Source organism: Massilia sp. Root418 (genome assembly GCF_001425265.1).
Lineage (GTDB): Bacteria > Pseudomonadota > Gammaproteobacteria > Burkholderiales > Burkholderiaceae_D > Rugamonas.
The window spans coordinates 977,457-1,088,163 of record NZ_LMEC01000020.1 but is presented as its reverse complement, the minus strand read 5'-3'; the positions used below and the strand labels follow the sequence as shown (position 1 = coordinate 1,088,163).

104 protein-coding genes, 2 pseudogenes and 2 riboswitches (2 of these 108 only partly in view) are annotated in these 110,707 nt (G+C 67.3%); of the genes and pseudogenes, 58 read left to right on the top strand and 48 right to left on the bottom strand.

What is annotated here, in order from left to right; translation table 11 throughout:
- The 8 genes in view from nuoL to ispF are tightly spaced (at most 37 nt apart) and all read left to right on the top strand, a layout consistent with a single transcriptional unit that may run on beyond the window.
- Positions 1 to 1,383, top strand: the 3' portion of a protein-coding gene (gene nuoL / locus ASC94_RS17140) for an NADH-quinone oxidoreductase subunit L (RefSeq protein WP_056397256.1). 723 nt of this gene lie to the left of the window's left edge; 1,383 of the gene's 2,106 nt are visible here — the last part of the coding sequence; the start codon falls outside the window, past its left edge; the stop codon is at positions 1,381 to 1,383.
- A 37-nt stretch (positions 1,384 to 1,420) separates the two neighbouring features.
- Positions 1,421 to 2,905: an NADH-quinone oxidoreductase subunit M gene (locus ASC94_RS17135; RefSeq protein WP_229417305.1), complete on the top strand. Its 1,485-nt coding sequence runs from the start codon at positions 1,421 to 1,423 to the stop codon at positions 2,903 to 2,905.
- Positions 2,906 to 2,926: 21 nt separating this feature from the next.
- Positions 2,927 to 4,444 carry an NADH-quinone oxidoreductase subunit NuoN gene (nuoN, locus tag ASC94_RS17130; RefSeq protein ID WP_229417304.1) on the top strand — a complete coding sequence of 506 codons (1,518 nt, stop codon included), beginning with the start codon at positions 2,927 to 2,929 and terminating at the stop codon, positions 4,442 to 4,444.
- Positions 4,444 to 4,797: a DUF2818 family protein gene (locus ASC94_RS17125; protein WP_056397251.1), complete on the top strand. Its 354-nt coding sequence runs from the start codon at positions 4,444 to 4,446 to the stop codon at positions 4,795 to 4,797. The genes nuoN and ASC94_RS17125 overlap by 1 nt, the downstream gene beginning before the upstream one ends.
- 36 nt (positions 4,798 to 4,833) lie before the next feature.
- Positions 4,834 to 5,391, top strand: coding sequence for an NUDIX domain-containing protein (locus ASC94_RS17120; protein ID WP_056397248.1), 558 nt, complete (start codon positions 4,834 to 4,836; stop codon positions 5,389 to 5,391).
- 26 nt (positions 5,392 to 5,417) lie between these two features.
- Positions 5,418 to 6,104, top strand: a complete 687-nt coding sequence (locus ASC94_RS17115; RefSeq protein ID WP_157201480.1) for a hypothetical protein — start codon at positions 5,418 to 5,420, stop codon at positions 6,102 to 6,104.
- 10 nt (positions 6,105 to 6,114) lie between these two features.
- Positions 6,115 to 6,843: a 2-C-methyl-D-erythritol 4-phosphate cytidylyltransferase gene (ispD, locus tag ASC94_RS17110; protein ID WP_056397246.1), complete on the top strand. Its 729-nt coding sequence runs from the start codon at positions 6,115 to 6,117 to the stop codon at positions 6,841 to 6,843.
- Positions 6,840 to 7,331: a 2-C-methyl-D-erythritol 2,4-cyclodiphosphate synthase gene (gene ispF, locus ASC94_RS17105; RefSeq protein ID WP_056397245.1), complete on the top strand. Its 492-nt coding sequence runs from the start codon at positions 6,840 to 6,842 to the stop codon at positions 7,329 to 7,331. The genes ispD and ispF overlap by 4 nt, the downstream gene beginning before the upstream one ends.
- Positions 7,332 to 7,646: 315 nt before the next feature.
- Here ispF and ASC94_RS17100 read toward each other — a convergent pair whose 3' ends face one another.
- Positions 7,647 to 8,165: a PaaI family thioesterase gene (locus ASC94_RS17100; protein ID WP_056397244.1), complete on the bottom strand. Its 519-nt coding sequence runs from the start codon at positions 8,163 to 8,165 to the stop codon at positions 7,647 to 7,649.
- Positions 8,166 to 8,204: 39 nt separating this feature from the next.
- Here ASC94_RS17100 and ASC94_RS17095 point away from each other — a divergent pair, with 39 nt between their 5' ends.
- Together ASC94_RS17095 and ASC94_RS17090 are read left to right on the top strand one after the other, a co-directional pair.
- Positions 8,205 to 8,537 carry a hypothetical protein gene (locus tag ASC94_RS17095; RefSeq protein WP_157201479.1) on the top strand — a complete coding sequence of 111 codons (333 nt, stop codon included), beginning with the start codon at positions 8,205 to 8,207 and terminating at the stop codon, positions 8,535 to 8,537.
- Between the two features lie 26 nt (positions 8,538 to 8,563).
- Positions 8,564 to 8,971, top strand: a complete 408-nt coding sequence (locus ASC94_RS17090; RefSeq protein WP_056397229.1) for a VOC family protein — start codon at positions 8,564 to 8,566, stop codon at positions 8,969 to 8,971.
- Between the two features lie 12 nt (positions 8,972 to 8,983).
- Here ASC94_RS17090 and ASC94_RS17085 read toward each other — a convergent pair whose 3' ends face one another.
- The 4 genes from ASC94_RS17085 to ASC94_RS17070 all read right to left on the bottom strand — a co-directional run bounded on the left by ASC94_RS17085 (position 8,984) and on the right by ASC94_RS17070 (position 12,954).
- Complete coding sequence (locus ASC94_RS17085; protein WP_056397227.1) at positions 8,984 to 9,967, bottom strand: FHA domain-containing protein; 984 nt, start codon at positions 9,965 to 9,967, stop codon at positions 8,984 to 8,986.
- Positions 9,964 to 11,430 carry a serine protease gene (locus ASC94_RS17080; RefSeq protein WP_082616598.1) on the bottom strand — a complete coding sequence of 489 codons (1,467 nt, stop codon included), beginning with the start codon at positions 11,428 to 11,430 and terminating at the stop codon, positions 9,964 to 9,966. The genes ASC94_RS17085 and ASC94_RS17080 overlap by 4 nt, the downstream gene beginning before the upstream one ends.
- Before the next feature lie 35 nt (positions 11,431 to 11,465).
- Complete coding sequence (ribA, locus tag ASC94_RS17075) at positions 11,466 to 12,116, bottom strand: GTP cyclohydrolase II (RefSeq protein WP_056397224.1); 651 nt, start codon at positions 12,114 to 12,116, stop codon at positions 11,466 to 11,468.
- 136 nt (positions 12,117 to 12,252) lie between these two features.
- On the bottom strand, positions 12,253 to 12,954 hold the full coding sequence (locus ASC94_RS17070; RefSeq protein ID WP_056397222.1) for a pirin family protein: 702 nt from the start codon (positions 12,952 to 12,954) through the stop codon (positions 12,253 to 12,255).
- A gap of 154 nt (positions 12,955 to 13,108) precedes the next feature.
- Here ASC94_RS17070 and ASC94_RS17065 point away from each other — a divergent pair, with 154 nt between their 5' ends.
- The 4 genes from ASC94_RS17065 (at position 13,109) to ASC94_RS17050 (ending at position 18,203) form a co-directional block, all read left to right on the top strand.
- Positions 13,109 to 14,026: a LysR substrate-binding domain-containing protein gene (locus ASC94_RS17065; RefSeq protein WP_056397220.1), complete on the top strand. Its 918-nt coding sequence runs from the start codon at positions 13,109 to 13,111 to the stop codon at positions 14,024 to 14,026.
- A gap of 130 nt (positions 14,027 to 14,156) precedes the next feature.
- Positions 14,157 to 15,116 (top strand): EAL and HDOD domain-containing protein, encoded by a 960-nt coding sequence (locus ASC94_RS17060; protein WP_056397218.1) that lies wholly within the window; start codon positions 14,157 to 14,159, stop codon positions 15,114 to 15,116.
- Positions 15,109 to 17,298: a bifunctional diguanylate cyclase/phosphodiesterase gene (locus tag ASC94_RS17055; RefSeq protein ID WP_056397215.1), complete on the top strand. Its 2,190-nt coding sequence runs from the start codon at positions 15,109 to 15,111 to the stop codon at positions 17,296 to 17,298. Before ASC94_RS17060 ends, ASC94_RS17055 begins: the two co-directional genes overlap by 8 nt.
- Positions 17,299 to 17,519: 221 nt before the next feature.
- Positions 17,520 to 18,203, top strand: a complete 684-nt coding sequence (locus ASC94_RS17050; RefSeq protein ID WP_162251434.1) for a PEP-CTERM sorting domain-containing protein — start codon at positions 17,520 to 17,522, stop codon at positions 18,201 to 18,203.
- Between the two features lie 27 nt (positions 18,204 to 18,230).
- Here the strand turns inward: ASC94_RS17050 and ASC94_RS17045 are convergent, their stop codons facing one another.
- The gene (locus tag ASC94_RS17045) at positions 18,231 to 19,139 is read right to left on the bottom strand and encodes a LysR family transcriptional regulator (RefSeq protein ID WP_056397211.1); all 909 of its coding nucleotides are present in this window, start codon (positions 19,137 to 19,139) and stop codon (positions 18,231 to 18,233) included.
- Between the two features lie 100 nt (positions 19,140 to 19,239).
- On the opposite strand from ASC94_RS17045, the gene ASC94_RS17040 reads away from it, so the two are divergent.
- The 4 genes from ASC94_RS17040 to ASC94_RS17025 are packed head-to-tail and all read left to right on the top strand — an operon-like array spanning position 19,240 to position 21,755.
- Positions 19,240 to 20,451 (top strand): MFS transporter, encoded by a 1,212-nt coding sequence (locus ASC94_RS17040; protein ID WP_056397208.1) that lies wholly within the window; start codon positions 19,240 to 19,242, stop codon positions 20,449 to 20,451.
- Between the two features lie 45 nt (positions 20,452 to 20,496).
- Positions 20,497 to 20,910, top strand: coding sequence for a DUF1810 domain-containing protein (locus tag ASC94_RS17035; protein WP_056397205.1), 414 nt, complete (start codon positions 20,497 to 20,499; stop codon positions 20,908 to 20,910).
- Positions 20,911 to 20,943: 33 nt separating this feature from the next.
- Complete coding sequence (locus ASC94_RS17030) at positions 20,944 to 21,324, top strand: glutaredoxin (RefSeq protein ID WP_056397202.1); 381 nt, start codon at positions 20,944 to 20,946, stop codon at positions 21,322 to 21,324.
- A gap of 2 nt (positions 21,325 to 21,326) precedes the next feature.
- Complete coding sequence (locus ASC94_RS17025) at positions 21,327 to 21,755, top strand: PPC domain-containing DNA-binding protein (protein ID WP_056398094.1); 429 nt, start codon at positions 21,327 to 21,329, stop codon at positions 21,753 to 21,755.
- Positions 21,756 to 21,800: 45 nt separating this feature from the next.
- Here ASC94_RS17025 and blaOXA (ASC94_RS34345) read toward each other — a convergent pair whose 3' ends face one another.
- From blaOXA (ASC94_RS34345) to ASC94_RS17015, 3 genes and pseudogenes are all read right to left on the bottom strand, one after another.
- Positions 21,801 to 22,607, bottom strand: a complete 807-nt coding sequence (gene blaOXA, locus ASC94_RS34345; RefSeq protein WP_373888121.1) for a class D beta-lactamase — start codon at positions 22,605 to 22,607, stop codon at positions 21,801 to 21,803.
- An 87-nt stretch (positions 22,608 to 22,694) separates the two neighbouring features.
- Positions 22,695 to 23,630: pseudogene (locus ASC94_RS34340) on the bottom strand (M56 family metallopeptidase); the annotation flags it as partial.
- Positions 23,627 to 24,070, bottom strand: a complete 444-nt coding sequence (locus tag ASC94_RS17015; RefSeq protein ID WP_082616596.1) for a BlaI/MecI/CopY family transcriptional regulator — start codon at positions 24,068 to 24,070, stop codon at positions 23,627 to 23,629. The gene ASC94_RS17015 and the pseudogene ASC94_RS34340, both read right to left, overlap by 4 nt.
- A 120-nt stretch (positions 24,071 to 24,190) precedes the next feature.
- On the opposite strand from ASC94_RS17015, the pseudogene blaOXA (ASC94_RS34335) reads away from it, so the two are divergent.
- Together blaOXA (ASC94_RS34335) and ampC are read left to right on the top strand one after the other, a co-directional pair.
- Positions 24,191 to 24,961 (top strand): annotated as a pseudogene (gene blaOXA / locus ASC94_RS34335) (class D beta-lactamase); the annotation flags it as partial.
- 6 nt (positions 24,962 to 24,967) lie between these two features.
- Complete coding sequence (gene ampC, locus ASC94_RS34330) at positions 24,968 to 26,068, top strand: class C beta-lactamase (RefSeq protein ID WP_373888120.1); 1,101 nt, start codon at positions 24,968 to 24,970, stop codon at positions 26,066 to 26,068.
- Here the strand turns inward: ampC and ASC94_RS17005 are convergent.
- A complete protein-coding gene (locus tag ASC94_RS17005) occupies positions 26,065 to 26,631 on the bottom strand; it encodes a DinB family protein (protein ID WP_056397194.1) in 567 nt (188 codons plus the stop codon). The genes ampC and ASC94_RS17005 overlap by 4 nt on opposite strands.
- Positions 26,628 to 26,876, bottom strand: coding sequence for a DUF3820 family protein (locus ASC94_RS17000; RefSeq protein WP_056397191.1), 249 nt, complete (start codon positions 26,874 to 26,876; stop codon positions 26,628 to 26,630). The genes ASC94_RS17005 and ASC94_RS17000 overlap by 4 nt, the downstream gene beginning before the upstream one ends.
- Positions 26,877 to 26,974: 98 nt before the next feature.
- Between ASC94_RS17000 and ASC94_RS16995 the strand changes: the two genes are divergently transcribed.
- A complete protein-coding gene (locus tag ASC94_RS16995) occupies positions 26,975 to 28,204 on the top strand; it encodes an MFS transporter (protein WP_056397187.1) in 1,230 nt (409 codons plus the stop codon).
- A 59-nt stretch (positions 28,205 to 28,263) separates the two neighbouring features.
- Here ASC94_RS16995 and dgt read toward each other — a convergent pair whose 3' ends face one another.
- Positions 28,264 to 29,475 (bottom strand): dGTP triphosphohydrolase, encoded by a 1,212-nt coding sequence (gene dgt / locus ASC94_RS16990; RefSeq protein ID WP_056397184.1) that lies wholly within the window; start codon positions 29,473 to 29,475, stop codon positions 28,264 to 28,266.
- Between the two features lie 100 nt (positions 29,476 to 29,575).
- Between dgt and ASC94_RS16985 the strand changes: the two genes are divergently transcribed.
- The 4 genes from ASC94_RS16985 (at position 29,576) to ASC94_RS16970 (ending at position 34,290) form a co-directional block, all read left to right on the top strand.
- Positions 29,576 to 31,045, top strand: a complete 1,470-nt coding sequence (locus ASC94_RS16985) for a sodium:solute symporter (RefSeq protein ID WP_056397181.1) — start codon at positions 29,576 to 29,578, stop codon at positions 31,043 to 31,045.
- Positions 31,046 to 31,137: 92 nt separating this feature from the next.
- Positions 31,138 to 33,009, top strand: a complete 1,872-nt coding sequence (sppA, locus tag ASC94_RS16980; protein ID WP_056397178.1) for a signal peptide peptidase SppA — start codon at positions 31,138 to 31,140, stop codon at positions 33,007 to 33,009.
- Positions 33,006 to 33,515, top strand: a complete 510-nt coding sequence (locus ASC94_RS16975) for a GNAT family N-acetyltransferase (protein ID WP_056397176.1) — start codon at positions 33,006 to 33,008, stop codon at positions 33,513 to 33,515. The genes sppA and ASC94_RS16975 overlap by 4 nt, the downstream gene beginning before the upstream one ends.
- Positions 33,516 to 33,693: 178 nt before the next feature.
- Entirely contained in the window at positions 33,694 to 34,290 is a 597-nt protein-coding gene (locus ASC94_RS16970) for a hypothetical protein (protein ID WP_056397173.1), read from the top strand.
- A 7-nt stretch (positions 34,291 to 34,297) separates the two neighbouring features.
- Here the strand turns inward: ASC94_RS16970 and ASC94_RS32695 are convergent, their stop codons facing one another.
- Positions 34,298 to 35,539: a hypothetical protein gene (locus ASC94_RS32695; RefSeq protein WP_056397169.1), complete on the bottom strand. Its 1,242-nt coding sequence runs from the start codon at positions 35,537 to 35,539 to the stop codon at positions 34,298 to 34,300.
- A 101-nt stretch (positions 35,540 to 35,640) separates the two neighbouring features.
- Complete coding sequence (locus tag ASC94_RS16960) at positions 35,641 to 36,999, bottom strand: S8 family serine peptidase (protein ID WP_157201478.1); 1,359 nt, start codon at positions 36,997 to 36,999, stop codon at positions 35,641 to 35,643.
- A 107-nt stretch (positions 37,000 to 37,106) separates the two neighbouring features.
- Between ASC94_RS16960 and ASC94_RS16955 the strand changes: the two genes are divergently transcribed.
- Both ASC94_RS16955 and ASC94_RS16950 read left to right on the top strand, forming a co-directional pair.
- Positions 37,107 to 37,601, top strand: a complete 495-nt coding sequence (locus ASC94_RS16955) for an RNA polymerase sigma factor (RefSeq protein WP_056397166.1) — start codon at positions 37,107 to 37,109, stop codon at positions 37,599 to 37,601.
- A complete protein-coding gene (locus ASC94_RS16950) occupies positions 37,598 to 38,410 on the top strand; it encodes an anti-sigma factor (RefSeq protein WP_056397164.1) in 813 nt (270 codons plus the stop codon). Before ASC94_RS16955 ends, ASC94_RS16950 begins: the two co-directional genes overlap by 4 nt.
- A 106-nt stretch (positions 38,411 to 38,516) precedes the next feature.
- On the opposite strand, the gene ASC94_RS16945 is transcribed toward ASC94_RS16950, so the two are convergent.
- Both ASC94_RS16945 and ASC94_RS16940 read right to left on the bottom strand, forming a co-directional pair.
- Positions 38,517 to 40,061, bottom strand: a complete 1,545-nt coding sequence (locus ASC94_RS16945) for a HAMP domain-containing sensor histidine kinase (protein WP_056397161.1) — start codon at positions 40,059 to 40,061, stop codon at positions 38,517 to 38,519.
- A complete protein-coding gene (locus ASC94_RS16940; protein WP_056397158.1) occupies positions 40,061 to 40,753 on the bottom strand; it encodes a response regulator transcription factor in 693 nt (230 codons plus the stop codon). The genes ASC94_RS16945 and ASC94_RS16940 overlap by 1 nt, the downstream gene beginning before the upstream one ends.
- Before the next feature lie 249 nt (positions 40,754 to 41,002).
- Between ASC94_RS16940 and ASC94_RS16935 the strand changes: the two genes are divergently transcribed.
- The 10 genes from ASC94_RS16935 to ASC94_RS16890 all read left to right on the top strand — a co-directional run bounded on the left by ASC94_RS16935 (position 41,003) and on the right by ASC94_RS16890 (position 58,942).
- Positions 41,003 to 42,649: an efflux RND transporter periplasmic adaptor subunit gene (locus tag ASC94_RS16935; RefSeq protein ID WP_082616594.1), complete on the top strand. Its 1,647-nt coding sequence runs from the start codon at positions 41,003 to 41,005 to the stop codon at positions 42,647 to 42,649.
- Between the two features lie 34 nt (positions 42,650 to 42,683).
- Positions 42,684 to 45,860, top strand: a complete 3,177-nt coding sequence (locus ASC94_RS16930; protein ID WP_082616593.1) for an efflux RND transporter permease subunit — start codon at positions 42,684 to 42,686, stop codon at positions 45,858 to 45,860.
- The gene (locus tag ASC94_RS16925; protein WP_056397155.1) at positions 45,857 to 49,093 is read left to right on the top strand and encodes an efflux RND transporter permease subunit; all 3,237 of its coding nucleotides are present in this window, start codon (positions 45,857 to 45,859) and stop codon (positions 49,091 to 49,093) included. The genes ASC94_RS16930 and ASC94_RS16925 overlap by 4 nt, the downstream gene beginning before the upstream one ends.
- The gene (locus ASC94_RS16920) at positions 49,090 to 50,721 is read left to right on the top strand and encodes a TolC family protein (RefSeq protein ID WP_056397153.1); all 1,632 of its coding nucleotides are present in this window, start codon (positions 49,090 to 49,092) and stop codon (positions 50,719 to 50,721) included. The genes ASC94_RS16925 and ASC94_RS16920 overlap by 4 nt, the downstream gene beginning before the upstream one ends.
- A 112-nt stretch (positions 50,722 to 50,833) precedes the next feature.
- The gene (locus tag ASC94_RS16915) at positions 50,834 to 53,398 is read left to right on the top strand and encodes a chemotaxis protein CheB (RefSeq protein ID WP_056397151.1); all 2,565 of its coding nucleotides are present in this window, start codon (positions 50,834 to 50,836) and stop codon (positions 53,396 to 53,398) included.
- On the top strand, positions 53,395 to 54,642 hold the full coding sequence (locus tag ASC94_RS16910; protein WP_056397148.1) for a sensor histidine kinase: 1,248 nt from the start codon (positions 53,395 to 53,397) through the stop codon (positions 54,640 to 54,642). Before ASC94_RS16915 ends, ASC94_RS16910 begins: the two co-directional genes overlap by 4 nt.
- A gap of 64 nt (positions 54,643 to 54,706) precedes the next feature.
- Complete coding sequence (locus tag ASC94_RS16905; RefSeq protein ID WP_056397145.1) at positions 54,707 to 56,851, top strand: S46 family peptidase; 2,145 nt, start codon at positions 54,707 to 54,709, stop codon at positions 56,849 to 56,851.
- Positions 56,852 to 57,031: 180 nt separating this feature from the next.
- Entirely contained in the window at positions 57,032 to 57,655 is a 624-nt protein-coding gene (pnuC, locus tag ASC94_RS16900) for a nicotinamide riboside transporter PnuC (protein ID WP_056397138.1), read from the top strand.
- Positions 57,656 to 57,665: 10 nt separating this feature from the next.
- The gene (locus ASC94_RS16895; RefSeq protein WP_229417302.1) at positions 57,666 to 58,199 is read left to right on the top strand and encodes an AAA family ATPase; all 534 of its coding nucleotides are present in this window, start codon (positions 57,666 to 57,668) and stop codon (positions 58,197 to 58,199) included.
- Entirely contained in the window at positions 58,196 to 58,942 is a 747-nt protein-coding gene (locus ASC94_RS16890; protein WP_056397132.1) for a hypothetical protein, read from the top strand. The genes ASC94_RS16895 and ASC94_RS16890 overlap by 4 nt, the downstream gene beginning before the upstream one ends.
- Here the strand turns inward: ASC94_RS16890 and ASC94_RS16885 are convergent.
- Together ASC94_RS16885 and ASC94_RS16880 are read right to left on the bottom strand one after the other, a co-directional pair.
- The gene (locus ASC94_RS16885) at positions 58,939 to 61,059 is read right to left on the bottom strand and encodes a TonB-dependent siderophore receptor (RefSeq protein ID WP_056397129.1); all 2,121 of its coding nucleotides are present in this window, start codon (positions 61,057 to 61,059) and stop codon (positions 58,939 to 58,941) included. The genes ASC94_RS16890 and ASC94_RS16885 overlap by 4 nt on opposite strands.
- Positions 61,060 to 61,108: 49 nt before the next feature.
- Positions 61,109 to 61,208: riboswitch (TPP riboswitch) on the bottom strand.
- Between the two features lie 14 nt (positions 61,209 to 61,222).
- A complete protein-coding gene (locus ASC94_RS16880) occupies positions 61,223 to 62,383 on the bottom strand; it encodes an iron-containing alcohol dehydrogenase (protein ID WP_056397126.1) in 1,161 nt (386 codons plus the stop codon).
- A 130-nt stretch (positions 62,384 to 62,513) separates the two neighbouring features.
- Here ASC94_RS16880 and ASC94_RS16875 point away from each other — a divergent pair, with 130 nt between their 5' ends.
- Positions 62,514 to 62,924 (top strand): GFA family protein, encoded by a 411-nt coding sequence (locus ASC94_RS16875; protein ID WP_056397122.1) that lies wholly within the window; start codon positions 62,514 to 62,516, stop codon positions 62,922 to 62,924.
- 78 nt (positions 62,925 to 63,002) lie between these two features.
- Positions 63,003 to 63,662, top strand: a complete 660-nt coding sequence (locus ASC94_RS16870) for a hypothetical protein (protein ID WP_056397119.1) — start codon at positions 63,003 to 63,005, stop codon at positions 63,660 to 63,662.
- A 45-nt stretch (positions 63,663 to 63,707) separates the two neighbouring features.
- On the opposite strand, the gene ASC94_RS16865 is transcribed toward ASC94_RS16870, so the two are convergent.
- Positions 63,708 to 64,655 carry a diacylglycerol kinase family protein gene (locus ASC94_RS16865; RefSeq protein ID WP_056397116.1) on the bottom strand — a complete coding sequence of 316 codons (948 nt, stop codon included), beginning with the start codon at positions 64,653 to 64,655 and terminating at the stop codon, positions 63,708 to 63,710.
- Positions 64,656 to 64,826: 171 nt separating this feature from the next.
- On the opposite strand from ASC94_RS16865, the gene ASC94_RS16860 reads away from it, so the two are divergent.
- A complete protein-coding gene (locus tag ASC94_RS16860) occupies positions 64,827 to 65,402 on the top strand; it encodes a DUF488 family protein (RefSeq protein WP_056398089.1) in 576 nt (191 codons plus the stop codon).
- Here ASC94_RS16860 and ASC94_RS16855 read toward each other — a convergent pair.
- From ASC94_RS16855 to ASC94_RS16840, 4 genes are read right to left on the bottom strand one after another with little or no spacing between them, the layout of a single operon-like run.
- Positions 65,396 to 66,682, bottom strand: coding sequence for an RNA polymerase sigma factor (locus ASC94_RS16855; protein ID WP_056397113.1), 1,287 nt, complete (start codon positions 66,680 to 66,682; stop codon positions 65,396 to 65,398). The genes ASC94_RS16860 and ASC94_RS16855 overlap by 7 nt on opposite strands.
- A 4-nt stretch (positions 66,683 to 66,686) precedes the next feature.
- On the bottom strand, positions 66,687 to 67,421 hold the full coding sequence (locus ASC94_RS16850) for a YciI family protein (protein ID WP_162251433.1): 735 nt from the start codon (positions 67,419 to 67,421) through the stop codon (positions 66,687 to 66,689).
- Between the two features lie 28 nt (positions 67,422 to 67,449).
- Positions 67,450 to 67,884, bottom strand: coding sequence for a YciI family protein (locus ASC94_RS16845; protein ID WP_056397107.1), 435 nt, complete (start codon positions 67,882 to 67,884; stop codon positions 67,450 to 67,452).
- Between the two features lie 11 nt (positions 67,885 to 67,895).
- Positions 67,896 to 68,381 carry a VOC family protein gene (locus ASC94_RS16840; RefSeq protein WP_056397105.1) on the bottom strand — a complete coding sequence of 162 codons (486 nt, stop codon included), beginning with the start codon at positions 68,379 to 68,381 and terminating at the stop codon, positions 67,896 to 67,898.
- A 226-nt stretch (positions 68,382 to 68,607) separates the two neighbouring features.
- Here ASC94_RS16840 and ASC94_RS16835 point away from each other — a divergent pair, with 226 nt between their 5' ends.
- Complete coding sequence (locus tag ASC94_RS16835; protein WP_056397102.1) at positions 68,608 to 69,987, top strand: MFS transporter; 1,380 nt, start codon at positions 68,608 to 68,610, stop codon at positions 69,985 to 69,987.
- Positions 69,988 to 70,066: 79 nt separating this feature from the next.
- Here ASC94_RS16835 and ASC94_RS16830 read toward each other — a convergent pair whose 3' ends face one another.
- Complete coding sequence (locus ASC94_RS16830; protein WP_056397099.1) at positions 70,067 to 70,936, bottom strand: hypothetical protein; 870 nt, start codon at positions 70,934 to 70,936, stop codon at positions 70,067 to 70,069.
- An 81-nt stretch (positions 70,937 to 71,017) separates the two neighbouring features.
- Here ASC94_RS16830 and ASC94_RS16825 point away from each other — a divergent pair, with 81 nt between their 5' ends.
- Genes ASC94_RS16825 through ASC94_RS32690 form a run of 5 tightly spaced genes read left to right on the top strand, consistent with a single transcriptional unit; the run spans position 71,018 to position 73,744 of the window.
- Positions 71,018 to 72,010, top strand: a complete 993-nt coding sequence (locus tag ASC94_RS16825; RefSeq protein ID WP_056397095.1) for a LacI family DNA-binding transcriptional regulator — start codon at positions 71,018 to 71,020, stop codon at positions 72,008 to 72,010.
- A gap of 7 nt (positions 72,011 to 72,017) precedes the next feature.
- The gene (locus ASC94_RS16820; protein ID WP_056397092.1) at positions 72,018 to 72,401 is read left to right on the top strand and encodes a 5-carboxymethyl-2-hydroxymuconate Delta-isomerase; all 384 of its coding nucleotides are present in this window, start codon (positions 72,018 to 72,020) and stop codon (positions 72,399 to 72,401) included.
- The gene (locus tag ASC94_RS16815) at positions 72,401 to 72,904 is read left to right on the top strand and encodes a nuclear transport factor 2 family protein (protein ID WP_056397089.1); all 504 of its coding nucleotides are present in this window, start codon (positions 72,401 to 72,403) and stop codon (positions 72,902 to 72,904) included. The genes ASC94_RS16820 and ASC94_RS16815 overlap by 1 nt, the downstream gene beginning before the upstream one ends.
- Before the next feature lie 15 nt (positions 72,905 to 72,919).
- Complete coding sequence (locus tag ASC94_RS16810; RefSeq protein ID WP_056397086.1) at positions 72,920 to 73,495, top strand: flavin reductase family protein; 576 nt, start codon at positions 72,920 to 72,922, stop codon at positions 73,493 to 73,495.
- A 45-nt stretch (positions 73,496 to 73,540) separates the two neighbouring features.
- The gene (locus tag ASC94_RS32690) at positions 73,541 to 73,744 is read left to right on the top strand and encodes a hypothetical protein (RefSeq protein ID WP_157201477.1); all 204 of its coding nucleotides are present in this window, start codon (positions 73,541 to 73,543) and stop codon (positions 73,742 to 73,744) included.
- A 3-nt stretch (positions 73,745 to 73,747) separates the two neighbouring features.
- On the opposite strand, the gene ASC94_RS16805 is transcribed toward ASC94_RS32690, so the two are convergent.
- The 4 genes from ASC94_RS16805 to ompR all read right to left on the bottom strand — a co-directional run bounded on the left by ASC94_RS16805 (position 73,748) and on the right by ompR (position 77,524).
- Entirely contained in the window at positions 73,748 to 74,260 is a 513-nt protein-coding gene (locus ASC94_RS16805; RefSeq protein ID WP_157201476.1) for an energy transducer TonB, read from the bottom strand.
- A gap of 84 nt (positions 74,261 to 74,344) precedes the next feature.
- Entirely contained in the window at positions 74,345 to 75,334 is a 990-nt protein-coding gene (locus ASC94_RS16800; RefSeq protein ID WP_056397080.1) for a sensor domain-containing diguanylate cyclase, read from the bottom strand.
- A 37-nt stretch (positions 75,335 to 75,371) separates the two neighbouring features.
- Positions 75,372 to 76,739, bottom strand: coding sequence for an ATP-binding protein (locus ASC94_RS16795; RefSeq protein WP_056397075.1), 1,368 nt, complete (start codon positions 76,737 to 76,739; stop codon positions 75,372 to 75,374).
- Between the two features lie 17 nt (positions 76,740 to 76,756).
- Positions 76,757 to 77,524, bottom strand: a complete 768-nt coding sequence (ompR, locus tag ASC94_RS16790) for a two-component system response regulator OmpR (protein ID WP_056397073.1) — start codon at positions 77,522 to 77,524, stop codon at positions 76,757 to 76,759.
- A 178-nt stretch (positions 77,525 to 77,702) separates the two neighbouring features.
- Here ompR and ASC94_RS16785 point away from each other — a divergent pair, with 178 nt between their 5' ends.
- The 3 genes from ASC94_RS16785 to ASC94_RS16775 all read left to right on the top strand — a co-directional run bounded on the left by ASC94_RS16785 (position 77,703) and on the right by ASC94_RS16775 (position 82,034).
- Positions 77,703 to 78,065 (top strand): hypothetical protein, encoded by a 363-nt coding sequence (locus ASC94_RS16785; RefSeq protein WP_056397069.1) that lies wholly within the window; start codon positions 77,703 to 77,705, stop codon positions 78,063 to 78,065.
- Between the two features lie 189 nt (positions 78,066 to 78,254).
- Positions 78,255 to 80,135 carry a flagellar assembly protein A gene (locus ASC94_RS16780; RefSeq protein WP_229417301.1) on the top strand — a complete coding sequence of 627 codons (1,881 nt, stop codon included), beginning with the start codon at positions 78,255 to 78,257 and terminating at the stop codon, positions 80,133 to 80,135.
- A 9-nt stretch (positions 80,136 to 80,144) separates the two neighbouring features.
- Positions 80,145 to 82,034: a flagellar assembly protein A gene (locus ASC94_RS16775; protein WP_056398083.1), complete on the top strand. Its 1,890-nt coding sequence runs from the start codon at positions 80,145 to 80,147 to the stop codon at positions 82,032 to 82,034.
- Positions 82,035 to 82,121: 87 nt separating this feature from the next.
- Here the strand turns inward: ASC94_RS16775 and arfB are convergent, their stop codons facing one another.
- From arfB to ASC94_RS16760, 3 genes are read right to left on the bottom strand one after another with little or no spacing between them, the layout of a single operon-like run.
- The gene (arfB, locus tag ASC94_RS16770) at positions 82,122 to 82,511 is read right to left on the bottom strand and encodes an alternative ribosome rescue aminoacyl-tRNA hydrolase ArfB (RefSeq protein ID WP_056397066.1); all 390 of its coding nucleotides are present in this window, start codon (positions 82,509 to 82,511) and stop codon (positions 82,122 to 82,124) included.
- The gene (locus ASC94_RS16765) at positions 82,511 to 83,599 is read right to left on the bottom strand and encodes a CaiB/BaiF CoA-transferase family protein (protein WP_056397062.1); all 1,089 of its coding nucleotides are present in this window, start codon (positions 83,597 to 83,599) and stop codon (positions 82,511 to 82,513) included. The genes arfB and ASC94_RS16765 overlap by 1 nt, the downstream gene beginning before the upstream one ends.
- Positions 83,596 to 84,627: an HDOD domain-containing protein gene (locus ASC94_RS16760; protein ID WP_056397057.1), complete on the bottom strand. Its 1,032-nt coding sequence runs from the start codon at positions 84,625 to 84,627 to the stop codon at positions 83,596 to 83,598. Before ASC94_RS16760 ends, ASC94_RS16765 begins: the two co-directional genes overlap by 4 nt.
- A 154-nt stretch (positions 84,628 to 84,781) precedes the next feature.
- Here ASC94_RS16760 and ASC94_RS16755 point away from each other — a divergent pair, with 154 nt between their 5' ends.
- A complete protein-coding gene (locus ASC94_RS16755) occupies positions 84,782 to 85,270 on the top strand; it encodes a chemotaxis protein CheW (protein WP_056398080.1) in 489 nt (162 codons plus the stop codon).
- 73 nt (positions 85,271 to 85,343) lie between these two features.
- Here ASC94_RS16755 and ASC94_RS16750 read toward each other — a convergent pair whose 3' ends face one another.
- The 8 genes from ASC94_RS16750 to dapC form a co-directional block, all read right to left on the bottom strand.
- Positions 85,344 to 87,338 (bottom strand): ATP-binding cassette domain-containing protein, encoded by a 1,995-nt coding sequence (locus ASC94_RS16750; protein WP_056397054.1) that lies wholly within the window; start codon positions 87,336 to 87,338, stop codon positions 85,344 to 85,346.
- 10 nt (positions 87,339 to 87,348) lie between these two features.
- The gene (gene prmB / locus ASC94_RS16745) at positions 87,349 to 88,236 is read right to left on the bottom strand and encodes a 50S ribosomal protein L3 N(5)-glutamine methyltransferase (protein WP_056397051.1); all 888 of its coding nucleotides are present in this window, start codon (positions 88,234 to 88,236) and stop codon (positions 87,349 to 87,351) included.
- Positions 88,237 to 88,265: 29 nt separating this feature from the next.
- A complete protein-coding gene (dapE, locus tag ASC94_RS16740) occupies positions 88,266 to 89,411 on the bottom strand; it encodes a succinyl-diaminopimelate desuccinylase (protein WP_056397048.1) in 1,146 nt (381 codons plus the stop codon).
- Entirely contained in the window at positions 89,408 to 89,761 is a 354-nt protein-coding gene (locus tag ASC94_RS16735) for an ArsC family reductase (RefSeq protein WP_056397045.1), read from the bottom strand. Before ASC94_RS16735 ends, dapE begins: the two co-directional genes overlap by 4 nt.
- A gap of 92 nt (positions 89,762 to 89,853) precedes the next feature.
- Positions 89,854 to 90,996 carry an MFS transporter gene (locus ASC94_RS16730; protein ID WP_056397042.1) on the bottom strand — a complete coding sequence of 381 codons (1,143 nt, stop codon included), beginning with the start codon at positions 90,994 to 90,996 and terminating at the stop codon, positions 89,854 to 89,856.
- A gap of 261 nt (positions 90,997 to 91,257) precedes the next feature.
- A complete protein-coding gene (locus ASC94_RS16725; RefSeq protein WP_056397039.1) occupies positions 91,258 to 92,394 on the bottom strand; it encodes a PilT/PilU family type 4a pilus ATPase in 1,137 nt (378 codons plus the stop codon).
- Positions 92,395 to 92,483: 89 nt separating this feature from the next.
- A complete protein-coding gene (dapD, locus tag ASC94_RS16720) occupies positions 92,484 to 93,311 on the bottom strand; it encodes a 2,3,4,5-tetrahydropyridine-2,6-dicarboxylate N-succinyltransferase (protein WP_056397036.1) in 828 nt (275 codons plus the stop codon).
- Between the two features lie 12 nt (positions 93,312 to 93,323).
- Positions 93,324 to 94,538 (bottom strand): succinyldiaminopimelate transaminase, encoded by a 1,215-nt coding sequence (gene dapC / locus ASC94_RS16715; RefSeq protein WP_056397033.1) that lies wholly within the window; start codon positions 94,536 to 94,538, stop codon positions 93,324 to 93,326.
- A 140-nt stretch (positions 94,539 to 94,678) separates the two neighbouring features.
- Between dapC and ASC94_RS16710 the strand changes: the two genes are divergently transcribed.
- Positions 94,679 to 96,496 (top strand): DUF4153 domain-containing protein, encoded by a 1,818-nt coding sequence (locus tag ASC94_RS16710; RefSeq protein ID WP_056397029.1) that lies wholly within the window; start codon positions 94,679 to 94,681, stop codon positions 96,494 to 96,496.
- 40 nt (positions 96,497 to 96,536) lie between these two features.
- Here the strand turns inward: ASC94_RS16710 and ASC94_RS16705 are convergent, their stop codons facing one another.
- Positions 96,537 to 96,893, bottom strand: a complete 357-nt coding sequence (locus tag ASC94_RS16705; RefSeq protein ID WP_056397026.1) for a MerR family transcriptional regulator — start codon at positions 96,891 to 96,893, stop codon at positions 96,537 to 96,539.
- A 67-nt stretch (positions 96,894 to 96,960) separates the two neighbouring features.
- Here ASC94_RS16705 and ASC94_RS16700 point away from each other — a divergent pair, with 67 nt between their 5' ends.
- Together ASC94_RS16700 and ASC94_RS16695 are read left to right on the top strand one after the other, a co-directional pair.
- On the top strand, positions 96,961 to 97,374 hold the full coding sequence (locus tag ASC94_RS16700; protein ID WP_056397023.1) for a hypothetical protein: 414 nt from the start codon (positions 96,961 to 96,963) through the stop codon (positions 97,372 to 97,374).
- Positions 97,375 to 97,402: 28 nt separating this feature from the next.
- Positions 97,403 to 97,900: a VOC family protein gene (locus ASC94_RS16695; RefSeq protein WP_056397020.1), complete on the top strand. Its 498-nt coding sequence runs from the start codon at positions 97,403 to 97,405 to the stop codon at positions 97,898 to 97,900.
- Here the strand turns inward: ASC94_RS16695 and ASC94_RS16690 are convergent.
- Positions 97,877 to 98,629: a Mut7-C RNAse domain-containing protein gene (locus ASC94_RS16690; protein ID WP_056397017.1), complete on the bottom strand. Its 753-nt coding sequence runs from the start codon at positions 98,627 to 98,629 to the stop codon at positions 97,877 to 97,879. The genes ASC94_RS16695 and ASC94_RS16690 overlap by 24 nt on opposite strands.
- 40 nt (positions 98,630 to 98,669) lie before the next feature.
- Between ASC94_RS16690 and ASC94_RS16685 the strand changes: the two genes are divergently transcribed.
- Positions 98,670 to 99,059 (top strand): VOC family protein, encoded by a 390-nt coding sequence (locus ASC94_RS16685; protein WP_056397015.1) that lies wholly within the window; start codon positions 98,670 to 98,672, stop codon positions 99,057 to 99,059.
- A 13-nt stretch (positions 99,060 to 99,072) separates the two neighbouring features.
- Here the strand turns inward: ASC94_RS16685 and ASC94_RS16680 are convergent, their stop codons facing one another.
- A complete protein-coding gene (locus ASC94_RS16680; protein ID WP_056397013.1) occupies positions 99,073 to 99,963 on the bottom strand; it encodes a LysR family transcriptional regulator in 891 nt (296 codons plus the stop codon).
- Between the two features lie 87 nt (positions 99,964 to 100,050).
- Here ASC94_RS16680 and ASC94_RS16675 point away from each other — a divergent pair, with 87 nt between their 5' ends.
- The gene (locus ASC94_RS16675; RefSeq protein ID WP_056397011.1) at positions 100,051 to 101,220 is read left to right on the top strand and encodes a mandelate racemase/muconate lactonizing enzyme family protein; all 1,170 of its coding nucleotides are present in this window, start codon (positions 100,051 to 100,053) and stop codon (positions 101,218 to 101,220) included.
- A 62-nt stretch (positions 101,221 to 101,282) separates the two neighbouring features.
- On the opposite strand, the gene ASC94_RS16670 is transcribed toward ASC94_RS16675, so the two are convergent.
- Positions 101,283 to 102,269: a dipeptidase gene (locus ASC94_RS16670; protein ID WP_056397008.1), complete on the bottom strand. Its 987-nt coding sequence runs from the start codon at positions 102,267 to 102,269 to the stop codon at positions 101,283 to 101,285.
- Between the two features lie 133 nt (positions 102,270 to 102,402).
- Between ASC94_RS16670 and ASC94_RS16665 the strand changes: the two genes are divergently transcribed.
- Positions 102,403 to 103,671, top strand: a complete 1,269-nt coding sequence (locus ASC94_RS16665) for a DEAD/DEAH box helicase (RefSeq protein WP_056397006.1) — start codon at positions 102,403 to 102,405, stop codon at positions 103,669 to 103,671.
- Between the two features lie 127 nt (positions 103,672 to 103,798).
- Here ASC94_RS16665 and ASC94_RS16660 read toward each other — a convergent pair whose 3' ends face one another.
- From ASC94_RS16660 to ASC94_RS16645, 4 genes are read right to left on the bottom strand one after another with little or no spacing between them, the layout of a single operon-like run.
- Positions 103,799 to 104,482 (bottom strand): hypothetical protein, encoded by a 684-nt coding sequence (locus tag ASC94_RS16660; RefSeq protein WP_229417300.1) that lies wholly within the window; start codon positions 104,480 to 104,482, stop codon positions 103,799 to 103,801.
- Positions 104,479 to 105,432 carry an MlaD family protein gene (locus ASC94_RS16655; protein ID WP_056397001.1) on the bottom strand — a complete coding sequence of 318 codons (954 nt, stop codon included), beginning with the start codon at positions 105,430 to 105,432 and terminating at the stop codon, positions 104,479 to 104,481. The genes ASC94_RS16660 and ASC94_RS16655 overlap by 4 nt, the downstream gene beginning before the upstream one ends.
- Before the next feature lie 13 nt (positions 105,433 to 105,445).
- Positions 105,446 to 106,243: an ABC transporter permease gene (locus ASC94_RS16650; RefSeq protein ID WP_056396997.1), complete on the bottom strand. Its 798-nt coding sequence runs from the start codon at positions 106,241 to 106,243 to the stop codon at positions 105,446 to 105,448.
- A gap of 23 nt (positions 106,244 to 106,266) precedes the next feature.
- A complete protein-coding gene (locus ASC94_RS16645; protein ID WP_056396995.1) occupies positions 106,267 to 107,148 on the bottom strand; it encodes a LysR family transcriptional regulator in 882 nt (293 codons plus the stop codon).
- A 104-nt stretch (positions 107,149 to 107,252) separates the two neighbouring features.
- Between ASC94_RS16645 and ASC94_RS16640 the strand changes: the two genes are divergently transcribed.
- Positions 107,253 to 108,677, top strand: coding sequence for an MFS transporter (locus ASC94_RS16640; RefSeq protein ID WP_082616646.1), 1,425 nt, complete (start codon positions 107,253 to 107,255; stop codon positions 108,675 to 108,677).
- Here ASC94_RS16640 and ribB read toward each other — a convergent pair.
- Complete coding sequence (gene ribB / locus ASC94_RS16635; protein WP_056396989.1) at positions 108,674 to 109,336, bottom strand: 3,4-dihydroxy-2-butanone-4-phosphate synthase; 663 nt, start codon at positions 109,334 to 109,336, stop codon at positions 108,674 to 108,676. The genes ASC94_RS16640 and ribB overlap by 4 nt on opposite strands.
- A 101-nt stretch (positions 109,337 to 109,437) precedes the next feature.
- A riboswitch (FMN riboswitch) is annotated at positions 109,438 to 109,580 on the bottom strand.
- 98 nt (positions 109,581 to 109,678) lie between these two features.
- Between ribB and ASC94_RS16630 the strand changes: the two genes are divergently transcribed.
- On the top strand, positions 109,679 to 110,707 hold the start of the coding sequence (locus ASC94_RS16630; protein WP_229417299.1) for a pitrilysin family protein. Its footprint extends 1,800 nt past the window's final position; only the first 1,029 of its 2,829 coding nucleotides appear in the window; its start codon is at positions 109,679 to 109,681; its stop codon lies off the right edge, out of view.

Here is a 110,707-nt window from a genome sequence, read left to right as displayed (position 1 = left end):
AAATCGGCCCAGTTCCCGCTGCACGTGTGGCTGCCGGACTCGATGGAAGGTCCAACCCCGATCTCCGCGCTGATCCACGCCGCCACCATGGTGACCGCCGGTATCTTCATGGTGACCCGCATGTCGCCGCTGTTCGAGCTGTCGGACACCGCGCTGTCCTTCGTGCTGGTGATCGGTTCGATTACCGCGCTGTTCATGGGCTTCCTGGGCATCATCCAGAACGACATCAAGCGCGTGGTGGCGTACTCCACGCTGTCGCAGCTGGGCTACATGACCGTGGCGCTGGGCGCTTCGGCCTACTCGGTGGCCGTGTTCCACCTGATGACGCACGCGTTCTTCAAGGCACTGCTGTTCCTGGGCGCCGGTTCGGTCATCATCGGCATGCACCACGACCAGGACATCCGCAACATGGGCGGCCTGCGCAAGTACATGCCGATCACCTGGATCACTTCGCTGCTGGGTTCCCTGGCGCTGATCGGCACGCCGCTGTTCTCGGGCTTCTACTCGAAGGATTCGATCATCGAAGCCGTGCACGAGACCCATATCTGGGGTGCCGGCTTCGCGAACTTCGCGGTGCTGGCGGGCGTGTTCGTGACCGCGTTCTACTCCTTCCGCATGTACTTCCTGGTATTCCACGGCGAAGAGCGCTTCGGCAAGGCCCACGCGCACGACCATGGCCACGACGCGCATCATGACAAGCAGCACGACGCCCACGCCGCCGCGCACGGCGCGCACGACTCCGACGCGCACCATGAAGAGGAAGAGGACGATCACGGCCACCACGGCCTGGCCCCGGGCGAGAAACCGCACGAGTCGCCGTTCGTGGTCTGGTTCCCGCTGGTGATGCTGGCCATCCCGTCGGTGCTGATCGGCTACTTCACCATCGCGCCCATGCTGCACGGCGACTTCTTCAAGGGTGTGATCACCATTGCGGAACACCACGAAGCGATGAAGATCCTGGGCGAAGAGTTCCACGGCCCGATGGCCATGGCGCTGCACTCGCTGACCTCGCTGCCGCTGTGGCTGGCGATTGCCGGTGTCGCAACCTCGTACTACTGCTACATGATCAATCCGCGCGTACCGGCATGGTTCTTCGCCAAGTTCAAGGCGATCCACACCCTGCTGGACAACAAGTACTACATGGACAAGTTCAACCAGGCAGTGTTCGCCGGCGGCGCGCGCGTGCTGGGCAACGGCTTGTGGCAAGTGGGCGACCGTACCCTGATCGACGGCCTGGTAGTCAACGGCAGTGCCAAAGTGGTGGCGTGGTTCTCCTCGCTGACCCGTTTGGCGCAGACCGGTTACATCTACCACTACGCGTTCGTGATGATCCTGGGCATTGTCGGTTTCCTGGTCTACTTCCTGCCGTTTTGGCACGCTTAACAGCTGACACGCAAAGAGAAAAAAGATGCAGTCAACAATGAATAATCTTACTCCCTACCTGAGCCTCTCGATCTGGCTGCCGATACTGGCAGGCCTGATCGTGCTGGCCATCGGCCGCGACTCGCGCGCCGGCCTGGTGCGCGTGCTGGCCCTGATCGGTTCCATCGTCTCGCTGCTGCCGACGCTGCCGCTGATCTCGAGATTCGACAACCTCGCGCACGGCATGCAGTTCGTCGAGAAATCGCCGTGGATCGAACGCTTCAACATCTTCTACGCCCTGGGCGTGGACGGCCTGTCGCTGTGGTTCGTGCCGCTGACCGCCTTCATCACCATCATCGTGGTGATCTCGGCCTGGGAAGTGATCCAGGAACGCGTGGCCCAGTACATGGGCGCCTTCCTGATCCTGTCCGGCCTGATGATCGGCGTGTTCACCGCCACCGACGGCCTGCTGTTCTACTTCTTCTTCGAAGCCACGCTGATCCCGATGTACATCATCATCGGCGTGTGGGGCGGCGCGAACCGCATTTACGCGTCGTTCAAGTTCTTCCTGTACACCTTCTTCGGCTCGCTGCTGACGCTGGTGGCCATCATCTACCTGTACAACAAGACCGGCAGCTTCAACATCCTCGACTGGCACGTTGCCAAGCTGACGATGAAAGAGCAGGTCCTGATCTTCTTCGCCTTCTTCATGGCCTTCGCCGTGAAAGTGCCGATGTTCCCGGTCCACACCTGGCTGCCGGACGTCCACGTGGAAGCGCCGACCGGCGGTTCCGCCGTGCTGGCCGCCATCATGCTGAAACTGGGCGCCTACGGCTTCCTGCGTTTCTCGCTGCCTATCGTGCCGGACGCTTCGCGCGAGCTGGCCTGGTTCGTGATCGGCCTGTCGCTGATCGCCGTGGTCTACATCGGCCTGGTGGCGCTGGTGCAGAAGGACATGAAAAAGCTGGTCGCCTACTCGTCGATCGCGCACATGGGCTTCGTCACCCTGGGCTTCTTCATGTTCAACGACATGTCGGTGCAGGGCGGCATCGTGCAGATGATTTCGCACGGCTTCATCTCCGGCGCCATGTTCCTGTGCATCGGCGTGCTGTATGACCGCGCCCACTCGCGCAACATCGCCGACTACGGCGGCGTGGTGAACAAGATGCCGAAGTTCGCCGCCTTCTTCATCCTGTTCTCGATGGCCAACTGCGGCCTGCCGGCAACCTCCGGTTTCGTGGGCGAGTTCATGGTGATCCTGGGCGCGGTGCAGTTCAACTTCGTGACCGGCATCGTGGCCGCTTCGGCCCTGATCTGGGGCGCGGCGTACTCGCTGTGGATGGCCAAGCGCGTGATCTTCGGCAAAGTGACCAACCACCACGTGGCGGAACTGACCGACATCAACGGCCGCGAATTCCTGATGCTGGGTGTACTGGCGATCGCTGTGCTGGTGATGGGCCTGTACCCGGCGCCGTTCACCGACACGATGCAAACCTCGGTTGCCGACCTGCTCAAGCACGTCGCGCAGACCAAGCTGCCATAAGAAATAACGGGAAAGCTCTACATGAATCCAATTAATCAGGCCACCGACGTGGCCACCCACGTGGCGACAATGGCGCCGCTGTACGCCGAGATCTTCCTGCTGGTGGCCGCTTCGGCCATCCTGCTGATCGATATGTTCCTCGGCGAGAGCAAGCGCGTGATCACCTACGTGCTGTCCCTGCTGACCCTGGCCGGCTGCGCCATCTTTTCGTTTGCCGACTTCAACGCCGGCACCACGGTGTACGCGTTCAACGACATGTTCATCTCGGACCCGATGGCGAACCTGCTGAAGATCGCGTCCTACGTGGCCGTGGCCCTCACGCTGATCTACTCCCGCCAGTACGCGCACCAGCGCGGCATGCTGGGCGGCGAACTGGGCGGCGAGTTCTACGTGCTGGCGCTGTTCGCGCTGCTGGGCCAGATGGTCATGATCTCGGGTAACAACTTCCTGTCCATCTACCTGGGCCTGGAACTGATGTCGCTGTCGCTGTACGCCCTGGTGGCGCTGCGCCGCGACCACGCGCAATCGACCGAAGCGGCCATGAAGTACTTCATCCTGGGCGCGCTGGCATCCGGCTTCCTGCTGTACGGTATCTCCATGCTGTACGGCGCCACCGGTTCGCTGGAACTGACCGAAGTGGCCCGCAAGGCTGCCGACGGTTCCGTCAAGCCTGCCATCCTGGTGTTCGGCCTGGTATTCGTGGTGGCCGGCCTGGCCTTCAAGCTGGGCGCCGTGCCGTTCCACATGTGGGTGCCCGACGTGTACCAGGGCTCGCCGACGCCGGTGACCCTGCTGCTGGGTGCCGCGCCCAAGCTGGCCACCTTCGCCATCTGCGTACGCCTGCTGGTGGAAGGCCTGCTGCCGATGGCGAACGACTGGCAGCAGATGCTGATGATCCTGGCCGTGCTGTCGCTGGGTATCGGCAACCTGACCGCCATCGCACAGACCAACCTGAAGCGCATGCTGGCGTACTCGACCATCGCGCAAATGGGCTTCGTGCTGCTGGGCCTGCTGGCCGGCGTAGTGGGCGTGGACAAGAGCAACGCCGCCGCAGCTTACAGCGCGGCGATGTACTACTCCATCGTCTACGTGATGACCACGCTGGGCAGCTTCGGCCTGATCATGGTGTTGTCGCGCGTGGGCTTCGAAGCCGACGAGCTGAACGACTTCAAGGGCCTGAGCAAGCGTTCCCCATGGTACGCACTGATCATGTCCATCCTGATGTTCTCGCTGGCCGGCGTACCGCCGCTGGTGGGCTTCGCCGCCAAGTTCTCGGTGCTGAGCGCCGTGCTGCACACCGGCCAGATCTGGCTGACCGTGCTGGCCGTGATGTTCTCGCTGATCGGCGCGTTCTACTACCTGCGCGTGGTGAAGGTCATGTGGTTCGATGAACCGACCGACACCGCACCGCTGGCCGTGAACGCGGACACCAGCCTGGTGCTGGGCCTGAACGCGCTGGCCATCGTCGGCATGGGCATGATTCCGGGCCCGCTGCTGGACGCCTGCCTGAAGGCCATGAAGATCACCTTGGCGGCCTGATGGATATTGGCGCCTCCAGCTGGCTGGTCATCATGCTCGCGGTTGCGGGCGCCAACCTGCCGTTCTTTAACGACAAGGTATTCGCTATCCTCCCGGTCAAGGCCGCGCTCACCTCGGGCGCGCCTTCGGCCACCCGGCGCGCCGGCGCCACGGTGCACAAGACCTTCCTGGTGCGCCTGATGGAACTGGCGGCGCTGTACTTCCTGGTGGGCGGCGTGGCCGTCCTGCTGGAAGGCCGCATCGGCACCGTATTCCCGCAAACCTGGGAGTTCTACGCCATCTCCGCCTGCCTGTTCGTCGTGCTGGCCTTCCCCGGCTTCGTGCTGCGCTACCTGTACAAGCCCCGTCACTGATACACTGCGGTTTCTGTCTCAGCAAGAGGAGGGCGCATGGATGCGCACCTGAAAGAAACCAGGATTGACGGCGGCGTGGCCTATGACGGCCACTTCCTCAAAGTTCACAACGACCGCGTTGCGCTGCCGGATGGCAAGCTCACCGGCCGCGAATACATCAAGCACCCCGGCGCGGTGGTCATCATCCCGCTGCTCGACGACGGCCGCGTGCTGCTCGAACGGCAATTCCGCTATCCGCTGAACCGGGTGTTCATCGAACTCCCGGCCGGCAAGAAGGACGCGGGCGAATCGGCGCTGGAAGGCGCCAAGCGCGAGCTGGAAGAAGAAACCGGCTACACCGGCACCGACTGGCAGTTCGTCTGCACCATCCACAACGCCATCGCCTATTCGGACGAGCACCTGGACATCTTCCTGGCGCGCGGCCTGACGGCCGGGCCGGCCAAGCTGGACGAGGGCGAGTTCGTGGAAACCTTCACCGCCACCGTGGAGCAGATGCTGGCCTGGGTGCGCAGCGGCGAGATCACCGACGTGAAAACCATCATCGGCGCGTTCTGGGCGGAGAAGATACTGGCCGGAGTCTGGCAGCCGGGCTGAGCGAGATGAGCATGTGGTGGCGGTGGATGGTCTGGTGCGTCCTGCTGGTTGCCGGCTCGGCGCATGCCGCCGGCGCCGGCCGCACGCCGTTCCAGGCCCGCTGCGAGGACAGCATCAACAAGTCGGTCTCGGTGCTGACCGCGCAGCAGAACGGCTACAGCGTGGACAACCACCTGTCCTACCGCACGCTTACCACCATGAAGGGCGCGGCGCGCGCCAACACCTATGTGCTGGGGCTGACCAAGACCGAGTCGCGCGTGGCCATCTCGTCTGACGGCGCCATGCTCACCGATCCGGTCACGGGCTACGAGTGCGTGTCGCCGCAGGTGACGGTCAAGCTGAGCTATGCGCCGGTGCTGATCTACGTCAGCAGCGAGTTTCCGCCGGGAAGCTGCGGCTACAAGGAAATCCTGGAGCACGAGTTCCGCCACATGCAAGCGTATATGGACCATCTGCCCAAGGTGGAGCGCACCGTGCGTGCCGCCCTGGCCAACCGCTACGGCGGCAAGCCGCTGTACGCGCCCGGCGGCACCGCCCGGGTGGCGCTGGCGCGCGAGATCGACACCGGCTGGCTGCCCTATATCAAGGCCGAGATGGCCAAAGTGGAAGCGGTGCAGGCGCACATCGATGCGCCGGCCGAGTACCAGCGCCTGAGCAAGGCGTGCAATGGCGAGATCCAGGCCGTGCTGAGCAGGAGCCGGGGCCGCCGATAACGAGAAAACAATGACAACTGCACCAAGAAACTTCGCGCTGATCCCGGCCGCGGGCATCGGTTCCCGCATGGCGGCGGCCAATCCCAAGCAGTACCTGCCCATCAACGGCAAGCCCATGCTGCGCCATACCGTGGACGCGTTCCTGTCCAGCCCGCTGATCGCGCACACTTTTGTCGTGGTCAGCGAGGGGGACGGCTACGTCGGCGAGGTGCTGCCGGAGGCCGGCGGGGCTGCTGCGGCAAGCGATTCCGGCGTCACCGTACTGCGCTGCGGCGGCGCCACGCGCATGGAAAGCATCCTGAACGGCCTGCGGGCGGTGCGCGAGCGTATCGGCGACCGCGACCTTGTGCTGGTGCACGACGCCGCGCGTCCCGGCCTGACGCCGGAATTGATTGCCAAACTGATCACGGAAGCGGGCACCAATCCGGCCGGCGGGCTGCTGGCCCTGCCGGTGGTCGACACTGTCAAGACAACGAAATCCGGCGCCACCGCCACCCTCCCGCGCGACGGCATGTGGCTGGCGCAGACACCGCAAATGTTCAGCTATGAACTGCTGCTGCGCGCCCTGGCCAGCGCAGCCGACCCCAGCGCCATTACCGACGACGCCAGCGCTGTGGAGCTTTTGGGCCTGTCGCCGCAACTGGTGGAAGGCCACCCGAGGAATCTGAAAGTAACTCTTCCCAGCGACATCCGCATCGCAGAAATGTACCTGACGCATCCAGAAAAGGACGAAAAATGACCGTACAACTCCCATTCCGCATAGGCCAGGGTTATGACTGCCATCGTTTGGTGGAAGGCCGCAAACTGATATTGGGCGGCGTGGATATTCCCCACCACCTTGGCCTGCTTGGCCATTCCGACGCCGACGCCTTATTGCACGCGATTACCGACGCCATATTGGGCGCGGCGGCTCTGGGCGATATCGGCAAACATTTTCCCGATACCGATCCCGAATTCAAAGGCGCGGATTCCCGCGTCCTGCTTCGTGAAGCGGCCAAGCGCGTAAAAGCCACCGGCTATGATATTGGGAATATCGACGCCACCATCATCGCCCAGCGCCCGAAAATGGCACCGCATATCACGGCGATGGTGGCGAATATTGCGGAGGATCTGGGTGTATCGGTTGGCCAGGTGAATATCAAAGCCAAAACCAACGAGAAGATGGGTTATCTCGGCCGCGAGGAAGGTATTAATGCCGATGCGGTAGCGTTGCTGATTCGCTCCTGATTTTCTTTTGTCATCTCGCGCGCAAGCCTCCCGTTTTTCCAGATTTTAATGGTGGTTATGTGCGCGGGGTCTGCCTCTGGATATTCCTTTCGGTTCGCTTCCCGGAACGAAATAATTCTGTTGTCATTATTTGTCTCCGCGTCCGGAGTGAAACGCTCTGTCTCCGTTCTAGCCGTTTGCCGGTCCAGTACCAGTAGCCCATATTGAACTGAGCCGGGGGCCGCAAAACCTTGAGTTTGGTCATCGCTACGGCCCAGTCATGCTAGATATTAGCTTGTTCATGCTGAAAACCGGTATGAAGTCGAACGGCTGGCCTCAGATGGGGAATATCAGGCAGGTGGTTGTGGCGAATGCATAGAGTTTGCCGTTGGCGTCGGTAATGCGCCCTTCGGCTACGGCCACTTGTCCGCCGACGGTAATAACCTTGCCTTCTGCCCGCACCGGTCCGGTTTTATCGGTCATGCCGCGGATATAATTCACTTTCAATTCCAGTGTGGTAAATCCTTTTCCAGCTGGGAGCGTGGAGTGAATTGCGCACCCTACTGCGGTATCGAGCAGCGTTGCGGCATAGCCGCCATGCACCGATCCGCTGGGATTATAGTGCTGGAATCCCGGCGTGCCCTGGAATACGGCTACTCCCGGCTCAACGCTTACCGGAATAAACCCGATTAATTCAGCAATCGGCGGATGCGGCGCGGTGCCGTCGCCTATGCCGCCCAGTAACTCCATTCCGCTGCGGCTGCGCAATTCCTCGCGGCTGACACAACCTGCTTCGCCCTGCTTTTCGCGATAGGCGGCTTCGAATGCGATCCAGCTTTCCTGTGTGTCCGACATGGCATGCTCTTTCTGTGTGGGGAAGGTGGATACACTATAATGCATCCCAATAAATCACGAGGAACTGCGATGGCGCGCGACATTTATGCTTATCGGGACGTGGCGGTGGAGTCCTGCTGGCGCGATGGGCAGGTGAAGGTCTGCCCGGTCCCGGGCCAGGCGTATTCGCATTCGCTGCTGGTGCATTGCGCCCGCAGCATGAGCGATACTGATGTATATCCGCTGGGAACCCAATTTCTGGTATCGGCCAAGCTGACCGACAGGTTGGGCGGTACGCCGTTTTTATATGTCTATCACGGCGACCCCATTACGGTGATGTCACCCAAGGAATGCAAAACTTTCCTGGCGAAATTCATACGCGGCCGTATCTAGGCTATACCACAACAACAGGAGGCACCATGATCAAACTGAGGGAAATCGACCACATCGTCTTGCGCGTGGTGGACCTGGACAAGATGACCCGGTTCTACACGGAAGTACTCGGCTGTACCATTGAAAAGCGGCAGGAAGCGATCGGACTGCTGCAACTGCGCGCAGGCAGCTCGCTGGTCGACCTGGTGCCGGTGGACGGCAAACTGGGCCGGATGGGCGGGGCCGCGCCAGCCAAGGAGGGGCGCAATGTGGACCATTTCTGCTTCCGGGTCGAGGATTTTGATGAGGCCGCGATCCTGGCCCACCTCAAGGCGGCCGGCGTGGAAGCCGGGCCGGCCGAGTCGCGCTATGGCGCCGAAGGGGAAGGGCCGTCGATCTACATCAACGACCCGGAAGGCAATACCGTGGAACTGAAAGGGCCGGCCTGGGAATAATCCGGCCGGCAATCAATCCCCGTCGTCGTCGTCCACGCCGGCCTTGCCGGCACGCGCGCGGGCGGTGTCGGCCTGGGCTTTCAGCTTGGCCGCTTCCGCCATGAAGTCCCTCACCGGGTGGTCCGGGCTCTGGCGCACCGCAGGCGGCAGCAGCACCGACATGTACAGCTCGTCCGCCAGCCTGCCCGAACTCTGCAGGTTGCTCGCCAGGATCAGACCCGATCCCAGCAGCATCAGCACCGTGCACCCCTTCAGCAGCGGCCTGGCATGGCGCGGCTTGATAGTGCGCATGTGGAAGAAGATCACCCCGCAGATAATGGCCAGCGTGACAAGATTGCCGTAGCGCGTGAGGAATTCCAGCGACCACGCGTAAGCGAGCACATTGCTTACCACGCGCCAGGCGCCCGCAGCCACCAGGCCCGAGCCGAGGATGAACAGGTGGCGCCCCAGCCGGGCGTGGCCGCCGAACAGGCGGTTTGCCAGCGCCCACAGGCCGCTCCACACCAAGCCGCCGGCGATGCCGGAGGCTATCAGCAGCAGGTAGCGTATGGTCTGGAACGATTCGGTGTCCGAGTCCACCAGCGCCGCCTCGGCGCCGATGAACAGCGCGATCAGCGCCACGCCGGCCAGCGCCGGGGCGCCGCCTTCCCAGGCGTGCATGGTGGTGTCGGCCACTTCCGGCGGCACCGGGAACGCGGCGTCGCGCACGCGCAGCCGGGTATGGCCCAGGCGCACCACCGTGGTGCCGCTGAGCGGCACGCTGAGCTGGCGCTTGCCGAGGTGGATCACGCCGTTCTGCGTGCCCAGGTCGTGCAGCACCAGGTTGCCGTTGTCGTCGGACTCCACCACCGCGTGGCGCTCGGCCGTGTGGGCGTCGTCCAGGATGAAATCGTTGCCGTAGCCGCGCCCGATGTGGATGGGCAGGTGCTCGACGCGCTGCCGCTGCAGCACGTCGCCGTTGGCGGCCAGCACTTCAATGAAATAGGGCGGCGTCATTTGACCGCCCCGCGCGACAGCGCTTCAAGGAAAGCCTGGGTGGCGCGCATGCCGTTGTCGTAGGACACGCCGCGCGCGTCCATGCGGCTTTGCAGGTTCATCAAGCCTTCGTCGGTGCTGGCGGTGAGCAGGGCAAAGTCGTACAGGCCGGCGAACTTGCGGTAGGCCCGCACGCACAGGACGGCGCGCAGCGGCAGGTTCTTGTTCTTGACGAACATTTCGGTGCACTGCGGCGCGGTCAGGTGCGGATCCTTGTGGCCGCCGAAGCCTTCGTTCTGGAACGAGGCGCTGGAGAGCTGGGCGAAGCGTACCGCGTCCAGCCCGGTGCTGCGCATGAACTGGTGGCGGATGCCGATGGCGCCAGTCTGCAAGGTGCCGGACACGAAAATGGCCGATTCCATGGAGCAGTTGGTGATGTCCACCGTGTAGGGCTTGTTGGCCTTGACGTTCGAGCGGCCCCAGCAGCGCATCTGCTCGGACTCGCGCACCGGCACCATGTAGGGGCCCATGGCTTTCATGGTCATGGGGGTGGCCAGCAGCTGGTCCACCATGGCTTTCTGGTGCTGCAGCAACTGTTCCACCACCACCGAGGTGAAGTTGCGCGGCGGCGCCTTGTCCTGCGGGATTTTCTTCAGCAAGTCCTGGGCGAAGCGGGCCGGCACCAGGAAGCTCACCAGTTCGCCGTCCAGGCGCTTGGACACGTTCACGCCGGCGATGTCGCCGTCCACCGTCACGCTGGGGCCGCCGCTCATGCCGGAGTTGATGGGGCCGGTAAACATCAGCTGGTCGTAGAAACTGCGCGTGATGACGCCGTTGTACGAGCCTTCCGAGATGGCGAAGCCGAGGTCGAGCGGGTTGCCCAGCGAGTACAGGTACTGGCCCTGGCTGAGGCGCGCCAGCTGCTCGGGCACCTTGAACACGCCGGTGCCGTTGCGGTTCACGCGCACCACGGCCAGGTCGTGCAGCACGTCCACCGCCAGCAATTCCACGTTGCCGCGCTGGCCGCCGGTGTCCACCCATTCGCCGGTGTAGTTGTCCGGATCGAGCGCGAACTGCGACACCACGTGGTAGTTGGTGACCACCAGGTTGCTGGTGCCGACCAGGAAGCCGGAGCCCACCGACGACTGGGTGCGGCCGCTTTTCAGCAGCGAACGCACCTGCAGCAGGTCGGCCTTGGCGCTGGAGTAGAGCTTTTGCGCCGCGCTGGAGGGCGGCGGCAGCGGCTGGCCGGCTTCGGCGCCGGCGCTGCCGGCGGCCTGGCCGGGCTGCTGCTGCCCTTGCGCGGCGGGCGTGCCGGGGATGGGGCGGGGCGCAATGGTGGGCAACTGCGTGGGCAACTGAGCTGGCAACTGAGTTGGCAACTGCGGGGACGCTTGCGGCGGCGCTGCGGCCTGCGGGGCCGCCAGCGCCTGGGCGCAGCCCCAAGTCATGGTGAGTACGGTGGCAAGACGGGTAAGTTTCATGCAATCCTTGGACTTGGGACGGGAAGGGCTGGCTGTTACAGTTCGCCGTCCTCGGCTGCCGCTGGCGGCGGGGTCATCATGTGGCCCAGCTTGGCGGCCTTGGTATTCAGGTAATTCTGATTGAATTTGTTGCGGTTGACCAGCAGCGGCACGCGCTCGGCCACCGGGATGCCCAAGGCTTCCATGGCGGCGATCTTGCGCGGGTTGTTGGTCATCAGGCGTAGGCTCTGCACGCCGAACTGCTTGAGCATGGGTTCCACCAGCGCATAGTTGCGCTGGTCGGCCTTGAAGCCGAGCTGTTCGTTCGCCTGCACCGTGTCGGCGCCGGCTTCCTGCAGGCGGTAAGCGCGCATCTTGTTGATCAGGCCGATGCCGCGGCCCTCCTGGCGCAGATACAGCACCACGCCGCGGCCCTCGGCAGCCACCTTCTTCAGCGCGCCCTCCAGCTGGGCGCCGCAGTCGCAGCGCTGCGAGAAGAGCACGTCGCCGGTCAGGCATTCCGAATGCACGCGCGCCAGCACGGGCGCGCCGTCGCCGATGTCGCCCAGCACCATGGCCAGGTGCTCCTTGCCCGTGGCGTGCTCGACAAACGCGTGCAGCGTGAACTGCGCCCACGGCGTCGGCAGCGCGCAGGAGGTCACGTAATCGAGTTCTTCTTTCACTGGTGCTTCGGCGGCGGACTGCATGGATGTGCTCTCAGTTGCTTGATATTCTGGTGCTGATAAGTAAAAAAGGCACGCCGAGCCGTCTCGCGGATCGTGCGTGCCCTGCCATCATAGCAAAAATTACGCTATAGCTATGTTAGGCGCTGTTATTCCCATTTCAATAGGGCAAATCGAATACCAGCACTTCGGCTGCTTCGGCGCGTGCCAGGCTGACCAGTTGCTCGTCCGTCACCTTCAGCGCATCGCCGCCTTTCAGCTCCACCCCGTTCACCGATACGCTGCCGCGGATCACATGGACGTAGGCGGTGCGGCCCTTGGCCAGCGTGTGCTCCAGTGCGTCAGCGCCGTTCAGGATGGTGGCGTAGATGGCCGCATCCTGGTGGATCAGCACGGAGCCGTCACGGCCGTCGCTGGAGGCGACCAGGCGCAGCTGGCCCTGTTTGCTTTCCGGCGCGAAGTGCTTTTCCTCGTAGCTGGGAGGGATGCCGGTCACGTTGGGCTGGATCCAGATCTGCAGGAAGTGCACGCCATTCGTTTCCGAGTGGTTGAACTCGCTGTGCCGTACCCCGGTGCCGGCGCTCATGCGCTGGACGTCGCCGTACTTCAGCACCGAACCGTTGCCCATGCTGTCCTTGTGCGCCAGTTCGCCTTCCAGCACGTAGGAGATGATTTCCATGTCGCGGTGGCCGTGGGTGCCGAAACCCTGCGCCGGGGTTACCTTGTCTTCGTTGATCACCAGCAGCGGGCCGAAACCGGTATGTTTCGGGTCGTGGTAGTGGCCGAAGGAGAAGGTGTGGCGCGAATTCAGCCAACCATGGTTAGCCAGACCGCGTTCTTCGCTTTTACGTACTTGCAACATGGTGAACTCCGTTTCTTTTATCAGGTTATGTGCAATAAATTCGAAGGCATTTCAACTTGCTTCTTGAATTCGCTGCATCGATAGGTCAAAGTATAGGCCTGCGCTTCCGTTTCAAAAAACGGAAAATTTATGGACCTATCATCGAAAAAATCGAATGCTAAGACTGAGCCTGGAAGCTTTGCAGATTGTGGACGCCATCGACCGGCGCGGTTCCTTCTCCGCCGCCGGCAAGGAGCTGCACCGGGTGCCGTCCACCATTTCCTATACGGTAGGCAAGCTGGAGGACGATCTGGGCGTGCAGGTGTTCGAGCGCAATGGCCCGCGCGTGGAGCTCACGCGCGCCGGGCGCGAGCTGCTGAAAGAGGGCCGCTACCTGCTGAAGGCGGCGCTGGACCTGGAGCACCGCGTGCGGCGCGTGGCTTCCGGCTGGGAAACCGAACTGGCGCTGGGCATCGATTCGATGTTTTCGGCGGTGGCCTTCGACGACGACGTGCGCGCTTTCTACGAGGTGGCGCAGCAGACCCGGCTGCGCATCGTGCAGGAGGCGCTGTCCGGCACCTGGGAAGCGCTGCTGGACCGGCGCGTGGACGTGCTGGTGGGCGCGCCCGGCGACGGCCCGGCCGGCGGCGGCTATGTGTCCCATCCCATGGGCACCATCCGCTTCGTGTTCGCGGTGGCGCCCGGCCACCCGCTGGCGCAGGCCACAGGCAAGCTGGGCCGCAACGAGCTGCAGCACCACCGCGCTATCGTCATGGCGGACTCGGCGCGCCGGATGGCGCCGCGCACCGTGGGCCTGCTCTTGGGCCAGGACACGCTGACCGTGCCCACCATGCACGCCAAGTTCCAGTACCAGGTGGCCGGGATGGGCTTCGGCTTCCTGCCCGAGCCGTGCGCCCGCAAGGCCATCGCCGAGGGCAAACTGGTGGAGAAGGAAGTGGAGGAGCCCAAGCCGGACGAAACCTTCTACCTGGCCTGGCGCACCGGCGAGGAGGGCGCCGCGCTGAGCTGGTGGGTAAAACGCATGCGCGAGCCGGGCGTGTTCGCGCACTTGTGCCGCTACTTGTCGAGCTGAACCCGGCAGCTGGCGCGGCCGGCGGCGTGCGGCACGCCAGCGGCAGCTTTGTTGACCAGTGCCAATACTTTCGGGGTAACATAATGAAATCATTGAGGGCCCAGCCCTGCGCTTTATCCGGAACCACGCCATGACCGTATCGACCGACGCCCCGCCTGTATTCCTGCAACTGCTGGCCGACCGCAACGGCAAGCCTGCCGGGCTGGTGCTTGACGGCGGCGCCGCCGCGCTGCCGGACGAGCAGCTGCGCGCGCTGGCCGCCCAGTTCCCCTGTTTTATCCGGGCCGGCCTGGAGCAGGGACAAGCCTGGCTGGAAGCGGGCTGGCTGGCATTGCCCAGCCAGATGGTGCGCGCCGACACGCTGTTCGACAAGGCCGCGCTGCCGCCCGGCATGGTGCTGGTGGAGGGCGACTGGCCGCTGGCGCCGCCGCCCAAGGCGGTGGGCGCGCAGGCCGCCTCGCGCGCGCTGGCGCTGCAACTGGTGCAGCTGGTCAGCAACGATGGCGACACCCACGAAATCGAAGCGCTGCTGCGGCGCGACCCCACCCTGTCTTACCATTTGCTCAAGCTGGTCAATTCGCTGGGCATGGGCAGCAGCCGCCGCGTGAGCAGCTTCGCGCAGGCCATCCTGATCCTGGGGCGCCAGCAGCTGCGCCGCTGGCTGAACCTGATGCTGTTCTCGGCGCGCGAAGGCGACCTGCGTTCGCCCATGCTGCTGGCCAAGGTGGCGGTGCGCGCGCACGCGCTGGAGCTGCTGGCGCGCAGCACCGGCCTGGGCAAGGCGCAGCAGGAGCAGGCCTTCATGGTGGGCATGTTCTCGCTGCTGGGCGTGCTGTTCGGCATGCCACTGGCCGAGGTGCTGGCGCCGCTCACCATGAGCGAGGCGGTGCAGCAGGCGCTGCTCGACAAGCAGGGCGAACTGGGCGAGCTGCTGGCGCTGGTGGAGGCGGCCGAGCGGGGCGACTTCGCCGCCGTGGCGGGCCGGCTGGAAGCGCTGCAGCTCGACGCCGCCGAATTCAACCGCGTGGTGGCGGAGGCGCATCTGTGGATGCTCAGCGTGGCCACCGACAAGGCGGGCGGCCATGCTTGACGCGGCGCTCGCGCGCTGCCTGGCCTTGAGCCAGGCCGCCCGGACGCAACAGGGCGCGGCCCTGGCGGCCACGCTGGCCGAACTGGAGCATGCGCTGGCGGCCGTGGCCGAGGCGCGCGCCGCCGAGCAGGCCAGCGCTGCCGCCGTTGCTGCCCAGGCTGGGGCGGGCTGGCCGGATGACGGCGGCGAGGCAGCCCTGGAGCTGGACCTGGCCGGCTACATCACCGCCTGGAACACGGGCGCCGAGCGGCTGTTCGGCTACCCGGCGCAGGAAGCCGTGGGACAGAACATCCTGTTCCTGTACACCGAGGACGACGACGGCGCGCTGGCCGAGCTGCTCTACGAGCAGGACGGCGGCCTGGCCGAAGTGCGGCGGCGCCGCAAGTCCGGCGAGGTGATCTGGGTGCAGCTGGCGCTGTCGCTGCTGCAGGACGACATGGGCGAGCCGCAGGGCATGCGGGTGCGCATGGCGCACGTGAGCGAGCCGCTGTCGGACGCCGACAAGATCAGCCTGCACGCCCGCATCATCGAGGACAGCGAGCAGGGCGTGCTGATCACGGACGCCAGCGAGCGCATTGTCTCCATCAACAGCGCCTTCACCCGCATCACCGGCTACACGCCCGGCGAGTCGCTGGGCAAGACGCCGGACCTGCTGCGCTCGGGCGTGCACGATGCCGAGTTCCGCGCCAAGGTGCGCGCGGCCATGGCCGGCAACGGGCCCTGGCGCGGCGAGATCGTGGGCCGGCGCAAGAACGGCGAGCTGTTCCCGCAGTCGGTGACCATCAGCGCGGTGCGCGACAGCGAAGGCAAGATCAGCCACACCTTCTCGCTGTTTTCCGACATCAGCGTGCACAAGGACGCCGAGGCGCGGATGCAGCGCATGGCCAACTACGACACCCTGACCGGCCTGCCCAACCAGTGCCTGATGACCCAGCTGATGACGCAGGCGCTGACCGAGGCGCGCCGCAGCAACGAGCACGGCGCGCTGCTGGTGGTGGAGATCGGCCGCCTGGGCGCCATCAGCGACACCCTGGGCCACGACGTGGGCAACGAGCTGCTGGGTGCGGTCGGCAAGCTGTTCCGCACGGTGCTGCGCGACGCCGACATCCTGGCGCGGCTGGACGGCAACCGCTTCGGCGTGGCGCTGCTGCACATTGAAAAGCGCGAGCACGCCGCCATCGTGGCGCAGAAACTGGCCAGCGCGCTGGCCGCGCCTATCCAGCTGGCCACGCACAGCCTGCAGGTGGGCGCTAGCATCGGCATTGCGGTGTACCCGGAAGACGGGCTGGAAACCACCGCGCTGATACGCCATGCCGACGTGGCCACGTCCAAGGCGGCGCAAGCCGAGGCGGCCTTCCTGTTCTATAGCGAGGAAATGAACCAGCGCGCCAAGGAGCACTTGCGCATCGAAAGCGAGCTGCGCCTGGCGCTGCAGCACGGCCAGCTGCAGCTGTACTACCAGCCCAAGGTGAGCTTGCGCAGCGGGCGCATTGTCGGCGCCGAAGCGCTGCTGCGCTGGCGCCATCCGGTGCGCGGCCTGGTGTCGCCTGGCGTGTTCATCCCGGTGGCCGAGGAAAGCGGGCTGATCCAGGAAGTGGGCAACTGGGTGCTGGAAGAGGCCTGCCGCCAGGTGCGCGCGTGGAAGGACGCCAACCTGATCATGCCGCCCATCGCGGTGAACTTGTCGGCGCGCCAGTTCGACCGCAGCCTGCCGGCGCGCATGGCCGAGGTGCTGCGGCGCCACCAGGTGCACCCGGAGCAGATCATGCTGGAGATCACCGAGAGCCTGCTGGTGCGCGGCGCCGAGAACGTGGTGGCCATCATGAACGAGCTGGTGGCCATGGGCCTGGCGCTGGCGCTGGACGACTTCGGCACCGGCTATTCCAGCCTGGCCTACCTGAAGAAATTCCCCATCAGCACCCTGAAGATCGACCGCTCCTTCGTGGTCGGCCTGCCGTACGAGGAGAACGATTGCGCCATCGCGCGCGCCATCGTCACCATGGCGCAGCAGCTGCGCCAGGAAATCGTGGCCGAGGGCGTGGAGACGGCCGAGCAGATGAGTTTCCTGCGCGAGCTGGGTTGCGACCAGCTGCAAGGCTACCTGTTCAGCCAGCCAGTGCCGGCAGACGACTTCGAGCGCATGCTGCGCGAGGGCAAGCGGCTGGCGTTCGGGGTGCGCTAGACAGGCCGCAGCGCGCCTTAGCATACGCCGCGCCGTGCGCGCGCGGCTCACACATTCTCACCAATTAAAATATCGCTGGGCCGCAGCCGTGCGCGGCCCGGCCGGCGCTAGCATGGTGTTCCCCGTCCCTACCGGAGACTTGCCATGTTCAAATGCCATTGCGCGCTGGCGTCGTTGGCGCCCGTGCTGTTTGCTGTCCATTGCCGGCAAGCGCCGGCACCGTGCTTGCCAGGCAGGAGACCAATGGCGGCGGCACTTACCTGGCCAATGGCGACAATGCCACCGTGCTGCCGTTCTGGCAGGGCAGGGCCATCAACGAGTCCGGCCAGGTGGCCGGCGCCAGGCTCGACGACAACGGCGGCTTCATCCGTGCGGTCCTGTACACCAACGGGCAAGTGGTGGATCTGGGCACGCTGGCGGGCGGAAGGGACAGCTTTGCCAGCGACTTGAACGATAGCGGCGTGGTGGTCGGCGGCTCGGATTTCGGCACGGCAGGCTTGGCCAGCCGCCAATCGTTCATCTGGCGGGACGGCGTGATGGAGGCGCTCGGCAGCACTGCCACGCGCAACACTGCAACGGCGATCAATAACCACGGCGACGTGGTCGGCACCTTCGCCACCGGCGGGACAGGACTGGATCAGACGCATTCCTATCTGTACCAGGATGGTGTGCAGTACGATCTGCAGACCTTGCTGGCGGGCGGGGGCGGCTGGCGCATCATGGAGGTGGTGGATATCAATGACAGCGGCCAGATTGCCGGCCAGGCCTGCAACGCGGCGGGGCAGTGCTTTGCGGCGCTGTTGTCGCCGGTGCCGGAGCCGGCTAGCTACGGCATGCTGCTGGCGGGGCTGGCGGTGGTGGTGGGGGTGCGCGGGCGCGGCGGGTTACGGCGGCGTGCCGCCTAACCCGCCCTACGGGACCAGTGGGCGGGGCTAGTCGAGGCGGATTTTTTCGATCAGGAAGTCGAGCATGACGCGCACGCGCGGCGGCAGCTGCTTGCCGGGGCCGAGGAAGACTGCGTGTACCGCTTCGAGGTCGGCCGGGTTGTAGTCCTCCAGCACCGGCACCAGGCGGCCTGCGGCGATGTCGTGCTTGGTGTGCATGCGCGACAGGCGCACCAGGCCGACCCCGGCCAGCGCCAGGTGGCGCATGCTTTCGCCGTCGCCCAGCAGGGCGTTGCCTTCCGGGCGCAGCTGGAGCATGCCGCCCTTGCCGTCCAGGAAGGGCCAGGTCGGCGCCTGGCGCCGGAAATTGAAGCCCAGCAGGTTGTGGCGCGCCAGGTCGTGCGGCGTTTGCGGGGTGCCGAATTTTTCCAGGTAGGCGGGCGAGCCCAGCACCACCATGCGGCCTTCGCCCAGCTTGCGCGCCACCAGGTTCGATTCCTTCAGCGCGCCGGCCCGGATGGCGATGTCGGTGCGGTCTTCCAGCAAGTCCACCACCATGTCGGTGCTTGCCACGTCCACCGTGATGTCGGGGTAGCGCGCCAGGAATTCAGGCAGGATGGGCAGCAGGTACAGCATGGCGAAGGGCACGAAGCAGTTGATGCGCAGCCGCCCGCGCGGCGCGCCGCAGGTGGACGCTTCGCGCTCGGCGCTGTCCATGTCTTCCAGGATGCGCACGCACTGGCTGTAAAAGGCGGCGCCTTCCGGCGTGGTGTGCAGCTGGCGCGTGGAGCGCTGCAGCAGCCGCGTGCCCAGCCGCGCTTCCAGGCGCGAAATCAGCTTGCTCACGGCCGACGGCGTCATCTTCAGGCGCTGCGCGGCGGCGGTGAAGCCGCCAGCATCCACCACGTCCACGAACACCGCCATTTCTGCCGCACGGTTGATGTCCTGCCGGGCCATAAATGAATCCATTTCATCAGTGTTTGGTAATGCGGCAGTCTATATCATCAGTCTCGCGAGTTCTACAATGGCTGCAATCTTTCACTGATGGAGTATTTCCATGGAAAAAATGCATCCGGGCGTGTTGTCCCTGTCGGTAGGCGCCTTCGCGATCGGCGTTACCGAATTCATCGTGGTGGGCGTGCTGCCCGCCATTTCCGCCGACCTGCAGGTGCCGCTCGATGCGGCCGGCGCGCTGGTGAGCCTGTACGCGCTGGCGCTGGCCCTGGGCACGCCGCTGGCGGTGCTGGGCCTGTCGCGCCTGCCGCGCAAGCCCGTGCTGGCGGGGCTGATGGCGGTGTTCTTGCTGGGTAACCTGCTGGCGGCCCTGTCCACCAGCTACGCCGTGCTGCTGGCCGGGCGCGTGATCACGGCGGTGGCGCATGGCGCCTTCTTCGGCATCGGCGCCACCGTGGCGGCCGCGCTGGCGCCCAAGGGGCAGGCGGGCAGGGCGATCTCGGTGATGTTCGGCGGGCTGACCCTGGCCATGGTGCTGGGCGTGCCGCTGGGCAGTTTCCTGGGCAACCTGATGGGCTGGCGCCTGCCGTTCTTCGCGGTGGCGGCCATGGCGCTGGCGGGCTTGCTGTCCATGCTGCGCTGGCTGCCGTCCGGCATCGCGCAGGCGGCCGGCGGCAAGGCATCGACCCAGCTGGCGGCGCTGGCCGACCGCCGCATCCTCACCATGATGGCGGTGACCACGCTGGGCTTCGGCAGCATTTTCGCCGCGTTCACCTACGTCACGCCCATCCTGACCGACATCGCGGGCTTTTCCGCCACCACCGCCAGTGCGCTGCTGATCGTGTTCGGCGCGGCCACCTTCGCCGGCAACCTGGCAGGCGGCTACCTGAGCAGCCACATGGGCTGGCAGCGTTCGCTGGGCGTGCTGCTGGTGCTGCTGGCGCTCACGCACGCCGGCCTGGCGCTGTCGCTGGCGCAGCAATGGCCGTGGGTGCTGGTGCCGCTGCTGTTCTTGTGGGGCCTGTTCTCCTTCGGCCTGTCGCCAGGCCTGCAGGCCGGCATGCTGGCGACGGCCGAGCATTACACGCCGAAGGCGGTGGATTTCGCGTCCGGCCTGAATATCTCGGCTTTCAACTTCGGTATTTCGCTGGGCTCCTCGCTGGGCGGCTTGATGGTGGCGCGCAGCCTGATGGGCGCTACGCCGTGGGCCGGCGTAGCCATCTCGCTGGCGGCGCTGGCGCCGCTGGCCTGGCTGGCGCGGCGCGGCGCCGGCGCGTCCGGGGTTGCCGGTAGCGGTGCGGCGGCCGCGCACTGAGGGGCTATACTTGCCCCATCGCTTAGCAAGGGAAACGGGGTGGCCATGTGGGATCTTGAACGCTTTGTGACGGCGCAGGAGCCGGTCTACGAGACCGTGCTGGCCGAGCTGCACGCGGGCCGCAAACTCAGCCACTGGATGTGGTTCATCTTCCCCCAGCTGGCCGGGCTGGGGCGCAGCGACATGGCGCACCGCTACGCGCTGTCCGGGCTGGCCGAAACGCGGGCTTATCTGGACCACCCGCTGCTCGGCGGCCGCTTGCGCGAGTGCTGCGCACTGGTGCTGGCGGCCGGCCAGGGCGTGAGCGCGCACGCCATTTTCGGTTCGCCGGACGACATCAAGTTCCGCTCCTGCATGACGCTGTTTGCCGAGGCGGCGCCGGCCGAGCCGCTGTTCCCGGCCTGCCTGAAACGCTTTTTCGCCGGCGAGCCGGATACGGAGACGCTGGCGCTGCTGTAATATCGCGCCATCTGCAACGACAATGGAAGCGCCATGAGCCGTCCCGTACTGGAAGAAACCCGACTTCATCCCGCCATCCGCAGCAAGATCGCGGGCAACCACGCCGACACCGTGCAGGAAGTGCAGGCCGCCGTCGCCGCCAACAAGGTGGTGGTGGTCGGCATGGCGATGAATCCCTTTCCGCGCAAGGCGCGCGCGCTGCTCGATGCGCAGGGCGCACCGTATGCCTACCTGGAGTACGGCAGCTACCTGAGCCAGTGGCGCCGGCGCACCGCGCTGAAAATGTGGAGCGGCTGGCCGACGCTGCCGATGGTGTTCATCAACGGCACGCTGGTGGGCGGCTTCCAGGACTTGAAGAAGCTGGTCGACAGCGGCGAGTTCACCGCGCTGGTGGCGCCCAAGCTGCCGGCATGACGCTGCAGGCGCATCCGCTGCGGCTGGGGCCGGGCGCGGACTTGCGCGCGGCCATCGTGGCGGCCGTGGCGGAGGCGGCCGCCGGTGCTGGCGGGGGCGCCGGCGCGGGCGCCGCTTTCGTGCTGCAGGGGATAGGCAGCCTGAGCGTGGCGCAGCTGCGCTACGCGGGCATGCCGGCGGCCACCGAGCTGCGCGGCGACCTGGAGATCCTGACTCTGGCCGGCTCGGTGTCGCCGGACGGGGCGCATTTGCACATGTCGGTATCGGACGCGCAGGGCCGCGTGTCCGGCGGCCACGTGGCGGCCGGCTGCGTGGTGCGCACCACGGCGGAACTGCTGCTGGCGCTGCTGCCCGGCCATGCGTTCAGCCGCGAGGCCGATCCGTTTTCTGGCTACCAGGAACTGGTGGTGCGGGCGCTGCCGCCGGCCTGATCGGAAGCCGGCCAGCGCGGCAGCGGGCTGCCGGCCGCGGGGGCGCTACAGCGCGTCCAGCCGCGCTGGCAGCTCGCGCAGCAGCGCCTCGCGTGCGCGTGCGCCGCCCATGGCCACTTCCTGCCTGGCGTCCAGCACCAGGCGGGCGAACACCACCGTCCGCTGGCCTTTGCTGGCCCATCCCACATACCAGCCGTACTGCCGCGTGCCGTCCTCGCTGCCATCGGGCAGCAGCGCCGAGGCGGTGCCGGTCTTGCCGTGCACTTCCCAGCCGTTGGCCAGCGTCTGCCGCGGCATGATGCTTTCGGTCATGGCGTACGCGTGCGCCGACAGCGGCAGTTCGCGCCTGGCCACCTTGCGCAGGAATGCCACCTGTTCCAGCGGCGAAATGCGCAGGCTGGAGCCGACCCAGGACTGGGTCAGGCCGTTGTCCTGCCCCGGCTCGCCGGCCAGGTCCTGGTTGCCGTAGCCGAAGCGCTGCACGTATTGCTGGAAGCGCGCGGCGCCCAGCTGGCGCGTCACTTGCTGGGCATACCACAGCACCGAGTTCTGCAGCCAGCCGGCAGGGTCGGTGGCGGCGCGCCAGGACGGGATGTAGGCGGGGTAGCCGGCCTTGAACGGCAGCACGGGCGCGTGCTGGTCGCGCAGGATGCCGCTGTCGTAGCCCATCAGGGCCACCACGATGTTGAAGGTGGAGGCGGGCGTAACGCGCTCGTCGCAATGGCCTTCGCGCGCCGGCGCCTGGCCGCTGGCGGCGTCGGCCAGTACGGTGCAGCTGAACGGCGCCTGCGAGGCAGCCGGCGCGATGCGCCAGGCCAGCGCCGGCTGCAGGGCGAGGCTGGCGGCGAACACGCCGGCCAGGCCGGCCAGCGCAAGCAGGCGGGCGGCGCGCGCGCGGCGGCCCTGGGCGCGCGCCGGTTCGCGGATCAGCGCGATGCGCGAGGCCAGCGTGCTGGCGCAGACGCCGCCGAAGGCCAGCGCGGTCTTGGGCGCGCCGTGCTGCAGGCGCAGCTGCGCCACCAGCGCTGCCGCGTAGGCCTTGCGCTGGGCCGGCGGGCGGCCGCGCAGCACGTCGCGGTCGCAGCCCAGTTCCTGGGCCCAGGACAGGCTGCCGCGCAGCAAACGCATGAAGGGGTTGAACCAGAGCAGCGTCTGCAGCGCGATGCCCACGCTCATCCATTGCAGGTCGCGGCGGCGCCAGTGCGTCAGTTCGTGTTCGACGATCAGTTGCTGCTGGGCCGGGTCGAAGCTGCGCAGGTGGCGCGGCAGCAGCAGGCGCGGCTGGAACAGTCCGAACAGCATGGGGGAAATCGGGGCGTCCACTTCGATGACGGCCGGGGTGCGCACGGGCCGGCCGGCGGCGGGCGCGGCTGCGGCTGCGGCTGCGGAGGCGGAGGCGGAGGGCGGGGCGGGCAGGTGCTGGCCGCTGGCGGCCAGGCCGTTGAGGATGCGCCGCGCGCGCAGCAGCTGGAAGACGGCGTAGCCCAGGCCCAGCAGGTAGGCCAGCAGCCAGGCCTGGGCGGCGTGCGTGAGCCAGGCGGCGGGACGGGTGCCCGCTTCGGCCAGGGCGTCCTGCCCGGCGGCGGCTGGCTGCGCGGCCTGGCCGCCGCTTGCGGCGGGGCGGACCTGGGCGGCGTCCGGCAGGTCGATGGGCGGCACCAGGCGCAGGCGTTCGCTGTGCGGCAGCAGGATCACGAGGAAGGCCGCCACCACGGTGGCCTGGCCGAGCAGCCAGGTCGAGCGCTGCAGGGCCACGCCGGGCAGGCGGCGGCACAGCGCCGTCAGCGCCCACACGCCGAGGCCGGCCGCCAGGCAGCCGGCGCTGGCCAGCAGGAAGCGCAGCAGCCATGCGTCGAGCGGGGCGGTGCCGCTCATGCCGCGCCCGGCCGGCCGGCGGCGTCCGGCCGGTCCGGCCCGTCCGGCCCGTCCGGCCCGTCCGGCGCGTCGGCGTCGTCCGGCCACTCGTTCAGCAGTTGCTCCATGCGGACCAGTTCGGCCTCGTCCACCAGCTTGCTGCCGGTGAACATGCTGGCCGGCAGCGGCGTGTCGATCTCCATCACGCGCTTGCCGAAGTCGTGCGCGAAGGCGGCCAGGGTGCCCACTTTTTCCAGCGCGGCCTCGTAGACCTGCACGCCGTGGCGCGTGTGCTGGCGCAGGGAGCCCTTGTCCAGCATGCGTTCCAGGGTCTTGCGGGTGGAGGAGTACGACCAGCCCAGCTCGGGTTCAACCTGGTCGTGGATTTCGCGCGCGCTCAGCGGCTGCTGCTTCCACAGCGCCTTGAGCACGGACAGTTCGGAGATAGAGGGGATGGCCATGGCGCTATTGTGCTACGGTCTGCGACCAATGTCACCAAAAATAAAATGTTTGACACGGATGTGACCAATGTCGCATGATGGTCATGTTTGTCGCATTCCGCGACGTTTGAGAGGAGTAGCATGACATTTCGCATGATCGCCATGGCAGCGCTGGGCTGCGTGGCTGGCCTGGCCGGCGTCCCGGCGCACGGCGCTGAAATCTGCACGGCGATTGCCGACGCCGCCACCGGCAAGGTCTTGATGCAGCGCGGCGACTGCCAGCGCCAGGTGACGCCCGCGTCCACCTTCAAGATCCCGCTCAGCCTGATGGGCTACGATGCCGGCTTTTTGACCGACGAGCACGCGCCGCAGCTGCCGTTCCGCCGGGGCGATCCGGACTGGCGTCCCAGCTGGCGCAGCGCCACCGATCCGGCCAAGTGGATGAGCGAGTCGGTGGTGTGGTATTCGCAGCGCATCACGGTGGCGCTGGGCCAGGCGCGCTTTGCCGCCTACACCCGGCGTTTCGAGTACGGCAATGCCGATGTGGCGGGCGATGCGCGCAACGACGGCCTGACCGCGTCCTGGCTGGGCTCGTCGTTGCGCATTTCGCCGCTGGGCCAGCTGTCCTTCCTGGGCCGGGTGGTGAACCGCCAGCTGGGCGTGAGCGAAAAGGCGTATGAGATGACCGCGCGCCTCACGCGCTACGGCCAGCCGGTGGAGGGCTGGAGCGTGAACGGCAAGACCGGCAGCGGTTCCGGCTTCGGCTGGTACGTGGGCTGGGCCGAGAAGGGCGGGCGCAAGTATGTGTTTGCGCGCCTGATCGAGAAGGAGCAGGGCGAGCCGCAGGATGTCCCGGCCGGCGTGCTGGCGCGCGACGGCCTGGTGGCCGAGTTTCCCGCGCTGGCCAATGCCATCGAGGTGGACCAGGCGTTCAAGCCGCTGCTGGAAAAGCATGGGCTGCCCGGCATGGCGGTGGCGCTGAGCGTGAACGGCAAGCATTATTTCTACAACTACGGCGTGGCATCGCAGGAGACCGGGCAGCCGGTCAGCGAGGCCACCCTGTTCGAGCTCGGCTCGGTGAGCAAGACGTTCACGGTGACCCTGGCGGCGTATGCGCAGGCGCAGGGCAGGCTGGCCTTGACCGATCCGGTCAGCCGCCACCTGCCGGCCCTGCGCGGCAGCGTGTTCGACCGCGTCAGCCTGGTGCACCTGGGCACCCACACGGCGGGCGACTTCCCGCTGCAGTTGCCGCAGGAGATCACGACCCATGCGCAGCTGATGGCGTATTACAAGGGCTGGCAGCCCGGTCACGCGCCGGGCTCGCACCGCACCTATTCCAACCCGGGCATCGGCCTGCTGTCCCTGGCCACCGCCGCCAGCCTGGGCGTGCCTTACGCGGATGCGGTGGAGCAGACCCTGTTCCCGGCGCTGGGCCTGGCGCACAGCTACCTCCGCGTGCCGGCCGGGCAGATGGCGCAGTACGCGCAGGGCTACAACAGCAAGGGCGCGCCGGTGCGCATGAACCCGGGCGTGCTGGCCGAGGAGGCGTATGGCGTGAAGAGCACCACGCGCGACCTGATCCGCTTCGTGGACGCTAACATGGGCCTGCTGCCGCTGGAGGACAAGCTGGCGCGCGCGGTGGCGGCCACGCACACCGGCTATTTCAAGACCGGCGCCATGACGCAGGACCTGGTCTGGGAGCAGTATCCGGGCCATGCCGGGCTGGATCAGCTGCTGGTGAGCACGGCCGAGAAGGTGGTGTTCGAGCCGAATCCGGCCACGGAAATCACGCCGCCGCTGCCGCCGCAGGCGGACGCCTGGCTGCACAAGACCGGCTCGACCGGCGGCTTTAGCGCTTATGTGCTGTTCAATCCGGCGCGCAAGGCGGGCATCGTGATGCTGTCGAACCGCAGTTTTTCGGGCGCGCAGCGCGTGAGCGCGGGGTTCGAGGTGCTGAGCAGGGTGGCGCCGGCCGGGCCCGCTGTGGCCCCTGCCGCGCAATCCGCCGCCGCCAACTAAGCGTTGGGCAGCAGCGCCAGCAGGTCCGTCACGCCCACGTCCACGCCGGCCTGCGACAGCAGGGTGGTGGCCTGGCCGCGGTGGTGGGTCTGGTGGTTGAAGAAGTGCGTCAGCACGCCGTCCACCGGCTTGGTGTTGCGTTCACCGTTCATGCGCGTGAAGTGCAGCACGGCGTCGAGGTCGGCGTCGGCCAGGGCGGCGGTCCAGGCGGCAATCACGCCGTCCAGCCAGGCGCGGTGCTCGGCCATGGGCGCCAGCGCGGCGAACAGCGGCATGTCCAGGCTGGACGGCATGGCCAGCGCGCGCAGCGGCGCCAGCGCGGCAAAGGCGGCCGGCGACAGGGCCGGCGTGGTGCCGCCGTCGGCCGCGAAGCGCTTGAGCCAGATGGTGTCGGCCACCAGCAGGTGGTTGAGCGTGCCGAGCAGGGAGCCGAAATACGCGCCGCGCTCGCGCGCCGCTTCGCCGGCCGGCAGCGCAGCGGCGGCCTGGTACAGTTTCTGGTTCATCCAGCTGTTGTAGTCGGACAGCAGCTGGAAGTGGCGGGTGCGGCTGGAAGAACTCATCGGGGCTTTCTCTGGGTGGGGTAGCGCGGCGCGGGACGCAAGGGGTCCAGCAGGCTGCGCAGGTTGTTATGGTCGAGCTCGTACATCAGGGCCAGCAGGGCGCCGAGCTGGCCGGCGGGGAATCCTTCGCGGGCGAACCAGCCCAGATAATGGCCGGGCAGGTCGGCCAGCACGCGGCCTTGGTATTTCCCGTAGGGCATTTCATAGCGCAGCAGCTGCGCCAGGGCGTCGGAGTCCAGGTTCATTGTTGATCTCAATTCAAATATCTTCTGCCCGGCGCCATCTTTTTCGAAACAATGAATGCGCCGATACTGCACGGCATCTACTTTACAGGAGTTATGCCATGCCTATTGCCTTGCTGGCGCTGACCATCAGCGCGTTTGCCATCGGGACCACCGAGTTTGTCATTGTCGGCCTGCTGCCCACCATTGCCGCCGACCTGGGCGTGGACCTGCCCTCGGCAGGCTTGCTGGTGAGCTTGTACGCGCTGGGCGTGGCGGTGGGCGCGCCGGTGCTCACCGCGCTGACCGGCAAGCTGCCGCGCAAGACCCTGCTGCTGTCGCTGATGGTGCTGTTCACCGCCGGTAACCTGATGGCCTGGCTGGCGCCCGGTTATGCCTCTTTGGTGCTGGCGCGGGTGCTCACCGGCCTGGCGCACGGCGTATTTTTCTCGATCGGCTCGACCATCGCGACTTCGCTGGTGCCCAGGGACAAGGCGGCGTCGGCGATTGCCATCATGTTTACCGGCCTGACGGTGGCGCTGGTGACCGGCGTGCCGCTGGGCACCTTCATCGGCCAGCACTTCGGCTGGCGCGCCACCTTCCTGGCCGTGTCGGCGCTGGGCGTGCTGGCCTTTGCCGGCAGCCTGCTGTTCGTGCCCAAGTCCATCCAGCACGGCGCGCCGGCCTCGCTGATGCAGCAACTGCGGGTGCTGGGGCAGCCGCGGCTGCTGCTGGTGTACGCCATGACAGCGGTCGGCTATGGCGGCTCCTTCATCGCCTTCACCTATCTGGCGCCGATTTTGCAGGGCGTGGCGGGCTTTGGCGAGAACGCGGTGGGCCTGGTGATGCTGGTGTATGGCGTCTCCGTTGCGGTGGGCAATATCTGGGGCGGCAGGCTGGCCGACCGGCGCGGCCCGGTGCGCGCGCTGAAGATCATTTTCGCCGGCCTGGCCGCCGTGCTGCTGGCGCTGACCTTCACTGCCGCCCATCCCTTGCTGGTGGTGGCGACCGTGCTGCTGTGGGGCGCGGTGGCCTTCGGCAACGTGGCGGGCTTGCAGGTGTACGTGGTGCAGCAGGCGGAACATTATGCGCCGCGCGCGGTGGACGTGGCGTCCGGCCTGAACATTGCGGCCTTCAACCTGGGCATCGCGGGCGGCGCCTGGGGCGGCGGCCTGATCGTCGCGCACCTGGGCCTGGTGCACACGGGCTGGATCGGCGCGCTGGTGGTGCTGGGCGCGCTGGGCCTGACCGCGCTCAGCGGCCGCCTGGACCGCCTGCACCCCCGCGCCGTGGACGCCGGGGCGCCGCGTGATGCACGCGCGGCGCGCACGGCGCGCGCGGCGGCGCACTAGGTCGCGCTGCCGCGCTGCCGGGCTGCCGGGCTGCCGGGCTGCCGGGCTGCCGGGCTGCGTCAGCCGCGCCGGTAAATGGCGTCCAGGCTGCCGGGGCCGAAGTAGCGCTGGTATTCCTGGGCCGCGTAGGAGTCCATCATGCCGGCGATGTAGTCGATCACCAGGCGCTCGCGGCTGTCCTTCAGGCAGCGCAGCTCGGGCGGCAGCAGGATGTTGTCCTTGTTGTATTGCTTGTCGGTCAGCACTTCGAACAGGCCGCGGATGATTTTCTCGCCGCGCTTTTCGTACAGCTGCACGTCCTTCTTGCGCAATATCGCTTTCCACAGCAGGCTTTTCAGGCCCTTGGCCAGCAGCTCGGCGCTGCGGTAGCCCAGCTGGCCGTCCACCACGGCCAGGTCGCGGCACAGGGTGTGCACGATCTCGGACGTGAGTTCCTTGCGCAGCACGATGGAGTATTCCTCGGACGAGGCTTGCTGCTCGCATTTGAGCGCTTCGTTGTGGGCGCGCTCGGCGATGGCGGAAAACAGCGGGTAGGCGCCCGCGTAGGCGGCGCTGATCTTGAACTCGTGCGCGATCTCGCCCACGGTGATGATGCCGAAGCTGAGCGCGTCCTCCACGTCGTGCGCGGCGTAGGCGATCTCGTCGGACAGGTCCATGATCTGCGCGTCGATGCTCTTGCGCGCCGTGATGCCGTGGCGGGCCAGCTCGGCCGACAGGAAGGCGTGGTCCTCGTCGTACAGGAATTTGCGCGGGTTGGCGCGGCGGGTGTGGAAGTATTTGGTGATGCCGAACAGGGTGCGCACCGTCAGGTTCAGGCCGGCGTAGCCGTAGTGGCGCTTTTCCAAGGTGCGCAGGATGCGGAACGCCTGCGCATTGCCTTCGAAGCCGCCGTGTTCGCTGCACAGGCCGTCCAGGATTTTCTCGCCGTAGTGGCCGAACGGCGGGTTGCCGATGTCGTGCGCCAGCGCGCAGGTTTCCGACACCACGCTGCGCTCCAGCCCCATGTCGGCGGCGATCGAGCGCGCGATCTGCGCCACTTCCAGGCTGTGCGTGAGGCGGTTGCGGTTGGACTGGTTGGCGTCCACCCCCAGCAGCTGCATCTTGCCCTGCAGGCGGCGGAAGGAGGCCGCATACAGCACCCGCGCGTAATCGCGCATGGCATCTTCGCGGCCGTCGCTGCGGCTGTCCTGCTGCTGGTGCACGCGGTATTCCAGGGGCCGGACCAGGGCTTCCTGTTCCCGGGCGTAGGCGATCGTTTCTGCTGAGTACATGCGATAACTCTGGGTGATGGAGGGGCAAAGGGATTCTAGACCAGGGCGCGCCGGATCGGGTGTATATTGCTGGCGAAATATTTTTCCGATCGGACTGCCCATGTCGCCCCTTGCCCTGTTTAGTGTCGTGCTTGCGTATTTTGCCTTGCTGCTGGGCGTGGCCTGGCTGACCGCGCGCAACGCCAACAACGACAGTTTTTTCATCGGCAACAAGAACAGCAACTGGATGCTGGTGGCCTTCGGCATGGTGGGCACCACCCTGAGCGGGGTGACCTTCATCAGCGTGCCTGGGGCGGTGGGGCGCGACGGCTTCGGCTACCTGCAGATCGTGCTGGGCTACACGCTGGGCTATCTCGCGGTGGCCTTCGTGCTGCTGCCGCTGTACTACCGGCTCAGGCTGACCTCGATCTACCACTACCTGGACGTGCGCCTGGGCCGCCGTGCCTACCAGAGCGGGGCGGCGTTCTTCATCCTGTCGCGCACCCTGGGCGCCACCGCGCGCCTGTATCTGGTGGTCAACATCCTGCAGGCCACCATCCTCGACAGCCTGGGCGTGCCGTTCTGGGCCACCAGCGTGGTGATCCTGCTGATGATACTGCTCTACACCTACGAGGGCGGCGTGAAGACCATCGTCTGGACCGACACCCTGCAGACCACCGGCATGCTGCTGGGCCTGGTGGTCTGCGTGGCCTGGCTGCTGCAGCAGATGGACCTGGGCCTGCTCGACAGCCTGGCGGCCATGCGCGGGCACGGCCTGGCGCGGGTCCTGACGCTGGACGTGGACAGCCCCGCCTACTTCTGGAAGCAGGTCGCCGCCGGCATGGCCATCACCATTGCCATGACCGGCATGGACCAGGAGATGATGCAGAAGAATATCTCGGTGAGCACGCTGGGCAATTCGCAGAAGAACATGGTGGCGCTGACCGTGATCCTGGTGGGCGTGCTCACGCTGTTCCTGTTCCTGGGCGGACTGCTGCACCTGTACGCGCCGCTGGCCGGGGTGAGCGCGGCCGGCGACAAGCTGTTCCCGGCCGTGGTGATGGGCCACATGCCGGCCGCCATCCAGCTGATTTTCTTTATCGCGCTGGTGTCGGCGCTGTTCCCCAGCGCGGACGGCGCCATCACCGCGCTGACGTCCTCGTTCTGCATCGACATCCTGGGCCTGCAGCGCCGGCCCGGGCTGGACGAGCGCGCCCGCACCCGGCTGCGCCACCGCGTGCACCTGGGCTTTTGCGCGCTGTTCCTGGCGCTGGTGATGGTGTTCAAGTGGATCGACAGCGCCAGCATGATAGGCGTGATCCTGAAGCTGGCCGGCTACACCTACGGGCCGCTGCTGGGCCTGTTCGCCTTCGGCATCCTCACGCGGCGCACCGTGCGCGACCGCTGGGTGCCGCTGGTGGTGCTGGCCGGGCCGCTGCTGTGCTGGCTGGTCGACCGCAACCAGGCCTGGCTGTTCGGCAGCTACCAGCTGGGCCTGGAGCTGCTGATCGTCAACGGCCTGCTGGTGATGGGCGGCCTGTTCCTGATCTCGGCGCCGGCGCGGGCCGGCCGGGCGCTGCCGGCGTCCTAAGGCGTCCTAAGGGCGTCGTAAGCATTTTCATGGGCAAAACCGGCCGATTTCGCTTACAGTGTTGTCAGATTTAAATTATTCAAGGAGCATCCATGTCACGATCTATTGTTTCCCGCATAGGCAGCGGTCTCGGCTATATCTGGCGCGCGCTGGACTTCGGCCGCCGCGCCATTTTGAACCTGCTGTTCCTGATCGTGCTGGTCATCATCGCCATCGCCTTCTTCGGCGGCGGCCCCAAGCCGCTCGGCGCCAAGACCATGCTGGTGCTGGACCTGAAGGGCGAGCTGGTGGAGCAGGGCAGCGCCGGCGTGCGCGACGCGGTGAAAGCCAACCTGATGGGCGGCGAAGTGCGCCGCACGGTGCAGCTGCGCGATGTGCGCAACGTGCTCGACACAGCCGCCAAGGACCCGCAGATCGCCGGCGCCGTGCTGCTGATGGACGAGCTGGAAGGCGGCGGCCAGGCCAGCCTGCGCGAAGTGGCCGGCGCCATCGAGCGCTTCAAGGCCAGCGGCAAGAAAGTGGTGGCCTGGGGTTCGAGCTACAGCCAGCGCCAGTACCTGGTGGCGTCGCATGCCAGCGAAGTGTATGTGCACCCCATGGGCGCGGTGCTGCTGGAAGGCTTCGGCCGCCACCGCAACTACTACCGCGACGCGCTCGACAAGATCGGCGTGACGGTGAACCTGCTCAAGGTGGGCACCTACAAGAGCTTCGCCGAGCCGTATATCGCCAACGGCCCGTCCGAGGCGGCCACCGAGGCCGAGGCTTATTTGAACAATGCGCTGTGGTCCAGCTACACCGATGAAGTGGAGAAGGCGCGCAAGCTGCCGCAGGGCCACATCATGAAGAACATCAACGCGCTGCCGGAACTGGTGGCGGCGGCCAATGGCGACCTGGCCAAGGTGACGCTGGACGCCAAGCTGGTGGACGGCCTGAAGACGCGCGACGAGATCCGCAAGCTGATGATGGAGCGCGGCGAGAAGGATGCGCAGGGCAAGTCCTTCCGCCAGGTGAGCTATGAGGACTATCTGTCGCGCGTGCATCCGAAGGTGCTGGGCGACGCGGTGGGCGTTGTGATGGCGGTGGGCGACATCAGCGACGGCGTGGCGCCGGCCGGCTCCATCGGCGGCCTGTCGACCTCCAACCTGATCCGCATGGCGCGCGAGGACGACAGCATCAAGGCCATTGTGCTGCGCGTGAATTCGCCGGGCGGCAGCGCCTTCGGCTCGGAGCTGATCCGCCGCGAGCTGGAGCTGACGCGCGCGGCCGGCAAGCCGGTGGTGGTGTCCATGGGCGACGTGGCCGCGTCGGGCGGGTACTGGATTTCGATGGCGTCGGACGAGGTGATCGCCGAGCCGAACACCATTACCGGCTCCATCGGCGTGTTCGCGCTGCTGCCGCGCGCGGACAAGGTGATCGACAAGCTGGGCATCCATACGGCCGGCGTGACCACCACCTGGCTGGCCGACGCGGCCAACCCCTTGCGTCCATTGGATCCGCGCTTCGGCCAGATCATCCAGGGCAGTATCAACCACATTTATTCGGAGTTCACCACCAAGGCTGCTGCGGCGCGCAAGACCACGCCGGAGAAGATCAACGAGGTGGCGCAGGGCCGCGTGTGGACCGGCGTGCAGGCCAAGGAGCGCGGCCTGGTTGACCGCGTTGGCACGTACGGCGACGCGCTGAAGTCGGCCGCCGACCGCGCCAAACTGGGCAGCGATTACCGCGTGGCCTACATCGAGCGGGAAGTGTCGAAGTTTGACCGCCTCATCGGGTTCTTCGGCGGCTCGGCGGCGCATGCGGCGGCGCAGGCTGTTGCGCCTTACGTCAAGGCCACGCTGGCGCCGACCGGCATGCCGCTGGGCGCAGCGGCTGAAGCTGCGCAGGAATTGAGCTGGCTGTCGGAGGTGGCGGACAAGCGCAAGCCGTTCACGGCGGTCACTCATTGCTTGTGCGAGTCGCCTTGACGGAGGCGGTGCCGGCGGCGCTGCCTTCGCGGTTTTCCCTGCGGCCGCTGGCGCTGCGCGAACTGGCCGATTTGGCGGCCTCGCGCGTCCCGGCGGGCATGGATGGGCGCGCGCAGCCGGGCGCTTTGCCGCCTGCGTTTGTGGCGCAGCGCGCGCTGGACCGTATTGCGCAGGGCGGCTCGGCGTTTTGGTGCGCGACCTTTCTGGTTGTGCGGGAGGATGGCGAGCTTGTGGGCGGTTGCGGTTTCAAGGGCGAGCCAGCGGATGGCCACGTGGAAGCCGCTTACGGCATCGCGCCGGTGCATCGCCGGCAGGGCGCTGCGGCCGGTGCGGTGCGGGCCTTGCTGGACCTGGCGTTTGCCAACGGCGTGCGCGAGGTGCTTGCCGAAATTCTTCCCGAGAACGGGGCATCCATTGCCGTCGTCCGCAAACTGGGCTTCCGCTTTGACGGGATCCGCATCGATGCGGACGGCGATACCGTGGGCATGTGGGTGGCCTGTTGCTGATTCGGCTCCCTGCAGGACAGCGTACTGAAATTGGTACTGAAATCTCCTGAAAGGTACTGAAATCTACTGAAATCACCCTGGAAATCTTACTGAACCAAAGCCGCTTGTTGAGGTCTAACTGCTGTGATGTTTCAGTACCTTTCAGTAGATTTCAGTACTTTTCAGGAGGGATTTCAGTATGTTGTCCTGCACGGGCATTCAACTGCCAACCGACACCCTGTACCATCTGCTGGACTTTCTGCGCAACACCGGCAGCAAACTGGATGCATCTGCGGCAGCCGACGAAGCCATCCGGCAATGGCTTGCCCGCATGCAGCTGGAAGATGACGGCCTGGGCCCGGCACCCCAGGGCTACCAATGGAAAACGCTGTTCCTGCCCGAAGGCACCCGCCTCAGCGTCACGTGCCAGGGCGGAGACTCTGCCTACGCCTACGTCGTCGGCGACAGGCTGCTCTTCCATGGCGAACCCACCTCGCCGAACCGGTTCGCAAAGGAAGCTTCGGGATACGTGCGTAACGCCTGGACCGATATCACGGTCCGCTTCCCCGGCGAGATCCGCGCCAAGAGCGCCTACGCGCTGCGCCGCGCCCTTGAGCGCGCAGCGAAAGAGCAGCCGCCGCTGCCCGAAGCGCCCCGCGCCTACTGCCCGCCTGCGCAGCCCCAACCCGAACTGCCAGCGATATTCAACTCACAAAAGCCCCTGCCGGCGGCCGACGAATGGCCCTACATCGACCGCCGCGCACTGCGCGTCTATACCGACTGGGAGCCGTTCTGAACTGGCTTTACATCGGCTTGGCGCTAGCATCGGACGTTTCGCGCCCGCCTGCCGAGCCGCTGTTGTTGGCCGAGCCGCCGCCATTTGCGGAGCCGCTGCCACTTGCGGAGCCGCTGCCACTGGCGGAACCATTCAAGTTCACCGGCGGCTGAGCGGAAACTCCGCCCGCTGCGGCTCGTGCACCGCTGGCTGCCGCCTGCTTGCTTCCTTTTGCCGCGCCGGAAGCCGTCGCAGTGCTGGACTGCGCATAGGCGCGGGTGCTGCCTGCCTGCCCTTTCGCGGCATCGCGCAAAGGGGCCGCCGTGTCGCGTGCCGCCTGTGCCGCGTTGCCCGCCAACACGCCGCCGCCGCTGCCATCCACGTCCGCCGAGGCGCCAACGCTGCCGCTGCCGCTACCAGTGCCGATGCCAATGCCACTGCCACTGCCAATGCCGCTGCCGCTGCCAATGCCACTGCCACTGCCACTGCCACTGCCACTGCCACTGCCACTGCCAATGCCGCTGCCGCTGCCACTGCCACTGCCAATGCCGCTGCCACTGCCGCTGCCGCTGCCGCTGCCGCCTTTATTGACGGCCGCATTTGGCGCAGCGTTGCTCGCGCCTTGTGCAGGCTGGGCAGCGGTGGCCGCCGTCGCCGGCGCGAGGCTGCCGGCCAGCGAGCCGCCGCCATTGGCGCTGCCAGCCGCCTGGCCATCGGCCGCAGCGGATTTCGATCCGAACAGGCTGCTGAAGAAGCCCGGCTTCTGTCCTGCCGCCGCACCGCCCGCAGCCGGCACACCGGCTGGCTGCGACTCCGTCAGCTTCCCGGCCAGGCTGCCGGCCCCGTTGCCGCCGGCCTCGCCGCTGGCGGCACCGTTTGCCGCACGGTTTATCGCACCGTTCGCCGCACCGGTCGCCGCACCGTTCGCCGTACCGTTTGCCGCACCGCTCGCTGCACCGATCGCCGCACCGATCGCCGCACCGTTTGCCGTACCGGACGCCGCGCTGGCCGCACCGCTGGCCGCATTGCGGGCGTCAACGGCGCCGGTGGCCGAACGCGTCGTCTCCAGCAGCGAAGCGCGGTTGCCGGCCGTGTTCATGCCGCCCCCGTTCATGCTGCCCATGCCGCTCAATTGTCCGCCGAAGCTGCCCGCACCGCCTATCATGCCGCCCACCGGGCCGCCACGGCCCAGTAATTGCGCCTGCGCCGAGCAAGCCACGCCGACGGACAGGGCGATGATCAGTTGTTTTGCGATGGTGTTGGTCTTCATGATGTTCTCCTTGTCGTTGGCCGCAGACTGTCTGCCGCCGTTGATAGGAAAACGTCCCTGCTCAGCCGTTTAATCCCTGGCCTTGAAAATATTTTTGAAATTTATTGAAATGCCGACGGATCGGTGCGGAAATCCGCGCCCAGCACGCCGTAGCCGGTCTCGCTGTTTCGCGTGCCGGCCACGCCGCCGGCCGCCTGTCTGGCCAGCGCCGCCAAGGCCTCCCGTGCGGCGGCCGGGGAGGGGCGGGGCAGGGCGCCTGCCAGCAGCGCGGCCACGATGGGCGCGGCAAAGGAAGTGCCGCGCACCACGCGGTAAGGCGGACGGCCCATCGCCGCGCTCACCATCTGGCTGCCCGGCGCAGCAAACATCACCTGCGGTCCACGCGCCGCCTCGGGCAGCGGGCGGCCGCGCTTGTCCACGCCGCTCACACCCACCACGCCAGGATAGCTGGCCGGATACAGCGGCGGCGCAGCGGGCCCGTCGTTGCCCACTGCCGCCACCAGCACGTGGCCGCGCTTGACCATGCCCGCCACCACGCGTTCCAGTATCTGGTTCGGCGGGCCGACCAGGCTGAGATTGACCACCGCCACCTGCTCGCGTGCCAACCATCCCAGCGCGGCGGCCACGCGGGCGGCCGAGCCGCCGGTGGGGGTGTCGCAATAGATATCCGCCGCGTACAAGGCCGCTTGCGGCGCCACGCCTTTGAAGCGGGCGGACCGTCCTACCATCAGTGCCGCCACCGCCGTGCCGTGCGGGCTGGGATGGGCCGCGCCGTCGCAGCCCCAGCGCACGATGGATGCGTCGCCGAACACATCGTGCCCGCGCTCGATGCCGCCATCCACCAGGCCTACCCTGGCACCCGCACCCGCACCCGCACCCGCACCCGCACCCGCACCCGCGTCCGCGCCAGCCCCCGCCGGCCCTGGCGGGCTGCCGCCTGTCGCATGCTGCCTGCCGCCGGGCGCCGCGCCGCTGCCGGTATAAACATGGTTGAAATCGTAGGCGCCGTCCGGATCCAGCGCGCGCAGGCTCTCCAGCGCGGCGGCTGTGCTCCGGCCGTCGGTCACACGCAGCACCACCATGCGCTCGCCGCCGTCCATCACCTGCTCGCTGTGCACCGCCAGCCCCACCGTCCGCGCCGCCGCCAGCCCCTGCGCGCTGGGCGACCAGGCCAGGACCTCCCCCCGCACCACCGGTTCCCCGCGCGGATCCGGCTCCAGCACGGCGCCGTGCTGCTTCAGCAAGCCCCCCACCCGGTCCAGGCGCAAGGCGCCCAAGTCGCCGGGGTCGGCGCGGTCCAGCAAGCGCCGGCCGGCGTCGCGCAGCGGTTGCTGCACCTCCTGCACCTGCGGTAGCTGCGGCAATTGAGGAAGTTGCAATTGCGGCAAGCGCAATTGGGCATGGGCGGCGCCGGCGCACAGCGCGCAGGCCAGCGCGGAAATCAGGAGACGGATAGGCATGATAGTCGGATGATGGTCGGATGATAGTATAAGGAATCGCACCTTCTTTTGGTTAAACGAACGGGACAGGGATTAAAATCCCTCGCCGCGTCGTTTACCTGATATCCATGCCATCGATTAATACCGACATAGCCGCCTTGCTGCCGCGCCTGCGGCGTTTTGCCCGCACCATTACCTATCACCGGGAAGATGCGGACGACCTCGTACAGATCGCCGTCGAGCGCGCGCTGAGCCGCAGCGCGCAGTGGGAAGCCGGCACGCGGCTGGACAGCTGGCTGTTCCGGATCATGAAGAACGCATGGATAGACGAGGTGCGCGCGCGCATGCGGCGCGACCGCATCTTCGCCCCCGAGGAAGCGGGCGAGCACGTGGGCGACGAGGGCGCGCAGGCGCAGCAGCAGCGCATGGCGATCCAGAAGGCCGTCAGCCTGCTGTCCGACGAGCACCGCATCGTGGTGGCGCTGGTGCTGGTGGACGGCATGCCGTACAAGGAAGCCGCCGAGGTGCTCGACATCCCCATGGGCACGCTGACCAGCCGCCTGGGGCGCGCCCGCGCGGCGCTGCAAGAACTGTTATCCGATACTGCGAGGACTGCACGATGAGTTTTACCGACGACACCCTGATGGCCTACGCGGACGGCGAGCTGGCCGAGCCTGCACGCAGCGAGGTCGAACGCGCCATGCGCGGCGACCCGGCGCTGGCCGCGCGCGTGGCGCAGCACCAGGCCCTGCGCGCGGACGTCTTCGCCGCCTTCGCCCCCATCGCCGACGAAGCGGTGCCCCCCGCGCTGCTGGCTGCCGCCATGCCGGACAAGGTGAGCGACCTGGGTGCGGCGCGCGCGGCCCGCAGCGAGACCCGCAGCGCAACCCGGCGCCGCTGGGCGTGGCAGGAGTGGGGCGCGATCGCCGCCTCCCTGTCGGTGGGCGTGCTGGTGGGCAGCCTGGTGCTGGGCGGCGGCGGAAGCCAGGCCGGCCAAGGCGGCGCCGGCGGCAACAACGGCGGCGCGTCGCTGGCTGGCGCAGGCACAGGGGCGGGGGCTGCGGTGGCGCTCGGCGCAGACGGCGCCCCTGTCGCGCAAGGCCGGCTCGCCGAGGCGCTCAGCACGCAGCTGGCCGGCGCGGGCGCGTCGCCCGACAATGGTGCGGTTCGCATCGGCGTCACCTTCGCGGCGGCGGACGGCGCGCTGTGCCGCAGCTTCATCGCCGGCGCCTCCGCCGGGCTGGCCTGCCGCAGCGGCGAGCAATGGAAACTGGCCGTGCTGGCCGAAGCCGAAAAAAGCCAGGGCGGCGCCTACCGCCAGGCTGGCAGTGCCATGCCCGCCGCCGTGCTGGAAGCCATCGACGCCCGCATCGCCGGTCCCGCCCTCGACGCCCAAGCCGAACAAGCCGCCAAGGAGCGCGGCTGGCGCTAACGTTGGTAACGTCGGTAACGTCGGTAACGTCGGTAACGTGGGAAACGTAGGGCGGGTTAGCACCGCAGGTGCGTAACCCGCCGCCGCCCGCGCCGCCACAAAACCGCTACTCCCCCTCCGCCAGCGGCAGCGTCACCACGAACGCGCTGCGTCCCGTGTGCAGGTCGGTGCAGCGCGCCTCGCCGCCGTGGCGGCGCGCGATCTGCCGCACCAGCGCCAGCCCCAGCCCCGAGCCCACGCTGTCGCGCGCATTGCTGCTGCGGTAAAACGGCTCGAACACCTTGTCAAACTCGTCCCTGCGCACCCCGGGCCCCGCATCCTGCACCACGATCTCCGCGCAGGCCGCCGCGCCCGCGCCGCTGCGGCGCAGCCTGACCGTGGTGGGCGGCACGCCGTGGCGGCGCGCGTTCTCCAGCAGGTTGCGCAGCAGGCGCCGCAGCAGGCGCGCATCGCCGCGCACCGTCAGCGACTCCCCGTCCAGGTCCGCCTCCTCGTAGCGCGCGCACTCCTCGGCCGCCAGCGGCAGCAGGTCCAGCAGCGCGTGCTCGGTGGGCTCGCCCGCCGCGTCCAGGCGGCTGGCCAGCAGGATCTCGTCGATCAGCTGGTCCAGCTCCGCGATGTCCTGTTCCAGGCCCGCGCGGCGCTTCGGATCCACATTGTCCTTGGTCAGCTCCAGCGCCAGCCGGATGCGCGCCAGCGGCGTGCGCAGCTCGTGCGAGGCATTCGCCAGCATGGTCTTGTGTGCGCCCACCAGGGCCTCGATCTGGTCGGCCGAGCGGTTGAAACTGGCCGCCAGCGCCGCCACCTCGTCGCTGCCCCTGACCTCCACCCGCGCCGCCAGATTGCCCGCGCCCAGCGACTCCACGCCCTGCTGCAGCTGCTCCAGGCGCCGCGTCACGCGCCGCACCACCGGGTAGGCGGCAATGGCGATGAGGACGGCCAGCCCGATCAGGATGGTGTGCAGCCGCATGCGCGAAGGCGCCTGGCGCAGCGGTGTCGTGGACACGATGTGGCGGCCGTCCTCCAGGCGCATCTGGAAGCGGCGCATGCGCAGCGGACGGTCCAGGTCATCGTCGCCGCGCGCCCAGCGCCGCGCGCGGTCCAGCGGTCCGGCGCGCTGCCCGGCTTCCAGGTCCTGTGCGGCCGCCGGCGCGGCGCCATCGTTCGCCGGCACCGCGCCATCGGCCGCCGGCAACGCGCCGCCGGCGGCCGCAGGGCGGGGCGCACTGCCGCCGGTCGCGGCGCGCCCCGCATCGGCCCCGCCCTGGCCGCCCCGTTCGCCGCGCGGCAGGCCCTCGTGCCCGCCGTCCTGCATGCGCCCCATGCGCTCCATCCTTTCCATGCGCTGCTGGCGCAGCATGCGCCGGTCCAGGCGCTCCAGCGGCTGGCCCACGTAGGCCAGCCGCTGCCAGTCCTTGCTGAACAGCGTGATGTCGGTGCGCAGCCCGCGCGTCATACGATCCAGCGCGGCCTGCTGCTGCTCGGGCGGCGCCTCGGCGGGCGGCAAAGCATTCCGCAGCAGGGTGCCCAGGGTGCGGTCCGACAGCTCCACCGGCGCCCCGGCCCACTGCCACAGCAGCACCACGGCCAGGGTCAGCAGCGCCAGGCTGGCCAGCAGCGCGGCATAGAAGCGGAAATACAGGCGTGGCATCAGTCCTGGTCCTTGGCGAACAGATAGCCCGCCCCGCGCACCGTGATGATGCGGCGCGGATGCTTGGGATCGTCCTCCACGGCGGCGCGGATGCGCGACATGTGCACGTCGATCGAGCGGTCGAAGGCCTCGGCCTGGCCGCTGCTGGTGGCCTCCATCAGCGCCTCGCGCGACAGCACCCGTCCCGCATTCCGGGCCAGCATCAGCAGCACGTCGAACTGGCAGGCGGTCAGCTCGCAGGGCTTGCCGTCCAGCCGCGCGCCGTACGCGCCCGGCTCGATCTCCAGGCGCCCGAAGCGCAGCACCTCGTTGGCCGCGCGCTGCGCCTCGCCGCCGCGGCGCAGCACCGCGCGCAGGCGCGCCAGCAGCTCGCGCGGCTCGAAAGGCTTGGGCAGGTAGTCGTCCGCGCCCAGCTCCAGGCCGATAATGCGGTCGATCGCGTCGCCGCGCGCGGTCAGCATCACCACCGGGATGTTGGAGCGCGCGCGCAGCTGGCGGCACACTTCCAGGCCGTCCATGTCGGGCAGCATCAGGTCCAGGATCACGGCGTCGGCCTGGTTGGCCGCCAGCCAGGCCAGCGCCGGCTTGGCGCGGGTGTGGGCGGTGACCTCGAACTTGGCCGTGGTCAGGTATTCGGACAGCATCTCGCTCAGGCGCGGATCGTCCTCGATAATCAGGATATGTTCGCTCATGCCCCATTTTACGGAGCCTGGCGGGCGCCGGTCACCACAATTTTGTAGCAGCTTTGTATCGGAGGGCGAGCGCATGTAACCAGCGGCCGCCCCGCCGTTGCAGGCACTCTGGCTTGCATGTTGGAAACTGCCTGCCGGCAGGCCGTGAATTGTTTCAAACCGACACGTAGCCGAAATTTCCTTGTGCTAGAGTCGATTCATCTCCCGGCGCCTGCCGCGCGCCCCGCAAAAAGAACAAGGACCACAGCGATGACGTCGCCCACACCACCCAGCACCACTTCTCCCGCCACCCCCAAGCGCAGCCGCCGCGCGCAACTGATCGGCGGCGTGCTGGCGGTGGCCGCCATGGCCGGCCTGGGCGGGCTGGCCTGGCACCTGACCCACCCCGCCGCCGGCCAGGGCGCCCAGGCCGGCCCCGGCGCGCCGGGTGGCCCCGGCGGCCCCGGCGGCCCGGGCGGCGGAGGAGGTGGCGGCGGGCGGCGCGGTGGCGCGGCCACCACGGTGGGCGTGGCCACGGCCGACAAGGCCGATATCCCGGTGGTGCTGGACGCGCTGGGCACCGTCACGGCGGCCGCCACCACCACGGTGCGCCCGCAAGTGTCCGGCATCCTGCAGAAAGTGCTGTTCAAGGAAGGCCAGATGGTCAAGGCCGGCCAGGTACTGGCCCAGATCGACGCGCGCCAGTTCGAGCTGGCGCTGATGCAGGCCAGCGGCCAGCGCCAGCGCGACGAGGCGCAGCTGGAAAACGCCAGGCTGACGCTGGAGCGCTACCGCACCCTGCTGGCGCAGGACTCCATCGCGCGCCAGGACGTCGACACCCAGGCCGCGCAGGTCAAGCAACTGGAAGGCACCGTCATGACCGACCGCGCCAACGAAGGCGCGGCGCGCCTGAACCTGGGCTACACCAAGGTGGTGGCGCCGATCAGCGGGCGGGTCGGCCTGCGGGTGGTCGACGTCGGCAACCTGGTCAGCTCCGGCGACGCGGCCGGCATCGCCGTCATCACCCAGCTTTCGCCGATCGACGTGGAATTTTCGGTGCCGCAGGACCAGGGGCCGATGGTGATGGCAGGCGTGAACGCCGGCGCGCCGCTGCCGGCCGTGGCGCTGGACCGCACCCGCGCCGTGACGCTCGACAGCGGGCGCTTCTACGCGCTGGACAACCAGGTCGACACGCAAACCGGCACCATCAAGGCCAAGGCGCGCTTCGCCAACGCCGGCAACACGCTGTTCCCCAGCCAGTTCGTCAACGTGCGCCTGGAGCTGCGCACCATCAAGGATGCCGTGATGGTGCCGGTGACCGCGCTGCGCCATGGCAGCAAGGGCGATTTCGTCTATGTGCTCAACAGCGACAAGACCGTCAACACGCGGCCGGTCACGCGCGGCCAGGCCACGGTGGACAAGGTGGAGATCCGCAGCGGCCTGAAGGCGGGCGAGCAGGTCATCACGGAAGGCGCGGACCGCCTGAAGGACGGCGCCAGGGTCACACTGCCGGGCGACAAGCCGGGCGCGGGCGCGGGCGGCGAGGGCCGCCGGCGCGGCAAGCGTGACGGGCAGGGCGGCGGCGCTGGTGCTGGTGCTGCCGGTGCAGGTGCAGGTGCAGGTGCAGGTGCCGGTGCCGGTGCGGCAGGTCCGCAGGGGACGGGCCAGGGGGCGGCGGGCGGCGCCACCGGCGAGGGCGCGACGGGCGCGGCGCCAGGCGAGCGCCGCCACCGCCGTAGCGAAGGCGACGCCGCAGGCGCTTCCGCCGGCAGCGCCCCGGGCGACGTCGCAGCCGGTGCGCAGCAGGGCGAACGCCGCCACCGTGACTGGTCCGCCGGCGCCCGCGCCTCGGCGCCGCCGGCGGGTAGTGCGCCCGCGCCGTCGTCGCCGTCGTCGCCAGCGCCGGGAGCGCGCTGATGGCCGCTGGCACCCACGCAGCGGGCGGCGCGCCATGAGCCCGTCCCGCCCCTTCATCCAGCGCCCGGTAGCGACCTCGCTGCTGATGCTGGCCATCGTGCTGGCCGGCCTGGTCGGCTTCAAGTTCCTGCCGCTGTCGGCCCTGCCGCAAGTCGATTTCCCCACCATCCAGGTGCAGACGCTGTACCCCGGCGCCAGCCCGGAAGTGATGGGCCAGACCGTCACCGCCCCGCTCGAGCGCCAGTTTGGCCAGATGTCCGGCCTGCAGCGCATGAGCTCCACCAGTGCGGCCGGCGTGTCCATGATCACCCTGCAGTTCGGCCTGGGCCAGACCCTGGACGTGGCCGAGCAGGAAGTGCAGGCCGCCATCAACGCCGGCGGCTCGCTGCTGCCGACCGACCTGCCCGCGCCGCCCGTGTACGCCAAGGTCAACCCGGCCGACGCCCCCGTGCTCACCCTGGCCATCACCTCCGACACCATGCCGCTCACGGAAGTGCAGAACATCGTCAACACCCGGCTGGCGCTGAAGATCAGCCAGGTGTCCGGCGTGGGCCTGGTCTCGCTGAGCGGCGGGCAGCGCCCGGCCGTGCGCATCCAGGCCGACACCCAGGCGCTGGCCTCCAACGGCCTTGGCCTGGACACGCTGCGCACCGCCATCACCGGCGCCAACGCCAACAGCGCCAAGGGCAGCTTCGACGGCCCCACGCGTTCCTTCACCATCAACGCCAACGACCAGCTGGTGACGGCCGGGGACTATAAAAACCTCATCGTGGCCTACCGCAACGGCGCCCCGGTGCGCCTGGCCGAAGTAGCGCGCGTGGTCGACAGCGCGGAAAACGTCAAGCTGGGCGCCTGGTCCGGCACCGCGGGCGGCCTGACGCCGGCCATCATCCTGAACGTGCAGCGCCAGCCCGGCGCCAACGTCATCGCCACCGTGGACGCCATCAAGGCGCGCCTGCCCGAGCTGCAGGCCGGCCTGCCCGGCGCGCTCAAGGTGGACATCCTGAGCGACCGCACCACCGGCATCCGCGCCTCCGTCAAGCACGTGGAGTTCGAGCTGGTGCTGGCCGTGCTGCTGGTGGTGCTGGTGATCTTCTTCTTCCTGCACAGCGTGCGCGCCACCGTCATCGCCAGCCTGGCCGTGCCGATCTCGCTGGTGGGCACCTTCGGCCTGATGTATTTGCTGGGCTACAGCCTGAACAACCTGAGCCTGATGTCGCTCACCATCGCCACCGGCTTCGTGGTGGACGACGCCATCGTCATGATTGAAAACATCGCCCGCTACATCGAGGAGGGCGAAACGCCGATGGCTGCCGCCGTCAAGGGTGCCACGCAGATCGGCTTCACCATCATCTCGCTCACCGTGTCGCTGATCGCCGTGCTGATTCCGCTGCTGTTCATGGGCGACGTGGTGGGCCGCCTGTTCCGCGAATTCGCCGTCACGCTGGCCATCACCATCCTGATCTCCGCCGTGGTCTCGCTCACCCTGGTGCCCATGATGTCGGCGCGCTGGCTCACCAGCCACAAGGACGACGCCCCCCATTCTTTCGGCGCCCGCGTGCAGCGCTTCTTCGACAAGGTGATCGGCCATTACGACACTTCGCTGCAATGGGTGCTGCGCCGCCAGGGCCTGACCCTGCTGGTGGCGCTGGCCACGCTGGGGCTGACGGTGCTGCTGTACGTGTTCATCCCCAAGGGCCTGTTCCCCACCCAGGACACCGGCCAGCTGCAGGCCCGCATCGAAACCGCGCAGGCGGTGTCGTACAGCCGCATGGCCGAGCTGCAGCAAGCCGCCGCCGGCGCCATCCTGGAAGACCCGGACGTGGCCACCCTGAGCTCCGTGGTGGGCGTGGACGCAGCCAACAACACCATGCTGCACACCGGGCGCATGCTGATCAACCTGAAGGAGCAGCGCGGCCACCAGGACCAGATCATGGAGCGCCTGCGCCGCCGCGTGGCGGCCGTGGCCGGCGTCACCGTCTACCTGCAGCCCACGCAGGACCTCACCATCGACGCCGAATCCGGCCCCACGCAATACCGCGTGTCGCTTGAAGGCGCGGACACCGCCACCGTCACCGAATGGGCCGGCAAGCTGGCCGCGCAGATGCAGAAGCATGAACAGCTGCGCAACGTGGTGTCGGACGCCGGCGCCACCGGCGTGGCGGCCCAGGTCACCATCGACCGCGACAGCGCCTCGCGCCTGTCCATCACCGCCGCCGCCATCGACGACGCGCTCTACAGCGCCTTCGGCCAGCGCATCGTCTCCACCATCTTCACCGAGACCAACCAGTACCGCGTGATTCTGGAAGCCCAGCCGGGCACCCTGACCACCCCCGAGTCGCTGGGCAACCTGCAGCTGAAGACCGGCTCCGGCAAGCCCACGCCGCTGTCGGCGGTGGCCGCCATCACCGAGCGGCCGGCGCCGCTGCAGATCACCCACGTGGCGCAGTATCCCGCCACCACGCTGGGCTTCGACACCGCGCCCGGCGTGTCGCTGGGCCGCTCGGTGGAGGCGGTGCGCGCGGCGGCCGAGGAAATCCGGCTGCCGCCGTCGGTGACCATGACCTTCCTCGGCGCGGCCGGCGCCTACCAGGCCTCGCTGTCGAACCAGCTGTGGCTGATCCTGGCGGCCGTGATCTGCGTCTACATCGTGCTGGGCGTGCTGTACGAGAGCTATATCCACCCGCTCACCATCCTGTCCACGCTGCCGTCGGCAGGCGTGGGCGCCTTGCTGGCGCTGATGGTCAGCGGCCAGGACCTGGGCGTGATCGGCATCATCGGCATCATCCTGCTGATCGGCATCGTCAAGAAAAACGCCATCATGATGATCGACTTCGCCATCGAGGCGGAGCGGGATGAAGGCAAATCGCCGCGCGAGGCCATCCACCAGGCCGCGCTGCTGCGCTTCCGCCCCATCCTGATGACCACCCTGGCCGCGCTGTTTGCCGCCGTGCCGCTGATGCTGGGCTTTGGCGAAGGCGCCGAGCTGCGCCGGCCGCTGGGCCTGGCCATCTTCGGCGGCCTGATCGTCAGCCAGGTGCTGACCCTGTACACCACGCCGGTGATCTACCTGGGCTTCGACCGCCTGGCGCAGCGCTGGCGTGGCCGGGCCGGCAAGGATGCAGGGCAGGGCGCAGGGCAGGGCGCCGCCGCTGCGCCTGGCGCCGAACCGCCGCCGCCGCGCGCCGTGCCGCCGGGAGCGCAGCCGTGAACCTGTCCGAACCCTTCGTCCGGCGCCCCATCGCCACGGTGCTGCTCACCGTCGGCATGGCCCTGGCGGGCATCGGCGCCTTCTTCGTGCTGCCGGTGTCGCCGCTGCCGCAGGTCGACTACCCGTCCATCTCGGTCAGCGCCAGCCTGCCGGGGGCCAGCCCGGACACCATGGCCTCCAGCGTGGCCACGCCGCTGGAGCGGCGCCTGGGCGTGATCGCGGGCGTCAACGAAATGACGTCGTCGTCCGGCAGCGGCTCCACCCGTATCAGCCTGCAGTTCGACCTGAACCGCAAGATCGACGCGGCCGCGCGCGAGGTGCAGGCCGCCATCAACGCCTCGCGCGCCGACCTGCCGGCCACGCTGCGCAGCAACCCCACCTACCGCAAGGCCAACCCGTCCGACGCGCCCGTCATCATCCTGGCGCTCACCTCGCCCACCCGCAAGCCGGGCCAGATCTACGAGGCGGTGTCCAACATCGTGCAGCAGAAGCTGGCGCAGGTGCAGGGCGTGGGCGACGTGGAGATCGGCGGCGGCTCGCTGCCGGCGGTGCGCGTGGAACTGCTGCCTTACGCCGTGAACCGCTACGGCATTTCGATGGAGGACGTGCGCGCCGCCATCCAGGCTTCCAACGCCAACCGCCCCAAGGGCGCGCTGGAGGGCGACGAGCGCCGCCTGCAGATCTATTCCGCGCCGGCCCGCGTGAGCGGCCTGGTGCCCGGCGCCGCCGCCGGTGCCGGCGCCGGCAATCCGCAGGGGCGCCCGACCGCGGTGGACTACCGCGACCTGGTGGTGGCCTGGCGCGACGGCGCGGCCATCCGCCTGCGCGACATCGCCACCGTGGAGGACGGCGCGGAGAACAAGAACACCCTCGGCCTGTTCAACGGCGAACCGGCCGTCATCGTGCTGGTCACGCGCCAGCCCGGTGCCAACGTGATTGAAACCGTGGACGGCGTGCGCGCCCTGATCCCCCAGCTGCAGGCGCAGCTGCCGCCGGACGTGAAGCTGGAAGTGGCCTCCGACAGCACCAATTCCATCCGCTCCTCGCTGCACGAAATCGAGCTGACCCTGGTTATCTCCATCATCCTGGTGGTGCTGGTGGTGAGCGCCTTCCTGCGCAGCGCGCGCGCCACCATCATCCCGGCGGTGGCCACCATCGTGTCCCTGCTGGGCACTTTCGGCGTGATGTACCTGCTCGGCTTCAGCCTGAACAACCTGAGCCTGATGGCGCTCACGGTGGCCACCGGCTTCGTGGTGGACGACGCCATCGTGGTGCTGGAAAACACCGCGCGCCACATCGAGGCCGGCATGGACCGCTTCAAGGCCGCGCTGCTGGGCGCGCGCGAAGTGGGCTTCACGGTGCTGTCGATTTCGGTGTCGCTGGTGGCGGTGTTCATCCCGCTGCTGTTCATGGGCGGCCAGGTGGGACGGCTGTTCCGCGAATTCGCCGTCACCCTGTCGGTGGCGGTCATGATCTCGCTGGTGATCTCGCTCACCACCACGCCCATGATGTGCGCCTGGCTGCTGAAACCCGGCCACGGCGGCAAGCCCGAGGGCAGGGTGGCGCGCCTGTTCGAGCGCGCCTTCCAGGCCGTGCTGCGCGTGTACGAGCACGCGCTGGACTGGGCCCTGCACAGCGTCTGGCTGGTGATGGCCATCCTGGTGTTCGTGGTCGGCCTGAACGTCTACCTGTTCGCGGCCGCGCCCAAGGGCTTCTTCCCGCAGCAGGACACGGGCCAGATCAACGGCGGCATGCGCGCCGACCAGAGCATCTCCTTCCAGGCCATGCAGGGCAAGCTGCGCCAGCTGGTCAACATCATCAAGCGCGACCCGGCGGTGGCCACCGTGGTGGGTTTTACCGGCGGCTCGCGCGCCGGCGGCGGCTTCATGTTCATCAACCTCAAGCCGGCGTCCGAGCGCAGCGAGTCGGGCCAGGCCGTCATTGCGCGCCTGCGCCCGCAGCTGGCGCAGGTGACGGGCGTGTCGCTGTTCCTGAACACCGTGCAGGACTTGCGCATGGGCGGGCGCTCCAGCAATTCCACCTACCAGTACACCCTCAAGAGCGACAACCGGGCCGACCTGAAAGCCTGGGCCGGCAAGCTGGCGGACGCAATGAAGCAGCAGCCGGAGCTGATCGACGTGGACACCGACCAGGCCGAGAACGGCGTGGAAACCTTCGTCACCATCGACAAGGACACCATCAGCCGGCTGGGCATCGGCGTGCGCGACGTGGACAATGCGCTCTACAACGCCTTCGGCCAGCGCCAGGTGGCCACCATTTACGATGAGCTGAACCAGTACAAGGTGGTGATGGAAGTGGCGCCGGAATACGCCAGGAGCCCGGAGGCGCTGAAGGACGTGTACGTGTCCGCCAGGGGCGCGGGCGGCGGATCGAACAACGTGGCGGCCGCGCGCGACGCCTCCACCGGTTCCGCGCTGAGCACCGCGGTGGCGGCGATGGCGCCGCTGCCGGCCATCGCCAGTTTCGCCGAGAGCGCCACGCCCACCTCGGTCAACCACCAGGACGGCGAACTGGCCACCACGGTGTCCTTCAACCTGGCCGAAGGGGCCAGCCTGAGCGACGGCCAGGCTGCCGTGAAGCAGGCCGAGGCCGACATCGGCATGCCCAACAACGTGCGCGGCAGCTTCCAGGGCACGGCCAAGGCGGCCGACGACAGCAACAAGCAGCAGCCCTTGCTGATCCTGGCGGCCATCGTGGTCATCTACATCGTGCTGGGCATCCTGTACGAGAGCCTGGTCCATCCGGTCACCGTGCTGTCCACCTTGCCGTCTGCGGGCGTGGGCGCGGTGCTGGCGCTGCTGATGTTCAAGATGGAGTTTTCCATCATTGCGCTGATCGGCGTGTTCCTGCTGATCGGCATCGTCAAGAAGAACGCCATCCTGATCATCGACTTTGCGCTGGAGGCCGAGCGCGCGCGCGGCCTGACGGCGGTGCAGGCGGTGCGCGAAGCCTGCCTGCTGCGCTTCCGCCCCATCCTCATGACCACGCTGGCTGCCGCGCTGGGCGCCTTGCCGCTGGCGATAGGCTTCGGCGAAGGTTCCGAATTGCGCCAGCCGCTGGGCATTGCCATCATCGGCGGCCTGGTCGCCAGCCAGCTGCTGACCCTGTTGACCACGCCGGTGGTCTACATCCTGATGGACAGGCTGCGCAGCCGCAGCGAATCCGAAATCCAATTGAGCAGGCAGGCAACTGCCGAGCCGAGCACGCCATGAACAAGCACACTGTCACTCCCGTCTCGCTGGCCTTGCTGGCGGCGTTCTCCCTGGCCGGTTGCGCCGTCGGGCCGAAATACGACGTGCCCGCCACGCCGCACACCGCCGCCTTCAAGGAGGCCGACGGCTGGGCGCCGGCCGCGCCGGCCGACACGCTGGAGCGCGGCCCATGGTGGACCCTGTTCGGCGACCCGGTGCTGAACGACCTGGCCGCGTCCATCGAGGTATCGAACCAGAACGTGGCTGCCGCCGCCGCGTCCTACGCGCAGGCGCGCGCACTGGTGGCCGAGCAGCGCGCGCAGCTGTTTCCGGCGGTGGACCTGAACGGCAGCGCCAACCGCAGCGGCGGCGGCGGCGGCACCCGCACCGCCAGCGCCTACCGCGTGAACCTGGGCGGCAGCTGGGAGCCGGACATCTGGGGCCGCCTCGGCGCCGCCAGCGCGGGGGCGAACGCCAGCGCGGCCGCCAGCGCCGCCGACCTGGCCGCCGCGCGCCTGTCGGCCCAGGGCGAGCTGGCCGCCAACTACTTCGCGCTGCGCCAGGCCGACGCGCAACAGGCACTGCTGGACGCCACCGTGCAAGGCTACGAGCGCGTGCTGCAGATCACCCGCAACCGTTTCAGCGCCGCCATCGCCGCCAAATCGGATGTCTTGCAAGCTGAAACCCAGCTGGCCAACGCCCGCATCGACCTGATCGGCATCGTGCGTCAGCGCGCCCAGCTTGAACATGCCATCGCTGTCCTGCTGGGCAAGGCGCCGGCCGAATTCACCCTGGCTCCGCTGCCGCAGGCGGCCAGCCTGGCCCAGCCGTCATCGGCAGCGGGGGCCGGCGCGCAGCCCGGCGCGGCGCGGGCCGCTGCTGCGCGGGCCGCCGCGCAACCCGCGGGCGCCGAGGCCGGCGCCACACAGCCGGCTGCCGCGGCGGCGGGCCCGCAGCCCGACGGCTCCGGGCGCATGGTCATGGCGCCGCCGCTGATGGTCGCCTCGCCGGCCGGCGCCGAGCCGGCCGCGTGGGGCGGGGCGGTGGTGCCCGCCATTCCCGCCGTGGTGCCGTCGGCGCTGCTGCAGCGCCGCCCGGACATTGCCGCCGCCGAGCGCCGCGTGGCCGCCGCCAACGAGCAGATTGGCATCGCCCGCGCCGCCTACTTCCCCAACCTGAACCTGAGCGCCTCCTACGGCTTCGGCGCCAGCGCGGCTTCCGGCCTGTTCAACGCGTCCAACAGCCTGTGGTCGCTCGGCCTGTCCGCCGCGCAGACCATTTTTGACGCCGGCGCCACGCGCGCCCGCGTGGCCGGCGCCGAGGCGTCGCGCGACGCGGCCATCGCCCGCTACCGGCAGACCGTACTGGCCGCCTTCGCCGACGTGGAAGACCAGCTGGCCGCCAGCCGCGCCCTGGAGCAGCAGCAGGCGCACCGCCGCACGGCCGCCGCCGCCGCCGACCAGGTCGAGCAGCAGATGCTCAACCGCTACCGCGCCGGCCAGGTGGCCTACACCGAAGTGGTGCAAGCCCAGGTGACGGCGCTGAGCGCGCGCCGCGCCCTGCTGCAGGCCCAGGCCGACCGCCAGACCACGGCTGTGGCCCTGATCCAGTCCCTGGGCGGCGGCTGGCATGCCGGCGCCGGCCCTTAGCCGCCGCGTCGGCACACCGCCAGCAAGGCCGAAGCCAGCGGGCGCTGGCATTCGCGCGGGGCGCTTTGTATAATCGGCAATCGATCTTAGCCCCCGCCAGCCGCCCGCACCGATGACAACCAGCAATATCGCCGCACCGTCCCCCGTCTCCCCGGACGCCATTCCCGTGGTGGGCATCGGCGCATCCGCCGGCGGGCTGGAGCCGATCTGCGACCTGCTGGCGGCAGTGCCGCCGGACAGCCCCTTCGCCTATGTGGTGGTGCAGCACCTGGACCCGCAGCACACCGGCATGCTGCCGGAACTGCTGCAGCGCGTGACGGCCATGCCGGTGCTGCAGGTGGCCGACGGCATGCAGGTCCAGGCCGGCAGCGTGTACGTGATTCCGCCCGACCGCGACCTGGGCTACAGCCAAGGCACCTTGCACCTGGCGCACCGCCAGCGCGTGCTGGGCCAGCGCCTGTCGATCGACCATTTCTTCGGCGAGCTGGCCGTGGCCTGCGGCAGCCTGGCTACCGGCGTGGTGCTGTCCGGCATGGGCAGCGACGGCAGCGCCGGCTTGCGCGCCATCCAGGAGCGCGGCGGCCTGACCCTGGCGCAGCAGCCCGGTTCGGCGCGCTTCGCCGCCATGCCGCAAAGCGCCATCGATTCCGGCAGCGCCGACCTGGTCGCGCTGCCCGGCGAGATGCCGGCCCTGATCGCCAGCCGCCTGGCCAACCAGCAGGCCCTGCGCGTGGTGCCGGGCGCGCAGCGCCGCAACGCCCTCAACGAGCTGCTGCAGTTTCTGCTGGCGCGCACCGGCAACGATTTCTCCGACTACAAGATGAACACGGTGATGCGCCGCATCGAGCGCCGCATGGCGCTGCATCAGTGCGCTTCGCTGGACTCCTACGTCAGGCTGCTGCACGACAATCCGGGCGAGGTGCAGCTGCTGTTCAAGGAAATGCTGATCGGCGTGACCAACTTCTTCCGCGACCAGAAAGTATGGGAGCAGCTCAAGACCGTGGGCCTGCCGCAGCTGCTGGCAGCACACCCGGACGGCGCCGCCTTCAAGGCCTGGGTGCCGGCCTGCTCCACCGGCGAGGAAGCCTATTCGCTGGCCATCGTGTTCAGCGAAGCGGTCGAGCACGTGAGCCCCAGGGCCAAGTACACGCTGCAGATCTTCGCCACCGACCTGGACCCGGACGCCATCGACCGCGCCCGCAACGGCCAGTTCGCGCGCAGCATCGAAGCCGATGTCTCGCCGGAGCGGTTGCAGCGCTTCTTCGTGGCCGACGAGCAGGGCTACCGGGTGCGCAAGGAATTGCGCAACATGATCATCTTCGCCCAGCAGAACATCATCTCGGACCCGCCGTTTACCAAGCTGGACTTGCTTAGCTGCCGCAACCTGTTGATCTATTTCAGCGCCAAGCTGCAGCAGCGCCTGATCCCGCTGTTCCACTACGCGCTCAAGCGCGAGGGCCTGCTCCTGCTGGGCAGTGCCGACACGCCCGGCCAGTTCACCGAACTGTTCGCGCCGATGCCCGGCGTGAGCCGCATCTACCAGCGGCTCGATGCCAGCACCCACAGGCTGGTGCATTACTTTCCAACCAGGGTGGCGGCGGTCGCCCCTATTCCCAACGAAGGCAGGTCGGCATCCATGAACGGCAATCTTCAATCGCAGGTTGAGCAACTGCTGCTGAAAAAGCATACCCCCGCGGCCGTCCTGCTCAACCACGACGGCGACATCCTCTACATCCACGGCCGTACCGGCGTCTACCTGGAACCGGCGGCGGGCAAGGCCAACTGGAACATCCACGCCATGGCGCGCGACAGCCTGCGCTACGAGCTGGACGATCTGCTGCAGCGCGCGGTGCGCGAGGACGGGCTGCAAGTGCTGCGCGGCCTGGTGGTCAAGGACGGCGCCGGCCAGGAACTGGCAGTGGACCTGAGCGCCGAGCGGCTGGGGGAGGGCGAGGTGCTGGACGGCATGGTGCTGGTGACCTTCGCCAGCGCGCCGCGCCCGGCCGGGCGGCGCTCGCGTTCCGCCAATCCGCGCGTGGCCGAGCTGGAACAGCAGCTGGCGCAGGCGCGCCTGGAAATCCAGTCGGTGCGGGACGAAATGCAGACCTCGCGCGAAGAACTGCGTTCTGCCAACGAAGAGCTGCAATCGACCAACGAGGAGCTGCAGTCCACTAACGAAGAGCTCACCACCTCGAAGGAAGAGATGCAGTCGCTCAACGAAGAACTCTACACCGTGAACGCGGAGCTGCAATCGAAGGTGGACGACCTGTCGCTGGTCAACAGCGACATGAAGAACCTGCTCAACAGCACCGACATCGCCACCATCTTCCTCGACAACGTGCTGCGCATCCGCCGTTTCACGACCCAGGCCGCGCAGATCTACAAGCTGATCGCCAGCGACGTGCAGCGCCCGCTGAGCGACATCGCCAACGACCTGGTCTACCCCGAGCTGGAAGACGATGCCAATGAAGTGCTGCGCTCCCTGGTGTATTGCGAGAAGCAGATCCCCACCCGCAACGGGCGCTGGTTCACCGTGCGCATCATGCCTTACCGCACCTTGGACAACGTGATCGACGGCCTGGTGCTCACCTTCGTCAACATCACCGGCGCCAAGGAGCTGGAATCGCGGCTGCGCGCACTGAGCAAGGCGGCAGGCGATAGCGGAGGCGTCCCATGAGCCGGGGGGCGGGCCGGCATCCGGGCAGCGACGCGCTGCGCCAGTGGCAGACCCTCCAGCTCAGCAAAATCGAGCTGGAGCTGCAGCAGCATGCGCTGTCGGCGCTGCAGCGCAGCAGCCAGCAGGCGCAGGCCGGGCAGGCCCTGCCCCGGTATTTGTTCGAGCAGTCGCCTGCCTGCACCTATGCGCTGGCCCCGGACGGGCGTGTGCTGTGCGCCAACCAGGCCGGCGCCGCGCTGCTGGCGCAAGACGCCGCCGCTCTGCAAGGCCAGCCGTTTGAGCGCTACCTGGCGCCGGACGAGCAGCCGCGCTGGCGCGCGTTCGCCGCCGCCTTGCTCGGCGGGGAAGGCAACGCCGCCCTGGATACGCAGCTGTTTGCCGGTATACCCGGCGCTGGCGCCGTGCGCATCGAGGCCAGGCGCGTGGCCGGCTCGGGCCTGTGTTGCCTGGTGATCGCGCCGCGCGGCAGCGCTGCCGCGTCCGCGCAGGACGAGCGCCACGCCGCGCTCGAGCGCGACAATGCGCTGCTGCGCCAGCAGCTGGCCGCCCGCGCCGACAGCGAGCGCAGTCTGCGCCAGCTGGGCGCGCACGAGGCGGCCGAGCAGGAGGCGCTGCGGCTGGCCATGGCGCGCACCCTGCACGACGAGGTGGCGCAGAACCTGCTGGCGCTGCGGCTGGAGGCCGAGCTGCTGCACCTGCGCGCGCTGCCGCGCCAGGGGCGGCTGCACCGCCGCGCCGCCGCCGCGCTGGAAAACGTCGATGTGACGCTGCGCAGCGTGCGCGGCGCCATGAACCAGTTGCGCCCGGCCGTGCTGGAACTGGGCCTGCCAGCGGCCATCGACTGGCAACTGGCCGAGTTCCGCAAATGCAGCGGCATGGCCTGCACCCTGGACGTGCCCGACGAGGGCGTGTTCGGCTGCCTGGACGGCGGCGCGGCGCTGCTGCTGTTCCGCCAGTTGCAGGCAGCACTGGGATCGCTGCAGCGCGATGGCGGCGCCAGCGCGGTGGCCGTCAGCCTGCGGCGCAACGGCACTGCCGGCGTACAGCTGCTGCTGACCGACGACGGCGCAGGCGACAGCGGCATCGGCGGCGGGGCGGCCGTCCCGGGACGCCGCCAGCGCCAGGCGCTGGCCATGCTGGCCATCGGCGAACGCCTGCGGGCCTGTGGCGGCACGCTGGAAGTCACGTACGGCGATGAGCAGGGCTGCCGCGTCAGCATGCGCCTGCCGGGCCGCAATAGCTAAAAAGCATTTTCAGCGGCAGGCGCAAGGTCTATACTGCCGCAGCTTTTCACATTAGGGGATCATCTTGTTCAAATCGCTTGCTTTTTCAGCATTGCCGGCCGCCTTGCTGGCCGCCTTCAGCCCTGCCCACGCCGACGAGGGCCAATGGCAGCCGCACCAGCTGCCCCAGCTCAAGTCCGAGCTGAAACGCATCGGCATCGCCATCCCGGCTGAAAAACTGGCCGACCTGTCCAAGCATCCGATGAGCGCCATCGTCTCCACCGACGGCTGCTCCGCATCCTTCGTGTCGCCGCACGGCCTGGTGGTCACCAACCACCACTGCGCCTACGGCGCCATCCAGCGCAACAGCACGCCCGAGCACAACTACATCGCCAACGGCTTCCTGGCCAAGACCCGCGCCGCCGAGCTGCCGGGCGGCCCCAACCTGCAGGTGTACGTGACCGACAAGGTGGAAAACGTCAGCGCCCGCGTGCTGGCCGGCCTGGATAAACTGGGCGGCAAGGCGCGCCACGAAGAAGCGCAAAAGCGCATCAAGGCCCTGGTCGCCGAATGCGAAACCGACAAGATGTACCGCTGCTCGGTGCCCAGCTTCCACCGCGGCGCCGAGTACTACCGCATCCGCCAGATGCAGATCCGCGACGTGCGCCTGGTGTACGCGCCGTCCGACAAGATCGGCAACTACGGCGGCGACATCGACAACTACGAATGGCCGCGCCACACCGGCGACTACTCCTTCCTGCGCGCCTACGTGGGCAAGGACGGCCGCCCGGCCGACCCCTCGCCGGACAACGTGCCGTACCAATCGAAGGACTTCCTGGTGGTGTCCGCCGAAGGCCTGAAGAACGGCGACCCGATCCTGCTGGCGGGCTATCCCGGCCGCACCAGCCGCTACAAGCTGCCGGTTGAAATTCGCAACGCGCGCGACGCGGCCTACCCGCTGCAGGCGGCCGAATACCAGTCCGACCTGGACACCATCGCCGCCGCCACCAAGGGCGACGAAGCGGGCGTGGTGCGCTACGCCAGCGTGGTCAAGAGCATCAACAACCGCATGAAAAAGACGCTGGGCCTGATGGACGGTTTCGCGCGCACGGACCTGGCTGCCCTGAAGGACGCGCAGGACGCCGAATTCCGCGCCTGGTACGCCAAACAGCCGGGCGTGTCGGCCGCCATGCTGTCCGAGCTGGACGCGGCGATCGCCGCCGACATGGCGCTGGCGGACGAAGAATTCGCCTGGGGCGTGGCCACCAATAGCGACCTGCTGAAAAGCGCGCGCACCCTGCACCGCCTGGCGCTGGAAAAGCAAAAGCCGGATGCCGAGCGCAAGGCCGGCTACCAGCAGCGCGACGTCGGCCCCATCAAGGCCCGCCTGACGCGCCTCGAGCAGTCGTTCACGGCCAAGGTGGACCAGGCCCGCTTCGCCGGCGGCCTGGCGCGCTACGCCAAGCTGGCCGCCAAATCCCACCCGCAGGGCCTGGACGCGCTGCTGCCTGCGGCGGCCGACGTGCCGACGCTGTACGCGCAGACCAAACTGGGCGCCACCGCCGAACGCCTGGCGCTGATGGACAAGGACGCCGACGCCATCGCCGCCTCGGACGACGCCTTCCTCAAGCTGGCCGTCAAGCTGCACGCTATTGGCCAGTCGCTGGAAGAGCGCCGCATGGAAGTGGACGGCAACCTGGAACGCGTGGTGCCGCAATACATGGCCGCCGTCATCGCCTGGAAAAAATCCCAGGGCAAGCCGGTCTACCCGGACGCCAACTCCACCCTGCGCGTCACCTACGGCACCGTGTCGGCCTACTCGCCGAAGGACGGCCTGACCAAGGGCCCGTTCACGACCGTGGAAGGCATCGTCGAAAAGCACACCGGCAAAGATCCCTTCATCGCGCCGGACAGCCTGATCGACGCCGTGAAGGCCAAGCGCTACGGCCAGTTCAAGGACCCGGTGCTGGGCACGGTGCCGGTCAACTTCCTGAGCAGCGCCGACACCACCGGCGGCAACTCCGGCTCGGCGGTGATGAACAAGCGCGGCGAGCTGATCGGTTTGAACTTCGACTCCACCTATGAATCGATCACCAAGGACTGGTACTTCGACCCCGCCATCACCCGCGCCATCCACCTCGACATCCGCTACATGCTGTGGGTGATGAAGGAAGTCGACCACGCCGACAACCTGCTGCAGGAAATGACCATCAAGTACCCCAAAAAATAAAAGTACCTGACCAAAAAATGGGGTCAGGGTTAATTATTCGGGAAACAATTGCTCGAATAATTAACCCTGACCCCATTTTTTTTGTTCGGGCGCCAGGCGGGGAGGGCAGGGCGGCGGGCACAACATTGAGCCCGGTCCCGTTTTGCGTCATAATCGGCGGTTCACCTTCGATCGCCCGCCATGAATGAATCCTTCGCCCTGTTCGGGCTGAGCACCACACCCATTGAGCTGATTTCCTTCGTGCTCTCCATCCTGACGGTGCTGCTCAACATCCGCCAGAATCACTGGGCCTGGCTGTTTGCCATCCTGTCTTCGGCCACCTACGGCGTGGTGTTCTTCGGCGCCCGCCTGTACGGCGACATGGCGCTGCAGCTGGTGTTCATCAGCGTGTCGTTCTGGGGCTGGTATCAGTGGCTGCACGGCGACGCCACGCACGAGCGCCTGCCGGTCACGCGCACCAGCCGGCGCGGCCTGTGGCTGGCTGCCGCCGGCTGGGCGGTGGGTTTCGCCGTGCTGGCCTGGTTCCTGCACCGCTTTACCGATACCGACGTGCCGAAAACCGATGCCTTCCTCACCGCCGGCAGCCTGGTCGGCCAGTTCCTCCTGTCGCGCAAGAAGCTGGAGAACTGGCATGTCTGGATCATCGTCGACGTGATCTATGTGGGGCTTTACATCCACAAGGGCCTGATGCTGACCGCGCTCCTGTACGGCATGTTCGTGGCCATGGCCGCCGTCGGCCTGCTGGCGTGGAAGAAGTCCATGGGCGAGGGCGGCGCGGCGGCCGCATCGATGGTGCTGAAATGATGGTGCTGAAGTGACGCGGCCGCTCCGCGTGGCCATCGTCGGCTCCGCGTCGTCCGGCAAGACCACGCTGGCAGCGCGCCTGGCGCAGCACTACCGCACCGTCTGGGTGCCGGAATACCTGCGCGAATTCGTCGACACCGAAGCGCGCCTGCCGCTGTCTTCCGACCAGATCCACATCGCCCGCACGCAAGTGGCGCGCGAGCAGGCGGCCTTGCCGCAGGCGCGCCGCTTCCTGTTCTGCGACACCACGCCGCTGATGACGGCGGTGTACAGCCGCCACTATTTCGGCGGCATCGATAGCGAACTGGCCGCGCTGGTTGCGTCGCACCGCTACGACGTCACCTTGTTGTGCGCGCCGGACCTGCCCTGGGTGCCCGATGGCCTGATGCGCGAGCCGGAGGATGCCAGCGGCCCTGTCAGCGCGCTGCTGCTGGAAGAACTGGCCGCGCGCGGCATTGCCTACACGCTGGTGAGCGGCGCGCCTGAACAACGCCTGGCGAAAGTCGAGCAAGTGCTGGGAAGCCCTGCTACATTGGCAGGATGAAGAAAGCACGCACCGCCCTGGGTTTCCTGCTTGCGGCCCCGCTGGGAGCGGCCCTGCCGCTGCCAGCCGCCGCCACCGGCTACTACCTGGTCTCGACCTACGACGTCGAAGGCCAGGCCTCCATCGATTTCAAGTACTGGAACGCCGACTACAAGCGCTCCGCCAGTGTCTCGTCGCCCGAACTGGGCCTGGGCTACGGCGTCACCTCGCGCTGGTACACGGAGTTGTCCGCCGTCTGGATACGCATGCACGGCAAGAGCGAGCGGCTGGCGTCGGTGGAGTGGCAGAACGATTACATGCTCACGCAGGGCCAGTACCCCTTCGACCTGGCACTGCACACCACGGTTGGCCGCAGCGACTGGAATCCGCACGGCTACAGCATGGAGATCGGTCCGGTGCTGCAGACCGAGGTGTGGCGCACGCAGTTCAATTTCAACGCCTTCCTGCAGCGCGACTACCGCACCGGCCAGCCGGAACAAACGCAGCTGGTCTACCAGTGGCAGGTGAAGCAGCGCTGGAAAAGCTGGCTGCAGCCCGGCATCCAGGGCTTTGGCGAAGTGGGGAAGTGGAACGACTGGCTGCCGGAGAAGCGGCGCTCGCACCGCATCGGACCGGCGCTGTTCGGCTCCCGGGAGATGGGCGCCGGCCAGGAGCTCAAGTACGAAGCGGCCTGGCTGATAGGCAGGAATTCAACCCGCACGGCGAAAAGCTTCGCCATGCGGGTGCAATACGTCTTTGATTAGAAGTCGAACTGCGCGGACAGCTTGACGGTGCGCTCGGCGCCGGGGAACAGGTAGCCGCCCAGGTCCGGCGTCACGTCGCGCCAGTAGAACTTGTCCGTGGCGTTGTAGACCTGCGCGCGGAAGGTGGCGGCGGTGGCGCCTATCCTGGTGGCGTAGGATGCGCCCAGGTTCAGCGTGTCATAGCTTGGCACGAAGAAGGTGTTCTCCGGATCGAAAGCCTTCTTGCCCGCGTGCTGCCAGTTGGCGTTCAGCTTCAGGCCGGCCACTTGCGGCACCGCGTATTCCGCATACAGGGTCGACTTGAACTTCGGCACGTTGGTCACCCGCTTGCCATCCATGTCGGCCTGGCCGGTGCCGCTTTGTTCGGTGTTCAGCGCCATGGCGCTGAAGGCCAGCATCAAGTCCGGCGTGACGTGGCCTTGTGCCGACAGTTCCAGGCCGCGATGCTCGGCGCGTCCATTGCGCACATAGGTGCGGGAGGCGTCGGTGTATTCCAGGCCTTTGCGGATCTGGAACACGGCCATGGCCAGGCTCAGGTCCTTGTACAGGTCCGCCTTCACGCCCAGTTCGATCTGCCTGGACAGCGACGGCGCCAGCGCCTCGGCCACATTGTTGGTGCGCTTGGGCGCGATGCCGCCGCGCTCCAGGCCTTCGGCCCAGCTGGCGTAGGCCGACACGTTGGCGCGCGGCGCGAACACCAGCGACACGTTGGGCAGCCAGAAGCTTTCGTCGGTGCGGGCCTTGGCGGCCACCTGGTCGCGCTCCACTTGCGTATGGCGCACGCCGGCGTGCAGCTTGAGCTGCTCGGTCAGCGTCACCACGTCCTGGAAGAACACGGCGCGTTCACGGTCGCTGCGGCGCTCGCTCACCGGGCCGCTGGTCAAGCCGGTCGGCTGCACCACCACCGGGTGGTAGATATTGCTGGTGCCGGCCCATTCGTACAGGTCCTGGCCCCACTTCTCGCTGTTGCGGTAGAAGGAGTAGCCGGCGGCGACCGCGTGGCTGAAGGCGCCGGTGGCGAATTTGCCCTGCACCATGGCCTGCACGGCTTGCGGCTTCTTGCGCTCGCCCAGGCTGATGTAGTCGTACACGTCGTAGTCGCCGTTATCGCAGAAGCCGGGATACAGGTCCTGCGCGCCGCAGCCGTAGGGGAAGGCGGTGTAGTCGTCGCGCTTGAAGGAGTGGCTGTTGGCGCTGACGGTGGCGTTCCAGTCCTGGTTGAACTGGTAGCTGAAGCGCGCGCCGATATTGCTGCTCTCGGTCTGCACCGGGTAGCTCCACGGCTGGTCGTTCAGCATGGTGTCGGCCGGGATATTGGGCAGGGTCTTGTTGCCGATCAGCTGGAAGCCGGGCACCGACACTTGCGATTTTTTCTGGTAGTCCGCGTCCAGCTGCAGCAGCGCCTGCGGCGAGATCTGCCAGTCGAACGCGCCGGAGATGAAGTTGCGGTGGCCGTCCGCGCCCTTGACGTAGGAGCGCAGGCGCTCGCCGGCCACGTTCACGCGGTAGCCGAAGCGGCGGTCCTCGAAGCGGCCGCCCACGTCCACCGCGCCCAGCAGCGTGCCACGCTCGCTCGCCTCGATGGTGACGGAGCGCAGCGGCGTGGTGGTCGGGCGCTTGGTGACGTAGTTGACGATGCCGCCGGGCGTGGCCAGGCCGGCCTGCAGGCCCGCCAGGCCTTTCAGCACCTCGATGGCTTCCTTGTTCTCCAGCGGGATCTGGGTGTCGCCCGGGATGATCAGGCCGTCCTTGCGGTAGCTGCTGCCGTTGTCGAGCTTGAAGCCGCGGATGGAGAACTGCTCGGCGTAGCCGACGGCGTTGTAGGCGTCGCCGATGCTGGCGTCGAACTTGGCGGCGTCGGTGGTGGAGCGGATGTTCAGCTCCTGCATCTTCTCGCGGTTCAGCACCGTGACGGAGGCTGGCGTCTGCAGCAGGGGCATGTCGACGAAGCCGGCCACCGAGGCGCCCTTGGCGCCGGTCTTGCCGGTGATGACGACCACGTCGGCCATGGTGGCTTCCGCTGGCGCTGCCGGCGCTTCATCGGCAAAAGCGGAAATGGAAAAGGCTTGGGAGACCGCCAGGGCGATCGTGCTAACTGCGAAATTACGTGCGGACATTTTGGGCTCTCGTAAAACAATGGGAGCCAACGGAAGGGAACAAAGGAGGGGAAACAACTTTGCGCTTTCCTTCGCTGGCATTATCCAGATCAGGTACGAAGGGTATCTCTCACCCGGAAAACGCGTTCCCAGGACCCCTAGCGAAATACAAGTGTAGCATGCTTTACAAGCTGAGCTCCAGTGCCGCGCGGGCGGCTGCTGCATCCACGTCACGGTGCTCGCCCAGTTTCACCATCTTGTGCGCTTCCAGCGCGGCCACCACGGCGTCGATGGCCGACGCGTCCAGGCCGTAGCCGGACAGGCGCGTCTTCACGCCCATCTGCTCGAAGAAGGCGCGCGTACGCTCGATGGCGGCGGCGATGCGGCTGTCCTCATCCCCTTCGGTAAGACCCCAGACGCGCGCCGCATACTGCAGCAGCTTGGCGCGCTTGGCTTCCTTGCGCACCGTGAGGATGCCTGGCAGGACCACCGCCAGCGTCTGCGCGTGGTCCAGGTGGTACAGCGCGGTCAGTTCGTGGCCGATGATGTGGGTGGCCCAATCCTGCGGCACGCCCACGCCGATCACGCCGTTCAGCGCCATGGTGGCGCTCCACATCACGTTGGCGCGCACGTCCAGGTTCTCCGGCTCGCTCAGCGTTTTCGGGCCTTCCTCGATCAGGGTGAGCAGCAGGCCTTCGGCCCAGCGGTCCTGCACCGGCGCGTTGGCGGGGTAGGTCAGGTACTGCTCCATCACGTGCACATAGGCGTCCACCACGCCGTTGCCCACCTGGCGCAGCGGCAGCGTGAAGGTCTTGCTCGGGTCCAGCACGGAGAATTGCGGGAACACGTGGCGGCTGTGGAAGGCGCGCTTTTCCTGCGTGGCCGCGCGCGTGACCACGCTGGCCGGGTTCATTTCGGAACCGGTGGCGGGCAGGGTCAGCACGGCGCCGATGGGCAGGGCGGCGGTGATGTTGGTGCCGCCTTTCTTCAGGATCAGCCACGGGTCCTCATCGCCGAACAGCGCTGCCGCCGCCACGAACTTGGTGCCGTCGATCACGGAGCCGCCGCCCACCGCCAGCAGGAAGTCGATCTTCTCCGCCTTCACGATTTCCACCGCCTTCATCAGCGTTTCGTAGTGCGGGTTCGGCTCGATGCCGGCGAACTCGATCACCGTGTGGCCGCTCAGCGCCGCCTTCACTTCGTCGTAGACGCCGTTGCGCTTGATGCTGCCGCCGCCGTACAGCATCAGCACGCGCGCGCCGGCCGGCACCAGCGGCGTGATGGCCGCGATCTGGCCCTGGCCGAACAGGATTTGGGTGGGATTGTAGAAATCGAAGTTAAGCAAAGCAGGCTCCTGGGATAATGTGGCTGGCTTGAGCCCGCCATTATCGCTCAGCGCCGCAAAACGCGTTGGCGCCTGCGCCGCCATCTGCGGCCAGCCGCTACAATGCCCGAAACGCGATCGGGAGGACCACATGGATATCCAAACTGCCTGGGTCGGCGGCTGCTACTGCGGCGCGGTGCGCTATGAGGTGCGCGGACCGGTATCGAGCGCCACGCTGTGCCACTGCGAAAGCTGCCGCAGCATTGCCGGCGCGCCGTGCGTGGCATGGTTCACGGCGCCGCTGGCGGCGTTCCGCTACATGCAGGGCACGCCGCAGCGCTTCGCCTCCAGCCCCGGCGTCACGCGCTGCTTCTGCGGCCGCTGCGGCGCCCACCTGACCTACGAATCCGACGCCGGCGCCGGCTACATCGACATCACCACCTGCAGCCTCGATGACCCGGAAGCGCTGCCGCCGCAGGACCATACCCAGGTGGAAGGCCAGCTCGGCTGGCTGCACCTGGGCGACGGCCTGCCGCGCTTCCCGCGCAGCCGCACGCCCTGAGCTTGCCTTTCTCGGTGGAAACGTGGCAAAATTAGCAATGACGTTCCACGCAGTTCCACCCAGGCCAGGAGGCATGATTTGACCAGTATCGAACAACGGCTGCTCGCGGTCGAGCAAGACAATGCCCGGCTGCGCAAGCGCCTCAACCGCCAGAACGGCGCGTGGATCGCAGGCTTGCTGCTGCTGGCAGGCGGCAGCGCCATCGCGGGAGCCAGCCTCAAGAACGCGATCTTCGACAGCGTCCGGGCGAAAGAGGTGGTGGTGGTCGACGGCAAGGGCATCGTGCGCGCCCGCCTGGGTGGCGATTTGCCGGACGCGGTCATGGCAGGCGGCCACGTGGCAAAGCGCGGCAGCAAGGCAGCCGGCATGATCATCTACGACGAAGAAGGCATCGAGCGCGGCGGCTACGTCACGCAGGACGAGGGCAGCAACGCCATGATCACGCTGGATTCCAAGCACCGCATGGCGGCCCTCATGGTGGCCGGTCCCGATCCGACGCAGGACAGTGCGCTCACGCTCATCACAAAGAACGGCGGCATCGAACTGCGCTCGGACAGCAATGGTTCCCGCCTCAGCGTGACAGACAAGTCCGGCCTGACTTACCAGCAGCCAGCCATCACCAGGCTGCAGCCGGACAGCTGCACCTACTACAAGGGCCTGGAACTCAAATACCCCGGCAAGCGCCTTTGCCAGGCGCGCTTCCCGGAAGCCGCATGCAATGCTTGCCTGAGCGAGTAGAGCCGGCTTGACCGCGGGCGCAACCGCGCCTGCGTCAGCTCGGCTTCAACCCGGCTTCAACAGCAACAGCTGCTCCTTCATCACGCGGAATTCGAGCGGGTTGCTCATATAGGTCACTTCGCCATCGGTGGCTACCTTGACCTTGCGGCGCCGCGCCAGCGTGCGCACCTTCACCTGCATGCGGGTGAAGCTGAAGGTCGCCAGCTCGTCGGCCTGGTTCATGTGCCCCAGCCGGCCCAGCGCGCCATGCAGCATGAGCCACAACATGCCCAGTTTGCCTTTGGTGCGCGGCGCCACGGCCGCCAGCCTGCCGTCTTCCACTGCGGCGCCAAGCGGTGGCATGCCGACTTGTTCCATTTGCAGGCGGTTGTTGCCGACAAAGAAAGTAGCGGTGCGTAGACGCCGCAGCTCGCCGTCGATCTGCAGCACAAGGCGCAGGCGGCGGTGCGGCGTCAAAATGGTCTTGACGGCCGACAACACTGCTACCAGCTTGCTGCGGCCGAACTGCTTCTTGTCGTGCTCACGCTCTTCCAGCAGCCGTGGGTACAGGCCAATGCTGGCGTTGACGAGGAATACGCGGTCGTTCACCATCCCCACCTGCACCGGATGCACGCGCGCGGCTAGCAGCGCGTGTACCGCCTCGCTCAGATCTTCCGGAATGCCGTGTGTGCGGCCGAAGTAATTGAAGGTGCCTTGCGGCAGAACCCCGAACGCGCAACCGTGCGCGATAGCCTGCCGTGCTACTGCGTTGATGGTACCGTCGCCGCCGGCGGCCACCAGCACGCCGCCAGCGGCAGCGGCCTGCCCGGCAAGCTGGGCGGCAACCTGGTCGATGGTGTCCGGCTGATCGATGACCGTCAGCTGGAACTGCCGGCCGGCTTCGCGCAGCACCGACTCGATGGTCGTGCGCCGCTCCGCGGTTTCCGAGTGGCCGGAACCCGCGTTGAGCGCGATGAAAAAGACGGCGTTGGGCTGGGGGGCTGTAGCTGGCATGGCAAAGGTGGGCTATCCACCGGCAGGGTGCGGACGAACATTTTACCGCTGGCACGCGCTGTTCTCGCGCGCGGCTTGGGGCCACATGGCTGCAGGTGCGCATTGCGCGCTGTGCGCTGTGCGTGGCAGCTTCGTGCCAGAATGGGCGCTCGGCTACCGCGAGAGATGCGCATGACACCGGAACCCATCTGCACCATCGGCCATTCTAACCGCAGCATCGAAGACTTCCTCGCGCTGCTGCGCCAGAACGGGATCGCCTGCGTGCTGGATATCCGCACGGTGCCCAAGTCGCGCCACAACCCGCAGTTCGGGCAGGACCAGCTATCGGCCTCGCTGGCCGGGGCCGGCATCGAATACCGCTACCTGCCCGGCCTGGGCGGCCTGCGCCGCGCGCGCAAGGACTCTCCGAATGCCGGCTGGCGCAACCTGTCGTTTCGCGGCTACGCCGATTACATGCAGACCGATGAATTTGCGGAAAACGTCGACGCGGTCGTTGAGCTGGGCCACAGCAAGCCGTGCGCGCTGATGTGCGCGGAAGCCGTGCCATGGCGCTGCCACCGCTCGCTGGTGGCGGACGCCCTGCTGGTGCGCGGCGTCCCGGTGGACGAGATTATCGACGCGCGCCAGCGCCGCCCGCATAAACTGACGCCGTTCGCCCGCGTCGACGGCTTGCGCATCACCTATCCGCCGGAGCAGGAAGATCGGTTAGCGGACGCAACGCCGGACGGCTCCGCAGAGACTTATTGACCGCGTTCGGGGGCAGGCAGTTCGGCGCAGGCGGCGGCGCGGGTGAGGAGGAGGTCGCGTTCGCGCTCGTTTTGCGCCAGCGCGGCGGCGCGCTCGAATTCGGCGCGGGCCTCGGTCTTGCGGCCCAGCTTGAACAGGAAGTCGCCGCGCACGCTGGGCAGCAGGTGGTAGTTTTTCAGGGCCGGCTCGTCCAGCAGCGCGTCCGCCACTTCCAGGCCGGTCTCCGGGCCGAACGCCATCGACAGCGCCACGGCGCGGTTCAGTTCCACCACGGGCGAGGGCGCCAGCTGCGCCAGGCCGTCGTACAGCGCGGCGATGCGGGCCCAGTCGGTGTCTTCGGCGCGGCGCGCGCGGGCGTGGCAGGCGGCGATGGCCGCTTGCAGCGCGTACGGCCCAAGGCCGCGCCCGGTCTGTTCGGCGCGCGCCAGCGCCGCCAGGCCGCGCCGTATCAGCAGCTGGTCCCAGCGCGAGCGGTCCTGCTCCAGCAGCAGCACCGGGGCGCCGCGCGCGTCGGTACGGGCGCGCGCGCGCGAGGACTGGATTTCCATCAGCGCCACCAGCCCGTGCACTTCGGGTTCCTGCGGCGCCAGCTCGGCCAGCACGCGGCCCAGGCGCAGCGCTTCCTCGCACAGGGCAGGCCGCATCCAGTCCGCGCCCGCGCTGGCGGAATAGCCTTCGTTATAGATCAGGTAGACCACTTGCAGCACGGACGCCAGGCGCTCCACCAGCTCGTGCCCGCGCGGCACCTCGAACGGCACCTTGGCTTCGGCCAGCGTGCGCTTGGCGCGCACGATGCGCTGCGCCACCGTGGCTTCCGGCACAAAGAAGGCGCGCGCGATTTCGTCGGTGGTGAGGCCGCCCAGCAGCCGCAGGGTCAGCGCCACGCGCGCCTCGGTGGACAGCACCGGGTGGCAGGCCACGAACACGAGGCGCAGCAGGTCGTCGCCGATGTTGTCGTCCAGCGCGCGCTCCAGGTCGGGCGCGGCGTCCTGCAGCAGGCCTTCGATTTCGTAAGTGAGTTCGGTTTCCTTGTCCTGTTCCAGCTTGCGGTGGCGCAGGTGGTCGAGGGCGCGGTTCTTGGCCACCGTCATCAGCCAGGCGGCCGGATTGTCGGGCGTACCGCTGTCGGGCCAGCGCTCCAGTGCGCTCACCAGCGCGTCCTGCGCGATCTCTTCGGCCTGGCCGACGTCGCGCAGCATGCGCGCCAGCACGGCGATGATCTTGGCCGATTCGATGCGCCAGACCGCCTCGATGGCGCGGTGGATGCCTTGCTGGTTCACGGGGCTAAACGTGAACGCTACGCAGTTCCACCACCACGTCCACTTCCGGCGGCTGAGGGTAGGGGTAGTTCTTCACCCATTCCATGACGCCTTCGATGGATGCGGCCTGCACCAGCCAGTAGCCGGCGATCAGCTCCTTCACTTCGGTGTAGGGCCCGTCGATGATGGAGGCCCGGCCGCCGCTGAATTTCACGCGCGCCCCCTTGGCGGAGGCGCGCAGGCCTTCACCGGCCAGGGCGATGCCGGCGCGGATGCCGGCCTGGTTGGCGCGGTTCATGGTGTCGATGACTGCGGCGGGCGGTTCCAGGTCGGCCTCGCTGCCGGCGTCCGAGCGCAGCAGCACGGCGTAGGGCTTCATGCCGGGCTTGAGCGCGGCCGGCTTGAGGTCCGGCGGCGCGCCCTCCGGCAGCGTATCCATGTCGAAGCCCACGCAGCCGCCGGGGCAGCCGGCCTGCCGCACTTCCAGCTCGGCCTGGCCCTCGGCGTCCGCCACCGGCCACTGGCTGGCCCATTGCGCCGCTTCCTCGCGGTCAGCCGCTTCGATGAAGGTGAAGCCCGCCACCAGCTCGCGCGGGTCGAACGGGCCCTCATCGCTGACGTGCCACTGGCCGGCGCTGCGCGTCATGCGCAGGCCGCTTGAGCTGGGCTGCAGCCACTTTGCCGACGGCATGGCGCGCACCAGTTCCGCCGACGGGAAGCCCGCCGTTTCCGATACCTTGTCGCCCCTGCGTAAGATCATGAACTGCATTGCCTGCTCCTTGAAAAAATTAATGTTGCCTCTGCAGCGCCGCCGCCTTCGCCATGGTGCGCTGTTCCTGCTCGCGCAGTTCAGGCGTGAGCTCGGCGCCGAAATCGTCCATCTCGAACACCTGGCGGATTTCGATGTCGGACTCGCTTTCCATCGGATTGGGGCAGCGCTTCACCCATTCAATCGCTTCTTCCAGCGACTTTACCTGAACCAGCCAGAAGCCCGCAATCAGCTCTTTGGTTTCCGCGAACGGACCGTCGATCACGGTGCGGTTCTTTCCCGAGAAACGCACACGCACGCCGCGCGAGCTCGGGTGCAGGCCTTCGCCGGCCAGCAGCACGCCGGCGTTCACCAGTTCCTCGTTGAACTTGCCCATCGCCGTCAGCAGCTCCTGGCTGGGCATCTTGCCGGCTTCGGACTCCGGCGTGGCTTTCACTATCAGCATGAATCGCATGGTGCTTCCTTTCAAGCCGGCTGGCCGGGGCAGTTTTCGGACATGGATTGCTTCATCTCCGCGTCCATCTGTTCCGGCGTCATGTCGCGCTTGTGGGTGGCGATGGACCAGCTGTGGCCGAACGGATCCACCAGCATGCCATAGCGGTCGCCCCAGAACATGTCGGCGGGCGGCATCTTGGCGGTGCCGCCGGCGGCCACGGCCTGCTCGTAGGCCTTGTCCACGTCTTCCACATACATGTGCAGCACGACAGGGGAGCCCTTCAGCGCTTTCGGGCCGACGCTGCCCCATTCAGGGAAGTCGTCCACCAGCATCACGATGGCGTTGCCGATCTTGATCTGGGCGTGCATCACCTTGCCGCCGGGGCCGGGCATGCGCATCATTTCGACGGCGTTGAAGGCTTTTTTGTAGAACTCAATTGCGTCGGCGGCACCTTCGCAGACCAGGTGAGGAGTTACGGTCTGGAAACCTTCTGGGATGGGGGCAACTTGGGTCATGACTATCTCCTTGCTAACTGAATAGATGGGTTGATCAGGTCTGAACGCAACTGCGGCGCTCATACTCACACGACGGACGGAGAAACGCCAGATCGACACGCTACACAAATATATTTTTGTACTATTTTTTGCTTGCCTGCCGCACCTCAAGGTTGTACGATGACATACAACTTAGAGGTCCCGTGGAGATAGGGGCCGGAACGACCAACCAGAATAAGTGATTCCTATGAACCTGAGTGAGCCTGTCAGCCAGCAAGTTATTGGCAAATACCGGTGGACCATCTGCGCGTTGCTGTTTTTCGCCACCACCGTCAACTACCTGGACCGCCAGGTGCTCAGTCTCCTGGCGCCGGACCTGTCCAAGGAATTCGGCTGGTCCAATAGCGACTACGCCAACATCACAGCCGTTTTCCAGTTCGTCTACGCCATTTCCATGCTGTTCGCCGGCCGCGTGGTGGACCGCATCGGCACCAAGCAAGCCTACGTGCTGGCCATCATCATCTGGTCGATAGGCGCCGTGATGCACGCCTACTCGGTGCCGATGGGCGAGGGCATCGCCAAGGTGCTGGGCGCCTTCGGCATGGCCGCCATTCCCGTCTCGATCGCCGGCTTCATGTTGTCGCGCGCGGTGCTGGCGGTAGGCGAGGCGGGCAACTTCCCGGCCGCCATCAAGGCCACGGCCGAATACTTCCCGCGCAAGGAACGCTCCTTCGCAACCGGCATCTTCAACTCGGGCGCCAACGTGGGCGCCATCCTGGCGCCGCTGACGGTGCCATGGATCGCCATCAACTGGGGCTGGCAGATGGCCTTCATCGCCATCGGCGCGGTGGGCTTCCTTTGGATGCTGGCCTGGCAGCTGATGTACGACACGCCGGACCGCCAGAAGCGCCTGTCGCCGGGCGAGCTGGCCTATATCCGCAGCGATGCCGTGGCCACCGCGCCTGCGGCGCCGGCCGGCGAAAAGACCTCGTGGTTCAAGCTGCTGGGCTACCGCCAGACCTGGGCTTTCGCGTTCGGCAAGTTCATGACCGACGGCGTCTGGTGGTTCTTCCTGTTCTGGCTGCCCAAGTACCTGTCTGTCCAGTACGGCATGGGCAAGGAAGACATCGTGGTGCCGCTGGCCGTGCTCTACAGCATGACCATGGTGGGCAGTATCGGCGGCGGCTGGTTCCCGGCCTACTTCATGGCCAAGGGCATGCACGCCTACGACGGCCGCATGAAAGCCATGCTGGTGATCGCGCTGTTCCCGCTGGTGGTGCTGCTGGCGCAACCGCTGGGCTACATCAGCTTCTGGGTGCCGGTGCTGCTGATCGGCGTGGGCGCCTCGGCGCACCAGGCATGGTCGGCCAATATCTTCACCACCGTGTCGGACATGTTCCCCCAGAAATCGGTGGCGTCGGTAGTGGGCATCGGCGGCATGGCCGGCGGCCTGGGCGGCGTGGCCGTGTCCAAGGTGGGCGGCTGGCTGTTCGACTACTACGGCGCGCTGGGCCAGATCCAGACCGGCTACATGATCATGTTCACCTTCTGCGCACTGGCCTACCTGGCGGCGTGGGGCGTGATGAAGACCCTGGTGCCCAAGCACAAGGAAATCACCGACCTGTAACTGTGATGGCTTGAAAACGGACCGTGGTCCGGAGCCCAGCGTGAAGCGAGACCGCTTTACGCTGGGCTTTTTGTTGTGCCTACTGGCGCTGCGCTTCCCGGCGCTGGCGGAAGTTCTGCGCGATGCGCTCGGCCTGGGCGTCGGCGGCGGCCAGCTGTTGCGGCGTGAGTCCGTCCTTCAGGAAGGCGAACATATTGCCGCTATAGGGGCCGTCGGTGATGTCGGGATTCTGCTGGTGGTCGATGCGCTGCAGGGCGGCGTGATAGGTGTAGGCCAGCACCGGGTCCCTGGGGATGGCGATCCAGCCGCTCAGGTGGCCGGTCCACAGCGTGTCCAGGCTGGCGATGTCGCCCTTCATGGCCTCGCTGGTCAACTGCGCCAGCGCCTGCTGCTTCCACTCGACCACCAGCGGATCGTCAGGCCGCGTCGTGAGTGCATCCCGGTCGCCGAAGGGGCCGGCCACCATGAACGCGACGTTCGCGCCCGCGACGCCGGCTTTCGCGGCAGCCGCCAGGTAGTCGATGCGCGCGCGCCGGTGCAGCTCGGTCAGGCTGGCGCACTGCCTGGCCTGGGCGGCCTTTTCCGCAGCGGTCATCTCGGTATTGTCCGGGAAGTGCAGGAAGGGCAGCGTGCCCAGCCTCTGGAAGGTCATACAGTCGTCGATCAGGTTGTAGGCGCGGAAACTGTCCTCCGGCTTGCCGGTCGCCGCCAGCAGGCGGACTTGCCGGTCCAGCGGAAGCGGCTCGGCGGGCGCCTCGGCCGCCGGCGGGCCGCCCACGGCGCTGAACCAGCTGCTGCCGCCGAGCGTGGAGGAGGGGGCAGGCGGCACGGCACGGGCCGGCGGCGCGGCGGCGCGGGTCTGCGCCCGTTGCGCGCTGTGCTGCATCACGCCCCACATCGCCAGCGCGGCGGCAGCGGCGGCGGCGGCCAACTTCAGCTTCATCATCATGGCTGCAAGATTAGCAGATAAACGATTTCGCCATGATAAGATCACTCTCCTCACGTGCATGCAGATAGCGCCTACCGCCTCATGAAGAAAAGTGTTCCGACCATTCGCGATGTCGCCGCTGCCGCTGGCGTCTCCACCGCCACCGTGTCCAAGTTCGTCAACGGCGCGCAGCGCTTCTCGCCGCCGGTGGAGGAAACCATCAAGCGCGTGATCGCGGAGCTGGGATACCGTTCCAATCCGCTGGCGCAGTCCATGATCACCGGCCGCACCAAGACCGTCGGCCTGTCCGTGCTGGACATCGCCAATCCCCATTTCACCAGCATCGTCAAGGGCGCCAACCGGGTGGCCCAGGCGCACGGCTACACCGTGCTGCTGGTGGACACGGAGGAAAACCCGGACCGTGAACGCCAGCTGCTGGAGGCGCTCAGCCGCCGGGTGGACGGCATGATCGTCTTCTCGCGCCTGCAGGAAGCGGAGCTGCGCTGGCTGGTGGAGATGGACCGCCCGCTGGTGTTCTTCGGCCGCCTGCCGACTCTGGAGCTGCCCACCGTGGCCAGCGACGACCATCGCGGCGCCTACATGCTCGCGCGCCACCTGGTCTCCCAGGGGCACCGCAAGTTCGCCTACCTCGGCTTTTCCCGTTCGCGCCGCGACGAGGAGCGCGTCGGCGGCGTGAAGGAATGCCTGGCAGCGCATGGCCTGGAGCTGGCGGTATACGACACCGCGTCGCCGTCCTCGCAGGAAGGCGAGCGCATCTGCTCGTCCATCATGCTGGGCGCCGAGCATCCGGACGCGCTGATCTGCTACAACGACCTGATGGCGCTGGGCTTCATGAAGGCCGCGCAAACGCTGGGTTTCCGGCTGCCGGCCGACCTGTCGGTGGCCGGCTTCGACAATATCCAGTTCGGCAATTACGCCTCGCCGGCGCTCACCACCGTGGACCTGCAGAGCGAGCGCATGGGCGCCACGGCCATGGAGAAACTGCTGGCCATCATTGACGGCAAAGCGACCGACCGCTACACCAGGATCGAGCCGCAGCTGATTTTGCGGACCTCCACCGCCAACCGGAACTGAGCGCGCCATGCCCCACCTACACATCGATTATTGCGGCACGCTGGACGCGCACAGCGACATGCAGCAGCTATGCGCGCGCCTGGCGCGCACCCTGGTTCAGATGGAAGACGACGGCGGCCACGCCATCTTCCCGCTGAACGGCACGCGCGTGCTGGCCTATCCGGCGCCGCACCATGCGGTGGCGGACGGCGCGCCGGACAAGGTGTTCGTCTACCTGAACCTGCGCATCACGGCGGGGCGCAGCGCGGCGCTGGTGGAGCGGGTGGGCAGGACGCTGCTGGCGCAGGTGGACGCGCATTTCGCGCCGCTGTCCGGCAAACTGCCCGTGCGTGTTACGCTGCACATCGACGAAGGCCATCCAATCTACGAGGGAAAATGGGCATCCGCATAATGAGCATCCGCACACTGCTTGCCGTCGCCGCGCTGGCCGCCAGCGCCGCCTTGCACGCGCAGCCGCCGGCGCCCGTCAGCAACGCGGACGACGTCAAGGCCATCACCCAGGTCACGGAGGAATTCCAGGCCGCCATCATCGCCAGGGACGCCAAGCGCCTGTCGGCGCTGGTGCTGAACCAGCACATTCTGTTCACGTCGCCCGCCACGGAGGCCTTTGTCAAGAAGAGCCGTGAGACGATGGACGTGAACGACGACGGCATGGGCGGCGGCGGCTACTCCGCCTTCGCGAGCAGCATTGCGCGCAGCAAGGTGCCGGTGCAGGAAAAGTTCTACAACGTGAAGATCACGCAGGATGGCCATATGGCCTGGGTGGTGTTCGACTACGAATTCCTGGCCGATAACAAGGTCACCAATTTCGGCATCGAGAGCTGGAATATGGTGAAACGCGACGGCAAGTGGAAGATTTTCAGCGTGGTCTGGTCCACCCGCTTCCCCGATTAAATTAGGCGGCACATCGTGGACAGCCATATCGCACAGGTGGAGCTGCAGAAGGCCTACCGCTTGATCAACCACGGCCCCACGGTGCTGGTGTCGGCGCGCCACGGCGGGGTGGACAACGTGATGGCGGCGGCATGGGCCTGCGCGCTGGATTTTTCGCCGCCCAAGCTGACCGTGGTGCTGGACAAGGCCACCAGCACGCGCGCGCTGGTGGACGGCAGCGGCATGTTCGTGATCCAGGTGCCGACCCTGGCGCAGCTGCGCCTGACGCACCAGGTGGGCACGCACAGCATGGCCGATACGCCGGACAAACTCGCCCGCGCCAGCGCGCACCTGTTCAGCATCCCCGGCCACGACTTGCCTTTCGTGACAGGCTGCTCGGCCTGGCTGGCCTGCAAAGTGATCCCCGAGCCGCACAACCAGCACACCTACGACCTGTACATCGGCGAAGTGGTGGCGGCATGGGCGGACACGCGCGCCTTCGAGCACGGGCACTGGAAATTCGAATCTGCAGACCCATCCTGGCGCAGCCTGCACTATGTCGCAGGGGGCCAGTTCTACGCCACCGGCGAGGCGCACGTGGCCGGGGACTAGCGCCTGGATCATCGGAGCTATATTGACGTCTTAAAGGAGACGGTCATGACGCGTTCCAAAGGGTTGATCCGCCAACGCATTCATGGGCCAGGGCGGGGCTTACGCGTGACGGCGTCCCTGCGGCGCATTGCTGTCGAGGCGCCAGACTATGCCGCCAATGATCTTGGCGGCAGCGGAGCCAAGAACACACCGTACCGCGACGACGGTGAAGCGCTGGATATACGACCCTCGCTGGCTCCCTTGATGTAGCCCTTACTGCCGCTCGAACCGCACCTTGAACGGGAATTCCTGCGTGCAGGGCTGGCCATGGCAGAGCGCAGGCTTGTACTGCTCGACGATCATCAGCGCTGCCACTATCCTGGTCAGTTCGGGATCGGGGGATCTGTAGACCTTCACGCTGGTTCCCTTGCCTTCCGCGTCCACCATGATGCCAATGTCGATCACCCCTGTGATTGCGAGCTTGCGCTGGATTTCGTATAGCGCCTTGAAGACCGCCTTGTAGCCGCGCAAGGGGAAGGGCGGTTCGTCGTCGGGACCCATGTCCTCGTAGTTCGCGCGCAGCAATGCCTTGTCCGCATCGCTCAAGTCGGCGTAGGCCTTATCGTAGGGGAAGCGGCCGCTGCTGATGTTGCGCTTGATGCTGCTGCCTGTGGGCGGTTCGCTTTCCTTCAGCGTATGCCGTGGGGCCGGTTCCCCGGTCTGCGCGGCGGCTGCGAGCGGCACGGCGCTGGCGAGCGCGAGGATCAATACAGGACAGATACGCATTTCGGTAAACTCCGGGTGGCAAAGCCGGTGTTATACCGCGCTTTGACCCGTGAAAGATACGCACATTGTCACCGCGCGGTGAAGTTATTCGGCCGCCAGCGGCGTGCCGACGACGACGCAGTTGCGGCCGGCTTTCTTGGCCACGTACAGCGCGCGGTCGGCCGCGCCCAGCATGGCGGCGGCGTCGTTCAGTTCGGTCTTGCTGAAGGCGGCCACGCCGATGCTCAAGGTGACGTTGGGATGCACCGCGGCCGGTGCGTGCGGCACGTCCAGCGCGGCCACGCGGGCGCGGATGGATTCGGCCACGATCTGCGCTTGCGCCAGGTCGGTGTCCGGCAGCACGGCGGCAAATTCCTCGCCGCCGTAGCGCGCCGCCAGGTCGGCCGGGCGCTGCAGGCTGGCGGCGAAGGCTTCCGCCACCAGCGTCAGACAGGCGTCGCCTTGCTGGTGGCCGAAGTGGTCGTTATAGGCTTTGAAGGAATCGATGTCCATCAGCAGCAGCGACAGCGGGCTGTCGTTGCGGCTGGCGCGTTTCAGTTCCCGGCTGAGCGCCACGTCGAAGTGGCGGCGGTTGGCGATGCCGGTCAGGCCGTCCACATAGGATTGCGCGCGCAGCGCTTCGGCCTGCACCCGCAGCTGGCGCTCGCGGCCCATGGTGCTGCTCACGTTGCTCACTTCGATCAGGCAGTATTTTTCCTTCCCCTCGGTGAACGGCGTCACCGACACCGCCTGCTCCATGCGCTCGCCGCCCCAGGTGCCGGACGGGTAGAGCGGGAATGGGGCGCGGTTCAGGCCGTGCGGCAGGCTGGCGGCGGTGCCGTTCTGCAGTGCGCTGTGCACCGCCTGCTCCACGCGCTGGCCGCGCAGTTCCTCGAACAGCTCGAACAGGTCGCTGCCCTGCACGCGGCTGGCGGACAGCCCGGAATGGCTGGCCATCCACTGGTTCCACAAGACGATGCGGTGTTTCGAGTCGATCACCGCCAGGCCCAGGTTGGCCAGGCCGAGCACGCGGCCCGACAGGGTGGACAGGGACGCGGCGGGCTGGCTTGGGCGGGGGAGGGTATTTTCGTGCATGCCGAATTATAGCCACAAGGCGGCGGCGGGCAAGCGGCTAGGCCATCACTTTCATCGTTATCTGGAACAGCAGGCCGCCGCCTTCGCGGTTGCGCACTTGCAGTTCGGCGCCGTGGCGCAGCAGCACCCGGTCCACGATGGCCAGGCCCAGGCCGGCGCCGTTGGCCTGGCCGCGCGCGCTGTCCAGGCGCGTGAAGGGCTTGAGCAGGGCCTGGATCTGGTCCTCGGGCACGCCCACGCCGTGGTCCTGCACCTCGATGGTGACGCGCTTGAAGGTGTGCATGCCCTTCACGCTGCACTTGATGTCGATCTCGGTGTAGTCGGTGCCCGGCGTTTTGCCGTAGCGGCGCGCATTCTCGACCAGGTTGTTCAGCACGCGTTTCAGGTCGGTCGGGTTGCCCAGCACGGTGGCGCCGTCGGTGATGTCGGCGACGTTGCTGGTAATGCGCACGTCCGGCAGGCGTTCCGCTTCGTGCGCGGTTTCCCTCAGCAGCGCCGTCATGTCCACGGTGGTGAAGGTGGACGCTTCGGTCGGCTTGGCGAAGTCGAGGAACTGGCCAATGATGGCGTCCATCTGGCCGATGTCGGACTGGATGCCTTCGCGCGCCTCGTTCGACAGGCTGGCCATCTCCACTTCCAGCTGCATGCGCGCCAGCGGCGTGCGCAGGTCGTGCGAAATGCCGGCCAGGATCACGGCGCGGTCCGATTCGACCTGCTGCAGGTCTTCCACCATCTGGTTGAAGCTGCGGTTGGCCTGGATGATTTCGGCCGGACCCTTTTCAGGCAGCTTGTCCGGGCGGCGGCCTTCGGCCAGTTCGCGCGTGGCGGCCGTCAGGCGCGCCAGCGGGCGGTTGATCAGGCTGGAAATCAGCGCCGCGCCCAGCAGCGACACCACCGACACCACGCTGGCCCAGCCCAGCCACTGGATGCCGGTCATGCCGCGGATGCGTTCGCGCTCCAGCATCAGCCAGTAGCGGTCCTCGCCGATGTTGAAGCTGACCCAGAAGCCCGGCATGCCGTTCACGCTGCGCGAAAAGCGCGTGTCGGCGCCCAGCTTGGCTTTCACCAGCGCTTCGATGTCGGGCATCAGGGCCGTGGCGGGCGGCGGTTCGACCTCGTCGTCGTCCTCCAGCGTGAACACGCGGATGCCTTCGTTCGACACCAGCTCGAACAGCAGCTCGCGCCGCAGCTCGGGCGCGGAGTGGGTGAGGGCGGCGTGGGTGATGGTGACCACGGAGATCACCTGGGCCGAGATCTGCTGCACCTGCGGCTCGCGCTGCAGCACGCTCACCAGGCCCACCCAAGCCGACATGCTGAGCGTGGTGAGCACGCCCATCAGCAGGAAGGTACGCCAGAACAGCCCGCTCTTCAGCGACGACAGTTGGATATAGCGGGACAGTTTCATGCGACGCTACCGGCAAGCTAGCGCGGCTGGCCCTCCGGAATGAATACGTAGCCCAGGCCCCACACAGTCTGGATGTACAGCGGGCTGGACGGGTCCGGCTCGATCAGCTTGCGCAGGCGGGAAATCTGCACGTCCAGGCTGCGGTCGAACACTTCGTATTCGCGGCCGCGCGCCAGTTCCATCAGCTTTTCGCGCGAGAGCGGCTGGCGCGCGTGGCGCGCAAACACTTTCAGCACCGAGAATTCGCCCGTGGTCAGCGGCACGGTCTCGCCGTTCTTTTTCAACGTGCGCGTGCCCAGGTCCAGCACGAACTGGCCGAACTCGAAGGTCTGCGGCGTCTCGGACGGCGCGCCCGGGATTTCGTCGGGCTGCTTGCGGCGCAGCACGGCGCCAATGCGGGCCACCAGCTCGCGCGGGTTGAAGGGCTTGGGCAGGTAGTCGTCCGCGCCCATTTCCAGGCCGACGATGCGGTCCACGTCTTCGCCCTTGGCGGTCAGCATGATGATGGGGGTCTGGTCGCCGGCGCCGCGCAGGCGGCGGCAGATCGACAGGCCGTCCTCGCCCGGCAGCATCAGGTCCAGCACCAACAGGTCGTAGCGCTCGCGCAGCCACAGCTTGTTCATGGCGGTGGCGTTTTCCGCCGTGAAGACGTTGAAGCCCTGTTCAGTGAGATAGCGGCGCAGCAGGTCGCGCAGGCGGACGTCATCGTCCACCACCATGATCTTGGCTTGATGGCCGCCGCTGTTGGCGGAGCTGGGGCTGTTGCTGGAATCAGTCGAAGTCATAGTTGTCATGCTGTCAGAATTGTCTTAATTATGTTGCTATGGTAACGTCATATTCGCCGCAGGCAAATGTCCTTGCCAACCCATTACAAACTGTTACAAACTTTACCCAATTGGTCTTACCCCCGGGGGGAAATGTCCATACACTGGTCGCATGGCAGTAAAGCTACAGAGGAATACCATGAACAAGCATCCCGACAAACTGAACGCGGCGCGCCAAGCGTCCAAGCTGGTCCGCGCTTCCGTGGGAGCGCTGGCCGTCTGTACCCTGCTGGGCGCGGTAGCGCCGGTGTTCGCTTCCGGTCCCGACAATCCGCCGCAGCGCAAGGAAGAGCGCAGCGACCGCAACCGCAATGAAGACCGCGAACGCGTCCAGCGCGACATGGAAATGCGCGCCGAGGAGCGCCGCCGCATGCTTCAGGATAGCACCAACAATGCCGAGGCGTCGCGCCGGGTCCGCATGACGGCCGACGAGCGCCGCGACCTGCGCCGCCAGATCAACGAAGCGGGCGCCGAAGTGTACGCTTTGCCGCCGCGTCGTTGACTGCCGCGTTATTGATAGTTCTCAAGCCAGCGCCGGATTGTCTGCCGGCGTAGCATGGAAGCATCATCCACATACCGAAAATTCCCTGCTTTTCTTGACTTGCGTGTAACATTGGTTACTTGTGAGAATGCCGGCTGCCGCGTGTGACGCGGGGGCTGGCATTTGGCGTAGGTCTGAAGGAGATTTCTGGTGGACAATGTAGCCGAAGCTGCCGCGTCAGCGTTGCCCCATGGCGTGATCCAGCGCCCGGATGGGGTGTACCTGGACGCCTCCCTGCAGGGGCCCGTGTTCGTGGCCGCGGTCAACCAGATCTTCTCGGCCGGCGCCTACCTTGCCGGGCTCGATTACCCGGTCTTCACCAAGGCCCTGTTCAACGTCGGCCCGCCGCTGCCGCCTGGGCCGCCCGGCCAGTCCCTGATCCGCATCGCCGACGTCATCCGCAGGTTCGACCCGCAGCGCCGCGCGCTGTACCGCGCCGTCAAAATGGACAAGGAAATCGCCGAGTACGTGTTCGAGCCGCTGTTCCTGGACGCCATGGAGTTGCCTGACGGCACCTTGATTCCCGAGCGGCCGGTCAAGCTGGAGTTCGACGAGTTCGTGGCCGACATGTGGACCAAGGGCATCCGCTACGGTATCGACGCCAACAACGTGCGGGCCGGCATTGCCGCCGCGCGCGGCGACCGCAGCACCGTGGCGCGCCGCCTGGAACCGGGCAAGAGTATCGACGCGCACGTGGTGGAGGTGTCGCAGGAGCTGCACCGCAGCGACGCGCCGCGCGAAAAAGCCGACGGCCGCGTGGACCTGAACAGCTTCCAGAACCGCTTCCCGCAGATCCGCCAGGGGATGCACCTGCTCAAGAAAGTGCCCGGCCAAGCCGGCGCGCCAGGCCTGGAGATGGCCGGCACGGCGCTGCTGCCGCAGCCGCCGGCCGACCTGGATTTCCGCCGCTGGGTGGGCGACGGCACCGTGATCGAGAACACGCCGGACGGCGAATTCCTGGTGGCCGCGCAGGACGGCTTCCTGGACGTGGACACCAAGAGCGGCAAGATCGCCGTGCGTGACAAGATCGTCAGCCGGGAAGGCGTGAGCGGGCGCACCACGGGCAACCTGGCGCTGGCCGGCGCCTTCGAGGAGTTCGGCGACGTGCAGGAAATGCGCGCGGTGGACGGCAGCGACATCACCATTCGCGGCAATGTGTTCGGCCACATCAACTCCACCGGCGGCACCATTGTTCTCGGCGCCAACCTGGTGGGCGGCAGCGCCTACAACGTCAAGGGCGATATCCGCGTCAAGGGCGTCGCCTCCGGCTCTACGCTGCACACGCGCGACGGCGAAATCAAGATCGCCGGGCGGGCCGAGAGCTGCGTCATCGTCGGCACCCGGGTTACCATCGAAGAGGCGTCCAACTGCGAGATCCTGGCCGACGAGGTGACCATCGGCCTGGCCGAGGGCTGCGCCGTGGCGGCGCGGCGCGTCGCCATCGAGAGCGCCGGTCCGCGCAAGCAGAGCGAAATGCTGGTGCTGGTGCAGGTGCCGGACATGGGGCCGCTCAACGGCGAAATCGCCGAGCTGGTTGGCAAGATCGACGCGCTCGAACAGCTGCGCCAGCAGTTCCGCGAGGAGGCCGAGCAGATCACCGCCATCCCGCAAGTGCGCGGCTACATGACGCTGACCGCGCAGATGCGCAAGGGCGAGCTGACTCTCACGGCGGAGCAGGCCCCGCAGCTCAAGAAGATGGCCGCCGCCGTCGAACCGCAGCTCAAGACCGTCGGCCATTTGCTGCAGAAGATGAAGGCGGCCGAGTCGCAGCAGATGGTGCGGCGCGCCCAGGTGGACGAGCTGCGCAAGCAGAAGCTGGCCTCGAACGGGCTGGCCGGGTGTAAGATCGGCATGGTGTCCGGTGAGACCCTGGTGCGCAGCATGCCGCTGAAAGACGGCACGCCGGCGGCCCACCAGATGGCGCCCAAGGATGGCAAAGCCTTCCTGCGCGGGCCGCACGCGGGCTACGAAAGCCTGTTCTCCGACTCACTCGGGTCGCTGGACTGGATCTACAGCGTCGAGCCGGATTAAGGAGGCGTGGTGCAGAACGACGTCCAGGCCGCAGATTCGCCAGCGGAAGGCGAGCTGCCGTCGTCCATCGTCAAGCGCGCGGACGGCGTCTTCTTCAAGGGGGACGCCACGCCGGCCGCCTGCCTGGCCGGCGTGAACCATTATTTCCTGGCCGGGGCCTGCTTCGCGGGCCTGGACTACGCGGTTTTCATCCGCGTGCTGTATGGCGTGGGCGCCGAGCTGCCGCACAATCTCAAGGACCAGCCCCTGATCCGCTTCGCCAGCGGCATCGAACCGTTCCCTGCCCAGCGGCGCGAACTGTATAAATCGGTGCGCATCGTCAACGGCGAAGCGGAGTACTACTTCGAGCCGGTGTTCTTCAACGTCCCCGACATGCCGCCCGAACCGGCGCGCCTGGCCTTCGACGAATTCGTGGCCGACATGTGGGTCAAGGGTATCCGTTTCGGCATCGACGCGCCTGCCGTCAAGGCCACCATCGCCGCCGGGCGCGTGGCGCGGCTGATCGTGGCGCGCAGGCTGCCCGCCACGCCGGGGCGCGACGCGGCCATTGTCGAAGTCTCGCAGAGCATCCACCGCAGCAACGCGCCGCGCGAAACGGCCAACGGCCGCTTCGACCTGCACACCTTCCAGAACCGCTTCCCGCAGGTGCCGCCGGGCGTGAAGCTGCTCAAGAAGGTGCCGCGTTCGGCCGGCCTGCGCGGCTATGAATTGTCCGGCATTCCGCTGGAACCGCCCGAGCCGCGCGACATCGACCTGGCCAGCGTGGCCGGCCCGGGCACCATGCTGGAGCAGGCAGGCGGCGTGGAATACCTGGTGTCGGCGCTGGAGGGCTTCATCAGCATCGACGGCAGCAAGAAGATCTCGATCGGCCCCAAGATCATCAGCCGCGAGGGCGTGAGCGTGCGCACCACGGGCAATTTGCAGCTCACCGGCGAGTACGAGGAATTCGGCGAGGTGCAGGAGCAGCGCGTGGTGGAGGGCGGCAACATCACCATCCATGGCGACGTGTTCGGCAATATCATTTCCCGCGGCGGCAACATCGCGCTGCAGCGCAACCTGATTGGCGGCAGCGCCGTCAACGCGGGCGGCAATGTGGCGGTGAAGGGCGTGGCCTCGGGCGCGGTGATACAGACCAAGCTGGGCGAGGTGGTCTTGGGGCGGGCCGAGAGCTGCGTCATTTCCGGCACGCGGGTGGTGATCGGGGAGGCCAGCAACTGCGAGATCATCGCGGATGAGGTGCTGATCAAGAGCGCCGAAGGCTGCGCCATCGCTGCGCGCCGCATCGAGGTGGGCCGTGCGGGGCCGCGCAGGCAGACCGAGATGCTGCTGTTTCCGCTGGTGCCGGACACCGCCAAGTATGACCAGGCCATTGCCGGGCACACCGAACGCGCGGCACGCTTCGGCGCGCAGGCGCAGCGCTTCAAGGCGGAGCTGGACGCCATCGCCGGCGAGCCCGAGCTGCGCAACTACCTCACGCTGGCCACCAGCGTGCGCAAGCAGGAAGTGATGCTGACGCCGGAGCAGCTGGTGCTGTTCCAGAAGATGGCGGTCTCGGTCGGGCCGGCACTGCGCTCGGTGGGCAAGCTGTCGCTCAGCGTGAAGGAGGCCAGGGCGCAGGAGGCAGTGGCGCTGGAGCAGGCCGTGATCGTGCGCAAGCAGAAGGAAACCGTGATCGGCCACGGGCGCTGCACGGTGCAGCTGGTGACGGGCGACACCATCGTGCGCGAGATGAAATTCAATCCGGACCTGGGCGCACCCTACGACCGCGCGCCGAAAGAGATCAAGGCCAGGCTGCGCGGCAGCACGTCCGGCATCGCCGCCATCTTCGCCGGCAGCAGCGGCTCGGTCGATTGGGCGGCGGCGTCGCCGTCGCTGCCGCAGGCGCAGCCCGGCGGATGACGCGCTGCGCGCCACGTTCGTACGGCGGATGGCGTAGGGCGGGTTAGGTGCGCAGCACCGTAACCCGCCGCCGCGCCGCCCGCGGCATCACATCTCCACCTTCCCCCGCAGCTTCTTGACCGCGGCATCCTTGGTCTTGCCGTCCAGCCGCTTGCGCTGCGAACTGCGCGTGGGGCGCGTTGGACGGCGCGGCTTGGCCAGCACGGCCACGCTGTCGACCAGCTCCTGCAAGCGCCTCAGCGCTTCCTCCTTGTTCGCCTCCAGGCTGCGCGCCTGCTGCGCCTTGAGCACCACCACGCCGTCCTTGGTAATGCGCGTGTCGCGCAACGCCAGCAGGCGTTCCTTGACCGCGTCCGGCAGCGAAGACGCCGCGATATCAAAGCGCGCGTGCACCGCGTTCGACACCTTGTTCACATTCTGCCCGCCCGGCCCCTGCGCGCGGATGGCGCTGAACTCCACCTCGTCCGGGTTGAGCATCATGCCTTGAACTTGAGCGGCCCGGCCGCTGCCCAGTACTCGCCCTCGCTCTCATGCACGGCCCGTACCGCCATGCCGCGCGCCTGGAACAGGGGATGCACCAGCGCCTCGCTGGTGCGCAGTATGGGCGACACGCAGCAGTCGCTGCCCGCGAAAGCTTCGGTCCACTGGGCCAGCGTGCGCTGCGCAAAGACCGCCTCCAGCTCTGCCTGCACCGCCAGCGCGTCCGGCCCGCCCACCTGCTGGCCGAGCTGCCAGTGGCGCGCCTTCAGGTCCGGCCGCTGCAGCACGTCGCAGCAGGCCTGCCAGAATTTCAGTTCCAGCGCGCCCACCGCCATGTAGCGGCCATCGCTGGTGCGGTACACGTTGTAGCAGGGCACGCCGCCGGTCAGCAGGTCGCGCCCGGGTGCGGCGTCGCCGCCGTTGTTCACGGCCACCAGCGGCATGATGTTGTTGGCGAATACCGCGTCCGTCATCGACACGTCCACGAAGCGGCCCATGCCGCCCATCTTCACCGCCACCAGCGCCGCCAGGATGCCTTGCAGCGCAGCCTGCGCGCCGCCCAGCAGGTCGCCAACCTGCAGGTTGGGCAGGGCGGGGCGGCCGTCGGGAGCGGCGTTCTGGTCGAGCATGCCGGCGTAGCCGACGTAGTTGATGTCGTGCCCGGCCAGCATGGCATAAGGCCCGTCCTGGCCGTAGCCGGAGATGGCGCACATCACCAGTTTGGGATTGCGCGCGCGCAGCACGTCCCAGCCGAGGCCCAGCTTGTCCATCACGCCGGGCCGGAAACTCTCCACCAGCACGTCCGCCTGCTCCACCATGGCCAGCAGCTGTTCGCGCTGGGCCGCGTCCTTCAGGTCCATGCGCAGGAAGCGCTTGCCGCGGTTGACCGCCACGAAAAATTGCGACACCTCCTTGCGCACGGGGCCCATCGCGCGCGCGTAGTCGCCCGGGCCGGGATCTTCGATCTTGATGATCTCGGCCCCCAGGTCCGCCAGCTGCATGGTGGCGGCTGGGCCGGGCAGCAGCCGGGTGAGGTCGAGCACGCGGATGCCGGACAGCGGCAGGGATGGTTCTGCTGGGGTCATTGGGTGGTCTCTTGTTCTTCGAGGATGGCGGTTTTGCTTTGATGGTCGCCCAGCGACAGCAGGCGCCCCATGGGGGACAGCGGCGCGCCTTTCTGCAGCGCGTCCAGCTCGCGCACCGCCTGCGTCACGGCGGGCGGGAAGTGCCAGTCGTGCGCGATGGCGGCCGATACCAGGCGCGCGCTGCGCAGCAGCTGGGCGCAAAACATGGGGCTGCCCAGGTCCCTGGATTCGCCCGCCGCCTGGTCCATCATGCGCAGCGACACCAGCAGGCCGGCGTTCTGCACCAGGCCGGCCAGGAAGGCCTCGAAAGGATCCACGCCAAGCGCTTCGGCCAGCGCCCGGTTGGCGGCGGCGCAGCGCTCGGACTGCTCCCAGATGCGCGGCGCCAGCAGCCTGGTGTAATGCCCGGAGTTGAGGTCGATGATCGGCTTGAAGGCGACCGTGGTGATGAGCTGGCGCAGGCCTTCCTGGCCGATGACGATGACCGCGTGCTCCACGCTGGCGATGGCTTGCGCGCCGGGCAGCATGGCGCCGTTGGCCAGGCGGATGACGGCAGCCACCAGCACCACGTCGTTGGAGATCTTGCGCGCGATGTCGGCGCCGGCGAAGTGCTCGCTGCGCAGGCTTTGCAGCAGTTGCGGGATCAGGCCGGGCATGCGGCGCATCAGATCCGCGCCGGAGGTGGGCGAGCCGGCGATGGCGGACAGTGTCTGCAGGATGCGCTGCTCGGCGCCGCTGGTTTCCAGCGTGTCCTCGTGCGCGGCGCCGAACAGCCAGCGGTTGTAGCGGGTGTTGAGCAGGTCTTTTTGCTCGAAGGTGGGGGCGGCCGGCACGGCGGCGGGACTGGCCTGCGGCGGTGCGGCTGGCGGTGCCGCTGGTGCAGGCGCGGCGGCGGCCTGTGGCACGGTCCGCGATGCTGCGGGCGGCACCTCGGGCGGCGCTGGCGGTGCCGGAGGTGCTGGCGGCAGCGCGCTGCGCGGCGCGGCGCCGCCTATCAACCGCTTGAGCCACTGGTACCACTGGTGCATGAGCTTGCCTTTATTTCGGGTGGGAGGAGCGCGTCCCATTGTAGCGGCTTGGCCGGCGTTTGCCACGCGCCGAAAACGTTGACTCCAATCAACACTTACGCCAGCGGCGCCGGGTAGGATGGTGAACGCGTCATCCTACAGTGAAAGGGTCATCATGCAATCCTCTACCTTGCAGGGCGTTGCCGATACGGGGCTGCGCCAGTACCTGAGCTTTCGCTTGGGCGGATTGGAATATGCGCTGGACTACCGCAATGTGCAGGAACTGCGCCCGCTCACGGCGCTGGAGCGCTTTTCCGCCGACGGTGAAGTCATCAGCGGCGTGGCGGTGTCGCGCGGCGTGATCATGCCTATCGTGGACATGCGGATCGCATTCGGGCCGCGCCCGCCGGTGCACGATCCACGTACGGACGTGATCATCCTCAAGCTGTCCGACTGCGTGATGGGAATGGTGACCGATGGCGTGACCGATATCATTACCCTGGCGGAGGGGAGCATCGAACCGATGCCGGGGCTGGCGGCCAATGTGGACTACTTGCTGGGGGTGGGGACCACGGATGCGGGCAGGCGGCTGATCGTGGTGGATATCGATAAGCTGATGTCGATACGGCGCGTGAATTTCGGCGGGTTACGTGCTGCGCACTAACCCGCCCTACGGTGCATACCTTATGCTGCCAGTGTGTAGGGCGGGTTAGTCCGAAGGACGTAACCCGCCGGCTTTATGCCGCCAGCGCTTCGAGCTGCTCCTGCAGCTCCAGCCATTCGCCTTCCAGCTGCGCCAGGTCCTTGGTGTAGAAGGCCTGGTCGGTGAGCAGGGTTTTCAGCTTGGCCTTGTTGGCCGCGTCGTAGATGGCGCTGTCGCCCAGCGCGGCGTCCACTTCGGCCTTCTGCGCGTTGCGCTTGGCGATGCTTTCTTCCAGGCGCTTGATCTTGTTCTCGATCGGCTTGCGCAGCGCGGACAGCTTCTGGCGCTGCTCGGCATCCTGGCGCTTCTGGTCCTTGCTGTTGACGGTGGACGCCGGCGGCGCCACCGGCGAGGCCACCGGGAACTCCGTCTTGTTGGCCTTGCCCGCTGCCGGCAGCACATCGGTGCCCTTGCCCAGCTTGGTCTGGAACAGCCAGTCCTTGTAGTCGTCCAGGTCGCCGTCGAAGGGCTGCAGCTTGCCGTCCGCGACGATGATGAACTGGTCGGTGGTGGCGCGCAGCAGGTGGCGATCGTGCGATACCACCACCAGCGTGCCTTCGAACTGCGCCAGCGCCTCGGTCAGTGCTTCGCGCGTTTCCAGGTCCAGGTGGTTGGTCGGTTCATCGAGCAGCAGCAGGTTGGGGCGCTGCCACACGATCAGGGCCAGCGCCAGGCGCGCCTTCTCGCCGCCGGAGAACGGCGCGATCGAGCTGGTGACCATGGTGCCCGGGAAATTGAAGCCGCCCAGGAAGTTGCGCAGCTCCTGCTCGCGTACGGTGGGCGCGATCTTGGCCAGGTGCCACAGCGGCGACTCGTCGTGGCGCAGCATCTCCACCTGGTGCTGGGCGAAGTAGCCGATGTTCAGGCCCTTGCCCATAGTGGCGTCGCCGGTCAGCGGCGCCAGTTCGCCCGCGATGGTCTTGATCAGCGTGGACTTGCCGGCGCCGTTCACGCCGAGCAGGCCGATGCGCTGGCCGATCTGCAGCGAGAAGTTGATGCCGTGGACGATGCTCTTGGTGGTGATGTCGCCGGTGGCTTCGTTCTCGATCCTGTAGCCCGCGTCCACGTCTTCCATGACCAGCAGCGGGTTCGGGGCGCTCAGCGGCTCGCGGAATTCGAAGGAGAATTCGGCTGCCGCGCGCAGCGGCGCCAGCTCTTCCATCTTGGCCAGCGCCTTCATGCGGCTCTGCGCCTGGCGGGCCTTGGAGGCCTGCGCCTTGAAGCGGTTGACGAACGATTCCAGGTGGGCGCGCTTGCGCTGCTGCTTTTCCAGCGCGCCGGCGGCCAGGATCATCTGCGCTGCGCGCTGGCGTTCGAAGGACGAGTAGTTGCCCGAGTAGCGCTTCAGCTTGCGCTCGTCGATGTGCACCACCACGTTCACCACTTCATCGAGGAAGTCGCGGTCGTGGGAGATGATGATCAGGGTGCCGGCGTAGCGCTTCAGCCAGTCTTCCAGCCAGATGATGGCGTCCAGGTCCAGGTGGTTGGTCGGTTCATCGAGCAGCAGCAGGTCGGAAGGGCACATCAGCGCCTGCGCCAGGTTCAAACGCATGCGCCAGCCGCCCGAGAAGCTGGCCACCGGCAGCTGCATCTGGTCCAGCGTAAAGCCCAGGCCCAGCAGCAGCTGTTCGCCGCGCGACTGCACGGTGTAGGCGTCGGCGTCTGCCAGCGCGCTGTAGATTTCGCCCATGGCGATGCCGTTGTCGGCCGATTCCGGTTCCGATTCCAGACGTGCCAGTTCCGCTTCCAGCTTGCGCAGGTTGACGTCGCCGTCGATGGCATAATCGAGGGCGCAGCGTTCCAGCGGCGGGGTTTCCTGCGCAACGTAAGCGACGCGCCATTTGGCCGGGAAGTCGATTTCGCCCTGGTCCGGGTGCAGCTCGCCGCGCATCATCGCGAACAGGCTGGATTTGCCGGCGCCGTTGGCGCCGATCAGGCCGATCTTGTCGCCGGGATTGAGGGTGACATCGACCTGCTCCAGCAGCGGCTTCACGCCGCGCATCAGGCTTACTTGGATAAAGCGGATCATAGCGTGTTCTTTACAGTTTGAGCTGGTCGGCGGTCAGCAGGAATACCATGTCGTCGCCGGCGCTGGTGGTGAGCCAGGTCAGGCCGAGGTGGCCGAAGGCTTTCTCGGCGAATTCGCGTTCGTTGCCGATTTCGACGATCAGCAAGCCTTCGTCGGTCAGGCGCTCGCCGGCGCCGGCCACGATCTTGCGCACCAGGTCCATGCCGTCCGCGCCGCCTTCCAGCGCAATCTGCGGCTCGGCCAGGTATTCCGGCGGCAGCTTGGCCATCGAACCGGAGTTCACGTACGGCGGGTTGGTGATGATCAGGTCGTACTTCTTGTTCGGCACGTTGGTGTACAGGTCGGACTCGATCAGGGTCAGGCGGTCCTGCAGCTTGTAGGCGTCCACGTTGATGCGGGCCACGTCCAGCGCATCCTTCGAGATGTCCACCGCGTCCACCTGCGCGTTCGGGAAGGCTTCGGCCAGCATGATGGCCAGGCAGCCGGAACCCGTGCACAGCTCCAGTACGTTGGTGGTGGCTTCAGGATCGACCATCCATGGCGAGAAGTAGTCCGGAATCAGTTCGGCGATGAAGGAGCGCGGCACCAGCGCGCGCTCGTCCACGTAGAAGCTGTAAGGGCCCAGCCACGCTTCGCGGGTGATGTAGGCGGCCGGCACGCGGTCGGTGGCGCGGCGCTCGATCACGGCCAGCACGGCGTCGATCTCCTGCGGCAGCAGGCGCGCGTCCAGGAAGGGGTCCAGCTTGTCCAGCGGCAGCTTGAGTGTGTGCAGGATCAGGTAGGCCGCTTCGTCCAGCGCTTCCACGCTGCCATGGCCGAAGAACAGCTTGGCGGTGTTGAAGCGGGTGACGGCGTAGCGCAGCAGGTCGCGCGGGGTGGTGAAAAGGGAGGTGGTCATTATTATTCTCGCAATTGGAGCGGCCGCGTTCAGCGCAGCAGGTTCTCAAGGGTACGGCGGTAGATGTTCTTCAGCGGGTCGATGAAACGCAGCTCGATATGTTCATCGATCTTGTGGATGCTGGCGTTGGGAGGGCCGAATTCTATCACCTGGGGGCAGATCTGCGCGATAAAGCGGCCGTCCGAGGTGCCGCCGGTGGTCGACAGCTCGGTCTCGATACCGGTTTCGGCGCGGATCGCGTCGGCCACGGCGGTGCTCAGCGTGCCGCGCGGGGTCAGGAAGGGCAGGCCGCTGAGGGTCCATTTCAGGTCGTATTCCAGGCCGTGCCGGTCCAGGATGGCGTGCACGCGCGCGCGCAGTTCTTCGTGCGTGCTGGCGGTGGAGAAGCGGAAGTTGAAGTCGATCTCCAGCGCGCCGGGAATGACGTTGTTGGCGCCGGTGCCGGCCTTGATGTTGGACATCTGCCAGGAGGTGGGCAGGTAGTACTCGTTGCCCTGGTCCCAGACTTCCGCCACCAGGTCCGCCAGCGCCTGCGCCGACTGGTGGATGGGGTTGCGCGCCAGCTGCGGATAGGCGATGTGGCCCTGGATGCCCTTGATCACCAGGTGGCCGGACAGCGAACCGCGGCGGCCGTTCTTGATCATGTCGCCCAGGGTCTTGTCCGAGGTGGGTTCGCCGACGATGCAGTAATCGATAGTCTCGCCGCGCGCCTTCAGCTTTTCCACCACCACCACGGTGCCGTCGGTGGCCGGGCCTTCCTCGTCGCTGGTGATGAGGAAGGCGATCGAGCCCTTATGGTCCGCATTGGCGGCCACGAACTCCTCGCAGGCCACCACGAAGGCGGCGATGGAGGTCTTCATGTCGGCCGCGCCACGGCCATACAGCTTGCCGTCGCGGTGGGTGGGGTAGAAGGGCTCGGACGACCACTGCTCGACCGGGCCGGTGGGCACCACGTCGGTGTGGCCGGCGAACACCAGCACCGGGCTGGCCGTGCCGCGCCGCGCCCACAGATTGGTCACGTCGCCGGAGACGATGGTCTCGCACTGGAAGCCGAGCGGCTCCAGCAGGGCGATCAGCTGCTCCTGGCAGCCCTTGTCCTCAGGCGTGACGGAGGCGCGGCCGAGCAGTTTCTCGGTCAGTGCGAGCGTGCGGGAGTGCTGGCTGGAGGTGGTCATTTGGTGAAGATCTGGCGGTAGGCGTCCGGCGAGAAGCCGACGTGGCAGGCTTCGCCCGCGCCTTGCAGTACGGGGCGCTTGATCACGGACGGGAACTCCAGCATCAGCGCGGTGGCGCTGGCGGCGTCGGTGACGGCGGCCTTGCGCTCGTCGGGCAGGCCGCGCCAGGTGGTGCCCTTCTTGTTGACCAGGACCTCCCAGCCCAGGGTCTGCAGCCAGCCGCTGACGGTGCGCGCGTCCAGGCCCTGCTTTTTGAAGTCGTGGAAGGTGAATTCGTGCTGCTGGTCAGCCAGCCAGACGCGGGCTTTCTTCACCGTGTCGCAGTTGGGGATGCCGTAGAGAGTAATCATGGGATACGTAAGTTCGGGAGCGTGGCCGCGCCGGGCGGCGGCCGAAGTGCAGCATTATAACGTGACTGGCACGCACTTCGGCCCCTTCCGGCTCAGGCCGCGACGCGCGAGCGCGAGCTGGCGGCCACCAGCAGCATGGCGCAGCCCAGGCCCGCGAAGGCCATCTGCAGGCTGGAGGCGTGGGCGATGAAGCCGATCAGCGCGGGGCCGGCCAGGATGCCGGCGTAGCCGATGGTGGTGATGGCGCCCACGGCCAGGCCGGCCGGCATGTCGTGCTGGTTGCCGGCCGCCGTGAACAGGATGGGCACGATGTTGGAGGCGCCCAGGCCGATCAGCACGAAGCCGAGCAGCGCCACGGCAGGCGTGGGCGCGGCGACGGCGGTGAAAAAGCCGGCGGCGGCGCACAGGCCGCCCGCCAGCAGCACGCGCTGGCGGCCGAAGCGGGCAACGATCCTGTCGCCGGTGAAGCGCCCCAGCGTCATGGCGACAGCGAAGGCGGCGTAGCCCAGGCCGCCCTGGTCGGCACTGATGCCGGTGGCGGTGGTGAGCAGCAGGGCGCTCCAGTCCAGCACAGCGCCTTCGGCCATGAAGCAGGCAAAGCACAGCAGGCCGATCACGGCCACGGCGCCGCGCGGGACCACGAACAGGCGCCGGTCTTCCTTGCCGCCGGACTGCGTGGCCGCGGCGGGCAGCAGATTGGGCGCGGCGGCGGCCAGTGCAGCAGCTGCCACGGCGGCCACCAGTACGGAAGCCATCAGCGTATCCATGCCCGCCCACAGCAGCGCGGCCATGCCGCCCGCGCCGGCGATGCCGCCCACGCTGAACATGCCGTGGAAGCCGGACATCAGCGCGCCGCCGCTTGCCTTTTCCACCTGCACGGCTTGCACATTGATGGCCACGTCCAGCGTGCCGATGGTGGCGCCGAACAGGAACAGCGTCACGCCCAGCAGCAGCGGCGACGGTGCGATGGCGAGGAAGGGCAGCACCGCGCACACCAGCGCGCCGGACAGCAGCACCACCGGCCGGCAGCCGAAGCGAGTGGTCAGCGCGCCGGTGACGGGCATGGCCAGCAGCGAGCCGACGCCCAGGCACAGCAGCAGCATGCCCAGTTGCGCCGCCTCGATATGCAGCCGTTCCTTGGCATACGGCACCAGCGGCGCCCAGGCGGCCATGGTGATGCCGGCGGTCAGAAATCCCAGGCGGGTGGAGAGGCGGTGTGCTGCTGAGTTATTCATGGAAATCCGTGGCTGGTTAGCGCTAACGTGGGGTTCGGTAATTGTACCCACAGGGCTAGGAATTTGCTGAAAGCGTTCCCGGCTCGCGAATGAGATGGCTGTGCCTGATAATTGCATCGGGTGCGAACAGCTCCGCCCAACCCAACCTCAATCCGGGAGGCCCGGCCGGAACGGAAGGCGAGCTGATCCGGTGACACGTGGGCCTGCAGTCAAAGGAAAACTCAAGCTGACGCGGGCTGTGCTGGAGTGGCGTTGAGGCGGTCAGGTGTTGAGGGTGAACTCGGTGAAGGAGGTTTCGGCGACCGGCGCTTTCTGCTCCGGTTCTTCGTGCTTGCTGTCCGGCCCGTTGTTCAGCAGCCAGAGCAGGTTGGTGGCCGAGTCGGCGTTGGCGAGGGCTTCTTCCTGGCTGATCAGGCCTTCCTGCACCAGCTTGAACAGCGCCATCTCGAACGACTGCGAGCCGGCCGACAGGCTTTTTTCCAGCGCTTCCTTGATCTGGCCGATCTCGCCTTTTTCGATCAGGTCCGAGATGTGGCGGGTATTGAGCATCACTTCCACCGCCGCCGTGCGCGTGCCGCCGTTAATGGAGCGGATCAGGCGCTGCGAGACGATGGCTTTCACCGTGGACGACAAGTCCTGCAGCAGCGCCGCGCGGTTTTCGATGGGGTAGAAGCTGATGATGCGGTTCAGCGCGTTGTAGCTGTTGTTGGCGTGCAGCGTGGCCAGCACCAGGTGGCCGGACTGGGCATAGGCCAGCGCGGCGGCCATGGTTTCGCGGTCGCGGATTTCGCCGATCAGGATGCAGTCCGGCGCCTGCCGCATGGAGTTGCGCAGCGCGGTGTAGAAGTCCTTGGCGTCGCTGCCGATCTCGCGCTGGTTGACGATGGATTTCTTGTTCTTGAACAGATACTCGATGGGATCTTCGAGCGTGAGGATGTGGCCCGAGCGCAGTTCGTTGCGGTGGTCCAGCATGGAGGCGATGGTGGTGGACTTGCCGGAGCCGGTGGCGCCCACCAGCAGCAGCAGGCCGCGCTTTTCCATGATCAGCTCCGCCAGGATGGGCGGCAGCGCCAGCTCGGCCAGCACCGGGATATTGGCCGGCACGAAGCGGAACACGGCCGAGATGCTGCCGCGCTGGCGGAAGGCCGACAGGCGGAAGCGTCCCAGGTTGGGCACCGAGACGCCCATGTTCAGCTCATTGTCGCGCTCCAGTTCCGCCATCTGCTCGGGGGAGCAGATTTCGGCCAGCAGCGCGTGGATGTTTTCCGGCTCCAGCATTTGCTGGTTGATGGGGATCAGGTTGCCGTTGATCTTGATGTGAACCGGCGAATTGACCGCGAAGAACATGTCCGACGCGTTCTTCTCCTTCATCAGCTGGAACAGGCGGTCCATTGCCATAGGGCTCTCCGTTTGGCGGGTTACGGCGCTTTGCGCCTGCGTAATGCGTAGGGCGGGTTAGGAGCGCAGCTCCGTAACCCGCCATGGCATCAGATACCGCGCAGCAGTTCGTTGATGCCGGTCTTGGAGCGGGTCTGCGCGTCCACGCGCTTGACGATCACCGCGCAGTACAGGCTGTACTTGCCGTCGTCCGACGGCAGCGAGCCCGATACCACCACCGAACCCGAAGGGATGCGGCCGTAAGTCACTTCGCCGGTGGCGCGGTCGTAGATCTTGGTCGACTGGCCGATGTACACGCCCATCGAGATCACCGAGTTCTCTTCCACGATCACGCCTTCCACGATCTCCGAGCGCGCGCCGATGAAGCAGTTGTCTTCGATGATGGTCGGATTGGCCTGCATCGGCTCCAGCACGCCGCCGATGCCCACGCCGCCGGACAGGTGCACGTTCTTGCCGATCTGCGCGCAGGAACCCACGGTGGCCCAGGTGTCGACCATGGCGCCTTCATCGACGTAGGCGCCGATGTTGACGTAGGAAGGCATCAGCACCACGTTCTTGGCGATGAAGGAACCGCGGCGCGCCACGGCGGGCGGCACCACGCGGAAGCCGCCGGCCTGGAAGTCCGCTTCGGTGTAGTTGGCGAACTTGGTCGGCACCTTGTCGTAGAACTGCATGGTGCCGTCCGATGGCAGCACCACGTTGTTCTCCAGACGGAACGACAGCAGCACGGCTTTCTTGATCCACTGGTTCACCACCCAGGTGCCGGTGTCTTTTTGCGCCACGCGCAGGGAGCCGTTATCCAGGCCGGCCAGCACGTGCGATACCGCGTCGCGCAGTTCGGCGCTGCCGTTGGCAGGGTTGATCTCGGCGCGGTTGTCCCAGGCTTGTTCGATGATGTTTTGCAGTTGTTGGGTCATGATGCTTCTCTTTTATGTAGACAGGTTTTTGCAGAATTGGACGATGCGCTGCGCCGCTTCCAGCCCTTCGGAGGCTTCGGCCACCAGCGCCATGCGGATGCGGTTGCGGCCCGGGTTCACGCCATGCGCGTCGCGCGCCAGGTAGCTGCCGGGCAGTACGGTGACATTATATTCGGCGTACAGGCGCTGGGCGAACTCGGTGTCCGACAGGCCGGTGCGGCTGACGTCGGCCCACAGGTAGAAACCGGCGTCCGGCAGCGCCACGTCCATCACTTCCCGCAGCAGCGGCGTGATGGCGGCGAACTTGGCGCGGTACTGGGCGCGGTTGGCTTCGACGTGGGTCTCGTCGTTCCAGGCCGCCACCGACGCAGCCTGCACGGAAGGGCTCATGGCCCCGCCGTGATAGGTGCGGTACAACAGGAATTTTTTCAGCACTTCGGCGTCGCCGGCCACGAAGCCCGAGCGCATGCCCGGCACGTTGGAGCGCTTGGACAGGCTGGAGAACACCACCAGGCGCGCGTAAGGGCGCTCCACGGTGGACAGGCCCAGCATGTGGGCCGCCTGCAGCGCGCCCAGCGGCGCTTCATCGCCGTGGTAGATCTCGGAGTAGCACTCGTCGGCGGCGATGATGAAGTCGTAGCGCTCGGACAGCGCGAACAGGTTTTCCCAGTCCGTGAGCGACAGCACGGCGCCGGTCGGGTTGCCCGGGGAGCACAGGAACAGCAGCTGCACGCGTTCCCACACCGAGGCGGGGATGCTGTCGTAGTCGCAGCCGAAGTTGCGGGCCGGGTCGGAATTCACGAAATACGGCTCGGCGCCGGCCAGGTAGGCCGCGCCTTCGTAGATCTGGTAAAACGGATTGGGCGATACCACAAGCGCCTTGGCAGCCGGATCGATCACGGTCTGCGCCAGCGCGAACAGCGCCTCGCGCGAGCCGTTTACCGGCAGCACCTGGGTGGCCGGATTCAGCGCCGGAATGCCGTAGCGGCGTTCCAGCCAGCCGCAAATGGCGCCGCGCAGCGCTTCCGAGCCGATGGTGGTCGGGTAGGTCGCCAGGCCGTTGATGTTGTCGACCAGCGCCTGCTGGATGAAGGGCGGCGTCGGGTGTTTCGGCTCGCCCATGCCCAGGCTGATGGCGGAGTAGTCGGCGTTCGGCGTCACCTTGGCGAACAACTGGCGCAGCTTTTCGAACGGGTATGGTTGCAGCTTATCGAGATGTGGATTCACAGGCGGACCAAAGAGCGGAAATCGGAACCAGCCATTATAGCGCCAGCGCGGGCCCCTTGTGCGCCGCAGCGGAGATGCACTGTATTGCAAATTTGATAGCACATGCAATAATGCCGGCATCTTAGCTATGAAAGCCGCCCATGCAGGCAGACTCCGCCCAGACCGTCCTCGAAGCCACCACCACCCGCGCCAACGGCTATCTGCGCCTGTCCGTCGGCCTGCTGCAGGGCGGCCTGCTGTATCTGTTGCACCGGGCCGCCGGCAGCGACGCGTGGCCGGCCACCGAACCGCTGCTGTTCGTGCCGCTATTGATGGCCGCCGTGCTGCTGCCCATCCTGCTCATCTCAAGCCTGGGCCACATTGGCGGGCGCAGGCTGGCGCTGTGGATGGCTGCCGCCGCCGCAGTGGTTGTGGCTTTTGGCCTGCACGACGCATGGCGTGCCGGCGGCGGGGCCGCCATCATCGCATCGGGCAAGGCGGGGCGTTATCCGTCCGCGCTGGTGTCGGTGTTCAGCGCCGCGTTCTTATTCATCGCCCACTCGCTGGTGATGGCAAGCGTGCAGGAAAGGCGGCGCCTGGCCGGCTATGCCGCTTATTTCGAGACCGCCTGGAAGCTGTTCATCCAGGCGGCGTTCTCGGTGCTGTTCGTCGGCGCGCTGTGGGCCATGCTCAACCTCGGCAGCGGGCTGTTCATGCTGCTCAAGCTGGAATTCCTGAAGCGCCTGCTGCGCGAAGCGTGGTTCAACGCGCCCGTGCTGTGTTTTGCCTTTGCCTGCGCCATGCACATCACGGACGTGCGTCCGGCCATCGTGCGCGGCATCCGCACCCTGCTGCTGGTGCTCATGTCCTGGCTGCTGCCGGTGACGGTGCTGCTGCTGGCGGGCTTCCTCGGCAGCCTGCCGTTCACCGGGCTGGAAACGCTGTGGAACACCCGCCACGCCACCAGCGTGCTGCTGAGCGCTGCCGCCACGCTGGTGGTGCTGATCAACGCGGCCTACCAGAACGGGGAAGTGGCGGGCACGGTGGCGCGCGTGGTGCGCTGGAGCGCCCGCGTCGGCGCGCTGATGCTGCTGCCGCTGGCGGCCATCGCGGTGTATGCACTCAGCCTGCGCGTGGGCGACTACGGCTGGAGTTCGGACCGCCTCATTGCGGCGGCCTGCCTGCTGGTGGCAGCCTGCTACGCCGCCGGCTACGCCTACGCCGCCCTGCAGCGCGGCCCCTGGCTGCACACCCTGTCGCTGACCAACGTGGGCGCAGCCTGGCTGGTGCTGGCGGTGCTGCTGGCGCTGTTCACGCCCATTGCCGACCCGGCGCGCCTTTCCGTCGACAGCCAGATGGCGCGGCTGGAACGCGGCGCGGTGAGAGCCGACAAGTTCGACTACGAATACCTGAAATTCGAAGGCGCCCGCTACGGGCGCGCAGCGCTGGAGCGCCTGCAGTCTGCCACCGGCGCGGACGCCGCGCTCAAACGCGCGGGAGCCACGGCTGCACTGCATAAGGAATATCGCTGGCAGAAGGCTGGCGAGGCCGCACTGAGCGGCGCGGAGATCGCGCTCAATCTCACGGTCTGGCCGAAGGGGGCCCGCCTGCCGGAAGGCTTTCCGGATGCCGGCTGGGCCGGGCTGCACGCTGGCGGCACCGACGTCCCGCTCTGCCTTTATCAGCAGGGCGCGCACTGCGATGCCGTCGTGGCGGACATGACCGGCGACGGCCAGGCCGACGTGCTGGTGATCGGCACTGCGCCGCACATCGGTTCGTCCCTGCTGGCGCTGCGGGACGGGAAGTGGACGGTTGCCGGCCGCCTGCCGTACACGCTGTCCGGCTGCGAAAGCCTGCTCGGCAAGCTCAAGGCGGGCCGGGTGACAACCGTTGCGAAAGCCTTGCCGGATCTGGAAGTCGATGGCGTGCGCATCCCGGTCGAGTCGCCCGAGCGGCTGCACATGCAGGCCTGCCGCTGACAAGGCGGTGCGTGCGGCGTCCTGCCATGGCTGGCATGGCCTAGCGCAGCGGGCACTCGGCCATCGGCTCGCCGAGGCGGCGCGCCAGTTCGCCGCGCAGGGCGGTGAGGCCGGCGATGCGCTGGTCTATCTCCGCCATTTTGGCCTGCAGCGCCGCGCGCAGCTGCTCGGCCGACGCTTCCGGCGCGGCCAGCAGCGGCAGGTCGGCCTCGATCTCCTTCAGGCTGAAGCCCAGCTGCTGCGCGGTGCGGATGTAGCGCAGCCAGCCTACCGCTTCCGGCGCGTAGTCGCGGTAGCCATTGGCGCCCCGGCGCGCGCTGAGCAGGCCACGCTTTTCGTAGAAGCGCAGTGTGTCCCGGCTGATGCCGGTGGCGCTGGCAATTTCTCCTATCTGCATATTTTCTCCTTGACCCTGGAGTGTACTCCAGGCTTTAGCATCGGGCTCCATTCATCAAGGAGTCTTTATGCCAAGTCCCGCCGCCTTTCGCCACATCGTGCGCGCCAGCGCCATCTACGACCTTGCAGTCACCGCGCCGTTCGCCACGCCGTGGACCTTCGCGCTGGTGCTGGCCCAGCTATCCGCCGTCAACCAGCTGCTGGGCGGGGCGGCGCTGCCTGCGTTCGGGCCGTTCCACACGCTGATCGCCTGCCTGATGGGCAGCATCGTGCTGGTGTGGTCGGTGCTGCGCATCCGCGACCCGCAACCGCGCTTCGGCCGCTACGACGCCGCCGGGCGGCTGCTGTTCTCGACCTGGATGGCGTGGGCGCTGGCTGCGACGGGGGAGCCCCTGATCTGGCTGTTCCTGCTGCCCGAAGCCGCGTGGTGCATCGTCCAGTGCCTGCCCGTGCGCCGCGCCACATCCAGCGGTGTAATATAGGCAACCTTGTCAAAGCAAGGAGGTACTCATGGCCAGTATCCAGCAAATCGTTCCCTGCCTGTGGTTCGACACCCAGGCGGAAGAAGCCGCCAACTTCTACGTCGGCATCTTCGACAATTCCAGGATCACGCAAATTTCATATTATTCCAAGGGCGGCGAGGAGGGCCACGGCCGCGAGCCCGGCTCGGTGCTGATGGTGGAGTTTGAACTGAACGGTACGAACTTTACCGCCTTGAACGGGGATCCCCGGTTCGCGTTCAGCCAGGCGGTATCGTTCCAGGTGCTGTGCGAAAGCCAGCAGGAACTGGACCGTTTCTGGCTGCACCTGGGCGAGGGCGGCGACCCGGACGCCCAGCAATGCGGCTGGCTGAAGGACAAGTTCGGCCTGTCCTGGCAAATCCTGCCGCGCGTGCTGATGGAGATGCTCAAGGACCACACCGCTTCCCGGACCGAGCGCGTGATGGCGGCGCTGGGCACCATGAAGAAGCTCGATATCGCCGAGCTACAGCGCGCCTACGCCGGCTAGCAGCGCGCGCATGCGCTGCCAGTGCGAGCCCTGCCAGAACACGCCGCCGCACACGTCGCAGCGCACGAACAGCGTGTGCCGGGCGCGCACGGCGGGCGGCAAGGTGTGCTGCACGTCTTCCTTGGCCACGGTGCGCAGCGGGGCATTGCATTGCAGGCAGAGCGTGAACGGGCGCATGCTGCCCGCCAGGTCCAGCCGGCCGGCGATCTCGTGCAGCTGGCGCTCGGGCTTGAGCGCGCGCACGTAGCAGCCGTGCGTGACGCCGCGCCGCTTCAGCAGGTCGCGGTCGCGCGTGAGCACGATGCGCTGCTGCTCGGCGGAGATGACTTCGATCTCGCGGTCGCCGATGTTGTTGTCGTACAGCGTGTCGAAGCCTGCCATGCGCAGCAGGCGCGCCAGGCCGCCCAGGTGGGCGTCTGCGATGAAGCGCAACCCGTGGCCGAGTGTGCGCAGGGGGCGCTCGCGCACCCGCAGCAGGGAGCTGACGTCGAAGGCTTCGAACTTGGGATAGACGGCAACCCGGTCGCCGTCGGCCAGCACGCGCTCGAAACCGCACGATTCGCCGTTCACCAGCACCAGTTCCACTTCGGTGTGCGGCACGCCCAGCGCCTCGATCATGTGCTTGACGGTGGCGGCGCGCGCGCAGGGCGCGTCGAACGCGCGCCGGCGCCGGGCCGGCGGCAGGAAATCGTTGAGTTCTTCGTAGAAGCGGAACGTGGCGGTGACCATGATGCGAGTATCATCTACCCATCCCTAAAAGGAGGCAAGCATGCAAGCGCAACCCCTAATCGCAGTGAGCGACGTCGAAGCCAGCAGCCGCTGGTACCAGGTGGTGCTGGGGGCCCGCAGCGGCCACGGCGGCAAGGACTACGAACAGCTGATGTTCGGCGAGCACATGATTTTGCAGCTGCACCGCTGGGAAGCCCACGGCCACGAACACATGGGCAACCCGGAAGTGCGCCCCTACGGCAACGGCGTCCTGCTGTGGTTCCACACCGAGGACTTTGACGAGGCGGTCGAGCGCGCCGCCTCCATCTCGGCCACGGTGCTGGACGGCCCGCGTGAAAACACCAATGCCTCCCACCGCGAAATCTGGCTGCGCGACCTGGATGGTTACGTGGTCGTCGTCGCCGGGCCGTATGGCGACGTGGGCATGTAGTCCGGATGGCTGGTCAGCGTGCGAACTGCGCGGCCAGGAAGTCTATAAAGGCGCGCAGCTTGGCCGGCTGCTGCTGGCGGCTGGGGTAGTAGGCGTACAGGTCGGCAGAGGGCAGGGTGTAGTCGGGCAGGACTACCTGCAGGCGGCCGCTGTCGAGGTATCTGGCCAGGTCCCACTCGGAACGCAGCAGGATGCCGTGGCCGTCCAGGGCCCAGCCCAGCACCACGTCGCCGTCGTTGCTGGACAGGCTGCCGCGCACTTTCACGGATTCCGATTTGCGGCCCTTGCTCAGGCGCCAGGTTGCGTAGGCGTCGTCGTTCTGGCGGTGCAGGATGCAGCGGTGCCGGGCCAGTTCTTCCGGCGCGGCCGGCGTGCCGGCGCGCTTCAGGTAGGCCGGCGAGGCGCACAGGAAGCGCCGGTTGGACATGATCTTGCGCGCGCTTAGCCGCGTGTCCGGCAGCTCGCCGAAGCGGATGCCCAGGTCGTAGGCTTCCTCCACCAGGTTGATGGCGCGGTCCGTCAACTGCAATTGCACGTCCACTTCCGGGTACTGCTGCGCGAACGCGGACACCAGCGGCGCAATGCTGGTGCGGCCGAACCCCAAGGTGGCGTTCACGCGCAGCAGGCCTTTCGGCGCCGCACGGCTGCTGGACACGGATTCCTCCATGGCGCGGATGTCGGCCAGGATCTGCGTGGCCTGCGCCAGATAGGTCTCGCCTTCGCTGGTGAGGCTGATGCGCCGTGTGGTGCGGTTCACCAGCCGCACGCCCAGGCGCTGCTCCATGAGCATCAGGCGCTTGGTGGCGGCTGGTGGCGTGATGCCCAGTTCGCGCGCCGTCGCGGCCAGGCTGCCCAGTTTGGCCAGCAGCACGAAAAATCCCAGCTCGGAAGTGTCATTCTTCACTTGAAGTAAATAATAAAGTAAATATTGATGAATTATAGCGCTGCTGTTTAAGGCTATGCTGGTTCCATTCCAACCAGGAGAACCAGCATGAAAATCGTCACCATTCTTGAAAAGACCCTGCCCATCAGCTCGCCGATCCGCAACGCCTACATCGATTTCAGCAAGATGACCCTGAGCCTGGTGGCCGTGGTCACCGACGTGATCCGCGACGGCAAGCCGGTGGTGGGCTACGGCTTCAATTCGAACGGGCGCTACGGCCAGGGCATGCTGATGCGCGAACGCTTCATTCCCCGCATCCTGGAAGCCGATCCCGCCGCGCTGGTGAGCGACGACGGCAGCAACCTCGATCCGCACAAGATCTGGAACTGCATGTACACCAACGAAAAGCCGGGCGGCCACGGCGAGCGCTCGGTGGCCATCGGCACCATCGACATGGCGATCTGGGACGCGGTGGCCAAGATCGCCAACAAGCCGCTGTACCAGCTGCTGGCTGAGCGCTACGGCAACGGCACGCCGGACAAGAAGGTGTTCGTGTACGCGGCGGGCGGCTACTACTACCCCGGCCAGAGCCACGAGGCGCTGAAGGACGAAATGCGCAGCTATATCGACCGCGGCTACACCGTGGTGAAGAAGAAGATCGGCGGCGCGTCGCTGGACGAAGACTTGCGCCGCATCGATTCCATCCTGAGCGTGCTGGGCGACGGCCAGAAGCTGGCGGTGGACGCCAACGGCCGCTTCGACCTGGATACCGCCATCGCCTATGCGAAAGCGCTCAAGCAGTATGACCTGTTCTGGTACGAGGAAGCCGGCGATCCGCTGGACTTCGAGCTGCAAGCCACGCTGCGCAGCTACTACGGCAAGCCGATGGCCACCGGCGAGAACCTGTTCTCGATGCAGGATGCGCGCAACCTGATCCGCTACGGCGGCATGCGCCCGGACCGCGACTGGCTGCAGTTCGACTGCGCGCTGAGCTACGGCCTGGTGGAATACCTGCGCACGCTGGATATGCTGCACGAACACGGCTGGTCGCGCACGCGCTGCATCCCGCACGGCGGCCACCAGATGTCGCTGAATATCGCGGCGGGCCTGGGCCTGGGCGGCAACGAGTCCTATCCGGACCTGTTCCAGCCCTTCGGCGGCTTCCCGGACGGCGTGAGCGTGGACCAGGGCTACATCACCATGCCCGACCTGCCTGGCATCGGCTTCGAAGGCAAGTCCAACCTGTATGCCGAGATGCGCGCGCTGAGCGGGCAGTAGTATTCAACAGCCTTCCGATGCAGTTCCGTAGGGCGGGTTAGACCGCAGGCCGTCACCCGCCGTTACGCGGCGTCGTCACGAGCCGGGGCGCTCCACACCTGCTGCGCCACGCGCATCATGTTGCGGCCCATGACCATTTCGATTTCCGTCACCGACATGCCCAGCTTGCGCAGCTCCGGCGCGATGCTGCGCCACACGCTGGGCGGCGTGAAGGTGGCCGGCGAATCGGCGCGGTAGCCGGCCGAGGCGGGCCACCAGTGGCCAGGGTCGAAGTCGCCGGGCGGCGTATCGTCCAGGTCTTTCTGCTGGAAGCAGATGTCGGTGCCGATGCCCACGTGCGCCACGCCCGCCAGTTCGGCGATGTAGGCCACGTGGCGCGCCACGTCGGCCGCGCCCGGGTTGGCGCTGCCGAGGAACCAGGACAGGCCGGATACGCATACCACGCCGCCGGTGCCGGCGCAGGCGAGGATCTGCTCGTCCGTCACGTTGCGGCCGTGCTGCACCAGCGCATAGGCGTTGGCGTGGCTGAAGATTACCGGCTTGGACGAGGCGGCCATGATGTCGAGCGTGCTGCGCACGCTGGTGTGGGCGCAGTCCATCAGCACGCCCGCGTCGTTCACCGCCTGCACCATGCGCTGGCCGAGCGGTGTGAGGCCGTACGGGGTGTCATGGCAGCCGCCGGCCACGCTGTTGTTGCGGTTGTAGGCAAAGTGGATCTGGCGCACGCCCAGCTGGGCGTACAGCGCCACCATGTCCGGCTGGTCCATCAGCGGGATCGAGCCTTCCAGGTCGAAGGTGATGGCCATCTTGCCGTCGGCGGCGGCCTGGATGATGTCGTCCACGGTGGACACCAGCACGTAGCGGTCCGCCTCGGCCGCGATGGTGGCGCGGTAGCCGGCAATCACCGACATCACCTGCGAGACCGGGTTCATGTCGGCGCCCACGTTCAGGGAAACGTAGTTGACCCCGGCGGCGTGCAGCTGCGCCACCGGCGTGAAGTCGGCCTGCGGATGCTGCGGCAGGCAAATGTGGGCGTCCCAGTTGATCATGGCGGTGCATTCAAAATGTTTTTAACTTTATAATATTCCCATGAATACCTGTGGCGGGCAACCTGCAATTCGCATGCGGCATGGCCGGTGGCGTATACTGTCGGGTTCTCCACGCTATACATAACAGGCATCCATGTCTTTTTCCTCGCTAGGCCTCGCGCCTTCGCTGATCAACGCCGTCACTGAAATCGGCTACACCGAGCCGACCGCGATCCAGTCCGCCGCCATTCCCGCCGCCTTGCGCGGGGAGGACGTGCTGGGCGCCGCGCAGACCGGGTCCGGCAAGACCGCCGCCTTTGCGCTGCCGATGCTGCACGCGCTGCTGGCGAAGCGGGGCGCGGCGCGTCCTGCCGCGCAGGGCCTGCATGGCCTGGTGCTGGTGCCGACGCGCGAACTGGCTGCGCAGGTGGGCGAGGCGATCCGCCAGCTGGTGCAGCACCTGCCGGTGCCGGTGAAGGTGTCCATCGTGTTTGGCGGCGTGTCGATCAATCCGCAGATGATGGCGCTGCGCGGCGGTGCGGACATCGTGGTGGCCACCCCGGGCCGCCTGCTGGACCTGATCGAGCACAATGCGCTGGATATCTCGTCCACCGCCACCCTGGTGCTGGACGAGGCGGACCGCCTGCTGGACATGGGCTTTACCGAGGAAATCGGCCGCATCCTGGCGTTGCTGCCGGCGCGCCGCCAGAACCTGTTCTTCTCGGCCACCTTCCCGGGGCCGGTGCAGACCCTGGCGCACCACCTGCTGCGCAATCCGGTGCGGGTGGAGGCGGCGTCGGCGCCGGAGCATGAGCCCGACATCGCGCAGCGCGCCATCGCGGTGGACGCGGTGCGGCGCCAGGTGCTGCTCAAGCACCTGATCAAGGAGAACAAGTGGAGCCGGGTGCTGGTGTTTGTCGCCACCAAGTATGCGTCCGAGCACGTGGCCGAGAAGCTGCGCCGCAACGGTATCCGCGCGGAAGCCTTCCATGGCGATTTCAGCCAGGGCGCACGCACGGAGGTGCTGGCGGATTTCAAGAATTCGCGCCTGCAGGTGCTGGTGGCCACGGACGTTGCCGCGCGCGGGATAGATATTGCGCAGTTGCCGGTGGTGGTGAATTTCGATTTGCCGCGCGCGCCTGCGGAGTACACGCACCGCATCGGACGCACGGGGAGGGCGGGGGCGAGCGGTATTGCGGTCAGCTTTGTGAGCGCGGAAACGGAGGCGCATTTCCGGCTGATCGAGAAGCGGCTGGGGATACGCGTGCCGCGTGAGCAGGTGGCCGGGTTCGAGCCGACCGGGACGGCGCCGGTTGTGCATCCGGCCACGGATACCGTGAACGGCGGCGTCAAGGGGACGCGCAAGAGCAAGAAGGATAAGTTGCGCGAGGCTGCTGCTGCTGCTGCTGCGGATTCGGAATAGCCGCGGGCGGCGCGCGGCGGGTTACGCACCTGCGGTGCTAACCCGCCCTACGTGCATCGCAGCGCCTTCGTAGGGCGGGTTAGGCGTTCACGCCGCTGCAACGCGCGCCGCCGTGCGCCGCCGCGGGCTACTCGGAGGCCAGCGCGATGCGCCTGCGCAGGCGCGCCGCTTCGGCCGTGTCGCCGGCTTTCTCGGCGCGCAGGGCCTGCACGTTCAGCCATGCCAGCAGCGGACGCCGCCAGCCCTGCGCGGACGCGGTGTCTACCGCCGCCGCGATCACTTGCGGCGTGGCGCGGTTGGCGCGGAACACGGCGCCGGCCGCCACCAGCCGCGATAGCGGGTCCTTGATCGCCACCACCGCCGCTCCGGCCGCCACGTCGCTGGCGGTGCCGGCCACCGCGCGGTGCTGCTCCGGCAAACGTCCCGCCTCGGACGGCGGCAGCGTGCCGGCCAGGTAGGCCGCGTATTCGATATCGGCTCCCGCCGCGTCATGCGCGTACTTGTGGAAGCCGGGGCAATCCTCAAACACCAGCGACGCCACCCGCGTGGCGCAGCGCGCCAGTTCCACGCGTATCGCCAGCTCGATATCGCCGGTGCTGCCGACCTGGCTGCGCGCCCGCGCGAACTCGCTTTCCGCTACGCTGTCCTTGCCGCCCAGGTAGGCCGAGGTGGCGCGCTCCAGCGCGCCGTGCGCGTTCATTTTCCAGTCGGGCACCGGCGGGCTGCTGCCGCAAGCCGACAGCGCCAGCAAGGCGGCGAGCGCGCTGGCCAGCGCAGCGCTGCGCGTCATCATCGTCATCGTTATCGTCATGGAAGCTTGATCTCCGTTTCGCGCTTGAAAGGCCATTTGCGGTTGATTTCATTAATGAGCTGCTCGATCTTGCGCAGGTTGGCGTCCACGTCCCCGCGCAGGGCGCCCAGGTCCTGCGTGGCCACGCGCGCATTCGCGCCCACTGCCTGCGCCTCGGCCAGCACGCCGTCCAGCTTCTTCAGGCTGGCGCGCGCGTCCAGCAGCAGGCCGTTCATCTGCACCACCGCCGCCTGGGTGTCGGTCATTACGCCGTTCTTGCCGAACACGCGCGCATCCGCATTGCCCACCAGCTTGTCCGCCTTCACGATCAGCGAATTGGCGTTGCGCAGCAGCTCCTGTGCCTTCTTGTCCTCGCCGGCAATGAAGCCCATCGCACCGCCCGGACCGTTCAGGCGCTCGGTGACGCCGCGCACGTTCTCCAGGCTGGCGCCCAGCGCCGAATCGGCTGCGGTGAGGTTGGTTACGTTCTGCAGCAGTTCCTTGGCCGCGTTCAGCAGGCGCGGGATCTCGGCCGCCACGTCGCCCACCAGCATGTCGCGCACCGCGCCGTCCGGCAACGGCGGGTCGTTGGGGATGCCGCTGAAGGCGCGCAGCTTGGCGCCGCCCACCAGGCCGCGTTCCAGCGTGAAGATGCTGCTGGTGCGCAGCCAGTGCGCGTCCTTGGTCGGCACGTCGATCAGCACGCGCGCCTTGGCGTCCTTGCCCAGTTCGATGCGCTGCACGCGGCCGATGGGGAAGCCGGCAAAGGTCACGTCCATGCCGACGCTCACGCCTTCCGAGTCGTCGGCCGTCAGCACCAGCCTTTGCGTGGGTTCGAAGGCCCCGCGCGCATACAGCAGGTAGACGGCGGTGCCCGCCACCAGCACGAACATTAGCACCAGCAGCATGGCGGCTTTCAGTTCGGCGTTGCGGATGGGGGAGGCTTCGGGGGCCGGGGTCGGTTCGTTCATAGTGTTTCCGGGTTTAATAGTAATTGCCCACCAGGGAGGCGGCTTCGATCAGCAGCAGCACGGAGAACATGCGCACCATGTCGGACAGGCCGTGCACGTGGCGCAGCCTCCAGGAGCCGGCGTGGAAGGACGAGGCGAGCGGGATCAGCCCCACGGCCAGGCTGAAGAAGAATATTTTCAGCACCAGGATCAGCGCCACCGGCGGCGTGAAGATCTGGCCCACCACGCGGGTGTAGCCTTGCAGCGCATAGGGCGTGAAGCCGTAGATGGCCAGGTAGGCCAGGATCAGCGTCAGCACGCAGCTGACGGCGCCCAGCAGCCAGACCGAGAACATGCCGGCCACGGCGCGCGGGAAGAACTCGTCGCGCAGGCCTATCATGCCGGTGACCGTGTTCTTGCCCCTGGACGCGGCGCGCATCTGGGCGAACTCCACGCCGGCCGGCAGCGTGCTGCGCAGGGCCACGAACAGCGCGGTGATCAGGGGGATCAGTTCCAGCACCAGCACCCGCACCACCATCTCCAGCGCATAGCGCGACAGGCCGTAGCTCTGCGAGGTGACCACCACGATGCGGATGATGACAAGGCTGATCAGCGCGGACACCAGGGTAAACCAAGGCAGGTGCGGCGCGCTGCCCAGCACCAGCTGGCGCGCCAGGGCGGGGCGGTGGCGCACGTTGTAGCTGGACGGGGTGAGCGCAAGCGTGGCAACCAGCACGCTGAAGTGCAGCAGCTGCCACCAGCTCACGATCCAGTCCATGGCCCAGCGCTGCATGTCGCGCAGCGGCGCGGAAAATGATACCTGTGTAGTCATGTTGGCAATCTTAGCATCCGCTGCTATTTGCCGGCAGACGATTTGACGGGGAAGGAGGCAATGATGGCGTCCGCCGCCGCCCGCACGCGGGCGCTGCGATTCAGGTCGCTGTGCATCACCAGGTAGACTTCGTAGCTTTGCTCGCGCTCGGGCCAGATGCGCACCAGCTCGGGCGTGGTCTCGGCAATGTGGGTGGCCAGCTCGCCGATGCCCAGGCCAGCCATCACGGCTTCGTGCAGTATCAGGCCGGTGTTCACTTCCATCGCCACGCGCGCGTTGGCCACCGGTTCGCCGCACAGCTTTTCCGCATGGCGCGGGGCCACGCTGTGCTGGTAGATGACGATGTCGTGCCCGGCCAGCGCGTTGCCCTGCGCCGGCACGCCGTGCTTCTTCAGGTAGGCCTTGGACGCATACAGGCCCAGGGTACGGCGGGTGAGGTGGCGCGAGATCAGGTCCGGGCTGTCCGGCCGCACGGTGCGGATGGCCAGGTCGGCTTCGCGCCGCGTCAGGCTGGAGAGCTGGGTGGAGGCGCTCAGCACGATGCGGATGTCCGGGTGGCGCACGTGCAGGCGCTGCATGGCGTCGATCACGAAGTGGGCGGCCATGGTGTCCGAGGTGGCCACGCGGATGGTGCCGGACAGGCGGTTGTCGATGCCCTGCATTTCGCGCTGCAGGCGGTCGGCGGCGGTTTCCATCTGCTCGGCGGCGCTGGCGGCCAGGTCGCCGGCCGGCGTGGCCACGTAGCCGCCGGGCGTGCGCAGGAACAGCTTGGCGTTGAGCGATTTCTCCATCGCGGCCAGGCGGCGGCCCACCGTGGCCTGGTCGATGTCGAGTTGCGCCGCCGCGCCGCGCAGCGTGCCGGCGCGGTGGATGGCGAGGAAGATGCGGGCGTTGTCCCAGTCCATGGCGGTCCCTGTGATGCATTTTTGCAGCGGAGTGCTGATGTTATGCGTGTTTACTGCATTCCGCAAGCAGCCTACGATGCGGGAAACATGTATTGGAGCTGAAGATGACGAACCATTCAAACCGGGCCGCGGCTGCCGTTGGCATGGCCGCAGCCGGCGCGGCGCCGCAGCAGGCTGCAGCGCGGCCTGCAAGCACGCTCACCTTGCTCACCCTGGCCATCGGCTTCGTGATGGCGATGGTGGACCTGACCGCCGTCAACACCGCGCTGTCCGACATCGCGCGCGACCTGTCGGTGCCGGTGTCCGGCCTGGTGTGGGTGGTGGACGGCTACACCCTGACTTTCGCTGCCCTGTTGCTGGCCGGCGGCGCGCTGGGCGACCGCATGGGTGCGCGCAGCGCCTACATTGCGGGCCTGGGCGTGTTCCTGTTCGGCTCCGTCCTGTGCGCCGTTGCCCCCGGCGGGGCGGCGCTGACGGCCGCGCGCCTGCTGCAAGGCGCGGGCGCCGCGCTGTTCCTGCCCAATTCGCTCAGCCTGCTTACGCACACCTTCGAGGACGACAAGGTGCGCGCGCGCATGGTCGGCACCTGGTCGGCCATGGTGGGCGCCTCGTCGGCCGTCGGGCCGCTGGCGGGCGGCATCCTGGTGCACGCATTCGGCTGGCGCAGCGTGTTCTGGGTGAACGTTCCGCTCGGCCTGCTCGGCATGGCGCTGGCGTACCGCCTGATCCCGGCGGTCCAGCCGCAGCCACGGCCGCTGTCGCTGCTCAGCCACGGGCTGGGCGTGCTGGCGCTGGCCGGGCTGAGTTTCGTGCTGATCGAAGGCCCGGTGCTGGGCTGGACGTCGGCGCCGCTGCTGGCGGGCGCGGCGGCCACGGTGGTGTTCGCGGCCGTGCTGGTGCGGCGCGAGCGGGCAATCGCCCATCCCATCCTGCCGCGCGCCTTGCTCGGCAACGGCAGCTTCGCGGCTGCCAATGCCACCGGCTTCCTGATCAACCTCGCTGTATTCGGCCAGCTTTTCCTGCTGAGCCTGTACATCCAGGCGCGCGGCGCGGACGCGCTGCACACCGGCTACACGCTGCTGCCCATGATGGCCGCCTTCACGCTGGGGAATTTTTCGTCCGGCCGCATCTCCGCCCGGGTGGGGCTGCGCCTGCCGCTGGTGGCCGGCCTGTCCGCAGGCGCGGCGATGGGCGCGCTGCTGCTGGCGCTGGCCTGCTGGATGCCGGCCATGCCGCTGGCGCTGATGCTCGCGGTGATTGTGCTGATGAACGTGGCGGTCGGCGTCGCCATCCCCGCCATGACCGCCACCGTGATGCAGGTGGCCGGCAAGGCCTACTCGAACAGCGCGGCCGCCGCGCTCAACGCCAACCGGCAGATCGGCGCGCTGGTGGGCGTGGCGCTGATGGGCACCGTGATCCACGCGCTGCCCCTGTGGAGCGCGCGCCTGCCGGTGGCGTTCGGCGTGGCGGCGCTGGCGTTCGCGGCGGCGGCCATGCTGGTGCACCGCCATGTGCACCTGCCGCGTTAATGCGGCGTGGCCTTGCTGCGCCACGCGACCATCTCGGCGATGGTGAGGATAGGCATGCCGTGCAGTTCGGCGAAGCGTTCGATGTCGCCGCCGCGCATCATGGTGCCGTCCGGGTTCATCAGCTCACACAGCACCGCCGCCGGGGCCAGGCCGGCCATGATGGCCAGGTCCACCGAGCCTTCGGTGTGGCCTTTGCGCGCCAGCACGCCGCCCGGCGTGGCGCGCAAGGGGAATACGTGGCCGGGCCGCACCACGTCCTCCGGCCTGGCGCCGGCCGCCGTGGCGGCGCGGATGGTGGCGACGCGGTCGGCCGCCGAGACGCCGGTGGTGACGCCGTGCCGCGCTTCGATCGATACCGTGAACGGCGTGCCGTAGCGGCTGCCGTTGTCCGCCGCCATCGGCGGCAGTTCCAGCTCGCGCACTTTCTCGGCCGTCAGGCACAGGCACACGATGCCGCTGCATTCGCGGATCATCAACGCCATGGTTTCGACGGTGAGCTTGTCGGCGGCCACGATCAGGTCCGCTTCGTTTTCGCGGTCGAAATCGTCAAGCAGGATGACAGGCACGCCGGCCCGCATGGCCGCCAGCGCGGACTGGATGCGGCCGTCGAGATCGGGACTGGCCAGGGTGTACTGATGGGGGAATTGATGGACTAACATGTGAAACGCTCCTCGCATAAAGTTGGCGAAAAACGCGACAGGGCAAGCGACGACGCGCGGCTGCCCGTCTCGATCGCTCGATAGGGCAGCCGCGTTGCAGCGCACATCTTCTTTCATCCGGACTGTGACCGTCGGCCCTGGAATTGCACCAGATCTGCTGACCTTGCGTGAGCAAGCGCTCGCGGGCTTGACCGTTGCCGGTTTTACCGCCGGTGGGGAATTTCACCCCGCCCCGAAGACGTATTGATTAGTAAATGCCTCTACAATGAGGCCAGGCGATTGTAGCGGAAATAGCCAAACTTCGTGTATTGTGGCAACTTACTCAATATCATCTTGCTAAGTGTGATTATTTTGAAATTGCGCGCCGCGCGCGCCACCGCGGCTGTCCTGGGCGCCTTGCTGCTGGTTTCTCCTGTCGTGTCGCGCGCCGGAATCGACCCGGCCGCACCCCTGCCCATGGCGCAGGACATCAAGGCCGGCACGCTGCCCAACGGGCTCACTTACTACATCAAGAAAAATGCCAGGCCGGCGAAGCGGGTGGAACTGCGGCTGGTGGTGAAGGCCGGCTCGATACTGGAAGACGACGACCAGCGCGGCCTGGCCCATCTTACCGAGCACATGGCCTTCAACGGTTCCACGCATTTCAAGCGCCATGAACTGGTGTCCTACCTGCAGTCCATCGGCGTGAAGTTCGGCGCCGACCTGAACGCCTACACCAGCTTCGACGAAACGGTCTACACGCTTCCGCTGCCGCTCGACAAACCGGAAGACCTGGACAAGGGCTTACTGGTGCTGGAGGACTGGGCGCACGGCGTGGCCTTCAACGACGCGGACATTGAAAGCGAGCGCGCCATCGTGCTGGAGGAGCTGCGCCTGCGCGGCGCCTCGAAAAGCGCACGGGAGCTGATGGCCAGGCGCTTCAACAGCGCCCGCTACGGCGACCGGCTGCCCGGCGGCACCGTGGAGTCGCTGCATGCCTTCACGCCGGACGCGGTGCGGCGCTTTTACCGCGACTGGTATCGGCCTGACCTGATGGCCGTGATCGTGGTGGGCGACATCGAACCGGCCGCGGCGGAAAAGCTGGTGCGCCAGCACTTCGGCAAGCTCACCGGCCCCGCCGCGCCGCGCACGCGCAGCTACGTGGCCCTGCCTCCTTATGCAGCCAGCGAGGCGCTGGTGCAGCGCTACAAGGAAAGCCCGACCAATACGGTGACGATCAGCTATTCGGCCGAGCGCCGCCATCCGGACAGCACCATGGCCGACTACCGTGAGCGCGTCATCGAGCGGCTGTACATGTCCATGCTGTCGCTGCGCCTGGCCGAACTGGCGCAAAGCGCCAATCCGCCTTTCATCCAGGGCACCAGCGGCAGG

What these genes read in the sequence shown, in the direction of transcription:
- ASC94_RS16735 (WP_056397045.1), bottom strand. Translation starts at nt 89,761, where the DNA reads ATGATTACTCTCTACGGCATCCCCAACTGCGACACGGTGAAGAAAGCC.
- ASC94_RS16660 (WP_229417300.1), bottom strand. Translation starts at nt 104,482, where the DNA reads ATGACGATAACGATGACGATGATGACGCGCAGCGCTGCGCTGGCCAGC.
- prmB (WP_056397051.1), bottom strand. Translation starts at nt 88,236, where the DNA reads ATGACCACCTCCCTTTTCACCACCCCGCGCGACCTGCTGCGCTACGCC.
- ASC94_RS16665 (WP_056397006.1), top strand. Translation starts at nt 102,403, where the DNA reads ATGTCTTTTTCCTCGCTAGGCCTCGCGCCTTCGCTGATCAACGCCGTC.
- ASC94_RS16940 (WP_056397158.1), bottom strand. Translation starts at nt 40,753, where the DNA reads ATGAGCGAACATATCCTGATTATCGAGGACGATCCGCGCCTGAGCGAG.
- ASC94_RS16705 (WP_056397026.1), bottom strand. Translation starts at nt 96,893, where the DNA reads ATGCAGATAGGAGAAATTGCCAGCGCCACCGGCATCAGCCGGGACACA.
- ASC94_RS16785 (WP_056397069.1), top strand. Translation starts at nt 77,703, where the DNA reads ATGAACAAGCATCCCGACAAACTGAACGCGGCGCGCCAAGCGTCCAAG.
- ASC94_RS16915 (WP_056397151.1), top strand. Translation starts at nt 50,834, where the DNA reads ATGACAACCAGCAATATCGCCGCACCGTCCCCCGTCTCCCCGGACGCC.
- ASC94_RS16960 (WP_157201478.1), bottom strand. Translation starts at nt 36,999, where the DNA reads ATGCCTATCCGTCTCCTGATTTCCGCGCTGGCCTGCGCGCTGTGCGCC.
- ASC94_RS16690 (WP_056397017.1), bottom strand. Translation starts at nt 98,629, where the DNA reads ATGGTCACCGCCACGTTCCGCTTCTACGAAGAACTCAACGATTTCCTG.
- ASC94_RS16945 (WP_056397161.1), bottom strand. Translation starts at nt 40,061, where the DNA reads ATGCCACGCCTGTATTTCCGCTTCTATGCCGCGCTGCTGGCCAGCCTG.
- ASC94_RS16885 (WP_056397129.1), bottom strand. Translation starts at nt 61,059, where the DNA reads ATGTCCGCACGTAATTTCGCAGTTAGCACGATCGCCCTGGCGGTCTCC.
- ASC94_RS17065 (WP_056397220.1), top strand. Translation starts at nt 13,109, where the DNA reads ATGCTAAGACTGAGCCTGGAAGCTTTGCAGATTGTGGACGCCATCGAC.
- ompR (WP_056397073.1), bottom strand. Translation starts at nt 77,524, where the DNA reads ATGACTTCGACTGATTCCAGCAACAGCCCCAGCTCCGCCAACAGCGGC.
- ASC94_RS17055 (WP_056397215.1), top strand. Translation starts at nt 15,109, where the DNA reads ATGCTTGACGCGGCGCTCGCGCGCTGCCTGGCCTTGAGCCAGGCCGCC.
- ASC94_RS17115 (WP_157201480.1), top strand. Translation starts at nt 5,418, where the DNA reads ATGGTCTGGTGCGTCCTGCTGGTTGCCGGCTCGGCGCATGCCGCCGGC.
- ribB (WP_056396989.1), bottom strand. Translation starts at nt 109,336, where the DNA reads ATGTTAGTCCATCAATTCCCCCATCAGTACACCCTGGCCAGTCCCGAT.
- ispD (WP_056397246.1), top strand. Translation starts at nt 6,115, where the DNA reads ATGACAACTGCACCAAGAAACTTCGCGCTGATCCCGGCCGCGGGCATC.
- ASC94_RS17030 (WP_056397202.1), top strand. Translation starts at nt 20,944, where the DNA reads ATGAGCCGTCCCGTACTGGAAGAAACCCGACTTCATCCCGCCATCCGC.
- ASC94_RS16820 (WP_056397092.1), top strand. Translation starts at nt 72,018, where the DNA reads ATGCCCCACCTACACATCGATTATTGCGGCACGCTGGACGCGCACAGC.
- ASC94_RS16650 (WP_056396997.1), bottom strand. Translation starts at nt 106,243, where the DNA reads ATGACTACACAGGTATCATTTTCCGCGCCGCTGCGCGACATGCAGCGC.
- ASC94_RS16930 (WP_082616593.1), top strand. Translation starts at nt 42,684, where the DNA reads ATGAGCCCGTCCCGCCCCTTCATCCAGCGCCCGGTAGCGACCTCGCTG.
- ASC94_RS17120 (WP_056397248.1), top strand. Translation starts at nt 4,834, where the DNA reads ATGGATGCGCACCTGAAAGAAACCAGGATTGACGGCGGCGTGGCCTAT.
- ASC94_RS16800 (WP_056397080.1), bottom strand. Translation starts at nt 75,334, where the DNA reads ATGCACGAAAATACCCTCCCCCGCCCAAGCCAGCCCGCCGCGTCCCTG.
- ASC94_RS16845 (WP_056397107.1), bottom strand. Translation starts at nt 67,884, where the DNA reads ATGCGATTCATGCTGATAGTGAAAGCCACGCCGGAGTCCGAAGCCGGC.
- ASC94_RS16935 (WP_082616594.1), top strand. Translation starts at nt 41,003, where the DNA reads ATGACGTCGCCCACACCACCCAGCACCACTTCTCCCGCCACCCCCAAG.
- ASC94_RS17100 (WP_056397244.1), bottom strand. Translation starts at nt 8,165, where the DNA reads ATGTCGGACACACAGGAAAGCTGGATCGCATTCGAAGCCGCCTATCGC.
- ASC94_RS17085 (WP_056397227.1), bottom strand. Translation starts at nt 9,967, where the DNA reads ATGACGCCGCCCTATTTCATTGAAGTGCTGGCCGCCAACGGCGACGTG.
- ASC94_RS17035 (WP_056397205.1), top strand. Translation starts at nt 20,497, where the DNA reads ATGTGGGATCTTGAACGCTTTGTGACGGCGCAGGAGCCGGTCTACGAG.
- ASC94_RS16825 (WP_056397095.1), top strand. Translation starts at nt 71,018, where the DNA reads ATGAAGAAAAGTGTTCCGACCATTCGCGATGTCGCCGCTGCCGCTGGC.
- ASC94_RS16890 (WP_056397132.1), top strand. Translation starts at nt 58,196, where the DNA reads ATGAAGAAAGCACGCACCGCCCTGGGTTTCCTGCTTGCGGCCCCGCTG.
- ASC94_RS17060 (WP_056397218.1), top strand. Translation starts at nt 14,157, where the DNA reads ATGACCGTATCGACCGACGCCCCGCCTGTATTCCTGCAACTGCTGGCC.
- ASC94_RS16875 (WP_056397122.1), top strand. Translation starts at nt 62,514, where the DNA reads ATGGATATCCAAACTGCCTGGGTCGGCGGCTGCTACTGCGGCGCGGTG.
- ASC94_RS17095 (WP_157201479.1), top strand. Translation starts at nt 8,205, where the DNA reads ATGCATCCCAATAAATCACGAGGAACTGCGATGGCGCGCGACATTTAT.
- dgt (WP_056397184.1), bottom strand. Translation starts at nt 29,475, where the DNA reads ATGTACTCAGCAGAAACGATCGCCTACGCCCGGGAACAGGAAGCCCTG.
- ASC94_RS17040 (WP_056397208.1), top strand. Translation starts at nt 19,240, where the DNA reads ATGGAAAAAATGCATCCGGGCGTGTTGTCCCTGTCGGTAGGCGCCTTC.
- ASC94_RS16645 (WP_056396995.1), bottom strand. Translation starts at nt 107,148, where the DNA reads ATGGACTGGGACAACGCCCGCATCTTCCTCGCCATCCACCGCGCCGGC.
- ASC94_RS17005 (WP_056397194.1), bottom strand. Translation starts at nt 26,631, where the DNA reads ATGAGTTCTTCCAGCCGCACCCGCCACTTCCAGCTGCTGTCCGACTAC.
- ASC94_RS17015 (WP_082616596.1), bottom strand. Translation starts at nt 24,070, where the DNA reads ATGGCCATCCCCTCTATCTCCGAACTGTCCGTGCTCAAGGCGCTGTGG.
- ASC94_RS16795 (WP_056397075.1), bottom strand. Translation starts at nt 76,739, where the DNA reads ATGAAACTGTCCCGCTATATCCAACTGTCGTCGCTGAAGAGCGGGCTG.
- ASC94_RS16850 (WP_162251433.1), bottom strand. Translation starts at nt 67,421, where the DNA reads ATGATCTTACGCAGGGGCGACAAGGTATCGGAAACGGCGGGCTTCCCG.
- ASC94_RS16860 (WP_056398089.1), top strand. Translation starts at nt 64,827, where the DNA reads ATGACACCGGAACCCATCTGCACCATCGGCCATTCTAACCGCAGCATC.
- ASC94_RS16970 (WP_056397173.1), top strand. Translation starts at nt 33,694, where the DNA reads ATGTTGTCCTGCACGGGCATTCAACTGCCAACCGACACCCTGTACCAT.
- ASC94_RS16695 (WP_056397020.1), top strand. Translation starts at nt 97,403, where the DNA reads ATGGCCAGTATCCAGCAAATCGTTCCCTGCCTGTGGTTCGACACCCAG.
- ASC94_RS16700 (WP_056397023.1), top strand. Translation starts at nt 96,961, where the DNA reads ATGCCAAGTCCCGCCGCCTTTCGCCACATCGTGCGCGCCAGCGCCATC.
- dapE (WP_056397048.1), bottom strand. Translation starts at nt 89,411, where the DNA reads ATGACCACCTCCAGCCAGCACTCCCGCACGCTCGCACTGACCGAGAAA.
- ASC94_RS17000 (WP_056397191.1), bottom strand. Translation starts at nt 26,876, where the DNA reads ATGAACCTGGACTCCGACGCCCTGGCGCAGCTGCTGCGCTATGAAATG.
- ASC94_RS16760 (WP_056397057.1), bottom strand. Translation starts at nt 84,627, where the DNA reads ATGCACCAGTGGTACCAGTGGCTCAAGCGGTTGATAGGCGGCGCCGCG.
- sppA (WP_056397178.1), top strand. Translation starts at nt 31,138, where the DNA reads ATGTCACGATCTATTGTTTCCCGCATAGGCAGCGGTCTCGGCTATATC.
- ASC94_RS16640 (WP_082616646.1), top strand. Translation starts at nt 107,253, where the DNA reads ATGACGAACCATTCAAACCGGGCCGCGGCTGCCGTTGGCATGGCCGCA.
- pnuC (WP_056397138.1), top strand. Translation starts at nt 57,032, where the DNA reads ATGAATGAATCCTTCGCCCTGTTCGGGCTGAGCACCACACCCATTGAG.
- ASC94_RS16730 (WP_056397042.1), bottom strand. Translation starts at nt 90,996, where the DNA reads ATGAATAACTCAGCAGCACACCGCCTCTCCACCCGCCTGGGATTTCTG.
- ASC94_RS32690 (WP_157201477.1), top strand. Translation starts at nt 73,541, where the DNA reads ATGACGCGTTCCAAAGGGTTGATCCGCCAACGCATTCATGGGCCAGGG.
- ASC94_RS16920 (WP_056397153.1), top strand. Translation starts at nt 49,090, where the DNA reads ATGAACAAGCACACTGTCACTCCCGTCTCGCTGGCCTTGCTGGCGGCG.
- ASC94_RS16710 (WP_056397029.1), top strand. Translation starts at nt 94,679, where the DNA reads ATGCAGGCAGACTCCGCCCAGACCGTCCTCGAAGCCACCACCACCCGC.
- ASC94_RS16765 (WP_056397062.1), bottom strand. Translation starts at nt 83,599, where the DNA reads ATGACCCCAGCAGAACCATCCCTGCCGCTGTCCGGCATCCGCGTGCTC.
- ASC94_RS17090 (WP_056397229.1), top strand. Translation starts at nt 8,564, where the DNA reads ATGATCAAACTGAGGGAAATCGACCACATCGTCTTGCGCGTGGTGGAC.
- ASC94_RS16675 (WP_056397011.1), top strand. Translation starts at nt 100,051, where the DNA reads ATGAAAATCGTCACCATTCTTGAAAAGACCCTGCCCATCAGCTCGCCG.
- ASC94_RS17070 (WP_056397222.1), bottom strand. Translation starts at nt 12,954, where the DNA reads ATGTTGCAAGTACGTAAAAGCGAAGAACGCGGTCTGGCTAACCATGGT.
- ASC94_RS17080 (WP_082616598.1), bottom strand. Translation starts at nt 11,430, where the DNA reads ATGAAACTTACCCGTCTTGCCACCGTACTCACCATGACTTGGGGCTGC.
- ASC94_RS16910 (WP_056397148.1), top strand. Translation starts at nt 53,395, where the DNA reads ATGAGCCGGGGGGCGGGCCGGCATCCGGGCAGCGACGCGCTGCGCCAG.
- ASC94_RS16865 (WP_056397116.1), bottom strand. Translation starts at nt 64,655, where the DNA reads ATGCCAGCTACAGCCCCCCAGCCCAACGCCGTCTTTTTCATCGCGCTC.
- ASC94_RS16755 (WP_056398080.1), top strand. Translation starts at nt 84,782, where the DNA reads ATGCAATCCTCTACCTTGCAGGGCGTTGCCGATACGGGGCTGCGCCAG.
- ASC94_RS16670 (WP_056397008.1), bottom strand. Translation starts at nt 102,269, where the DNA reads ATGATCAACTGGGACGCCCACATTTGCCTGCCGCAGCATCCGCAGGCC.
- ASC94_RS16805 (WP_157201476.1), bottom strand. Translation starts at nt 74,260, where the DNA reads ATGCGTATCTGTCCTGTATTGATCCTCGCGCTCGCCAGCGCCGTGCCG.
- ASC94_RS16985 (WP_056397181.1), top strand. Translation starts at nt 29,576, where the DNA reads ATGTCGCCCCTTGCCCTGTTTAGTGTCGTGCTTGCGTATTTTGCCTTG.
- ASC94_RS16955 (WP_056397166.1), top strand. Translation starts at nt 37,107, where the DNA reads ATGCCATCGATTAATACCGACATAGCCGCCTTGCTGCCGCGCCTGCGG.
- arfB (WP_056397066.1), bottom strand. Translation starts at nt 82,511, where the DNA reads ATGCTCAACCCGGACGAGGTGGAGTTCAGCGCCATCCGCGCGCAGGGG.
- ASC94_RS16830 (WP_056397099.1), bottom strand. Translation starts at nt 70,936, where the DNA reads ATGATGATGAAGCTGAAGTTGGCCGCCGCCGCCGCTGCCGCCGCGCTG.
- ASC94_RS16815 (WP_056397089.1), top strand. Translation starts at nt 72,401, where the DNA reads ATGAGCATCCGCACACTGCTTGCCGTCGCCGCGCTGGCCGCCAGCGCC.
- ASC94_RS16995 (WP_056397187.1), top strand. Translation starts at nt 26,975, where the DNA reads ATGCCTATTGCCTTGCTGGCGCTGACCATCAGCGCGTTTGCCATCGGG.
- ASC94_RS16750 (WP_056397054.1), bottom strand. Translation starts at nt 87,338, where the DNA reads ATGATCCGCTTTATCCAAGTAAGCCTGATGCGCGGCGTGAAGCCGCTG.
- ASC94_RS17125 (WP_056397251.1), top strand. Translation starts at nt 4,444, where the DNA reads ATGGATATTGGCGCCTCCAGCTGGCTGGTCATCATGCTCGCGGTTGCG.
- nuoN (WP_229417304.1), top strand. Translation starts at nt 2,927, where the DNA reads ATGAATCCAATTAATCAGGCCACCGACGTGGCCACCCACGTGGCGACA.
- ASC94_RS16685 (WP_056397015.1), top strand. Translation starts at nt 98,670, where the DNA reads ATGCAAGCGCAACCCCTAATCGCAGTGAGCGACGTCGAAGCCAGCAGC.
- ASC94_RS16725 (WP_056397039.1), bottom strand. Translation starts at nt 92,394, where the DNA reads ATGGCAATGGACCGCCTGTTCCAGCTGATGAAGGAGAAGAACGCGTCG.
- ASC94_RS16655 (WP_056397001.1), bottom strand. Translation starts at nt 105,432, where the DNA reads ATGAACGAACCGACCCCGGCCCCCGAAGCCTCCCCCATCCGCAACGCC.
- ispF (WP_056397245.1), top strand. Translation starts at nt 6,840, where the DNA reads ATGACCGTACAACTCCCATTCCGCATAGGCCAGGGTTATGACTGCCAT.
- ASC94_RS17045 (WP_056397211.1), bottom strand. Translation starts at nt 19,139, where the DNA reads ATGGCCCGGCAGGACATCAACCGTGCGGCAGAAATGGCGGTGTTCGTG.
- ASC94_RS17135 (WP_229417305.1), top strand. Translation starts at nt 1,421, where the DNA reads ATGAATAATCTTACTCCCTACCTGAGCCTCTCGATCTGGCTGCCGATA.
- ASC94_RS16835 (WP_056397102.1), top strand. Translation starts at nt 68,608, where the DNA reads ATGAACCTGAGTGAGCCTGTCAGCCAGCAAGTTATTGGCAAATACCGG.
- dapD (WP_056397036.1), bottom strand. Translation starts at nt 93,311, where the DNA reads ATGACCCAACAACTGCAAAACATCATCGAACAAGCCTGGGACAACCGC.
- ASC94_RS16950 (WP_056397164.1), top strand. Translation starts at nt 37,598, where the DNA reads ATGAGTTTTACCGACGACACCCTGATGGCCTACGCGGACGGCGAGCTG.
- ribA (WP_056397224.1), bottom strand. Translation starts at nt 12,116, where the DNA reads ATGCAGTCCGCCGCCGAAGCACCAGTGAAAGAAGAACTCGATTACGTG.
- ASC94_RS16840 (WP_056397105.1), bottom strand. Translation starts at nt 68,381, where the DNA reads ATGACCCAAGTTGCCCCCATCCCAGAAGGTTTCCAGACCGTAACTCCT.
- ASC94_RS32695 (WP_056397169.1), bottom strand. Translation starts at nt 35,539, where the DNA reads ATGAAGACCAACACCATCGCAAAACAACTGATCATCGCCCTGTCCGTC.